The sequence below is a fragment of the Pedococcus bigeumensis genome, assembly GCF_006438965.1.
GTDB lineage: Bacteria > Actinomycetota > Actinomycetes > Actinomycetales > Dermatophilaceae > Pedococcus > Pedococcus bigeumensis_A.
The window spans coordinates 1-89,532 of sequence record NZ_RCZM01000009.1; the positions used below are offsets into that span (position 1 = coordinate 1).

The 89,532-nt window shown below is 69.8% G+C and carries 88 protein-coding genes and 2 riboswitches; of the genes, 67 read left to right on the plus strand and 21 right to left on the minus strand.

Going from position 1 to position 89,532, the window contains the following annotated elements; genetic code table 11:
* Positions 1-959: HNH endonuclease signature motif containing protein (locus EAH86_RS19520; protein ID WP_140743909.1), on the plus strand; the 959-nt coding region annotated here is incomplete at its 5' end.
* Between the two features lie 251 nt (positions 960-1,210).
* Here the strand turns inward: EAH86_RS19520 and EAH86_RS19525 are convergent.
* Positions 1,211-2,572, minus strand: coding sequence for an MFS transporter (locus EAH86_RS19525; protein WP_140743911.1), 1,362 nt, complete (start codon positions 2,570-2,572; stop codon positions 1,211-1,213).
* A gap of 167 nt (positions 2,573-2,739) precedes the next feature.
* On the opposite strand from EAH86_RS19525, the gene EAH86_RS19530 reads away from it, so the two are divergent.
* Complete coding sequence (locus tag EAH86_RS19530) at positions 2,740-3,615, plus strand: LysR substrate-binding domain-containing protein (RefSeq protein WP_140743913.1); 876 nt, start codon at positions 2,740-2,742, stop codon at positions 3,613-3,615.
* A 47-nt stretch (positions 3,616-3,662) separates the two neighbouring features.
* Here the strand turns inward: EAH86_RS19530 and EAH86_RS19535 are convergent, their stop codons facing one another.
* Both EAH86_RS19535 and EAH86_RS19540 read right to left on the minus strand, forming a co-directional pair.
* Positions 3,663-3,902, minus strand: a complete 240-nt coding sequence (locus EAH86_RS19535; RefSeq protein WP_140743915.1) for a hypothetical protein — start codon at positions 3,900-3,902, stop codon at positions 3,663-3,665.
* A 146-nt stretch (positions 3,903-4,048) separates the two neighbouring features.
* A complete protein-coding gene (locus EAH86_RS19540; protein ID WP_140743917.1) occupies positions 4,049-4,348 on the minus strand; it encodes an MmcQ/YjbR family DNA-binding protein in 300 nt (99 codons plus the stop codon).
* Positions 4,349-4,469: 121 nt separating this feature from the next.
* On the opposite strand from EAH86_RS19540, the gene EAH86_RS19545 reads away from it, so the two are divergent.
* The 3 genes from EAH86_RS19545 to EAH86_RS19555 all read left to right on the plus strand — a co-directional run bounded on the left by EAH86_RS19545 (position 4,470) and on the right by EAH86_RS19555 (position 5,561).
* A complete protein-coding gene (locus EAH86_RS19545; protein WP_140743919.1) occupies positions 4,470-4,811 on the plus strand; it encodes a hypothetical protein in 342 nt (113 codons plus the stop codon).
* 70 nt (positions 4,812-4,881) lie between these two features.
* Positions 4,882-5,310, plus strand: a complete 429-nt coding sequence (locus tag EAH86_RS19550) for a hypothetical protein (RefSeq protein WP_140743921.1) — start codon at positions 4,882-4,884, stop codon at positions 5,308-5,310.
* 47 nt (positions 5,311-5,357) lie between these two features.
* Complete coding sequence (locus EAH86_RS19555) at positions 5,358-5,561, plus strand: DUF4177 domain-containing protein (RefSeq protein ID WP_140743923.1); 204 nt, start codon at positions 5,358-5,360, stop codon at positions 5,559-5,561.
* 19 nt (positions 5,562-5,580) lie between these two features.
* Here the strand turns inward: EAH86_RS19555 and EAH86_RS19560 are convergent, their stop codons facing one another.
* Positions 5,581-6,417 carry a TetR/AcrR family transcriptional regulator gene (locus tag EAH86_RS19560; protein WP_140743925.1) on the minus strand — a complete coding sequence of 279 codons (837 nt, stop codon included), beginning with the start codon at positions 6,415-6,417 and terminating at the stop codon, positions 5,581-5,583.
* Between the two features lie 163 nt (positions 6,418-6,580).
* Between EAH86_RS19560 and EAH86_RS19565 the strand changes: the two genes are divergently transcribed.
* From EAH86_RS19565 to EAH86_RS19580, 5 genes are all read left to right on the plus strand, one after another.
* The gene (locus EAH86_RS19565) at positions 6,581-8,815 is read left to right on the plus strand and encodes an MMPL family transporter (protein ID WP_140743927.1); all 2,235 of its coding nucleotides are present in this window, start codon (positions 6,581-6,583) and stop codon (positions 8,813-8,815) included.
* A gap of 117 nt (positions 8,816-8,932) precedes the next feature.
* Positions 8,933-10,546: an RNA polymerase sigma factor gene (locus EAH86_RS20360; RefSeq protein WP_161988722.1), complete on the plus strand. Its 1,614-nt coding sequence runs from the start codon at positions 8,933-8,935 to the stop codon at positions 10,544-10,546.
* Positions 10,547-10,730: 184 nt separating this feature from the next.
* A complete protein-coding gene (locus EAH86_RS20365; RefSeq protein WP_161988723.1) occupies positions 10,731-11,129 on the plus strand; it encodes a hypothetical protein in 399 nt (132 codons plus the stop codon).
* A gap of 35 nt (positions 11,130-11,164) precedes the next feature.
* A complete protein-coding gene (locus tag EAH86_RS19575; RefSeq protein ID WP_170212832.1) occupies positions 11,165-11,530 on the plus strand; it encodes a hypothetical protein in 366 nt (121 codons plus the stop codon).
* A 28-nt stretch (positions 11,531-11,558) separates the two neighbouring features.
* Positions 11,559-11,975: a hypothetical protein gene (locus EAH86_RS19580; RefSeq protein ID WP_140744063.1), complete on the plus strand. Its 417-nt coding sequence runs from the start codon at positions 11,559-11,561 to the stop codon at positions 11,973-11,975.
* 6 nt (positions 11,976-11,981) lie between these two features.
* Here the strand turns inward: EAH86_RS19580 and EAH86_RS19585 are convergent, their stop codons facing one another.
* Positions 11,982-12,428: a nitroreductase family deazaflavin-dependent oxidoreductase gene (locus EAH86_RS19585; protein ID WP_140743931.1), complete on the minus strand. Its 447-nt coding sequence runs from the start codon at positions 12,426-12,428 to the stop codon at positions 11,982-11,984.
* A gap of 116 nt (positions 12,429-12,544) precedes the next feature.
* Between EAH86_RS19585 and EAH86_RS19590 the strand changes: the two genes are divergently transcribed.
* From EAH86_RS19590 to hrpA, 6 genes are all read left to right on the plus strand, one after another.
* Positions 12,545-12,835, plus strand: a complete 291-nt coding sequence (locus EAH86_RS19590; RefSeq protein WP_140743933.1) for a hypothetical protein — start codon at positions 12,545-12,547, stop codon at positions 12,833-12,835.
* Entirely contained in the window at positions 12,835-13,662 is an 828-nt protein-coding gene (locus EAH86_RS19595; RefSeq protein WP_140743935.1) for a hypothetical protein, read from the plus strand. Before EAH86_RS19590 ends, EAH86_RS19595 begins: the two co-directional genes overlap by 1 nt.
* A gap of 42 nt (positions 13,663-13,704) precedes the next feature.
* Positions 13,705-14,079, plus strand: a complete 375-nt coding sequence (locus EAH86_RS19600) for a hypothetical protein (protein WP_140743937.1) — start codon at positions 13,705-13,707, stop codon at positions 14,077-14,079.
* Between the two features lie 89 nt (positions 14,080-14,168).
* Positions 14,169-14,283: riboswitch (SAM riboswitch) on the plus strand.
* A 118-nt stretch (positions 14,284-14,401) separates the two neighbouring features.
* Positions 14,402-15,721: a bifunctional o-acetylhomoserine/o-acetylserine sulfhydrylase gene (locus tag EAH86_RS19605; RefSeq protein WP_140743939.1), complete on the plus strand. Its 1,320-nt coding sequence runs from the start codon at positions 14,402-14,404 to the stop codon at positions 15,719-15,721.
* Between the two features lie 92 nt (positions 15,722-15,813).
* Complete coding sequence (locus EAH86_RS19610; protein WP_140743941.1) at positions 15,814-16,017, plus strand: hypothetical protein; 204 nt, start codon at positions 15,814-15,816, stop codon at positions 16,015-16,017.
* Positions 16,018-16,174: 157 nt separating this feature from the next.
* The gene (gene hrpA, locus EAH86_RS19615; RefSeq protein WP_241668469.1) at positions 16,175-20,041 is read left to right on the plus strand and encodes an ATP-dependent RNA helicase HrpA; all 3,867 of its coding nucleotides are present in this window, start codon (positions 16,175-16,177) and stop codon (positions 20,039-20,041) included.
* A 76-nt stretch (positions 20,042-20,117) separates the two neighbouring features.
* Here hrpA and EAH86_RS19620 read toward each other — a convergent pair whose 3' ends face one another.
* Positions 20,118-21,671 (minus strand): MFS transporter, encoded by a 1,554-nt coding sequence (locus EAH86_RS19620; RefSeq protein WP_140743945.1) that lies wholly within the window; start codon positions 21,669-21,671, stop codon positions 20,118-20,120.
* 141 nt (positions 21,672-21,812) lie between these two features.
* The gene (locus tag EAH86_RS19625; RefSeq protein ID WP_241668470.1) at positions 21,813-22,460 is read right to left on the minus strand and encodes a TetR-like C-terminal domain-containing protein; all 648 of its coding nucleotides are present in this window, start codon (positions 22,458-22,460) and stop codon (positions 21,813-21,815) included.
* 304 nt (positions 22,461-22,764) lie between these two features.
* Here EAH86_RS19625 and EAH86_RS19630 point away from each other — a divergent pair, with 304 nt between their 5' ends.
* Positions 22,765-23,700: a PAC2 family protein gene (locus EAH86_RS19630; protein WP_140743949.1), complete on the plus strand. Its 936-nt coding sequence runs from the start codon at positions 22,765-22,767 to the stop codon at positions 23,698-23,700.
* 16 nt (positions 23,701-23,716) lie between these two features.
* Here EAH86_RS19630 and EAH86_RS19635 read toward each other — a convergent pair whose 3' ends face one another.
* Together EAH86_RS19635 and EAH86_RS19640 are read right to left on the minus strand one after the other, a co-directional pair.
* Positions 23,717-24,523, minus strand: a complete 807-nt coding sequence (locus EAH86_RS19635; RefSeq protein ID WP_140743951.1) for a DUF1206 domain-containing protein — start codon at positions 24,521-24,523, stop codon at positions 23,717-23,719.
* 84 nt (positions 24,524-24,607) lie between these two features.
* Positions 24,608-26,332, minus strand: a complete 1,725-nt coding sequence (locus EAH86_RS19640; RefSeq protein ID WP_140743953.1) for a DNA polymerase — start codon at positions 26,330-26,332, stop codon at positions 24,608-24,610.
* A gap of 233 nt (positions 26,333-26,565) precedes the next feature.
* On the opposite strand from EAH86_RS19640, the gene EAH86_RS19645 reads away from it, so the two are divergent.
* A complete protein-coding gene (locus EAH86_RS19645; protein WP_140743955.1) occupies positions 26,566-28,125 on the plus strand; it encodes a S8 family peptidase in 1,560 nt (519 codons plus the stop codon).
* A 64-nt stretch (positions 28,126-28,189) separates the two neighbouring features.
* Here EAH86_RS19645 and EAH86_RS19650 read toward each other — a convergent pair whose 3' ends face one another.
* Both EAH86_RS19650 and EAH86_RS19655 read right to left on the minus strand, forming a co-directional pair.
* Entirely contained in the window at positions 28,190-28,624 is a 435-nt protein-coding gene (locus tag EAH86_RS19650; RefSeq protein WP_140744065.1) for a SufE family protein, read from the minus strand.
* A gap of 41 nt (positions 28,625-28,665) precedes the next feature.
* A complete protein-coding gene (locus tag EAH86_RS19655; RefSeq protein ID WP_140743957.1) occupies positions 28,666-29,637 on the minus strand; it encodes a sulfurtransferase in 972 nt (323 codons plus the stop codon).
* 95 nt (positions 29,638-29,732) lie between these two features.
* On the opposite strand from EAH86_RS19655, the gene EAH86_RS19660 reads away from it, so the two are divergent.
* From EAH86_RS19660 to EAH86_RS19755, 20 genes are all read left to right on the plus strand, one after another.
* Positions 29,733-30,449: an EcsC family protein gene (locus tag EAH86_RS19660; protein ID WP_241668471.1), complete on the plus strand. Its 717-nt coding sequence runs from the start codon at positions 29,733-29,735 to the stop codon at positions 30,447-30,449.
* Between the two features lie 139 nt (positions 30,450-30,588).
* Positions 30,589-30,972 carry a YkvA family protein gene (locus EAH86_RS19665; RefSeq protein WP_140743959.1) on the plus strand — a complete coding sequence of 128 codons (384 nt, stop codon included), beginning with the start codon at positions 30,589-30,591 and terminating at the stop codon, positions 30,970-30,972.
* A 161-nt stretch (positions 30,973-31,133) separates the two neighbouring features.
* Positions 31,134-32,243 (plus strand): DUF4192 domain-containing protein, encoded by a 1,110-nt coding sequence (locus EAH86_RS19670; RefSeq protein ID WP_161988724.1) that lies wholly within the window; start codon positions 31,134-31,136, stop codon positions 32,241-32,243.
* 138 nt (positions 32,244-32,381) lie between these two features.
* A riboswitch (SAM riboswitch) is annotated at positions 32,382-32,492 on the plus strand.
* A gap of 17 nt (positions 32,493-32,509) precedes the next feature.
* A complete protein-coding gene (gene metX, locus EAH86_RS19675) occupies positions 32,510-33,646 on the plus strand; it encodes a homoserine O-acetyltransferase MetX (protein ID WP_140743963.1) in 1,137 nt (378 codons plus the stop codon).
* A gap of 80 nt (positions 33,647-33,726) precedes the next feature.
* Complete coding sequence (locus EAH86_RS19680) at positions 33,727-34,128, plus strand: universal stress protein (RefSeq protein WP_140743965.1); 402 nt, start codon at positions 33,727-33,729, stop codon at positions 34,126-34,128.
* 250 nt (positions 34,129-34,378) lie between these two features.
* On the plus strand, positions 34,379-36,043 hold the full coding sequence (locus EAH86_RS19685) for an RNA polymerase sigma factor (protein WP_425325239.1): 1,665 nt from the start codon (positions 34,379-34,381) through the stop codon (positions 36,041-36,043).
* A 116-nt stretch (positions 36,044-36,159) separates the two neighbouring features.
* Positions 36,160-37,083, plus strand: coding sequence for a tyrosine-type recombinase/integrase (locus EAH86_RS19690; protein WP_206665905.1), 924 nt, complete (start codon positions 36,160-36,162; stop codon positions 37,081-37,083).
* A 320-nt stretch (positions 37,084-37,403) separates the two neighbouring features.
* The gene (locus EAH86_RS19695; protein ID WP_140743967.1) at positions 37,404-37,697 is read left to right on the plus strand and encodes a hypothetical protein; all 294 of its coding nucleotides are present in this window, start codon (positions 37,404-37,406) and stop codon (positions 37,695-37,697) included.
* The gene (locus tag EAH86_RS19700) at positions 37,684-37,992 is read left to right on the plus strand and encodes a hypothetical protein (protein WP_140743969.1); all 309 of its coding nucleotides are present in this window, start codon (positions 37,684-37,686) and stop codon (positions 37,990-37,992) included. Before EAH86_RS19695 ends, EAH86_RS19700 begins: the two co-directional genes overlap by 14 nt.
* Positions 37,989-39,446 (plus strand): DNA primase family protein, encoded by a 1,458-nt coding sequence (locus EAH86_RS19705; RefSeq protein ID WP_206665906.1) that lies wholly within the window; start codon positions 37,989-37,991, stop codon positions 39,444-39,446. The genes EAH86_RS19700 and EAH86_RS19705 overlap by 4 nt, the downstream gene beginning before the upstream one ends.
* 287 nt (positions 39,447-39,733) lie before the next feature.
* The gene (locus tag EAH86_RS19710; protein WP_140743971.1) at positions 39,734-39,991 is read left to right on the plus strand and encodes a hypothetical protein; all 258 of its coding nucleotides are present in this window, start codon (positions 39,734-39,736) and stop codon (positions 39,989-39,991) included.
* Positions 39,992-39,993: 2 nt separating this feature from the next.
* Entirely contained in the window at positions 39,994-40,185 is a 192-nt protein-coding gene (locus tag EAH86_RS19715) for a hypothetical protein (protein WP_140743973.1), read from the plus strand.
* Positions 40,185-40,874 (plus strand): hypothetical protein, encoded by a 690-nt coding sequence (locus EAH86_RS19720; RefSeq protein ID WP_140743975.1) that lies wholly within the window; start codon positions 40,185-40,187, stop codon positions 40,872-40,874. Before EAH86_RS19715 ends, EAH86_RS19720 begins: the two co-directional genes overlap by 1 nt.
* Before the next feature lie 11 nt (positions 40,875-40,885).
* On the plus strand, positions 40,886-41,212 hold the full coding sequence (locus tag EAH86_RS19725; protein ID WP_140743977.1) for a hypothetical protein: 327 nt from the start codon (positions 40,886-40,888) through the stop codon (positions 41,210-41,212).
* Positions 41,209-41,982 carry a hypothetical protein gene (locus tag EAH86_RS19730; RefSeq protein ID WP_140743979.1) on the plus strand — a complete coding sequence of 258 codons (774 nt, stop codon included), beginning with the start codon at positions 41,209-41,211 and terminating at the stop codon, positions 41,980-41,982. The genes EAH86_RS19725 and EAH86_RS19730 overlap by 4 nt, the downstream gene beginning before the upstream one ends.
* A gap of 286 nt (positions 41,983-42,268) precedes the next feature.
* A complete protein-coding gene (locus tag EAH86_RS19735; RefSeq protein WP_140743981.1) occupies positions 42,269-42,487 on the plus strand; it encodes a hypothetical protein in 219 nt (72 codons plus the stop codon).
* Complete coding sequence (locus tag EAH86_RS19740; protein ID WP_140743983.1) at positions 42,484-43,281, plus strand: hypothetical protein; 798 nt, start codon at positions 42,484-42,486, stop codon at positions 43,279-43,281. The genes EAH86_RS19735 and EAH86_RS19740 overlap by 4 nt, the downstream gene beginning before the upstream one ends.
* Complete coding sequence (locus tag EAH86_RS19745) at positions 43,278-43,505, plus strand: hypothetical protein (protein WP_140743985.1); 228 nt, start codon at positions 43,278-43,280, stop codon at positions 43,503-43,505. The genes EAH86_RS19740 and EAH86_RS19745 overlap by 4 nt, the downstream gene beginning before the upstream one ends.
* Positions 43,506-43,883: 378 nt before the next feature.
* A complete protein-coding gene (locus EAH86_RS19750) occupies positions 43,884-44,186 on the plus strand; it encodes a hypothetical protein (RefSeq protein WP_140743987.1) in 303 nt (100 codons plus the stop codon).
* 305 nt (positions 44,187-44,491) lie between these two features.
* The gene (locus EAH86_RS19755; protein WP_140743989.1) at positions 44,492-45,226 is read left to right on the plus strand and encodes a hypothetical protein; all 735 of its coding nucleotides are present in this window, start codon (positions 44,492-44,494) and stop codon (positions 45,224-45,226) included.
* Positions 45,227-45,360: 134 nt separating this feature from the next.
* Here EAH86_RS19755 and EAH86_RS19760 read toward each other — a convergent pair whose 3' ends face one another.
* The 6 genes from EAH86_RS19760 to EAH86_RS19785 form a co-directional block, all read right to left on the minus strand.
* Complete coding sequence (locus EAH86_RS19760) at positions 45,361-45,624, minus strand: hypothetical protein (RefSeq protein ID WP_140743991.1); 264 nt, start codon at positions 45,622-45,624, stop codon at positions 45,361-45,363.
* Positions 45,621-45,941, minus strand: coding sequence for a hypothetical protein (locus EAH86_RS19765; RefSeq protein ID WP_140743993.1), 321 nt, complete (start codon positions 45,939-45,941; stop codon positions 45,621-45,623). The genes EAH86_RS19760 and EAH86_RS19765 overlap by 4 nt, the downstream gene beginning before the upstream one ends.
* A gap of 173 nt (positions 45,942-46,114) precedes the next feature.
* The gene (locus EAH86_RS19770) at positions 46,115-46,360 is read right to left on the minus strand and encodes a hypothetical protein (RefSeq protein ID WP_140743995.1); all 246 of its coding nucleotides are present in this window, start codon (positions 46,358-46,360) and stop codon (positions 46,115-46,117) included.
* A gap of 203 nt (positions 46,361-46,563) precedes the next feature.
* Positions 46,564-48,951, minus strand: coding sequence for a transglutaminaseTgpA domain-containing protein (locus EAH86_RS19775; RefSeq protein ID WP_140743997.1), 2,388 nt, complete (start codon positions 48,949-48,951; stop codon positions 46,564-46,566).
* On the minus strand, positions 48,948-50,210 hold the full coding sequence (locus tag EAH86_RS19780; RefSeq protein WP_140743999.1) for a DUF58 domain-containing protein: 1,263 nt from the start codon (positions 50,208-50,210) through the stop codon (positions 48,948-48,950). The genes EAH86_RS19775 and EAH86_RS19780 overlap by 4 nt, the downstream gene beginning before the upstream one ends.
* A gap of 9 nt (positions 50,211-50,219) precedes the next feature.
* Positions 50,220-51,290: an AAA family ATPase gene (locus EAH86_RS19785; protein ID WP_140744075.1), complete on the minus strand. Its 1,071-nt coding sequence runs from the start codon at positions 51,288-51,290 to the stop codon at positions 50,220-50,222.
* Between the two features lie 391 nt (positions 51,291-51,681).
* Between EAH86_RS19785 and mraZ the strand changes: the two genes are divergently transcribed.
* The 18 genes from mraZ (at position 51,682) to EAH86_RS19875 (ending at position 71,877) form a co-directional block, all read left to right on the plus strand.
* Positions 51,682-52,113, plus strand: a complete 432-nt coding sequence (gene mraZ / locus EAH86_RS19790) for a division/cell wall cluster transcriptional repressor MraZ (protein WP_140744001.1) — start codon at positions 51,682-51,684, stop codon at positions 52,111-52,113.
* A gap of 208 nt (positions 52,114-52,321) precedes the next feature.
* Positions 52,322-53,314, plus strand: coding sequence for a 16S rRNA (cytosine(1402)-N(4))-methyltransferase RsmH (gene rsmH / locus EAH86_RS19795; RefSeq protein WP_140744003.1), 993 nt, complete (start codon positions 52,322-52,324; stop codon positions 53,312-53,314).
* Positions 53,311-53,982, plus strand: a complete 672-nt coding sequence (locus EAH86_RS19800; RefSeq protein ID WP_140744005.1) for a hypothetical protein — start codon at positions 53,311-53,313, stop codon at positions 53,980-53,982. Before rsmH ends, EAH86_RS19800 begins: the two co-directional genes overlap by 4 nt.
* 553 nt (positions 53,983-54,535) lie before the next feature.
* Positions 54,536-56,320, plus strand: a complete 1,785-nt coding sequence (locus EAH86_RS19805) for a peptidoglycan D,D-transpeptidase FtsI family protein (RefSeq protein WP_241668473.1) — start codon at positions 54,536-54,538, stop codon at positions 56,318-56,320.
* 17 nt (positions 56,321-56,337) lie between these two features.
* A complete protein-coding gene (locus EAH86_RS19810) occupies positions 56,338-57,933 on the plus strand; it encodes a UDP-N-acetylmuramoyl-L-alanyl-D-glutamate--2,6-diaminopimelate ligase (RefSeq protein WP_140744009.1) in 1,596 nt (531 codons plus the stop codon).
* Complete coding sequence (locus EAH86_RS19815; protein ID WP_140744011.1) at positions 57,930-59,378, plus strand: UDP-N-acetylmuramoyl-tripeptide--D-alanyl-D-alanine ligase; 1,449 nt, start codon at positions 57,930-57,932, stop codon at positions 59,376-59,378. The genes EAH86_RS19810 and EAH86_RS19815 overlap by 4 nt, the downstream gene beginning before the upstream one ends.
* Positions 59,375-60,457 carry a phospho-N-acetylmuramoyl-pentapeptide-transferase gene (gene mraY, locus EAH86_RS19820; protein WP_140744013.1) on the plus strand — a complete coding sequence of 361 codons (1,083 nt, stop codon included), beginning with the start codon at positions 59,375-59,377 and terminating at the stop codon, positions 60,455-60,457. Before EAH86_RS19815 ends, mraY begins: the two co-directional genes overlap by 4 nt.
* Positions 60,454-61,938, plus strand: coding sequence for a UDP-N-acetylmuramoyl-L-alanine--D-glutamate ligase (murD, locus tag EAH86_RS19825; protein WP_241668474.1), 1,485 nt, complete (start codon positions 60,454-60,456; stop codon positions 61,936-61,938). Before mraY ends, murD begins: the two co-directional genes overlap by 4 nt.
* Before the next feature lie 2 nt (positions 61,939-61,940).
* Positions 61,941-63,233, plus strand: coding sequence for a putative lipid II flippase FtsW (gene ftsW / locus EAH86_RS19830; protein WP_140744017.1), 1,293 nt, complete (start codon positions 61,941-61,943; stop codon positions 63,231-63,233).
* Positions 63,233-64,351, plus strand: a complete 1,119-nt coding sequence (gene murG / locus EAH86_RS19835; protein ID WP_140744019.1) for an undecaprenyldiphospho-muramoylpentapeptide beta-N-acetylglucosaminyltransferase — start codon at positions 63,233-63,235, stop codon at positions 64,349-64,351. The genes ftsW and murG overlap by 1 nt, the downstream gene beginning before the upstream one ends.
* On the plus strand, positions 64,348-65,784 hold the full coding sequence (murC, locus tag EAH86_RS19840) for a UDP-N-acetylmuramate--L-alanine ligase (RefSeq protein WP_140744021.1): 1,437 nt from the start codon (positions 64,348-64,350) through the stop codon (positions 65,782-65,784). Before murG ends, murC begins: the two co-directional genes overlap by 4 nt.
* A complete protein-coding gene (locus EAH86_RS19845) occupies positions 65,781-66,542 on the plus strand; it encodes a cell division protein FtsQ/DivIB (RefSeq protein ID WP_140744023.1) in 762 nt (253 codons plus the stop codon). Before murC ends, EAH86_RS19845 begins: the two co-directional genes overlap by 4 nt.
* A gap of 315 nt (positions 66,543-66,857) precedes the next feature.
* A complete protein-coding gene (ftsZ, locus tag EAH86_RS19850) occupies positions 66,858-68,066 on the plus strand; it encodes a cell division protein FtsZ (protein WP_140744025.1) in 1,209 nt (402 codons plus the stop codon).
* Positions 68,067-68,198: 132 nt separating this feature from the next.
* Entirely contained in the window at positions 68,199-68,924 is a 726-nt protein-coding gene (gene pgeF, locus EAH86_RS19855) for a peptidoglycan editing factor PgeF (protein WP_140744027.1), read from the plus strand.
* A 2-nt stretch (positions 68,925-68,926) separates the two neighbouring features.
* Positions 68,927-69,628, plus strand: coding sequence for a YggS family pyridoxal phosphate-dependent enzyme (locus tag EAH86_RS19860; protein WP_140744077.1), 702 nt, complete (start codon positions 68,927-68,929; stop codon positions 69,626-69,628).
* Positions 69,629-69,713: 85 nt separating this feature from the next.
* Positions 69,714-70,193, plus strand: coding sequence for a cell division protein SepF (locus EAH86_RS19865; RefSeq protein ID WP_140744029.1), 480 nt, complete (start codon positions 69,714-69,716; stop codon positions 70,191-70,193).
* 42 nt (positions 70,194-70,235) lie between these two features.
* Positions 70,236-70,517: a YggT family protein gene (locus EAH86_RS19870; protein ID WP_140744031.1), complete on the plus strand. Its 282-nt coding sequence runs from the start codon at positions 70,236-70,238 to the stop codon at positions 70,515-70,517.
* A gap of 88 nt (positions 70,518-70,605) precedes the next feature.
* Positions 70,606-71,877, plus strand: a complete 1,272-nt coding sequence (locus EAH86_RS19875; RefSeq protein WP_140744033.1) for a DivIVA domain-containing protein — start codon at positions 70,606-70,608, stop codon at positions 71,875-71,877.
* Between the two features lie 89 nt (positions 71,878-71,966).
* Here EAH86_RS19875 and EAH86_RS19880 read toward each other — a convergent pair whose 3' ends face one another.
* A complete protein-coding gene (locus tag EAH86_RS19880) occupies positions 71,967-72,779 on the minus strand; it encodes an LLM class flavin-dependent oxidoreductase (protein WP_140744035.1) in 813 nt (270 codons plus the stop codon).
* Complete coding sequence (locus EAH86_RS19885; RefSeq protein ID WP_140744037.1) at positions 72,776-73,639, minus strand: alpha/beta fold hydrolase; 864 nt, start codon at positions 73,637-73,639, stop codon at positions 72,776-72,778. The genes EAH86_RS19880 and EAH86_RS19885 overlap by 4 nt, the downstream gene beginning before the upstream one ends.
* 83 nt (positions 73,640-73,722) lie before the next feature.
* Between EAH86_RS19885 and EAH86_RS19890 the strand changes: the two genes are divergently transcribed.
* From EAH86_RS19890 to EAH86_RS19935, 11 genes are all read left to right on the plus strand, one after another.
* Positions 73,723-74,613: a LysR family transcriptional regulator gene (locus EAH86_RS19890; RefSeq protein ID WP_206665907.1), complete on the plus strand. Its 891-nt coding sequence runs from the start codon at positions 73,723-73,725 to the stop codon at positions 74,611-74,613.
* Between the two features lie 197 nt (positions 74,614-74,810).
* Positions 74,811-75,674, plus strand: a complete 864-nt coding sequence (locus tag EAH86_RS19895) for a TraR/DksA family transcriptional regulator (protein ID WP_140744041.1) — start codon at positions 74,811-74,813, stop codon at positions 75,672-75,674.
* Positions 75,647-76,228: a signal peptidase II gene (gene lspA, locus EAH86_RS19900; RefSeq protein WP_140744043.1), complete on the plus strand. Its 582-nt coding sequence runs from the start codon at positions 75,647-75,649 to the stop codon at positions 76,226-76,228. The genes EAH86_RS19895 and lspA overlap by 28 nt, the downstream gene beginning before the upstream one ends.
* Positions 76,221-77,144, plus strand: coding sequence for an RluA family pseudouridine synthase (locus EAH86_RS19905; protein ID WP_140744045.1), 924 nt, complete (start codon positions 76,221-76,223; stop codon positions 77,142-77,144). Before lspA ends, EAH86_RS19905 begins: the two co-directional genes overlap by 8 nt.
* Positions 77,145-77,289: 145 nt before the next feature.
* Complete coding sequence (dnaE, locus tag EAH86_RS19910; protein WP_140744047.1) at positions 77,290-80,910, plus strand: DNA polymerase III subunit alpha; 3,621 nt, start codon at positions 77,290-77,292, stop codon at positions 80,908-80,910.
* 18 nt (positions 80,911-80,928) lie between these two features.
* Entirely contained in the window at positions 80,929-83,061 is a 2,133-nt protein-coding gene (locus tag EAH86_RS19915; protein ID WP_206665908.1) for a S9 family peptidase, read from the plus strand.
* A gap of 56 nt (positions 83,062-83,117) precedes the next feature.
* The gene (locus EAH86_RS19920) at positions 83,118-85,331 is read left to right on the plus strand and encodes an ATP-binding SpoIIE family protein phosphatase (RefSeq protein ID WP_140744051.1); all 2,214 of its coding nucleotides are present in this window, start codon (positions 83,118-83,120) and stop codon (positions 85,329-85,331) included.
* Between the two features lie 211 nt (positions 85,332-85,542).
* Positions 85,543-85,740, plus strand: a complete 198-nt coding sequence (locus tag EAH86_RS19925; RefSeq protein ID WP_140744053.1) for a hypothetical protein — start codon at positions 85,543-85,545, stop codon at positions 85,738-85,740.
* 120 nt (positions 85,741-85,860) lie between these two features.
* Entirely contained in the window at positions 85,861-86,094 is a 234-nt protein-coding gene (locus EAH86_RS20890) for a hypothetical protein (protein ID WP_241668475.1), read from the plus strand.
* A 20-nt stretch (positions 86,095-86,114) separates the two neighbouring features.
* Positions 86,115-86,684, plus strand: a complete 570-nt coding sequence (locus EAH86_RS19930) for a hypothetical protein (protein WP_241668476.1) — start codon at positions 86,115-86,117, stop codon at positions 86,682-86,684.
* Between the two features lie 86 nt (positions 86,685-86,770).
* On the plus strand, positions 86,771-87,103 hold the full coding sequence (locus tag EAH86_RS19935) for a hypothetical protein (protein WP_140744055.1): 333 nt from the start codon (positions 86,771-86,773) through the stop codon (positions 87,101-87,103).
* Positions 87,104-87,140: 37 nt separating this feature from the next.
* Here EAH86_RS19935 and EAH86_RS19940 read toward each other — a convergent pair whose 3' ends face one another.
* A complete protein-coding gene (locus EAH86_RS19940) occupies positions 87,141-87,524 on the minus strand; it encodes a YunG family protein (RefSeq protein WP_140744057.1) in 384 nt (127 codons plus the stop codon).
* Between the two features lie 69 nt (positions 87,525-87,593).
* Positions 87,594-89,366: a TolB family protein gene (locus tag EAH86_RS19945; protein ID WP_140744059.1), complete on the minus strand. Its 1,773-nt coding sequence runs from the start codon at positions 89,364-89,366 to the stop codon at positions 87,594-87,596.
* Between the last annotated feature and the right edge of the window lie 166 nt (positions 89,367-89,532).

Consider the following 89,532-nt stretch of genomic DNA (forward strand, 5'->3'; position numbering starts at 1 on the left):
GGCACGCCGGACAGGTGATGCGCCCGGACCGGTTGGTCGAGCACGACGCCGACCTCCGACGGGCGCACCGGTCACTGGTCAAAGGCCCGGGCCCGCTCGGGCTGAGCCGCTACACCCTGATCCTGGACGAAGAGGGCGCCGCGATCCTCGACACCGCCGTCGACGCACTGGCCAAACCGCGACCCGACGCCAACACCGGCGCCGACACCGGCGCGCACGACCCGCGCACCGCCCAAGCACGTCGGGCGGACGCCCTGCTGGACCTGGTCAGCCGGGCGGTGGGCGCCCCAGAAGGTGTGCCGCGACAGGCCAAGACCAGCCTGGTCGTGACCATCGGGCTGGAGGTGTTGCAGGGACGCTGCCGCGGGGCTGGCCTCACCATGGCCGGAGACATCCTGACCACCGACACCGTCCGCCGGCTGGCGTGCGACGCCCAGCTCATCCCGGTCGTACTGGGCAGCAACGCGGAACTCCTCGACCAAGGCATGGGCCGGCGGCTCTTCGACCGAGCCCAGATCCGCCACCTGTGGCTACGCGACGGGCACTGCACCTTCCCCGGCTGCTCCAAACCAGCCGCCTGGACCGACGCCCACCACCTGGTCCACTGGCTCGACGGCGGACCCACCGACATCAACAACGCCGCCCTGCTCTGCCGCGCCCACCACACCGTCGTGCACCGCGAGCGCTACACCGGAGCCGTCATCGAAGGCCCCCACGGCCCACAGGTGCACTGGGACCTCACCTACGGCTCCTACGACACCCACCTCGCCCAGCTCCGCCCCACCAGCCCGCCCATCCGAACCGGCCCAGCAACCACCTCTCGAACAGCGGCACCGGCCCGCACTGGGATCGGCGCATCGAGCGAGCCGAGCCTGGGCAAAGGCCGTCCAGAACGGCGCGCTGCCAACCACAGCTCGACCGATCGTGGGGACGCCAACTCAAGACCACCCCGACCATGACCGCGCCCCACACCCCGCCACCACCGACGGGGCCGAAGCCCTGCCGTTCCGTCGCATCGTGGCGCAGTGACATCCCTCGAGTGCTGGTGTCACGGCTCTCTGGGTCGAACGGACGGGGCGGCGACGAATGGACAGCCGCTCATTCCTTGGCCCGTTTGCCGGGCGAAGGCATGTTCCGGTCGACGCCTGCGGTGCTGGCCGAGAGGTCGGCACTGGGACGGCCGTGCGAGGGAGCGCAGCGTCGAAGGAAGTCAGCTGCGGGGGAGGAGCGACGGGCGGACGACGCGCACCGAGAAGGCGGTCAGGCCGATCCGGAGGGACGCCGCGTGGGCGAGGTGGCGGCAGACGAGGATCGTCACCACTGCCGGCACGACGCCCGACACGAGCAGACCGATGCGGGGGCCGAAGTGTTCGGCGAGCAGGCCCACCACCGGGCCGCCCAGGGCACCACTGCCGATGAACACCAACATGTAGAGGCCTACGATCCTGCCGCGGAGGTGGTCGGCGGTCGCGAGCTGGACGAGCGACTGGGCCGAGGTGAGGAAGCCGAGGTTCGCGGCACCGACCAGGACGAGCAGGAGAGTGAACGAGATCTGGTTGGGCGCTGCGGCCGCGAGGAGCATCGCGGAGGCCAGCGCCCAGGCGGCCAGACCCACGGTCCGCAGCCGCAGCGGCTTGCTCCGCCGAGCGGTGGTCAGGGCGCCGGCGAGGGCGCCGACGGCCACGACACCGTTGAGCAGACCGAGGCCGCTCGCGCCGGAGTGGAACTCGTCCTTGGCGAACGCCGCCAGGGTGACGGGCAGGCTGATCGTGAAGAAGCCGAACGCGCCGACCATGACCACCGGCCACAGGACCGTTGGCGTGCGGAGCGCGTAGTGCAGGCCCTCGCGGATACCCGGCGTGGCGGGCTCCGCGCCCAGGGTCTCGGCGGCATCGGCCGCGGGCTTGCTCCGCACTGGGGCCGAGCGAGCGCGCTGCGTGCCTCGCATGAGCAGGAGCGCAGTGACCGGTGCAACAAAAGTGAGGGCGTTGACCGCGAACGCGTAGCCCGCCCCGACGGTGCTCATCAGCACACCGCCGATGACCGGACCCGCCATCGCGCCGATCTGGAACGTGCAGGACACGAGGCTGATCGCGTTGGGCAGCTGCGGCCCTTCGACGACCTCGGAGACGAACGACTGGCGCACGGGGTTGTCGACCGCGGTCACGACGCCGAGGACGCCGGCGAGCAGGAAGACGTGCCACACCTCGATCCGCCCACTCAGGGTGAGCAGTGCCAGCACCCCTGCGGTCAAGGACATCGCCACCTGGGTGGTGAGGAGGATGGCCCGTTTCGGGAACCGGTCGGCGAGCAGGCCGCTGTGAAGGCCAAATGCCAGCGTCGGCAGGAACTGGCAGGCCGTCGTGATGCCGACTGCGGTGGGGCTGTCGGTCAGCGTCAGGACCAGCCAGTCCTGGGCGATGCGCTGGATCCAGCCACCGGTCCCCGAGATCAGCAGGCCGGACAGCAGCAACCGGAAGTTGCGGTTGGCGAGGGAGGGAAAGGTGCGTGAAACATGTTGGGGGAGTGCGGGATCAGAGAGGTGGACAGTGTTGGCAGCGGTGGAGCTCATGAATCGTCCTGGACAGTTTCGCGTATGGGTTGGTTGCGTTCACGTCCAGTGTGGGCGCAACACCCGGTCGATCGCGATATTCTGGGACAGAATGAGTAATATAAGTGTCATTGCGATGCGCAATGACTGCTCGCGAGTGACACCAGTCGCCACCCAGAGGACCTGTCGTGTACGAACCGGAGCTGCTGCGCACCTTCCTCGCCGTGACCCAGTCGCTGAGCTTCACCCGGGCCGCCGAGGCCCTCGGGATCCGCCAGCCCACCGTCAGCCAGCACGTGCGCCGGCTAGAGGAGGCGGTCGGGCGACCCTTGTTCGTCCGTGACACCCGCAGCGTCGCGCTGACCTCCGACGGCGAGGCGATGGCCGGGTTCGCCCGCGAGATCCTGGCGGCGCAGGAGCGCGCGGTCGGCTACTTCACCGGCTCGCACCTCGCCGGGCGGCTCCGCTTCGGGGTGACCGACGACCTGGCGCTGACACCGCTGCCGCGGATCCTGCGCGACTTCCGCCAGCTCTACCCGCGGATCGACCTCGAGCTCGCCGTCCTGCAGAACGACGGGCTGCTGCGGCGCATCGAGTCGGGCCACCTCGACGTCGCCTTCGTCAAGCGCAACGCCGGCACCTCGACCCTGGCCCGGGGGCAGCTCGTCCGCCGCGACCAGCTGGTGTGGGCGGGAGTGGACGGTGCCCGGGTGGACCCCGACCAGCCGGTCCCGCTCGTCGTCTACCAGGCTCCGAGCCTCAGCCGGGCCGTCAGCGTGCAGGCCCTCGAACGGGTCGGCCGCCGCAGCCGGATCACCTGCACGGTCCGTGGCGTCAACGGCGTCCTGGCCGCGGTGCGCGCGGGCCTGGGCATCGCCGCCATGGCGCGCACGCTCATGCCGCCGGACCTGGTCGAGGTGCCTGCCTCCAGCGGCCTGCCGAAGCTGCCGCACCTCGACCTCATGCTGTTGACGAACCGCCAGGCTCCGGCCGAACCGGCCAAGGCGCTCACCTCAGCGATCCTGGCGAGCGGCGCACCGCGCGGCCCCGTCACCAGTGGCTGACGCCTGTTCCGTCACGTAGTGAGGTGGGTGGCGGGGTGGCCCGTCGTTCAGCGCAGCGGGGTGGCAGACAGGGGTCGGAGCGCGCCGTTCATCGTCCCCATCAGCTGGATGGCGCGCATCCGGCTGAGCAGCAGGTCGGCACGGGCCTCGACGCGAGCACTGTGGAGGACTGCGGAGTCACCGGCGCACATCCGGTGCTCGCCATCGGCGAGCGGGGTCCCGCACTGGCACCACGCGGCATACGGGTCAGTGGTGCCCTGACCGGAGGTAACGGGCGAGTTCTTCACGAGGACGAACGTAGGAGGACGCTGTCGTGACCACGGACGCCTTGGCGCCGACCTGGTCCGTTCGTCTGAGGCGAAGCTGACCGAACGTGGTGCCCGTGACGTGGGAAAACGCGTGAGCGCGGCCGCTGCGGCGGACGACCTGCGCCTCAGCGGCGCTGGGCAGCCCAGGCCAGCCGGATCGCCTCACGGATGGCGTCGTCGTCGCCGTCGAGGTCGGCCTGCACCTTCCTGTGCGCCTCCCAGCGAGGAGGCACACCAAAGGTGTCGGGATGCGCGTCGAGGAGGCGTTCGCGGTCCTCGAAACCGACCCGGACCAGCACCGTGCCCGGCTCGTCCTGACGCACCACGAGCCGGTCGTCGACGTACCACGCGACCCGTCCCGGGTGGCCCTTGCGCTTGCAGCCGGGCAGTGACGTGGCGAACTGGTCGATGTCGTCGAGCGTCACGCCAACCACGCTAGCCCGCGTCGCGTCCGGCCGCGGTGCGGCACTGGCCCGGGTATGCCGTGGGGTTGCCGGATCTGCCCGGTTGGCCCGCAGAAGGGGCGTACTGTGAGGGCTGACGACGGTGGCCGAACCCAGCCGGGTGGCGCATGGTCCGTCGCGATGGGGCGATGACACGGTGCTGACGCAAGCAGGTGCGACGAGTGCTCCGCTGGTCCCGGAGCGGCGGTTGTCCCTCTCTGGCCGGGCACTGCTGGCCGAGCTCCATGAGGCGATGGCCACGGCCCAGGCCGAGGTCGCTGCCCAGCGGCGTCCCCCGTCGGACGCCAACCTGCTCGCGATCGCGCGCAGCCACCACGTGCTGGCGATGATCGCCTACGAAGAGGCGCTGAAGTCCCTCCACCTGCCGGTACCTCCGCGGCTCCGGGACGACCTGCGACTGTTGCGCCGCGTCGTCCGCAACTGACCCGGCTCGCACCGTGCCGGGCTGGGGATAACTCCGGGGCGCGGGCGCGCGTTCGGGCAGCATTCAGGGCATGAGCTACGAAGACCTTCCCCCGGACCTGCGCACGATTCCGTTGACGGACAACACCGTCCAAGCCGATGTGGTCGATCTGATCCTCGGCATCGACGAGCGTCGCAGCGGTGCACTTGCCCTCATGTTGTGCGACGAAGGCGATCGGGGAGTGCAGCCGATCGTGCTGTCCGACCTGCCGCCCGAAGCGCCGGCCGTCGAGGTCCGGAGCCTGCTGGACCTCCTGCTGCCGATGGTCGGTGAGGCCAATGGCGCGATCCTGCTCGGCCGGGGACGACGTCGCGGGCTGATGCCGACCGACAACGACCGCGCCTGGCACCAGGCAACCATCGAGGCCTGCTCGCGACACAAGGTCCGCCTGCTTGGCTTCTATCTCGCGTCGCCCGATGGTGTCGAGGCCCTGCCCGACCCGCTCAGCCAGGCGTCCTGACCGCCGAACGCAGGATGACGCCGGGCGGGACGTCCTAGGCTGCCGCCATGTACGAGTACAAGGTGGTCCAGGTCCGCGAAGGCTTGATCGGCGGCAAGATGTCCGCCGACAAGCTGGAGAAGGTGCTCAACGAGTGGGCCGAGAAGGGCTGGCAGGCCAAGTCCGTGACGGCGGTCGAGGTCAAGGGGCGGATCGGGCCGGGTGGCACCGAAGGGGTCCTCGTCACCTTCGAACGCCAGCGCCCCTCCTGAGGCTGCTCAGGACGGCTGCTCAGGACGGCTGCTCAGGACGTGGTGGCGTGCGCTCCGCCTCGGCCCTGGCAACGACCTGCAGCCGCGGCCACTCGTCGGTGATGTTGAGGTCGGCGCCGATGTCGAGCATGGTCGCGGTGAACAACGCGCCGGTGCTGATCATCCCGGGGTGAACGTGCCCGAACACCTCGAGCGTCACCGTGCCGTAGAGCCGGGCCCAGGCGCGTTCGAACATCCACACCATCCCGGGGGTGGGGGAGCCGAGGCCGTCGGTCACCTCGGTCGGCTTGATCTCGCTGCGCAGGATCTCGAGCAGCTCAGGGTCCAGCTCGTCGTCGGTGGGGATGTCGAACTGGTAGCGCAACCACAGCCGTCCGAAGATCTCGCTGAAGAAGGCGGCGAACAGGTGGACGCCTGAGTCGGGCGGAAGGCAGTCTGCGAGCGAGGTGATCTGCACCGGCGTCTGCGCCGCCTTGGCGCGCGCCGCCTCGTCCATCTCCATCGAAGCCCCCGACGCGAACACCATCTGGAACTCGATGCGGTTGCGCAGGGCCCACGCGCGAAAGGCTGCCGAGGCCGCCACGACCTGGGCGGCGGGGTCGTCGGGGGCCTGCTCGTCCCTGGCGACGGTCATCGCTGCGACGACGTCTTCGAAGATCGAGCGGGCGACGAGCATCATCAGCTCGGCGTGGCTGTCGACGTAGCGGTAGAGCGCCGGGGGAGTCAGGCCCATCTCCTGGGCGACTGCCCGCACGGAGACGTCCTCGCCGTTGCGCAACAGCAGGCGGGAGACGTCGACGATCTCGTCGAAGGTCGCCTGCCGCTGCCGTTCCCGCCGGGTCGGAACCGCCGTCATCTGATGCCCTTCTCCCTCGTGTCCTGCGCTGGGTGTCCTGCGCTGTGTCCGGTCTGTCCTACCGTCATGCAGAGTTAACCATGAACCCTTGACAACTTAGTTTACACCCATCACTGTTACTGCTGTAAACATTGGTGATGGGGTAGCAAGGGAAGTGGTTCGGATGCAGCGTTGGGGTCAGTTCGTCGCTCAGCGGTCCTGGATGGTCCTGCTCGGCGGCATCGCCGTGGTGCTGGCCGCCGCGGCATACGGCATCGGGGTGTTTGGCAACCTCTCCAACGGCGGGTTCGACGACCCGGCCACCGACTCGGCCAAGGAGCTCGTCCTCGAGCAGGCGACCTTCCCCGGTCGGGAGACCGACCTGGTGGTGGTCTACTCCAGCCCCACGCTGCGGGTCGAGGACCCCGCCTTTCGGAGCGCGGTGACCGACACGCTTGCCGCGCTGCCGAAGTCGGATGTCGCGGGCGCGCAGACCTACTACGACACCAAGTCGCCAGGGCTGGTCAGCAGCGACGGCCACGCCACCCGGGTCATCGTCACGCTGGCCGGCGCCAGCCAGGACGCCAAGAGCGAAAACTGGGACGCCGTCAAGGACCACCTCGGCGCCACTGGGCTTAGCACCAGCATCGGTGGGCGCTGGGCCGTCTTCGGCGACGTCAACACGCAGGTCTCCAAGGACATCGCGCGGGCCGAGTCGATCTCGCTGCCCATCGTGTTCCTCCTCAGCCTGTTCATCTTCGGCAGCCTCGTCTCGGCACTGACGCCCACCCTCGTCGGCGGGATCGCCGTGATGGGAGCCTTCGCCGTCGTCCGCCTCATCACCGGGGTCACGGACGTGTCGATCTTCTCGATCAACGTGATCACCCTGCTCGGCATGGGGCTGGCGATCGACTACGCGTTGTTCGTCGTCAGCCGCTTCCGGGAGGAGCTGGCGAACCAACCAGACACCTCCAAGGCCAGCGTCCGTGCTGCCGTCGTACGCACCATGACCACCGCCGGGCGCACCGTGCTCTTCTCCGGGCTGATCGTGGCCGCCTCCCTCGCCTCGCTGCTGCTGTTCCCGCAGAACTTCCTGCGCTCCATGGGCTACGGCGGGATGGCCGCCGTGCTGGTGGCCATGCTGGCGGCGCTCACCGTGCTGCCCGCCCTGCTGGGTGTGCTCGGCCCACGCATCGAGTTCGGCCGTATGCCGTGGCGCCGCGGCGCCCGCGCGCACGTCGCCGACGCGCGCACCCCCGACGAGGTGCACGGTTCCGAGCACGAGGTGGTGCACGGCGCCTGGGCTCGGGTCGCGCACAGCGTGATGCGGCGTCCGGTCACCTACCTCGTGGTCATCGTCGTGGGCATGCTCGCCCTCGGCAGCCCGTTCCTCGGGGCGAAGTGGGGCAGTGTCGACGAGCGCGTCCTGCCGATCAGCTCGCCCAGCAGGCAGGCGGCGGACCTGCAGGCGGACCTCTTCGGCGGCGAGACCTCGACCGCCTCGATCATGCTGCGCGGCGCGGACGAGACCGCTGCGGCGACCTACCTGACCAGCCTCAAGTCGGTTGCCGGCGTCACCCAGGCGCAGGCCGTGGCGACGAAATCCATTGACGGGCAACAGCTCACGCTGGTCCAGGCCACCTGGTTCGGCAACTCGCAGACCAGCGCGAGCCAGGACGTCGTCAAGGAGATCCGCGCCGTCGAGCCGCCCTCCGGAGCCACCGCCCTGGTCGGGGGACCGACTGCCGACGCCGTCGACCTGATCGACTCGATCGGCAACACCCTTCCGTGGATGGCCCTTACCGTCGCCGCCGTCATGCTCGTCCTGCTGTTCGTCGCGTTCGGCTCGGTCGTGCTGCCGCTCAAGGCGATCGTGATGAACGCGGTGTCCATCGCGGCGTCGTTCGGCGTGGTCACCTGGATCTTCCAGGAGGGCCACCTGGCCGGACTGTTCGGCTTCACCTCGCCCGGGTACCTCGACGTGACCCAGCCGATCCTCATGCTCGCCATCCTGTTCGGGCTCTCGATGGACTACGAGGTGTTCCTCCTCAGTCGGGTGCGCGAGGAGTGGGACCGCACCGGCGACAACACCAGGGCCGTCGCCGCCGGGGTGCAGCGGTCCGGGCGGATCATCACCAGCGCGGCGCTGCTGCTGGCCGTAGTCATCGGTGGCTTCGCCACCAGCGGGATCGTCTTTCTCAAGATGATCGGCGTGGGCATGCTCGTCGCGGTCCTGCTCGACGCCACCGTGGTGCGGGCCCTCCTGGTGCCGGCCACGATGCGCTTGCTGGGCAGGGCGAACTGGTACGCCCCCGGCCCGCTCGCCCGGTGGTGGGAGCGGCACGGCCACCGTGAGGAGCCGGCTCGTCCGGCGGTGTCTGTTGCGGTGCCCACGCACGAGCTGGCGTCGGCGCCCTGACCAGCGTGGGGGCGGCATACCGGGCTCCTGGTCGTGCCGCCCCCCACGTTTGCCCGAACGGGGACTTGGGCCAAACGGATGAGGGGATGGCGCGACCCGGGCCGCGATACTGGTTTCGTGCTGGGAACTGACTTCGCGCGCACCCTGCGCGCCGCCCAAGCCGGCGAAGAGGATGCCTTCGTCCGGCTCTGGCGTGATGCCAACCCGGCGATGATCCGATACCTGCGGGTGGTCGGGCACGACGATCCCTATGACGAGGCGTGCGAGGGCTGGATCACGGTGGTTCGCGGTCTGCCCGGGTTCTCCGGCGACGAGCTGGCCTGGCGGGTGTGGTTGCTTGCGTGCGCGCGCCAGCGGGCCGAGGAGAGCACGTTGCGGCGGGCGTGGGGTTCGGTCACGGTGCTGCCGGGACTCCAGGTCCAGGGTGACGGCGAGATCGACATCGACGAGCTGCTCGAAGGTGACGAGGCCGTCGACCCGACGCATCGCGGGATCAACGACACCCTGACGGCGCTGCGAGCGCTGCCTCTCGGGCAGGGCGAGGTGGTCGTGCTCCACCTCGGCGCGGGCCTGCCGACCAGTGCGGTGGCCGATGTCGTCGGGGTGGACGAGCTGAACATCGCACGCGCGGAGACGCGGGCCCTGGAGCGGCTCGGCACCGACGTCGAGCTGCTCGCCTGGTCGCTGGCCGCGCCGCCCACCCTTGCGGAGCTCGCCGACGAACCGGTGGCGCTGAGTGCCTTCCGCAAGGTGCTGGCTCGCCGGCCTCGGTCGGACCGGACCAAGGTCATCGCCATCGGCCTGGGCGCTGGCGTGACCTCGGGCACCGGCTCCTGGGGAGCCTCCAGGGCTGACTCCGGCCAGGGCTCCGCGATGGGTTCCAGCCTGGGCTCAGGCAGGTTCGCGGTGGGCCACTCGTCCAGCCCCCTCCCCGGGGAGCGCTCGCGACGGAGCGACCACATCCGCGGGGGTCAGGTCGGGCGGCGCACCGACGTGCCGGTGCTCCGCAGCGCGACCGTGGGCACCGCGGCCAGGCGGTCGCGTACCGCGATCCTCACCGTCACGGCGCTGTCGGTGTCGGCGATCTCGCTGGGCGGACTCGGCGCAGCGGCCTACGTCGGGGTCCTGCCGGACCAGGTGCAGCAGGCCCTGCACGAGGCGGTCGGCGCGCCCGCGCCCAAGGTGCGGGACAACGGCACGGCCGAGAACCCGGGCAGCCACCCGGTGACCCCGCCGACGGCAGCAGTGGGCCCCAACACGGCGGCGAGTCCCGCTGCGGGCCTGTGCCGCGCGTGGGCTGTCGACAAGGCCAAGGGCACCTCGCGCGACCACTCGCTCGCCTTCCGCAACCTGTCCGGTACAGCGGGTGGGGCGGACAAGGTCGAGGCGTACTGCGCCGGGGTCCTGGTGTCCAAGCCCACCAAGGGCTCCGAGTCGCCGACCACCGATGGCTCCACGACACCCAAGACGCCCAACCCCCACTCGACCACCACCAGGACCCCCAACCCGCACTCGCCCACGACGACGGCACCCAACCCCAACTCCCCGACGAAGACGGCGAAGACCTCGAACCCCAACTCGCCCACGCAGACCACCCCTCCGGGCAAGGGCAAGTCCGCCAAGACCAGCACGTCGACGACCCCCCCGGGATCTGCAGGCACGAGCACCGACAGCCACTCGCCGAACCCGCGGTCGACGAGCAAGGCCCCCAAGGCCACCAGCACGTCCTGAGCGCAGCTGGACCGAGCTCGGCTGGAACTGGCCGCAACCGGGCCAGCCGGACCACGTACTGGCGCGTCGGGCACCGGTTTACGCAGAACCACTGATGCCGCGGCGGTCGTGGTGCGTCCACACTGGGACGTGGGCGGCTGCACGGGTCGTCCAGGGGTGCAGGGGGGACACGTGGGGTAGAGCCATGAGCAGCGTCGACTTCGTGCCGATGTTGAGAGCGCCCGAGGGCTGGCCGGGGGCGCTGGTCGCGACCATCGCGATGGTCGCCCTCGCCGGGCTCGACCTGTTGGGGGCGTTTGCCGCGAAGGAGTGGGCCGAGCACCGCTCACCCGTGCCGATGCTGGTCGGGCTGGCCGCGTTCGGCGTGCTCTTCTGGGTCTACGCCTCGTCGCTGCAGTACGCCGAGCTCGCGCTGGTGACGACGGGGTGGATCGTCATGCTTCAGGTCGGGCTGGTCGTCCTGGACCGCGTCCGCTACGGGGTCGAGCTGCCGCCCGGCAAGTGGGTGGCGATCGTCGTCCTGCTCGCAGCCCAGTCCTACCTGTTGCTGGCGCCATCCACGGCCCCCTCTGCGGTGGCCTGACCGGGAGCGCTGGGGCCTCGCGTAGGCTTCCCGCCGTGCTCTTCCCGCTGACCGTCGTAGTGCTCGTCGCGGCGGTGTGCCTGATGGCCGTCGCCGGCTGGTATGCCGCGCGCAGCCTCGTCGTCGACGACCGCCTGCTGCTCGTGGCTGGGGTGACCGAGCTGGGGCTGCTGGTCCAGCTCGTGGTCTGCCTCGTCCACCTCGGGCGGGTGCCCGGCGGCGGCGCCGAGCAGGCGACGTTCGCGGCATACGCCATCACGCTGCCGTTCGTGCCTCCCGCCGCGTTGTTCCTGGCGCTCAAGGAGAAGACCCGCTGGTCCATGGGGGTCGTCGCCGTCGGGGCGTTCGCCGTCGCCGTGATGACCGCTCGCCTCCAACAGATCTGGAACCTTCGTGGCTGAGAACCCCTCCGGACCGCCGGCTCCCGGCATGCCGCCCCCTGCGACGACCGACGGCCCGAGGTCGACCCGGTCCGGCCCGGGCGTCGTGCTCGTCGCCGTGTACGGGCTGCTCGCCCTGGCGGCCACTGGCCGCTCGGTCCTGCAGATCACCGAGTACTTCTCCCGGGCGCCGCTCGCGTACGTCCTGTCGGCGCTCGCAGCGCTGATCTACCTCGTCGCAACCGTGGCGCTGGCCCGCGGCGACCGCACCTCGCGCGCCGTGGCGCTGGTCGCGATCAGCGTCGAGCTCGTGGGAGTGCTGGTCGTGGGACTTGCGTCCTACCTCGCCAAGGACGCCTTCCCCGACAAGACGGTGTGGTCGCACTTCGGGTCCGGTTACGGCTTCGTCCCGCTCGTGTTGCCGGTGCTCGGCCTGCTCTGGCTGCGGCGCACCCGCTCCAGCTGACGTCCGCTACTCGGCGGGCTGGTCGACCGGTTCGAGGACGAACACGGGGATCAGCCGGTCCGTCTTGACCTGGTACTCGGCGTAGGGCGGGAAGGCCTCGACGCAGCGCGGCCACCACTCGTCCCGCTCGGCGCCCTCGAGCTCGCGGGCCCGGACGGTCCAGGTGCGGTCGTCGTCCTGGAGGTCGAGGACGGGGTTCTTCCGGACGTTGGCGTACCACTTGGGATGCTCGGTGGCCCCGCCCTGGCTGGCGACCGCGGCATACACACCGTCGTGCTCGACGCGCATCAGCGGCACCTTGCGCACCTTGCCGGACACCCCGAGCATCGTGAGCAACACGACGCGACGCCCCTGGATGGCCACCGAACGCGTCGTGCCGGTCGACTCGATGGTGTCGACCTGCTTGCGGACCCATCCCGTGGGACTGGCGACGTACTCACCCGTAATGGTCATGGACCCATCACAACACGAACCACCGTGAACGCGGCCACCAACCCCTCGGAAAGCAGCGGTCCGGGTGGCTGTGGATAACCGCGCGGGGCGACTGCTGGGCCCTCCTACCTCGACCCATGACTCGCATCGAGGTGAGCGCTGAGACCGTCGAGGCGCTGGGGGCTGCGCTCGCGCAGGTCGCCGACGACCTTGCGTGGCAGGCGGTGCGCACCTCCGAACAGGCCTGGGCCCTGGGCCCCGGTGACAGTGCCGGGGCGCTGGCTTCGGTGCTCGGCGACTTCGAGCACCAGCGACAGGTGCTGGGTCGTGAGCTCGGCGACCTGGCCACCCTGACGACACGAGCCGGTCGGCTCTACGCGCGGGTGGAGTCCGGCGTGGCTGTCTCCCTCGACGGCGACGCGGGATAATGGTCCTGCGTCCGCTGCCGGGCGACGCGGTGACGATGCACGCGCTCGCCGACCGGTTGGCCGGGCAGGGAGAGCTCCTCCTGGCCTTGGCCAGCACCCTGCGCGGGCTCGCCGACCCGAGCACCGCCACCTGGGTCAGTCCCGCCGGGGCAGCGTTCGCATCCCGGTCCCGCACTGCGGCATCGCTGCTGGCGTCGGTGGGGCGACGCTACGCGGTGTGCGCCGTTGCCCTGCGACCGCTCGCCGCCGCCCTGACCGAGGCCCAGCACGAGGTCGCGTCAGCGGTGGCCGAGCGTGACGACGCGTGGGTGCGGGCCGTCGACCTCGGCAACCGTCGCGTGGTGGCCGAACAGGGCGCCGACCCGGTGCAGCGAGCCGCGGCTGAGCCGTTGCACCGGCTGGAGGTCGAGCAGCTCGAGCGGGTCGAAGGGGCCGAGCGCCGACACGCGTCCGGCTGGGCCCGCTACACCGAGGCGGACCGCCGCTGCGCCGCCGTGCTGCACCGGCTGGTGCAGGACGGGCTCGACGACTCGCGGGCGTACGACGCGCTGACCGGACTCAGCCGTGCGGCCGGCGACGTGGGGGGAGTGGCGGGGACGCTCGCGCTCGTGCCGGTGCTCAAGCCGCTGGGCGTCGTCGCGGGAGCCTGCGACGGCCTCCAGGTCGCCGCGGACACAGTGATCAGGGTCGGCTACGGCGACGGTGACTGGAGCCGCATCGCCCTGTCGGCCGGAACGTCGGCCGCCGGCCCCCTCGCCGCGGTGCTCAAGCGAGGTGCGCTCGCGACCAACACGGCGGCGCTCGCCACCGGGACCCGGACGGGGTGACGGCTGCTCCGCCTCGACACCGGGCAGCGGCTCCGGCTCGGGGTGGGCGGTGGGGTTCGCGGGGCCGGGCGCGCCCACCCCCAGGCCAGACCTCGGACCTTCCGGGCCACCCGGTCACCGGGCTCGCCCGCAGCGACGGCGCACTGGGCAGCGGAGCAGGTCGTCGGCCGTGGCGAGGTGCTGCTCCGCAACAAGTGGCTCGACGACCTGGCCCTCGTCACCGCGGACCCCGCCAGGTCGCGGACGATGTTCCTGGCCGGGATCGGGGTGGAGTCGACCGCCGCCGGAGTCGGGGTGGTCGGCGCCGGGCGCGACGCACACGTCGGGCACGAGGCGGGGGCGGCGACCCGGGCCCGCGACGAGGCGGCTGCGCGCGGTCCCGCCGCGGACCCCGGCGCGCGTCCGGGTGGCCGCTGACCTGGTGGCAGGACGGAGCCGCGCGCCCCCCGTCCGCCATGAGAGATGGGTATGCCGTTCGCTCACCCTCGCGGCGTAGCCTGCGAGCAGGTCATGAGTGCCAGCGACAAGCCCCGGCTCGCTGGCCGGCAACCCTCCTCCGCGGTGGGGTGCCCCGGGTGAAGACCTGGCGAACGGCACCGTTGCCGTCCGCAAGCGCGGGAGACCCACCACGTGTCCCGCACCGTTCCGTCGGTGGCGTCAGTGATCCCAGGCTTGGCCTCCCCCGGTGACGGGCCCCGACGAGCCGCCCACGCGGCATACGAGAGTGAAGGACACCGAGATGAGCTCCACCAACTGGTCGTTCGAGACCCGCCAGGTGCACGTCGGCCAGGAGCCGGACGCCGCCACTGGCGCCCGCGCCCTGCCGATCTACCAGACGACGTCATACGTCTTCAAGGACACCGAGCACGCGGCAAACCTGTTTGCCCTCAAGGAGTTCGGCAACATCTACACCCGCATCATGAACCCGACGCAGGACGCGGTGGAGCAGCGCGTCGCGTCGCTGGAGGGTGGCGTCGGTGCGCTGCTCGTGGCCTCCGGCCAGGCGGCCGAGACGTTGAGCATCCTCAACATCGCCGAGGCCGGTGACCACGTCGTCGCGAGCCCCAGCCTCTACGGCGGCACCTTCAACCTGCTGAAGCACACCCTCCCGAAGTTCGGGATCGAGGTGTCCTTCGTCGAGGACCCGAACGACCTGGAGTCGTGGAAGGCGGCGGTCCGGCCCAACACCAAGCTGTTCTTCGGCGAGACCATCTCGAACCCGAAGTCGGAGGTGCTCGACATCGAGGGCGTCGCTGCCGTCGCCCACGAAGCCGGGGTGCCGCTCGTCGTGGACAACACGATCGCCACCCCCTACCTCATCCGTCCGCTGGAGTGGGGCGCCGACATCGTGGTCCACTCGGCGACGAAATACCTTGGTGGCCACGGCACCTCGATCGCGGGCGTGATCGTCGACGGGGGGAAGTTCGACTTCGGCGCCGACCCGGAGAAGTTCCCCAACTACAACACGCCGGAGGAGAGCTATCACGGCCTGGTGTTCGCGCGGGACCTCGGTGTGGGCAGTCCGCTCGGCGCGAACCTGGCGTTCATCCTCAAGGCACGCGTGCAGCTGCTGCGCGACCTGGGACCGGCCATCTCACCGTTCAACGCCTTCCTCATCGCGCAGGGCATCGAGACGCTGAGCCTGCGCATCGAGCGGCACCTCGAGAACACCCACAAGGTGGCGGCGTTCCTGCAGGCCCACGAGCAGGTCGAGTCGGTCGTCTGGGCCTCGCTGCCCGACCACGAGTCCTACGAGAAGGCCACCAAGTACACGCCGCGGGGGGCCGGCGCGGTGCTGGCGTTCGAGATCGCCGGCGGGGTCGAAGCCGGTCGCCGGTTCGTCGAGTCGCTCGTCCTGCACAGCCACGTCGCGAACATCGGGGACGTGCGGTCGCTGGCGATCCACCCCGCCTCGACGACCCACTCGCAGGGACCGGACGGCGACCGTCTCAAGGCCGGCGTGACTCCGGGGCTGGTGCGTCTGGCCGTCGGCATCGAGCACATCGACGACATCCTCGCGGACCTCGAGCAGGGGTTCATCGCCGCCAAGGGGGCCTGAGCCACACACTCGCGGTCCAGAGGCACGCGCGTCGGTCGCCACCGCGCTTGACGCACGTGCGTCTGGACCCCGGCTGGGGGCACAATGGAGGCATGGCTACGCACCCGTCGCCGACGACTCTTCACCTCCATCTCCACCCGGTCCACGCGCCCCACAGCGGTCCGTGGACCGCAGTCGTCATGACCATCGTGGCCCTCGCCTTCGTCATCGCCGTGGTGGCGTTGTCGGGGGGCGGGGAGGGGCTCTCGCCGGACCAGCTCCCGCAGCCGCGGAACCTGACGACCTTCGCGCCCTGAGCCGCCCGAACCACGAGCTCGGCGGCACTCAAGGGGGCAAGGAGCGCGCCCGTATGCTGCCGCCATGCCGTCCGAAGAGTCCCCGCAGCCTGTCGCTGCCCGGAAGACGCGGGGGCACCGGAGGTCGGACCGATCCGCACGCAGACCTCGCCGCGACGTGTCAGCCGTCCCGGTCCCCGAGCTCAAGTACCCACCGGAGCTGCCGGTCGTCGCGCGCAAGGACGACATCGCGGCGGCCATCCGGGACCACCAGGTCGTCATCGTGGCGGGGGAGACCGGCTCGGGCAAGACGACCCAGCTGCCCAAGATCTGCCTCGAGGTCGGGCGTGGCCAGGCCGGCCTGATCGGGCACACCCAGCCGCGGCGCATCGCCGCCCGGTCGGTGGCCGAGCGGATCGCCGAGGAGCTCGAGGTCGAGCTCGGTGGCGTGATCGGCTACCAGGTGCGCTTCACCGACCAGAGCAGCGACAACACCCTGGTCAAGGTGATGACCGACGGCATCCTGCTCAACGAGATGCAGCGCGACCGGCTGCTCCGCAAGTACGACACGATCATCATCGACGAGGCGCACGAGCGGTCGCTCAACATCGACTTCATCCTGGGCTACCTCAAGCAGCTCCTCCCGAGACGGCCCGACCTCAAGGTCATTATCACGTCGGCGACCATCGACCCGCAGCGCTTCGCCGAGCACTTCGCCGACGTGCGCACAGGAGAGCCGGCGCCGATCATCGAGGTCTCCGGGCGCACCTACCCGGTCGAGGTCCGCTACCGCCCGCTCGTCGACCCGGAGCGACCAGACGGTGACGAGCGTGACCAGGTCACCGGCGTGTGCGAGGCGGTCGAGGAGCTCTGGACCGAGCGCGCGGCGGACGGCACCGGCCACGACATCCTCGTGTTCCTCTCGGGGGAGCGCGAGATCCGGGACACCGCCGACGCGCTCGGAGGGATGAAGCTGCCGCAGACCGAGGTGCTGCCGCTCTATGCGCGGCTGTCCGGAGCGGAGCAGCACAAGGTCTTCGGCCGGGCCACCGGACGACGAATCGTGCTGGCCACCAACGTCGCCGAGACCTCGCTCACCGTGCCGGGCATCCGCTACGTGGTCGACGCCGGCACCGCCCGCATCTCGCGTTACTCCCAGCGGACCAAGGTGCAGCGGCTGCCGATCGAGGGCATCTCGCAGGCCAGCGCCAACCAGCGCGCCGGCCGGTGCGGGCGGCTCGCCGACGGCATCTGCATCCGGCTCTACTCCGAGGACGACTACGACGCACGCCCCGAGTTCACCGAGCCCGAGATCCAGCGCACCAGCCTGGCCTCGGTCATCCTCCAGATGACCTCGCTGGGCCTCGGGGACATCGCGGCCTTCCCGTTCGTGGATGCCCCTGACCCGCGGCAGGTGGCCGACGGCGTCCGGCTGCTGGAGGAGCTGCAAGCCTTCGACACGGTCATCGACGACGATGCCGACACCGACGCCGCCCCGACCGGACGGCACCGTGGTCGGGGGCGCAAGCTCACGGCATACGGGACGTCGTTGGCCCGGCTGCCCGTGGACCCGCGGCTCGGACGGATGCTCATCGAAGCCGGCACGCTGGGCTGCGCCCGCGAGGTGCTCATCATCGTCTCCGCGCTGTCGATGCAGGATCCCCGCGAGCGTCCGGCCGACAAGCAGACCCAGGCCGACCAGTCGCATGCCCGGTTCCGGGACGAGCACTCGGACTTCATCTCGCTGCTGAACCTGTGGGCCTACCTCAAGGAGCAGCAGAAGGCTTTGTCCCACAGCGCTTTCCGGCGGATGTGCCGGTCGGAGTACCTGCACTACCTGCGGGTGCGGGAGTGGCAGGACCTGCACAGCCAGCTGCGCAAGGCCTGCCAGGACGTCGGTATCGACACCAAGGCGGCCACCGCAGCCCCCGGCGAGGCGCCCAACGCCGACCTCATCCACCAAGCCTTGCTGGCCGGGCTGCTGTCCCACATCGGGCTGCGCGACGAGGCCAAGCGCGACTACCTGGGGGCTCGCGGCGCCCGGTTCGGGATCTCGCCGGGCTCGACGCTGTTCCGCAGGCAGCCGTCCTGGGTGATGTCCGCCGAGCTGGTCGAGACGACCCGGCTCTGGGCACGCAGCAACGCGCGGTTCGACCCGATCTGGGCCGAGCGGCTCGCTCCCCACCTCGTGAAGCGCACCTACTCCGAGCCGCGCTGGTCCCGCAAGCAGGGGGCGGTCGTCGCGACCGAGCGGGTCACGCTCTACGGCGTTCCCCTGGTGGCCGCCCGCACCATCCAGTACTCCCGCATCAACCCGGAGGAGTCGCGCGACCTGTTCATCCGGCACGCGCTGGTCGAGGGCGACTGGGACACCCACCACGAGTTCTTCAAGGCGAACCAGGCTCTGCTGCAACGGCTTTCCGAGCTCGAGGAGCGTGCTCGGAGGCGCGACATCGTCGTCGACGAGGAGGACCTGATCGCCTTCTACGAGGCGCGGGTGCCCGCGGAGGTGGTGTCGCAGCGCCACTTCGACCGCTGGTGGAAGGACGCCCGGAGGCAGACCCCGCAGCTGCTGACCTTCACCGAGGAGCTGCTCACCCGCGACAGCGCAGAGGGTGTCTCGGCGCAGGACTACCCGCGGACCTGGACGCAGCGCGGCATCGAGCTGCCCGTGAGCTACCAGTTCGAGCCGGGTGCCGCGGCCGACGGCGTGACGGTCCACATCCCCGTCCAGGTGCTCAACCAGGTCACCGACGACGGTTTCGACTGGCAGGTGCCGGGGCTGCGCGAGGAGCTGGCGACGGCGCTGCTGCGGTCGCTGCCGAAGGCCACCCGCGTGCACTTCGTCCCCGCGCCGGACCACGCGGTGGCGGCCCTCGCGCAGGCCCAGTCCGGGGGGGACCGGCGGTTGGCAGACGAGCTGTCGCGGGTGCTGCGCGCCCGCACCGGCATCCAGGTGCCGCCCGAACAGTTCGCACCCGACCGTGTCCCGGACCACCTGCGGATCACGTTCAGTGTCGAGGACGGCGGTGGCAAGGTGCTCGGCACCGGCAAGGACCTGACCGTCCTGCAGGAACAGCTGGCCGGCCAGGTGCAGCGGCGGATGTCGCGCGCCGGAGCCGCTGTCGAACGAAAAGGTTTGCGGCAGTGGGACTTCGGTGTCCTGCCGGAGACCTTCGAGTCGACGGCTGGTGGCCAGACGGTGCAGGGCTTCCCGGCGCTGGTCGATCGCGGCGACTCGGTCGACCTCGTCGTCATGCCGGGCGCACGGGAGGCCGATGCGGCCACTGCCTTGGGGGTGCGGAGGCTTCTCCTGCTCAACACGACGGCCCCCTGGAAGCGCGTCCTGGCCACCCTCAGCAACGCCCAGAAGCTCGCGTTGGGCGACAACCCGCACGGTTCGGTGCCCGCCCTGCTCGACGACGCCTTGGCCTGCGCCGTCGACGCGATCGTCCTCGAACGCGGTGGCCCGAGCACGGGCGCCCCGCCGGGAGGCGACTTACTGAGCGGTGGCGGCGTTCGTGACGCTGCCTCGTTCGAGGTGGTGCTCGCGGCTGTTCGCACCCACATCGCGACGCGGGTGCTGACCGTCGTGGCCGAGGTGGAACCAGTGCTGTCCGCCGCCAGGGAGGTGCGGGTTCGCCTCGCCGAGCTGTCTTCGCCGGTCACCTCGGCACTGGTGGCCGACGTCCGAGCCCAGCTCGACAGCCTCGTGTACGGCGGGTTCATCGCCGACACCGGGTTGGGGCACCTGCCGCACCTGCGCCGTTACCTGCGGGCGATGCTGCAGCGGCTCGAGAAGGCGCCGTCCTCACCGGCATTGCTCGCCCGCGATGCGGCGAACCAGGAGGTGGTGGACCGCGTCGAGATCGCGTATGCCGACCTGCTCGACTCCCTGCCGCCGGTCGAGCGCCGCTCTGCCCCCGTCCGCGAGGTGGGGTGGATGGTCGAGGAGCTGAGGGTGAGCCTGTTCGCGAACGGGCTGGGCACGGCATACCCGGTGTCGGAGAAGCGGATCCGCGCTGCGATCGCCGCCCTCGACTGAGCGGAGCGACGCACTCCCAGGCAGTGTTGAAGGCCCCGACCACTGGGTGGTCGGGGCCTTCGTCGGTGGGGGAAGATCAGGCGAGGTGGACGTTCTCGTGTCCCTCGGACGACAGCGACTCGTGCTTGACGTTGAGGAAGCCGAACGTGATGAGCGAGCCGACGATGATCATGACCCCTGCCACCAGGTAGGCGTGGCTGGATCCGAAGGTCTGGGCCTGCAGCGCGATCTGGTGCTGCGCGGCCCGGATCTGCTCGGGGGAGAGCGCACCGGACGCGGCCTTGGCCTGCAGCGCTGCGCCGAGCTCGGCGCCACGGTCCTTGGCACCGTTCGCGAACACCGTGCTGAGGGTCGCCAGACCGAGGGCGCCACCGACCTGCTGCATGGTGTTGAGCACCGCAGAGGCGACACCGGAGTCCTCGGAGGCCACTCCCGCAGTTGCGGTGAGGGTCATCGGCACGAAGACCAGACCCAGGCCGAACGCGAGGACGGTGATCCAGGGCAGCAGGCCCGTGGCGTAGGAGCTGTCGACGTCGAGCTGGGCGAAGCCGAACATGCCCGTCGCGGCGAGCAGGGTGCCCACGCCGGAGATCCACCGCGGGTCGACCCTGGTCATCAGGGCCGAGGCGATCTGCGCGGCGACGACGATGCCGAACGAGAACGGCAGGAACGCGAAGCCGGACTTCAGCGGCGAGTAGCCCAGCACCTGCTGGATGTAGAGGCCGAGGAAGTAGAACATCGCGAACATCGCCGCACCGACGATGAGCATCACCGCGAACGACGTCCCGCGGGTGCGGTCGGCCAGGACGCGGATCGGCATGAGGGCGTGGGTGGAACGCATCTCGACGACGACGAACGCGACGAGCATCGCGACACCGGCGATGAGGGTGGTGAGGGTGGTCGCCGAGGTCCAGGAGTCGCTGGCGGCGTTGGTGAGGCCGTAGACGAGGGAGACCAGGCCGCCGGTGCCGAGGATGGCTCCGGGGACGTCGATCCGGCCCGTGCCGCGCGCGGACTCGGGGAGGAAGCGCGGGGCGAGGAAGGCGACGACGAGGCCGATGGGCACGTTGATGAACATCGTCCAGCGCCAGTCGATCTCGGTCAGGGCGCCACCGAGGATGAGACCGACAGCCGCGCCGGCACCGGACATCGCGGCATACACGCCCATCGCGCGGTTGCGCGCGGGGCCGGCCGGGAAGGTGGTGGTGATCAGGGCCAGGGCAGTGGGTGAGGCGAGAGCGGCACCAATGCCCTGCAGCGCGCGGGCGCCGAGCAGCATGCCCTCGGTCTGGGCCAGGCCGCCGAGGAGGGACGCACCGGCGAAGACGAGCACGCCGGTCATGAAGACCTTGCGGCGACCGAACAGGTCACCGAGGCGGCCACCGAGGAGCAGCAGGCCACCGAAGGCGAGGGTGTAGGCGGTGACGACCCAGGACAGGTTCTCCTGGGTGAAGCCGAGGTCGGTCATGATGTGCGGCATCGCGATGTTCACGATGGTGCCGTCGAGCACGACCATGAGCTGGGCCGCAGTAATGACGGTGAGGGCGATGCCCAGGTGCCGGCCCTTGCCGCTTGGCGCGGTATCTGGATCCGGGGTCGAGACGGACTCGACGACAGCAGTCGAAGACATGGTGGGTTCCTAGTGGTGGGAGGTGCAGTGGTGAGTGAGGACGTGGTGCCGACGAGCGAGGTGGTTTCGGGTGCCGTGTTTTCGGGCGCAGTCGGATGAACCGATGTCTGCGGAGGGGTGAAGTGGAGCTGGCGCGTGCGGTCAGTCGCGCTGCAGCGTTGCGGCGCAGGCGGGGAGGACGACGCTGTCCACCATGGAGATGAGGCGCTCCTGTGACGGGTTGGTGCCCGTCAACATCGCCTCGTGGATGCAGATGGCCGGCAACAGCGTTGCCAGCATCTCCAGATCGGCGTCCTTGCCGATCTCCCCGCGCTGCTGTGCAGCGCGGAAGGTCTTGAGCGTGACCGCCATCTTCGGCGCCATCAGGCGCGTCATGATGGCCTCACGCAGCTCGGCGTCGCGGTGCAGCGACCCCAGCAGGGCGGCGAACACCTGGACCGGGAGGTCCTCGCCGAGCCCGCCCTTGGCGCAGGCCTGGGCGATGAGGTCGCCACGCAGGCTCCCGGTGTCGGGGTAGCGGTCGGCCTCGACCCCGATCATCAGCTGGAGCGCGTCGACCACCAGGTCGACCTTGCCCGGCCAGCGGCGGTAGAGGGTGGCCTTCGACGCCTTGGCCGCACTGGCGACCGCGTCGAAGTTGAGCCGGTCATAGCCCACGTCCGCCAGCGTCTCGAGGGCTGCCTCGAGGATCTCCCGTTCGCGCTCGCCCTCGACGCGGGGCCGGGTGCGCACGGGTTCGGACGCCTCCTGGGTTCCCTGGGTCGTGGTGGCGGTGCTGGTGGGAGTCACGATCTGCCTTCGCTGGGTGAGGGTGGTTGGTGGTGGGGGTGACGCTGGTCCGGCGGATGGTACGAAACTGTTTCGTTTCATCAAACTGTAGATCTGCCGCGTCCATTCCGCAACTGTGGGAATGTGACCGGCATCACATTCGGGCGCGCCGAGATCTCAGGGGCGTGGTGGAGGTGGGACGTGGAATCCCCTGCCATGCTGAAGCGTTGGCACTGTCGACCGGGCTGCACAGAGCAACCCGGCAAGGACGCAGAGATCCCAAGAGAACCCAGGAAAGCACTGGGGACCAACCGCTGGAGTAGCCGTGCTGAACCCATCCGAGCTCTACCACTTCGAGACCGACACCGACCCGCAGGAGCTGCGTGCCTCGGTCATGGTCGTCGCGCTCGGCGGCTTCATGGATGCCGGCCACACGCAGCGGATCCTCACCGACCACCTGCTCGGGGCCGGAGAGTCCACGGTCGTGGTGTCCTTCGACATCGACCAGATGGTCGACTACCGCAGCCGCCGGCCGGCAATGGTCTTCGACTCCAACCGCTGGCTCAGCTATGACGACCCGTGCCTGGCCCTGCACCGCCTCACCGACCGCGACGGCACGCCCTACCTGCTCCTGACCGGCCCCGAGCCGGACTTCCAGTGGGAGCGGATGACCGAGGCGGTCCGTCAGCTCGTCGTGCTCCTCGGTGTCGACCTCGTCGTCAGTGCCCACGGCATCCCGATGGCGGTCCCTCACACGCGCCCGATCGGGCTGACCTCGCACGCCACCGACCCGCGGCTGATTCCCTTGCAGGACAACCCGTTCGGTCGAGTCGAGGTGCCGGCCAGCCTGTCCTCTCTGCTCGAGCTGCGGCTGGGGGAGTCCGGCCACGACGCCCTCGGTTTCGCGGTGCACGTCCCGCACTACCTCGCCCAGGCGGAGTTCGCCGACGGCGCGGTGACCGCGCTCAACGCGATCACCGCCGCGACCGGTCTCAACCTGCCCATCGACGATCTCATCGCGCAGGCGGGCCTCAACCGGGCGGAGATCGCCCGCGAGATCGAGGGGTCGGACGAGGTCTCCCAGGTGATCGCCGCGCTCGAGCGTCAGTACGACACGTTCAGCGAGGGGCGCCAGAAGCCCAGCCTGCTCGCCACCGACGTCAGCGAGCTGCCGTCGGCGGACGAGATCGGCGCGGAGTTCGAGCAGTTCCTGCGCGACGTCGCCGACGACGAGTCGGCCGGCGAGGGCAACCCGACCTGATCCTCCTGCCCGGCGGTCAGACCTTCGCGTGCTTGGCGCGCGAGAAGCTGTAGAGCCCGAACGCGGCGAAGCCGATCGCCATCACGACGAGCAGGGCCGGGCCAAAGGGCTGGTCGCGCAGCGACTTGAGCGCACCGTCCAGACCGCTCGCCTCCTTGGCCTGCTTGTGCACCCCTGCGGCGCAGAACAGGAAGCCGACGATGACGAGGGCGACGCCCTTGGCGATGTAGCCGACTTGGCCGGCGCGGGTCGCCCAGGTCCCGGGGTGGTCCTGGAGGTCCTGGAGGAACTTCTTCTTGGCGCCCTTGTAGACGTGGTAGACGCCGATGCCGACGATCGCGAGCCCGATCACCACGACGAGCGCGCGCCCACCCGGCTTGTCCAGCAGCTTGGCGGTGAAGTCGACGCTCTGGCTGCGGCTGTTGCTGGACTTGCCACGCGCGAACTGGAAGGCCGACCAGGCGAGGGCGAGGTAGACGACCGCCTTGCCGCCGGCCTTGGCGCGTCCGCCCCAGGCGTCCTTGTCGTCCCCGGGGTGTCCCACGACCGCATCGGCTACCTGCCAGATGGCCAGCCCGAGGAAGCCGACGACACCCACCCAGAGGGCGGCCTTGCCCGCCCCGTTGCCCGCCAGCGATGCGAGGGCACCGCTCTGGTCGGCGTTCTTGCCGCCGCCGCCGCCGCCGAACGCGACCTGGAGGGTGATCCAGCCGATCAGCAGGTGCAACAGGCCACTGGTGGCGTAGCCCACGCGGGCGGCCGCCTCGAGAGCGGGGTGGTCGGAGGCGTTGGAGGCTGCTTGCTTGACGTCCTGGTGGTCCATGACCCCACCTAACCACGCATCGCCGCAGGTCAGGGATTATTGCCGCTCAGTCCTTGCGCGCGTCCTCGGCTCTAGTCCTTGGCTCTAGTCCTTGGCCTCGGACCAGCGGTGAATGACCGAGGCGTCGGCGACGAACCGGACCTGTGTCGACCCGGTCCACCGGCGGGCGCTGTCGGTCAGCGCCTGCTCGAGCCGGGCCATCGTCTCGACGGCGTTCTCCTCCGGGACGTGGACGAGCAGCTCGTCGTGCAGGCAGAGCACGATCTGGGCACCGAGGTCGCGCGTGGTGGCCCGGACCGTGGCCGCCCAGGCCTTGAACAGCTCGGCCGCGCTGCCCTGGATCACGGCGTTGCGGGCGAACCGGCCTCGTGCGGCGTCGTAGGCGGCGGTGCCGTCTGCCGGCACGTCGGCGAGGACAGCGTCCAGCCTGATCAGCCGACCGCCGAAGGTGCGCAGGGGCTGGCGTCTCAGCCCCGCGGCATACGCGGCGTCGAGGTAGCCCATGGCGACGGGGTAGGTGCGCTCGAGGTCCTTGAGGGCCTCGCCGGCGGCTCCGCTGCGCTGGCCGTACATAGCCGCGAGGACGGCGATCTTGGCCACCGGCCGGTCGACGCCGAGCGCAGTCGCGACGGGGGCGTAGAGGTCGTCGGCGCGCGTCGCCGCGGCGAAGGCCTCGTCGCCCGAGACAGCGGCCAGCACCCGCGGCTCGATCTGGCCGAGGTCTGCCCGGACGAAGACGTGACCAGGGTGGGCAGCCACCGCCGGGCGCAGGGCCGTGGGCAGGTTGTGCAGGCCGTTCTGTGCGGTCATCCGGCCGGCAGCGCCGTCGCAGGCAGTCCACCCGCCGCGCAGCCGGTCGTCGGCACCCACGTGGGCGTCGAGCCAGGGGTAGCCGTAGGTCGTCGCGATGCGTTCGGCCTTGCGCCACTCGAGGAGCGCGCCGACGACAGCATGGGTGTCACGGAACGGCTCGAGGACCCACTTGCGGGTGTTGGGCACGACCACGCCGACTGACGCGAGCAGCTCCTTGACCTGCAACGGGTTTCGCAGGTCCGTGGACTCCCGGCCGGGCGTGTGGGCGAGCACCTGGAGGTCGCGTTCGGTGCGGATCCGACGGGCGTCGGCGTCGTTCTCGGGGCGGGGCCCGGCGGCCTCCGCGATCATCCGCTCGGCGGTCGCCCGGTCGACGGGCAGCCCGTCGCGGGTGAGCTCGACACACAGGAAGGCGGCGGCCGACTCGGAGTGGGCCGCCGCCACCGACCTCGACCCGACCTCGGCCAGCGCTGCCTCCTGCGCGATGGCGCAGGCCAGTGCGGCCCGGCCCCACGCGGCGAGGGTCTCGTCATCAGGTCGCCAGTCGACGGTGCCGGCATCGGGGTCGAGGTAGCCGTCGGCGCGGACCACGGACGCGGCGGTGCCGACAGCGGTGTGCGCCGTGCCGCCCGGCGCGGCCGAGGACGCGACCGCGTCGAAGTCGAAGAGGTCACCGCGCGTCGCCGCCGGCAGCCCGGAGCGATCCAGCCGGTATGCCGCGGCCCACGCCACCTGGGGCGTCGCCTCCCAGCCGCCCGCGAGCAGTCGGTGGGCTTCGGCGACGTCCCAGCAGCGCCCCACCGGGAGGCCGGCCCGCACCAGCGCGGCGGCGTCGTGGCCGGCCGACCACCAGACCCAGCGCACGTCGCCGGACGCTTCGAGCTCGGCCGCCCGGGGCGCCATCCGGTCCAGCGGGCCGACGAGCTGGAGGTCGTCGCCGACGATCGCAGCGCGACCGTCCGCAGCGGCGACGAACGCGACGAGGGCAGTTGGCATGGCGGGCACATCCTCGCACCCGAGACCGACGTCCCGGGCCGGCACCCGCGGTGGACGGGCAGGCCGCGCGGCCGCGGACCCGACGACTGTGACGGGTGCGGACGCCAGCGCGGGGCCTCGCGATGCGGGGTACCGCAAACCCCCACGAGGTCACAAAATGGGGCACAGTGCAGGGAACTGGAGGCTCCTACCGGACCCCGGTTGAACCACACCCCCCACCCAGGAGGAAACCCATGCCCCACCGTTCCCCGCACGGACGCGGTCTCGCCCTCGTGGCGGCAGGCGGCCTGTTCGCCGCCTCGTTGCTCGCCGGCGGCAGCGCCACGGCGTCGCCCACCGACGGCACTGACGCGGCCACCGCGTCCACGACGACCACCGGCACGGCGCAGGACGCCTCGACGCCGGTACCCGTCCTCACCCCCGACGGCAAGCTCATGAGCTACGTCGTCAACGCCAAGGTGGCCAACCCCGGGCAGACGCGCCTGGTCGAGCGCGCCGTGGTCGCAGCCGGCGGTGTCGTCGTGCAGTCCTGGCCCCAGATCGGCGTCGTCATCGCGCACTCCGACCGCGCCGCGTTCCGCGCCGACGTCGTCCGCCACGGCGGCAACGCCGTGAGCTCGGTGGGTGCGTCCCGCACCGCGGCGGTGAGCGAAGGCACCCCGGCAGACCTGTCCCCGTCGTGGGGCAAGGGAGCCTCGGGCTACCAGAAGGGCCACTCGAAGCCCGCCAACGGCGACCTGTCCGACGCCATGACCAGTGACGCAGCCCCGGCCACGGACCCCCGTGAGGCCGAACAGTGGGACATGGTCCAGATCAAGGCCGACCAAGCCCACAAGATCACCGACGGCGACCGCTCGGTGGTCGTCGGCGTGCTGGACAGCGGTATCGACCCCGACCACCCTGACCTCGCCGCCAACATCGACGTCGCCGACTCGGTGAGCTGCATCGGTGCCGGTCGTCCGGACCAGAGCGCCGGCGCGTGGTACCCGACGACGTCCGACCACGGCACCCACGTGGCAGGCACGATCGGTGCCGCCCGCAACGGAACCGGCATCGTCGGTGTGGCGCCGAACGTGCGGATGGCCGCCGTCAAGGTGGTCAACGACGACGGGTTCATCTACCCCGAGTACGCCATCTGCGGCTTCGTCTGGGCCGGCCTGCACAAGATGGACGTCACGAACAACAGCTACTACATCGACCCGATGGAGTACTGGTGTGACGACCAGCCCGACCAGGCTGCCGTTCGCACGGCCGTCGAGCGGGCCCTGTCCTGGTCCACCGAGCAGGATGTCGTGCACGCCGCCGCCGCTGGCAACTCCGCCAAGGACCTCGCGAACAAGACGACCGACAGTGCGAGCCCGAACGACACCACCCCGATCACCCGGCAGATCAACAACGAGTGCAAGGACATCCCGACCGAGCTCCCCGGGGTCGTGACGGTCTCGTCGACGACCCGCACCGAGGGGCTGTCGAGCTTCAGCAACCGTGGTCAGTCGGTCATCGACGTCGCCGCACCGGGCAGCAGCATCCTGTCGACGATCGTCAACAACAACGGCTACGGCCTCAAGAGCGGCACCTCGATGGCGTCACCGCACGTCGCCGGAGTGCTGGCCCTGATGAAGTCCGCCCACCCCGACTGGACCCCGACGCAGATGGTCGCCAAGCTGCGCGCCCAGGCCGACGACCGGGCCTGCCCGGCGACCAGCCCCGGTGGGCCGGCATGCACCGGGCCGGCTGCCGACAACAGCTACTACGGAGAGGGCATCGTCGACGCCCTTGACGCTGTCAGCTGATCCCACCCATAAGGCGAGGCCGCGACCCGATCCAGGGTCGCGGCCTCGTCCGCGTGATCTGTTGCTAGGAGCGGGTTTTCAGCGCGACCTGCCGCTTGATCCGACTCAGCATGCCGACCATGCCGCGCAGCCTCAGCGGCGATACCGCCTCGCCCAGCGAGAACCGGTAGGGCGCGTCCTCCGGCACCGCAAGCACCTCGGCGACGGTCAGCCCGTCGAGTCCCTCGCTGAGGATCCCCGCGAAACCGCGGGTGGTCGGCGCCTCCGGGGGCGCCGAGAAGAACAGGTGCACCGCGCGGTCGTCCGGCTGGTCGGCGGGCTCGTCAGCCACCTCGACCACGAGGAAGATCGGTGACTGGCACTCGTGGACCTGTTCCATGGTGTCCAGCGACCCGGCATACCTCGCGGGCAGCTCGGGCAGACCCTCGCTGAACTCCAGCAGCAGCTCCAAGCGTTGCGGCGCAGCAAGATCCGCGAAGTCGTCGGCGATCTCCTGCATCGCCGCCGGCAGCGGCACGGGTTGGGCCACAGCGGTGTCGGTCACTTCGGCGCGCCCTGTTCGACCGGGACGCGCACGGCGTTGCCCCACTCGGTCCACGAGCCGTCGTAGTTGCGGACGGCGTCGAACCCGAGCAGGTGGGTGAGCACGAACCAGGTGTGCGACGAGCGCTCACCGATGCGGCAGTAGGCGATCGTGGCGTCGGCGGGGGACAGACCCTGCTCCTGCAGGTAGATCGCCTCAAGGTCCTCGCGGGACTTGAAGGTGCCGTCCTCGTTGGCCGCGCGGGCCCACGGGACCGACTTCGCGCCGGGGATGTGGCCCCCACGCATCGCGCCTTCCTGCGGGTAGTCCGGCATGTGCAGCAGCTCGCCGCTGTACTCGCCGGGGGAGCGCACGTCGACCAGCGGCCCGCCGAGATGGGCGAGCACGTCGTCCTTGAACGCGCGGATCGGCGCGTCGTCCCGCTCCACCACCGGGTATGCCGAGTCGCCGGCCAGCGGAGCGACCTGCGGCACGTCCCTGGTCAGCTCGCGGCCCTCGGCCGACCACTTGGCCCGGCCGCCGTCGAGCAGCCGCACGTCCTCGTGGCCGAACAGGCTCATCACCCACAGCGCGTAGGCGGCCCACCAGTTGTTCTTGTCGCCGTAGATGACGACGGTGCTGTCGCGGCCGACGCCGCGGGCCGACATGACGGCCGCGAACTGCTCGGCGTCGACGTAGTCGCGCAGCACCGGGTCGTTGAGGTCCTGGTGCCAGTCCAGCTTGAGCGAACCCGGGATGTGGCCGGTGTCGTACAGCAGCACGTCCTCGTCGGACTCCAGGACGACGATGCCGTCGGGCCCGCCGACCCCACCGGCTTCGATCTGGTCGGCGAGCCACTGGGTGCTGACCAGCCGTTCGGGGTGGGCGTAGGCAGCGAACGCGGAATCGGTGGACGCGGGTTCGGTGGGCGCGGAACCGGTCGACGCGGAACCGGTGGACGGAGCGGAAAGGTCAGGAGACTCGGGCATGCTCCAAGGCTAATCCCGCTGGTCACGGGCCCGCGTGGCAGGATGGCGGCGACCGATCGACACCAGGACCGATTCGAACCTTTAGGGGTGCTGACGTGGGCTTTCTCGGAATGGGCAAGGACGAGGCGCAGGCCAAGCCGACCTCGGCGCTCGAACGGGCCAAGGCCCCCCGGGAGGAGTCGGGCATGTTGTCCGGAGCGGTGACCGGCCTCATCGAGAGCCTGCTCGACGTCGGCATCGACGGCAAGGGGCCGTTCGACTCCGCGCAGAAGGTGGCCGACATCAAGCGGGCCGAGAAGCCCGGCGCCGACGACGCCGTCGACGCCGTGGTCCGTGGCCACCTCAAGCTCGCTGCCGCCGGTGGCTTCGTGACCGGGCTCGGTGGCTTCGTCACGCTGCCCGTTGCGCTGCCGGTCAACGTCGTCGAGTTCTACATCGTGGCGACCCGGATGGTGGCCTCGATCGCGTCGCTGCGCGGCTACGACATCAAGCAGCCGGAGATCCGCTCGGCCGTGCTGCTCACCCTCGTGGGGGCCGACGCCGACGACCTGCTCAAGAAGGCCGGCGTGACCTCGACCGGACGGCTCGCCAACCTCGCCGCCCAACGGCTGCCCGGGCCGGCGATGATGGTGGTCAACAAGGCAGTCGGCTTCCGGCTGCTGTCGACCGCGGGCAAGAAGACCCTCACCCGGTTCGGCAAGGGCGTGCCCGTCATCGGTGGGGTCGTGGGTGCCGGACTCGACAGCTACCTGCTGAAGAAGATCGCCGATCACGCACGGCACGAGTTCCCGCCCAAGGGGAAGGGTTTCTGAGTGATCGGGCCTCGGCGGAACCGCGCCTGCGCGTCACCCGTCGGACCAGTCCGTGGGACCACCCCGGGAATCACCGGGATACCCAGGTCGTTTGAACCGTGTCCGGGCCAGCTGGTGCCCGGGAGCTAGGAGTCTGACCATGGCCATGAACCGATTCGGTGCCCTGCGCACCATTGCCACCGCGGTGCGCACCGCGACCCGTCCGGGGTCGCCCGGCATGGGCGAACGGCTGATGAGCGTGCCCCGCCTGTTCCGGGCCACCTTCCAGGGTGAGTATGCCGGGACCTCCCGTGGGCGGCTGCTGATGGTTCTCGGGGCGGTGGCCTACGTCGTGTCACCCATCGACCTCATCCCCGAGCTGGCGCTGTCCGTGTTCGGCCTCGCCGACGACGCCGTGGTGGTGTCGTGGATCGCGGCGACCGTCGTGAACGAGACCGAGTCGTTCCTGGCCTGGGAGCGCACCAAGCCGTCGGCCGGCGCGACCGCCGCATCCGAGACCGTGAGCGGGCACGTCGTCCCTTAGCTCCGGTCCCACCAGTCCAGGGATGTTGATGGGGCGGTACGACGCGGATATCGCGCCGTACCGCCCCATCGTCGTCACAGGTCGAAGACCCGATGCGCGCCCGTCCACAGGGACGAATGCCCGGCGCGGACGGGACCACCGGGGAGCGCCACGGTTGCTCCATGACCCAGATCAGACTGCGCGGGCCGGCAGACGTCGTCGCCGTCCTGCCCTACCAGCTCGGCTACCACCCGCGGGACTCGATCGTCGTGGTCGCCCTGCACGACCGCGCCGTCGGGCTCATCGAGCGGCTCGACCTACCGGCTCCGGAACACGCCGAGGAGGCGGGCCGCGTGCTGGTGGGGCCGCTGCTGCGTGAGCGCCCAGAGGCAGTGCTGCTCGTCGGGTACGAGACGGCAGAGGGCTCGAGCAGCCCGGCGCTGGATGCCGTGCGTGGACAGCTCATGGAGGCCGACCTCGACGTGCTGGACAGGCTCGTCGTCCGCGACGGACGCTGGTACTCCATCGACTGTGCGGACACCTGCTGCCCACCCGAGGGCATCCCGGTCCAGGCCGCCGACACCCCGGCCGTCGCCGAGTTCGTCGGGCTCGAGGTCTCGCCCCTCACCGGTCGGTCGGCGATCACCGACCTCGTGGCTGCGGACCCGACCCTTGCCGCGGCGGTGGGGGCCGCGCTGGGCGAGCGGGGGGCGGCCGACCCGGGTCTCACCGCCACGGGGCCGACCGACGCGAGTCTCTCCGATGCAGCCCGCCGACTCCGGGCACTGTCGGGCTGGGCCGTCGTCTGCGACGTTACGGCTGGCGCGGCCGAGGTCGAGGACCTCGCTCCGGCGCAGCTCGCCCTGCTCGTGCACAGCCTGGAGGACCTGGCGCTGCGCGACGGCCTGGTGGCCTGGCTCTGTCCCGGCTCGCTGCCCCTCGCCTGCCTGCCGCCCGACCTGTTCGACGCCTTGCGCTGCACGTTGCCCACCCCGACCTGGCACCGGACCTCACCGGACGGGTCCGGTGCCATCGCGGGTCGGCGACTGGTCGCGCGGCTGCAGTCCCTGGTCAGGTCGGTGCCGGACGAGCATGCGACCCCGGCGCTCACGGTGCTCGCCAACCTCGCCTGGTGGCAGGGCGACGGCGCCTTGGCCAGGACCTGCCTGGATCGCGCGCTCGAGGCGTTGCCCGGCTACCGCCTGGCACTGCTGCTCGAACGCATGCTGGATCTCGGGGTGCGCCCCGGGGGCCACGGCGAAGAGCTGGGCGAGGGGGTGCGCGCAGGCTGAGCCGCGCGGTGGCGATCCCGGTGGCGTTCCGGGCGCGTCCCGGGCCCGTCCCGGGCCTGTCCCGGGCTCTGGCCGAGGTGGCGTCCATCGTGCGGACGCGCCGGACACGCAGCCGCGGTGCTCGTATGATGGTCGGCAGGTCATGAGTCCCAGCACCAAGCCCCGGCTTGCTGGGCGGCAACCCTCCTCGCGGTGGGGTGCCCCGGGTGAGGACCCGGCCGACCCTGACCTGGGCGGCAAGCGCGAGCGCCACAGGAGCAGTTTCGATGACCACGACCTCCCCTCCACGAGCAACGTCCGGGGCCTGGCGGGACGGCGGTCCGGTCGGCCGGCGCAGGTTCGTGGACCTCGGCGCGGTGGAGCTCGAGCGCGGCGGTGTCCTGCCTGCGGTGCGGGTGGCCTACGAGACGTGGGGTGAGCTCAACGCCGCCGGCGACAACGCCGTCCTGGTCGAGCATGCCCTGACTGGCGACAGCCACGTCGAGGGCCCGTCCGGGCCAGGCCACCCGACACCGGGCTGGTGGGACGGGCTGATCGGCCCGGGTCGCCCCCTCGACACCGACCGCTTCTTCGTGGTCGCTGCCAACGTCCTCGGTGGGTGTCAGGGCAGCACCGGTCCCTCGACGCCGGCCGGCGACGGCGCCCCGTGGGGGAGTCGCTTCCCGTTCGTCACCGTCCGCGACCAGGTGCAGACCGAGGCCCTCCTGGCGGATCTGCTCGGCATCGACCGCTGGCGTGCCATCCTCGGCGGCTCCATGGGAGGAATGCGCGTGCTCGAGTGGGCCGTCACCCATCCGGACCGGGTGGCGACGGCCATCGTGCTGGCCAGCACGGCATACGCCACTGCTGAGCAGATCGGCTGGTGCCAGGCGCAGCTGCTGGCGATCCGTGCCGACCCGCACTTCCACGGCGGCGACTACTACGAGCACGGTGCCGGGCCGGAGACGGGGCTGGGGATCGCGCGACGGATCGCACACGTCACCTACCGCAGCGAGCTCGAGCTGCACGAACGGTTCGGTCGTGACCCGCAGCAGGCCGAGGACCCGCTGGGCGGACACGGGCGGTACGCCGTCGAGTCCTACCTCGACCACCACGCCGGCAAGCTGGCCGGACGTTTCGACGCCAACTCCTACGTCGTGCTCACCGAGGCGATGAACTCCCATGACGTGGGCCGAGGCCGTGGGGGAGTCGCCGAGGCGCTCTCCCGGATCACCGCCGAGCTGGCTGTCGTCGCGGTGGACTCGGACCGGCTCTACCCGCCGCGGCTGTCCCACGAGATCGCCGATGCGGTCCCGGCTGCCGCGGTGCACACGGTGCATTCCGACTACGGGCACGACGGGTTCCTCATCGAGATCGAGCAGGTCGGGCGGATCGTGGCGAACGTGCTGTCCGGCCCTGCCTGACCGGGGGATTTCCGGTACGGTCGGCCCAACGGCAGCTGCCGTCCGGTCATCGCCGTCCGGTCAACCCTTTAGGAGCTCCTGTGTCCATCGTTGTGGGATATGTACCGACGAAGGAAGGGCGCGCCGCACTGCGCCGAGCCGCGGACGAGGCGCTGCTGCGCAAGTCCAAGCTGATCGTCATCAACTCCCAGCGCGGTGGCCGCGACTTCGACGGCGACGAGGCGAACCGGTTCGAGAGCGAGCTCTCCCGCATCCAGGGTGAGCTCGACGAAGAGGGTCTGGAGCACGAGGTGCGCCAGCTGGTCCGCGGCAACGAACCGGCCGAGGACCTCATCGCCGTGGCCGAAGAGGAGAACGCCGAGTTCATCGTCATCGGGCTTCGGCGCCGCACCCCGGTCGGCAAGCTGATCCTGGGCTCGAACGCCCAGCGCATCCTGCTCGACGCGTCGTGCCCCGTCCTGGCGGTGAAGGCAGACGCCTGAGGCGGCTGGTCCGGCGGCCCACGGGTTGCCCGTCCCGGCAACGTTCCGGTCCCGTTCAGACGTCTCGACCGCGCCGATGCGGGATCTGCGGGCAAGTCGTTTTACAATGTATGCAACGAGGTCTCGTCAGGGTCCAGCCCAGCCGGTCTCGGCAATACTTCCACTCCCGCTGTTGTTGTCACAGGCATCCCCTCAAAGCATGGCTGTGATGACGTGCGCCGTGCCGCGAGTCCGCGACGAAAGGTAGTCCGTGTCGCCTGTGTCCAAGAAGGCTGCGAGCCCCGCACCGTCTCTTCCCCCAGAGTTCTCCCACCCCGCACTGCAGAAGCTGCTCAAGCAGGGCCGCACCAACGGCTCGGTTGACAGCGGTCAGCTGCGTGACGCCCTGGAGGGGGCCGAGATCGCACCCAAGCGGATGAAGGCCGTGCTGCGGTCCCTGGACGAGCAGGGCATCCACGTGACCCTCGACCCGGCGACCGCCACGCGTGCGGTGGCTGCGACCAGCACCCGGAAGAAGACTGCGACGGCACCGGCCAAGAAGGCTGCCGCCAAGACGGCTTCGCCTGCGGCCAAGCCCGCCGCAAAGGCTGCGGCACCCAAGGCCGAAGCCCCGAAGGCCGACGACAAGCCGGCGGCGAAGACGGCCACCAAGGCAGCCGCGACCAAGCCTGTGGCCACCAAGGCCGCGCCCGCCAAGGCGACCACGACCAAGAAGGCCGCAGCGGCAGCCGCGGGCGAGGCAGCGCCGGCCACCAAGAAGGCCGCGACCACGAAGAAGGCCGCTGCCAAGACGGCCGCCAACGGTGCCGCAGCCGATGGTGACGCCGCCGACAGCGACGCCCCCGCGGCAGAGCCCACCGACGTCGTGGTGGGGGAGCTCGAGGACGTCGTCATCGACGACGAGGACACGGACGACAAGAAGGACGAGGAGTCCGAGGGCGCGGGCTTCGTCCTGCGCGACGATGACGAGGACGACGCCCCGGTCCAGCAGGTCGTCACCGCCGGTGCCACGGCTGACCCGGTCAAGGACTACCTCAAGCAGATCGGCAAGGTCGCCCTGCTCAACGCCGAGCAGGAGGTCGAGCTCGCGAAGCGCATCGAGGCCGGCCTGTTCGCCGAGGAGCGGCTGAACTCCGGCGACAAGATCGAGATGAAGCTCAAGCGCGAGCTGTGGTGGATCGCCCAGGACGGCAAGAAGGCCAAGAACCACTTGCTCGAGGCCAACCTGCGCCTCGTGGTCTCGCTGGCCAAGCGCTACACCGGTCGCGGCATGTTGTTCCTGGACCTGATCCAGGAGGGCAACCTCGGTCTGATCCGTGCGGTCGAGAAGTTCGACTACACCAAGGGCTACAAGTTCTCGACGTACGCGACGTGGTGGATCCGCCAGGCGATCACCCGCGCCATGGCCGACCAGGCCCGCACCATCCGGATCCCGGTGCACATGGTCGAGGTCATCAACAAGCTGGCCCGCGTGCAGCGCCAGATGCTCCAGGACCTCGGGCGCGAGCCCACCCCGGAGGAGCTCGCCAAGGAGCTCGACATGACCCCTGAGAAGGTCGTCGAGGTCCAGAAGTACGGTCGCGAGCCCATCTCCCTGCACACGCCCCTCGGCGAGGACGGCGACAGCGAGTTCGGTGACCTCATCGAGGACTCCGAGGCAGTCGTGCCGGCCGACGCGGTCAGCTTCACGCTCCTGCAGGAGCAGCTGCACTCGGTCCTCGACACGCTCTCCGAGCGCGAGGCCGGTGTGGTCTCGATGCGGTTCGGCCTCACCGACGGCCAGCCGAAGACGCTCGACGAGATCGGCAAGGTCTACGGCGTGACCCGCGAGCGGATCCGCCAGATCGAGTCCAAGACGATGAGCAAGCTGCGCCACCCGAGTCGGTCCCAGGTGCTGCGCGACTATCTCGACTGAGACTCAGACGGTCAGGTCGGCGTTTCCGCAGGTCATTGCCCTGTAGAGGCTCTGACAGGCGACACGCTACACCCGCACAGCGCTCTTAGTCCAGATATCAGGCTATGCTGCGTGTCGTGGCGAAGAAACCTGCTCAGCCGGACCTGCGGATGCTGCTGCCCTCGTGGCTCTTGTCGTTGCGCGCCGACCGCAAGAGTGAGCAGACCATCAAGACGTACTCCGAGGGCGTGCGGTTCTACCTCACATGGTGCCAGGACAACGACGCGCCACCGCTCGAGCGCGCTAGCATCCGCGGATGGATCGCGGCGCTGCTCGACGGCGGCAACCAACCCGCGACGGCACGCGCCCGCCAGTTGGCGGTGCGACGGTTCACGTCATGGCTGGCCGAGGAGGGCGAGATCCCGGCTGACCCATTCGTGGGCATCAAGGCGCCCAAGCTCGACACGAAGGTGATCGAGCCCCTGACGGAGGACGAGCTGAAGGCCTTGCTCAAGGCGTGTGTGCCACCCAAGGGCGCGACGCCGGCCGAGGCCATGCGCCACCGCAGGGACGAGGCCATGCTGCGGCTGATGCTCGAAACCGGCGCGAGAGCCGGTGAGGTGGTCGCCATCGAGCGCGACGACATCGACGCCACTGCCGGTACGGCCATCATCCGCAAAGGCAAGGGCGGCAAAGGCCGCGTGGTCCCGTTCGGACCACACACCGCCCTGGCGCTGGACCGCTACATGCGGCTGCGCACCCACCATCGCCTCGCAGACAGCCCCGCACTGTGGCTAGGGGATCGTGGCAAGGGATTCAGCTACGACGCACTGCACAAGGCGCTGGGGGAGCGCGCCGCCGCCGCCGGGATCGTTGGCTTCCACCCGCACAAGATGCGCCACACCGCGGCTCACCGTTGGCTCGCCGCTGGCGGTTCCGAAGGTGGGCTGATGGCCGTAGCGGGCTGGACCCGACCCGACATGCTGATGCGCTACACCAAGGCCCAGGCGTCCGCCCGTGCTGCGGAGGAAGCCCGAGGGCTCAACCTAGGCGAGATCTAATAGTTATCTCAATATGTGAGATTGCTATTGACTTCGGCGTAAACGGGTTGCGCTGTGCTTCGGACCATGGCAGAGTCGCAACCAACACCCGCAGAGTTCCATGGGTGAGATTTAACTCGCTAGGCGCGAGGTGTGACTCAGGCCCAGGTGGCCGTTGGAAGCGCTCGATGCCGAACGACTGTGGGAGTTCGCCCAGGCGGTGAGTCCCTAGCCCGGCCCAGGAGGCCGTGAGGGCAAGTCGAGCGTGATCCGTAGGCCACTCGCCTCCGGTCACAGGCTCCTTGCCCGGATGACCAGAGGTCAATGAACCCGAGGTCACCATGACTGAATCTGAGCGCAAGCTCCGTTCGCAGATCGCCGCCCACGAGTCTTGGGCACAGACCCCCAACCGCACCGCGCGCACCGCCAACGCGCGTGCCGGCCTTGACGCCAAGTTCCTCGCTCAGGCAGACGGCGACCCCATCGCCGCTGAACACCTGCGCAAGGCGCACTACCAGAGGCTCGCCCTGAAGAGCGCCATCTCGCGCCGCAAGTCCCGCGAGCTGACCGAGACCGCCGAGGCTGCCGAGGCAGAGCTGGACGAGCTCGGGGAGGCTGCGAATGATGCTGCCTGACAGGTCCACCTGCTCGTTGGGCAACGAAATCCGCCCCAACCCGAAGGCTGAGGCGGACCCAAAGACGTTTGGCGGCGTCGATCCCATTCTAGCCGAGGATCACCGTCTCTGGATTGGCGGCTATGACGCGGGTTATGCCGCGGGCCGTCAGGACGCCTCCGTGGATCTCGCGTGCGGGTGGTTGCACGCCGAGGCCCGACGCTGGACCGATCAGGCTGTGACGCTGGCCGAGGCGAACCACGGTAAGGGCTGGTCGGACGAGATCCGCGCCCAGGCAGAGGGGGTGGCCGCGTGAGCGACGACCTGCACCCGGAGTTCAAACGGATGCTCGGCATAGACGAGCCCACACCCGAGTACGCGCCCGCCGACGACCTCGAGCCGATGGCCGACTACGGCGACTCCCACGCACACGAAGGCGAGCAGCACCGCGGGCAACTGCGCATGGCCTACCGACTGGCGGCCTGCTACACCGACCGACTCTTGCACGTTGCCAATGTCGGGTGGCACGTCTGGGATGGACATCGCTGGACCGTGGACGAACGCGGCGAGGCAGCCAAGGCCGTGTTCGACACCCTGCGTCAAGCGCTCGCTGAGGCCGTCGACCTTCCCGGCAAGGAACGCGACCACCTCTATAGCGACGTGCGCAGGTGCGAGACAGCCGCAGGCGTTGACGGGGTGCTCAGGCTCGCCTCAGCCCTTGACGCATTCGCCGCCATCGTTGGCGACCTGGACGCAGATCCGTACCTGTTGAACACCCTCAGCGGCACGCTCGACCTGCGCACGCTCGACCTGCGCCCACATCGGCCGGCCGACCGGCTCACGAAGGTGTGCGGCACCGGATACGACGCAGGTGCAGAGGCGCCCACATGGGAGACGTTCCTCGCAGACGCGCTGCCAGACGCGGAGGTGCGCGACTTCCTCCGTCGCATGGTGGGGCTCTCGCTGGTTGGCAAGGTGGTCGAGCATGTTCTGCCGATCCTCACCGGCACCGGCCGCAACGGCAAGGGGACGATGGTTCGCACCCTCGCGGCTGCCATCGGGGACTACGCCATCGAGGCCGAGCCGGAGCTCTTCCTGGCCCGTGACCGAGCCCACCCGACTGGACAGCTCGACCTTCGAGGCGTCCGACTGGCGACCTGTCAGGAGACCGACGAGGGCAAGCGGCTGGCCGTGGCGACCGTGAAGCGGCTCACCGGAGGCGACACGATCCGAGCGCGAGCGATGCGTCAGGACTTCGTGGAATTCGAGCCCTCCCATCTTCCCGTGATGATCACGAACCACCTTCCACGGGTGCCCGCGGACGATCCCGCCCTGTGGGCGCGTCTACTGGTCGTGCCCTTCGACGTGTCATTCATCGGACGCGAGGACACCGGACTAGGCGACAGGCTCGCTCTTGAGCTGCCCGGAATCCTTGCGTGGGCCGTGCGCGGCTATGGCGAGTACGTCGAGCGCCGGCTCGACCCGCCGCAGGCCGTGAAGGTGGCAACCGAGCAGTACCAGGTGAGCGCCGACGCGCTGGCCCAGTTCATCGAGGAAGTCTGCTACGTCAACCCCTACGTGTTCGCCCGAGCCTCCGAGTTGTTCGCCGAATGGCAGGCGTGGTGCCGCGTCAACAGCGAGGAACCGGGCAACACGCGCCGATTCAAGGAGTCGATGGAAACGCGCGGCCATCAGTCACGGAAGACCAACAGCGGCAACGTCTTCCAAGGGCTCGAGGTCGTCAAGGAGGCCGTCGATGAGCGCTACTGAGCACAGAAGTGGAGGAAGTGGAGGGTTACTGCATTCATCCCGAACACATACACATAGGGAGTTTGCCGAGAACCCTCCACCGCCTCCACTCACACGCCGTGAGGTGTCCCGATGAGCCCCCGACTGGACCGCTACGGCGATCCCATCGAGGACGACGACGAGCAGCCGGTGGCCGCTGACCTGTGCCGCGAGGCTCTCGCCAGGGCTAATGAGGCACGGAGATGCCCAGTCTGCTCAGGGCACCTCAAGCCCGGTTGGCTCGTCCACCCGAGCTGCAGGAGTGCCGCGTGAACGCCGCCGCCGCCGCCGAACGTCTGACAGCAGCCCTGGCAGACCTCGAAGACAAGGGCATCCGCTGGCCATGCAAAGGCCGACCGGAGTGGACGAGTGAGTCCGCCGAGGACCGCGAGTACGCCGCGGCCGGTTGCCGATTCTGTCCCGTGTTCGACCTGTGCGCCGCGATGGCAGACGAGACCAAGCCCACCGCCTGCGTTTACGCCGGCGTCGACCGAACCCCCAAAACCCGTACCAAGAAAGCGAGCTGAACATGATCACCAAGAGCGAACGCCGCAGAGTGAGCAAGGCTGCAGATTGCCTCCTCGCACTCGCCATCCGCGACGCCGAGAATCTGAACCGGCGCAAGATGGCCGGCGAGGACGTAGCTGCCGAAGCCGTCGACCTGCTGCCCATTCTGGCGATTGTCGGGCGGATGCAGGACATTGCCGAGGGAGGCGCCTGATGGCCGCGCTGCCAGAGCCGTACAGAACCCTCTCGGCGACGATCGAGGAGATAAGGCGCGTTCAGAAAGGGCTCATCAACCGCTCGCCGTTCGCCTTCACCGGCATGCACACGACCGGCCACAACGGAATGGAATCTGACGACTTCGACGGCGACCTTGATGCCGGCGACGCCGGCACCAAGGGCTGGTCGTTGAACAGCGCCCGCGCTGCCATCGGTGAGCTGTTCCTGCGCCCAGGGAGCATCACAAACGATTCGCTGTTGCAGCCGGTCGTGCCCGGTGTCGTCAATGCCGTCGACACTGCGTTTGCCCTCGTGGCTGCATCGTGGACGACCTTGGCAACGCAGAACGTCACCGTTCCGGCCGGCTGCACTCAACTGCTGGCGCACGTCACCGGAATGGTCTTCGTGGTCGACCCGAACACCACGGGTGGATCCAACGGGGCCGGGGCCGACGTCGTACAAGCCCGCGTCTGCGTGGGCGCCACCAACGGCCTCACGGCGGGCGTGTCTATCAGCGGCTCCAACGGTCAGACGTCCGTGTCCTGCTCGGTCGCCGCACTGCTCACGGGCCTAACTCCTGGCGGCACGGTGACCGTGAAGACGCAGGGCGCCACTGGATACCAGAACTTCGCCAGCAACGGTGCCAACCAAGCAAACGCCAGCGCCACGTTGGTGTGGCTGCGATGAACGGAGAACCCATGAACACCGACCCGATTCAACTGCTAGGCGCCGACGATCTCGGACCTACTGGCTACTTCGGCCCAGACAGCGGCATCAAGCCCACGGAGCCCCGCAACGGCGCACAGGACCGCGTCAAGGCCGTCAAGGTTACCGACATACCCCAGCGCGATGCCGAGCCCGCTACGGTCGTTTCTGGGCTCACGCTCATGGCGTCCCCACCGATAAGCCTCGGGTGCGCGCGCCAGCCCTGCGGAGGCAGCCTCGAGAACGTCGACCCGCGCCACGTAGACAACCTCAAAGGCGTTTGGGTGTGCGACGAGCACCGCGGAGGCGATGCCGCATGAGCAGCAACTCATTCCTAGACACGGTGTTTGCCAGCAGCCGACGCCGAGTCCCCCGCGTTGGCCAAGTGATCTCCGTCAGTGACGGAATCGCCCTCGTGAACGCCAACGGCGGCGAGGTGCCCGCGTTCGTCACCGACCACACCGGCCTCGTGGCAGTCGGCAACATCGTCACCATCAGCCCGCTGGGCGAGACGTACGAGCTGACGTCGATCCGCTCCGGAGGCACGCCGGCCGGCCTCGTGCTGGGATCCAACCTGCTGCCCAACCCAGGGTTCGAGTACGGCCCCGCGGGCGCGCCGCCTGACAACTGGACCGAATACACCACGACCGCGAACGCAGTCCTCGTGTGGGACAACACCGCAGGCGAGTCCCTGGCCGGCTCAGCGCGCGCCCTCGTGACCATGACACCCGACGTCGTTCCGGTTGACCACACCACCGCCTCACGACCCGTCATGGTCGACGACGGCATCGACTACCAAGGCTCTGTGTGGCTCAAAGCAGTCGGCACCGCCACCGCGTGGGCGTGCGTGCTCAAGGTGCTCACAGCCCCGGACGCAGCCAAATGTGAACCCGGTGACCCCGCAGCGACAGAGACCACGCTCGCCACCGTCACTAGTCCCGGTGGCGCGTACCAGCTAGCCCTAGGCCCCATCACGGTCCCCGCCACCCACGGTTACGCCCGCCTGCTCCTGCAGACCACCGCAGACGCTGGCGCCGTCATGGTCGTGTCGTGGGACGAGGCCGCGCTACAGCAGAAGGTGACCCCGTGAGCAGCAGAGCCACCCACGCGCAAGTCACCTGCCGCGACTGCGACAAAACCGGTTGGGCGCACGTCGGGTTCACGGGTTGGCGTTGCTCTCTTCATAGGGACCGGACACCCGACGAACAGCCCCGGAAGCGCCCACAGGCCAACGATGACGGACCCCACGCAGGTAGCCCGTATAGGTGCCGAGCCCACCACGAAGTGCGTGTGGACCAGCGCGGCAGAGGGTGCGGGCTGTGCGCTCTCGAGCGCAACGCCCGCAAGGAACCCGAGCCTGATCGGTTGGAGATCCGATGACCGTCCTCATCATCGGGTGGTCCGGACGCCCCACCCCCGGTGGAGGCCGCAGCGCGGTCGCCGCCGTCGACGGGGTCAGAGTCCGCGTCCGCCGCAGCCTCTACAAGGTCCGTTGGCTGTGCGATGACCACGGAGCCGAGAACTACCCGCATTGCCCCCACCTGCGCGCGCTCGCAGACGAGCCCGCCGACCCCACGAAAAGGAACCACTCATGACCACCACCCAGGACGCCATCGCCCACGCCAAGGCCCAGACCAACGCCGCCGTCGCCATCGGCGAATCCCGCGGCTGGGAACGCCCCGCCGACTTCGCCCGCCTGACCACCCTCGGCGCCGCAGCCAAGGCCGCCATCCGCGACGCAGACCCGGTGCCCGTGCCCTTGCCGACCACCGCTGCCCAGGTCGACGACTGGCTCGACCAGACCGCCGCCGCCCGCGTGCACGCCGCAGCCCGACGTAGCGCCGCCGAAGAACTCGCCCTCGACGCAGACCGCCAAGTCGCGCGACTTGGCCAGCACATCGCCGCCGAGTACGTGCCCAAGCTCGTCGAGGAGTTCGCCACGGAGCTCAAGGCCTACGCCGCCCTCGCCAACGCGCCGCGCACCATCACCGGCCACGAGACCGCCAAGGACTTGACGGCCCACGCGACGCTGCTGCGGTGCGCCGCCGACCTGGCTAGCACGCTCAACGCCCGCGCCACCCTCGCCCTCATCACAGGAGAGGCCGACGACTTCGGCCAGGACGCAGTCTGGCTCGCCCTGGCCGTCAAGCCCAGCGCCGGCCTCGACGCCGTAACCCAGGCCGTCGCCACCTTCCACCAAGGCACGCCGTCGACCGTGGCCGACTGGGACAGCCTCGCCCCGCTCGGCCTCACACTGGCCCAGCACGGCGGGGCGCGTACCCGCATCGAACGCCACGCCGCAGCCAACTTCACTCGCGGCACGACCACGCCAGATGGTGGCCTTGTGGAGCGGAGCTACGGCGAGGTTGAGGCAGGCGCGCTCCGGTGAGCAGCGCCGCCGACGAGTTCGCAGCCATCCTCGGTGTCACCGCACCGACCTCCGAGCCCGAGCCGGTCGAACCCGTCCGGCGCCGACCACGCCCCGACCCTAGCCAAGCGTCAGGTGCCAACGGCCCGACCGCCGTCAACCCCTCTGCCCGGTTCGCCGAGTGGATGGAAGACAACAACCGACGCGGTGACGGCAAGGGCAACTGGCGGCAGGTAGGCCCGTGACAGGTAGACCAGACCACACCATGGGCTGAGTGGACACGCACCGACATCAGCGTGCACGACATCAGCAACCTAGCCCCCATGCATGGCCACCCCTGCCCCACCTGTGGACGTACGTGCCACGAGGACAAGAGCAAGGCTGAGGCTGCACGAGGCAGAGCACGAGCACACACAAAGCGCAAAGCACAAGGCGTGAGGCCCGTCGAGAAGCACCCAGGTTCAATCACCTGAGCTCACGCACGTGAGGGGTGGGGCATAGACCCCCTCGGCAGGGGTTCCTGCGCGATGCGGGGTGGCACCTCACCAACTGCGTGGGCCCAACGTCCATTTTTCTGAAAAGCGTGGAGAAACCCTATGACATGTCCTGAGTGCTCTGGGCCGATGCCGAAGACCAAGGCGACTGGCCGGCCCGCCGTCTACTGCACCCCTGCGTGCCGACGATCTGCTGAGTACGCCATCCGTCGCGCCCAGATCCTGCTCACAAGGGCTCAGCGTGCGCAGCAAGACGCAGCCTTGCGCGTGGCGATGTCCACGTCGGCATGGGACATCAAGGATGCCGAGCCGCGGGCGGCGTTCTGGGAGGGCGAGGTGGAGCGCCTGCGCACGTCCCTACGCGAGCTGCTCGAGCAGGTCGGCACCCAGGACGACGAGTCCACACCGGGCACCACAGACCCTCGTCCGTGACTTTCTCCACGGTTTCGCTCAGATCCCCCAGACCCGTACTAACAGGCAGAGGCTAACCGAGTCGCGCTAGCACCTTGGCCGGGAGGGGGGTGGGTGGGCAGGGGCCTGAGATGGGGGAACGAACACGACGGAAGCACCGAGTTGAGAGGAATGTCGGACCCAAATGAGACCGTATGAAACACTGAACTCAGAGGAGGACGAGATGGCATCTGCAGGACTGGCGGGGACGACGGCCACCAAGGCGGAGTTAGAGGAGTCCGTTCGGCGCGCCGTGCGTCGCGCCAACGTAACGCGTGCGCAGTTGCATGAGCAGGCAGAGGTCGGACGATTCAGCTCCGGCCGCGCTCGTATCGCTTGGGCTCTCGTCTCCGAACTTGAGAAGTCTTGATGTAGCTCGGGAGGGCCGAGAGTTCGCGGATCGGCTGTCGAGTCTGCTCAACCGTACGGTTACGGATGGGATCCGCCTGAGCTGGGCAACCCAGGGCGACTTCATTCACGTCGGTTACGGAGTGACGCCCTCAGACCTTGGAGCTTCGAGTCCGTTTGCCGTCAATCCAGGCAAGGCGGGTCAAGGTCTCGCGCTATCGGTGTGGTTCCTTCTGGGGCCGGACGCCGAGGATGAATATGTTCAGGTGCAAACATCGGTGTTCGAGGTTTACGCCGACATCGCCGACGAAGGCTCGAGCCTCTTGCACGTCGACTATCAGCGAGACAAGGACGACTACCCCGAATCGCATCTGCAGGTCTACGCATCGAGTGAGCATTGGGAGCGCGCATCTACCCGCTCCTTGGATCGTCTTCATCTGCCCGTAGGCGGCCGACGCTTCAGGCCGTCGCTCGAGGATGTTCTGGAATTTCTGCTTGGGGAGGGGCTTTCGACCGGGCGCGCCGGCTGGGAGACGGCGATTGGCGAGCATCGTGACGCGTTCCGGCGCACACAACTGAAAGCGGCAGTGCGTCGCGATCCCGAAACAGCCCGCTCTGCCTTGGCCGACTATGACCAGCGCGCGAAAGCGACGGCCGCGCGGCGTAAGCGCTAGTTCTCACGGCGGCTCGTATCTAACAGAATCGGGCTCGTCTAACGGGGCGAGGTCAGGCGATCGTGAGCCGATGATCTCGTTAGCAGCGGCACCCTGTCGGAATGACAGGGTGCCGCTGTGTTGGGCGGGGTTGGTCAGGCGTTGGCCCCTGCGATGTCGGCAGCCTCGAGGATGTCAGCTGCCATCGTGCGCGCCTCCTGTGGCGTGAGGGCATTGCCGTCGCCCCACACTGCGACGTACGGCGGTGCCCCGTCCTCGCCCTCCTCGACGTTGACGAAGTGACCAGCTGCGAGCGCCCGCTCCCACGAGCACGCCCCTCGGTCACCTGTGCTGTCGGGGGTGTGGTCGTTGCACCAGGGCTGATGCTGCGCGACGGCCCGCGTCTCGGCGGTCATCATGCCGTCACCGCCTGTGCTGCGAACTTCGGCCCGAACATCTGGACCATCTTGTCGTCGGTGGGCGCCGTTCCTGTGGCGTCCTCGATGAGGCGTGCGAACTCCTGTCGCTGGTGGGCAGTCGTTTCCGCCTCGAGGTCGGTCGCGTCGATCACGAGCGTGTGCCATGCGTCCAACTCTCCCGATTCGATGCGGCGACGGAGCTCGAGGATGGAGATGCCTGATTGCCGGGATGCCTCCTGGAGGGTGATGGCTTCCCCGCGACGTGGCGTGGTGCGGTACTTCTTGAGGTTGCTGCTCAGGCGGTCCGCGATAGTCATTCTGGGCCGCGTAGTTTCGCTGATGCCCACTACCTCGGTTGCGCTGGATGATGTGTTCACGGTGGTTCTCCAATCGGGTTTGGTTGAACTGTCTAGGCCTCGCTGGGTGCTTGCTTCATCCGGCGGGGCCGTTCTGCATCCTGCCGCCGTGTGGTGACAGGGGCTCTGTGTTGTCAGGGCCGCGGGTACGACAGGCAGACCTTCGACCGCACGAGGTAGGCGTCATAGAGAGTTGCCCGCTCGGTCTGGTCGGTCGTGGCGTTGTAGTCGTGGCTGATCTGCACCGCCTGCTGGCACTCTGGCGCGACGTAGGGCGCTGCCGGTCCTGCGGTGGCTGAGCTGATGCCCAGGACCATCCCCGCGCCGATGATGGTCCCGGCGACCAGCGCGCCTACGGTGATGTTGAATGACTTGCTCATGGGGTGATCCTCAGTCCAGGATATTTCGCCCCACAGCGCTCTTGACCTGCACGTTTGCAACGCTCACTTGCACAGCGTTCAAGCGTCTCTAGTGCGCGACTACCTGGACTGATGCGCGGTGCCGGGCGACCGGCATACCAAGGCGATGACGAAGGCCCCCCGAGACTCGGGGGGCCTTCGTCGTCTCGTATGCCGCCCGACGGCTACGCGCGGAAGTCGCGACGCGCCTCGCGCCAGTCCTGGAAGCGGACCACCGGCCTGCGCAGGATCCGCCCGACCGAGGCACGGCGTTCGCGCCATTCGATGAGGCCTTCGGTGGGCCACCAGGCGGCGCGCATCCGGTCCTTGCGCCGGCGCGCCCCGGAGACCGCCTTGACCACCGTCTGGGTGTCGGTGCGAATGTCGGCAATCGTGGCTCCGGGAGGGGCGTAGCGAGAGCGTTCCACGCCGGCGACGACGCGGTGCAGCGCCTCGGTCTGGTCCCCCTCGAGATAGGCCTCCCGCTGGTAGAAGCGGCCCGCCTGCCGGGGCGTGCTGCCACGTGGGGGGATCACGCCGAGGTCACCGATCCGTTCGATCATGGCCTGCCACTCGATCTCGACCCGGGTGGACTCGTCCGGTGCGTGTCGCAGCCGACGGCGCAGCCGCCTGCGCGCGGCCAGCGGGACGGCGAGCGAGCCCAGGATCCCGATGAGGAGTCCGAGCACGATCCACAGGACCGTCGTCCTGGTGCGCGGCCCGAACCAGTTCCCGAAGGTCGAGCCGCTGCCCGTGGTGCTGACCGGGTCGGTGGCGCCGGGGTCGTTGCGACCGTCGGTCCGCGGGGCGGACGTCGTGGCGCCGCCGGTCGCGGTGTTGGTCGCGGAGCTGCCACCGCCGGGGGTCGTCGGGGCGAGCGAGTAGGGCGGTGCGACCGTGTTCTGGGTGCCGGACGGGGTGGGCTCGAACCGCAGCCAGCCGATGCCCTGGAAGTAGAGCTCCGGCCAGGCGTGCGCGTCCGAGGACCGCACGGTGTAGGTGCCCTTGTCGGCGGTGCCCGGGAGGAAGCCGATCGCCATCCGCGCGGGGATCCCGGCCTGGCGGGCCATCATCACCATGGCGGTGGCGAACTGCACGCAGTAGCCGGTCTTGGACCGCAGGAAGAGCGAGATCGCGTCGGGCCGCTCGTCCTGGCCGAACTGGTTCTTGACCGTCTCGGGCAGCTTCAGCGAGTAGGTGAAACCGCCGTCGGTGCGCAGGTACTTCTGGATCGCGCGGGCGGCCTCGATCCGTGAGGCGTTCTGCGGCACCACGTCGTCGACCAGCCTGCTGAGGATGTCCTGTGAGGCAGGGTCGACCTGGAGGTCTTCCTGAAGGATGCCGCCGGTGGCGCCCTGGCGGTCCTGCGCGAGGGAGTCCTGGGTGGGGTTGAGCGCGAGGTAGGAGAAGCTGTACGACCGCGCGGCCCGCCGCACCGTGGCGACCGACGTGTTGCGGTCCAGGCCCCAGGTCACGCGGCCGAGGTCGGCGGACACCAGGGGGGTGGGCGCGGCGATCTGGGGCGCCTCGATGCGGGAGTCCTCCACGGAGATCCGGTAGGTCTCGCGTGGCACGTCCGCGGCGAGGTCGGGTGGCGGGTTGACGGTGGTGCGACGGCCGTAGTCCACGTCGTCGGGGTCCTCGCGCCAGGTGTCCGCGAGGTAGGTGTTGAGCACGCCCACACGCAACGGCGTCAGGATCGCGGCGTTGGTCGTGTAGCTCAGGACTGGGGCCTTGGACGGGTTGTTGAGGCTCTTGGTGAGGTCGAGGGTCGACTTGAGCCCGATCTGTCCGTCGCTGAAACCGGTCGAGTTGCCGGACCGGCCGAGACCGTCGATGAGGTAGCGCGTCGGGAAGTGGGGGATGACCACCGGCACCACGACCGCTGCGACCAACCCGGCGACGGCGAGGGTGCGGCCGACCGCGGCATACCCGTAGGCGCCGTCGTGGTCGTCGGTGTTGCGCCGGCCGGTGGTGCTCATCGGCACGGTGGTGCTCCACCGCCGCAGCGAGGCGATGCCCTGCCGTCCGAGCATCAGCAGCCAGAGGCCACCTGCTGCGATGAAGAACATCGGGTGCAGGGACTCCCCGGAGTTCGAGGCCGAGATGAGGAAGGCAGTGAGCAGCGGCAGACCGGCGAGGGCGGGCGAGCGGCGCATCACGGCCAGGTGGTCGACGATCGTGGCGACAACGCCGATCGCCAGGCCGATGGCCAGGGTGATGCCGCGGTTGGTGGGTGCCGGCGCGGCGTAGTTCTGGATCGTCTCGCGTGCGTCGACGAGAAGGTTGTTGAACGCCAGCACCATGTCCGGGGTGGGCAGCGCGTGCCACAGGTGGCCGCGACCGAAGAGCCAGGAGCCAGCCAGGACGACCCCGACCAGCTGCGCTGCCGCGATGGCGATCCAGGAGGTCGTGAGCATCCGGGCGAGGATGCCGACGAGCACCACCGCGAACACCATGCCGAGCATGGGGCGGATCCAGGTGTTCGGTGTGAACAGCGTGGTGAGTGGCCACGCGACGACAGCAGACGCCGCTCCGGCGATGAGCGAGTCGGCAATACGTCCGCGGCTCATGCCACACCGATCCGGCTCGTGGTGCGGGACAGGACGCCCCAGACCGAGGGGAGGTCGTCACCGACGCCCACGACGGCGACGGTCCACCCGGCCCCGCGGAGCACCGGGACGCAGGCGAGCTCGTCGCTGGCGCCGGGCCGGTGCCGCCTGGTCGCCGTGAAGCCGTCGGGGTCCAGCACGATAGCCAGCGCCGTCCCACCGGGCTGGCGCAACGAGGCGACCCGACGGGCCAGCTCCTCGTCGAGGTCGGTCACGACAGCGAGGATCAGGCCACCGGACGCCGTCACGGGGTGGGCGGACTGCAGCACGTCGCCGAACTGGTCGTCCGACCCCGTCTCGGCCATGGCCAGCACGTCCAGCAGGGGATCGACCTCCATGGCGCTCGCGGCCCGGCTGTCCTCGGCCGTCTCATCGCTGATGAGGTGCACGGCATACCCCTGGTCGAGGAGGTGCGCGGAGACGGAGGCGCACGCGGTCACCGCCCACTCGAAGGAGCCGGAGGTGCCCGAGCCGTGGTGACCACGGGCCCGGGAGTCGAGGACGATCGCGGCGCGACGGCGCGCGGGGCGGTCCTCCTGGCGGACCATCAGCTCGCCAGTCTTGGCGGTTGCCGGCCAGTGGATGCGACGCAGGTCGTCACCGTCACGGTAGGAGCGAATCGAGACGTCGTCCTCGCCGTGGAGGGCGACCATGTGCGGGATCGCGCCCTCGGCGCCGACGCCGCTCCCAGGTGGCTGGCCGCCGCCGAGCGGGATGATCTTGGGCAGCACGAGGATGTCGCTGGACCCGGAGATCGCGGCCACCCGGGTGCTCAGCCCGAACGGGTCCCTCAGCCGGACGCCGAGCGGGCCCAGCCGATGCCGCCCGCGGACGTGCGAGCGCACCGAGTAGTGCACCTCCTGGCGGTCACCACGGCGAAGCCTCGGCACGACGAACCGCGGCCGGTCACCGAGGGCGTAGTCGAGCTGCTCCTCGGCCATCAGCAACGGGCTGGCCGCGCCACCGGCGTTCTCGATGCCGAGTGTGACTAGCGACTGCTCGTCGACCTGGATCCGTCCCGGCAGGGCGGTGCGCTCGAGGGCGAACCGCAGGTCGTGGCGCCGCATGAGCAGCCCGCTCAGCAGCGGCAGCGCGACGAGCAGCACGCCGATGCGGGTGAGGTCGGTGAAGCCGAGCCCAATTCCACACAGCACCAACGTGATTCCCGCAGCGACGAACGCCCGCCCGCGGGTGGTGAGCAGGTCGCGAAGTCGACGCACGCTGACGCCTCAGCGGCCGGAAGCCGGGACCGGCACCCGCCGCATGAGGTCCTGCAGCACCTCGCCGGTGCTGCGGCGGGCCAGCTGCGTCTCGCCGGTCGGGATGATGCGGTGCGCCAGGACCGGCAGCACGATGGCCTGGACGTCGTCAGGCAGCACGTGGTCACGACCGTCGAGCGCCGCGTGGGCGCGGGAGGCACGAAGCATGTGCAGGCTGGCGCGCGGGGAGGCACCGAGCCGCAGCGCGGAGCTGGACCGGGTGGCTGCCGAGAGGTCGACGACGTACTGCTTGATGGCGTCGCTGGTGAAGACCGACCGGACCGCCCGCACCATGGCCGAGACCGTGGCGGCGTCGGTGACCGGGCTGAGCGTCTCCAGCGGCGAGACCTGTCCGTGGCTGTCCAGCATCGCCACCTCGGCGCGGGCCGACGGGTAGCCGAGGGAGATGCGCGCCATGAAGCGGTCGCGCTGGGCTTCGGGGAGGGGGTAGGTGCCCTCCATCTCGATGGGGTTCTGGGTGGCCATCACGATGAACGGCTTCGGGAGGTCGTAGGTCTGGCCGTCGACGGTGACCTGTCCCTCCTCCATCGACTCGAGCAGGGCCGACTGCGTCTTGGGTGAGGCGCGGTTGATCTCGTCGCCCACGACGACGTTGGCGAAGATCGCGCCGGGGCGGAACTCGAAGTCACGCACGTCCTGGTTGAACACGCTGACGCCGGTGATGTCGCTCGGCAGCAGGTCGGGGGTGAACTGCACGCGGCGGACCGAGCAGTCGATCGACCGGGCGAGCGTCTTGGCCAGCATCGTCTTGCCGACGCCGGGGACGTCCTCGAGGAGCAGGTGTCCTTCGGCGAGCAGCACGGTGATGGCGGTGTGCACGACGTCCGGCTTGCCCTCGATCACCGAGTTGATGGCGCGGGCGAGCCGTCCGGCGACCTCGGTCACCTGGCCCAGGGAGGCGGGGGAGCCCGCGGGGAGGGAGAGCAGGGTCTCCGGGTTGGTCGTCCCCACAGGGGTGGGCCTTGCCTGCTTGATGGCGTCGTCCTCGTGCCTGCCTTGCACCGGCTGTCCTTCCGTCATCCCCATGGCCGCCACGCTGCGCCCCCCGGGTGGTCGATCGATCTTCCCCCACAACGCACCACCAAGACAGGGGGTATGCCGTCTCGTGACCTGACGACGGCCGTCACGGGGTCATTTCGCTCAGCGTCATTCGTTGCCGCGGCGGTTCCGGACCGGCTCTGGACGGGGTTTGGTGTCCAGCTCGGTCCCGACGGGCTGGTTCGCGACCCGCCGTGGCCCGGTGGTGGTCGACCGTCCACCACTTTTCACCACCGGTTTGACCTGCACAAATAGCTTCTTTGAGGCGAGATTTATGGTGAAAGTGCAGTGATGACGGGTCGTGGTGGAGTAAAGTGGGGGAAACCAGAGGGCCGTGGGGTCCTTGGACGGGTCGGCAGGGGAGGTGGGCACGATGTTTCTCGGTACACACAGCCCCCGACTCGACGACAAGGGCCGCCTCTTCCTCCCCGCGAAGTTCCGCGAGCGGATGTCGGACGGCCTCGTCGTGACCCGTGGCCAGGAGCGCTGCCTCTACGTCTTCCCGATGGACGAGTTCCTCAAGGTGACCCAGCAGATGCAGGCCGCGCCGACGACGAGCAAGGCGGTCCGCGACTTCACCCGTGTCTTCCTGTCCGGCGCCTCGGACGAGGTGCCTGACAAGCAGGGCCGCGTCACGATCCCTGCCAACCTGCGCGCCTACGCGGGTCTGACCCGCGAGTGCACCGTCATCGGTGCCGGCGCCCGCGTCGAGGTCTGGGACACCGACGCGTGGACCGCCTACCTCGAGTCCACCGAGCAGGGCTTCTCCGACCAGTCCGAGGAGGTCATCCCCGGACTCCTCTGAGCCAGTGCCCCTGGAGCCAGGTCTCCAGCCGCTTCGCATCCCGGGACGACTTCCCCCGCCCCGGGCCGCATCCCTTGAAGCGGATGGAGACCTGACCGCAGGGCCACCAGGACCTCAGCGCCACTCGACCGCACCGCACGAACCGCTCGACCAGCACCACCAGCTCGACCGCCACCGCAGCACCAGCACCGTCCCGCAGGAGATGTCGATGAACGCACGAGGAATGGCCGCCGACCGGCACATTCCGGTGCTCCGCGACCGCATCGTCGACCTGCTGGCCCCGGCCCTGAGCGCGCCCGGCGCGGTCTACCTCGACGGCACCCTCGGGATGGGTGGGCATGCCGAGGCGGTCCTCGAGCGCTGTCCCGCCGCGCACGTCGTGGGCATCGACCGCGACCAGGAGGCGCTCGCGCTCGCTGCCGAGCGCCTCGCTCCGTATGCCGCGCAGGTCACCTTCGTGCACGCCGTCTACGACGAGGTGCCGCAGGCCCTTGCCGAGGCGGGCGTCGACCATGTCGACGCGGCGCTCTACGACCTGGGCGTGTCCTCGCTCCAGCTCGACGAGGCCGACCGCGGGTTCTCCTACAGCCAGGACGCCCCGCTCGACATGCGGATGGACCAGTCCGCGGGCCTGACCGCCGCCGAGGTGCTGAACACCTACGAGGCGGCCGACCTCGAGGCGATCCTGCGCGAGTTCGGCGAGGAGCGCTTCGCCAAGAAGATCGCCGGCGCCATCGTCCGCGAACGCGACGACGAGCCGTTCACCACCTCGGGCCGCCTCGTCGAGCTGCTCAAGAAGGTCGTCCCGGCCACCTCGCAGAAGAGCGGCGGGCACCCGGGCAAGCGCACCTTCCAGGCCCTGCGCATCGAGGTCAACGCCGAGCTGTCGGTGTGGGCTGCGGCGCTGCCGCGCGTGGTCGACGCCCTCCCCGTGGGCGGACGGGTCGCCGTCCTGTCCTACCACTCGCTCGAGGACCGCATCACCAAGCAGGTGCTCTCGACGGGCGCCAAGGGCAGCAGCCCGCAAGGCCTGCCGGTCGAGCTGCCCGAGCACGCGGCATACCTGCGGCTGCTCACCCGGGGCGCCGAGGAGGCAAGCCCCGAGGAGCAGGCCACCAACCCCAGATCTGCCTCGGTGCGCCTGCGCGCTGCCGAGCGCACCCGACTCACTGTCAGCACCACGAAGGGAACGCACCGATGAGCCAGCAGACTGCGACGGCGAGGGTCGCATCTCGGGCACCTGCCCGGAAGGTCTCGTCCCCGCAACCCCTGAGGGTGGTTCCTGCGGCCGTCGGACACCCGGGCAACGGTGTCTTCGCTGCCCTGTGCATGACCCTGCTGTGCGCCGGGCTGTTCGGGCTGCTCATGCTCAACACGGCCATGGCCGAGGGGTCCTTCACCCTGCACAACCTGCAGTCCACGTCGGGCGAGCTCACCGACACCCAGGACGCCCTGACCCAGGCCATCGACGCCCAGCGCAGCCCGGCCAACCTCGCCGCGCGGGCGACCAAGCTCGGCATGGTGCCCGCCGACTCCGCAGCGTTCCTGCGGCTGTCGGACGGCAAGGTGCTCGGCGTGGCGAAGCCGGCGAAGAAGGAGAGCGGCTTTACCGTGGTGACGGCTCCACAGGTGCCTTCGGCGAAGACCGGTCCGGACAAGAAGGCCGACCCAGCGACGACCGTCACGAAGAAGGGGGATGTGACGACGACGACCGAGGTCGTCACCCAGCCCGACGGCTCGGTGGTGACCACCGTGACCAGCGTCAACGCCAAGACCAAGACCACGACCAGCACCACGACGACCAAGCCGCCGGCGAAGAAGCCGGCCACCAAGCCGACCACCCCGCAGATCGCCACGCCGACGCAGTAGCCGGCGGGCGCACCGGGGACCGACAGCCGGCCGACCAGCCGCAGCACGTCCCAGCAGACCATCCCAGCAGACCATCCCAGCAGACCATCCCAGCAGACCATCCCAGCAGACCATCCCAGCAGACCATCCCAGCAGACCAGGACCGAGGTACCCAGTGACGCAGAGCCGAGGCAGCCGCCCCGGAACCCCGCGCCCGCCTGCGTCCTCGGATCCGCGTGCCGCCGCTGGTCGAGGGTCGGGCGCCGGCCCGAAGCGGCCCGGTGGGGCTCGCAACGGCACCGGTGCGCCGCACCCCAAGGCCGGGCAGCCGCACACCACCGGCTCGAGGGGCACGGCCAAGCCCGCGCCGAAGGCCACCTCGAAGACAACGTCCAGGACGGCCAGGCAGCCCACCTCGGCTCCGCGACAGGCGCCCGCCCCACGCGCCGCCAAGGCAGCCAAGTCCGCGGCTCGCCCGACGAGGCGGCCTCCCGCACCCCCCGGGCCGCCGCCTCCGCCCGGCCGCCGCAAGGTCACCCTGGGCAGCTCGAGCCCGCGGCGACGGATGCGCACGATGACCATCGCGGTGCTCTTCATCTTCAGCGTGTTCGGTGCGCAGCTGTTGCGGTTGCAGGGTTTTGACGCCTCTGCCGTGTCCAAGGACGCCCAGAGCTCCAGGACCGCCACCATCGCGCTGCCCGCCATGCGCGGCTCCATCACCGACCGCAACGGCACGATCCTCGCGTCGAGCATCGAGCGCCGCACGGTGACCGTCGACCAGACTGCGGTGCCGCAGTACGTCAAGACGGTCGACGGGGTGCGCAGCCGGGTCGGGGTGGCCGGAGCGGCCCAGGACCTCTCGCCGCTGCTCGGCATCCCGGTCGACACCCTCACGGCAGAGCTCACCGGCAAGGCCAAGTACCGCGTGCTGCAGAAGAACATCACCCCCCTCAACTGGCGCAAGATCTCCGCCCTCGGCATCAACGGCATCTACTCCGAGGCGACCTCCGACCGCGTCTATCCCACGACGACGGCCGCGTCGGCGCTGGTCGGGTTCGTCCAGTCGGACGGGACAGCCGGTGCCGGTCTCGAGGTCCTCATGGACAAGGTCCTCAAGGGCAAGTCCGGCAAGACGATCTTCGAGCAGTCGCAGGACGGCCGCCCGATCCCGAACGCGCGCCAGGAGACGATCACCCCCGTCCCGGGCCGCGAGGTCCAGCTCACGATCGACTCCGACCTGCAGTGGTTTGCCCAGAACGCGGTGGCCCAGAAGGTCATCGAGACCCAGGCGCTCTCGGGCACGGTCGTCGTGGAGAACGTCAAGACGGGGGAGCTGCTGGCTGTCGCGTCCTACCCGACCTTCAACCCCACCCAGCCCGGCCAGTCCAGCGAGAACTGGACCAACAAGGCCTTCAGCGACGTCTACGAGCCCGGCTCCACGGGCAAGGTGATGACGGCCGCGGCCGCCCTCGAGGAGGGCGTCGTGACCCCCTCCGACGTGGTCGAGGTCCCCAACCGGATCCACCGCGCCGGCACGGAGTTCAAGGACAGCCACGACCACCCGACCGAGTACCTCACCTTTGCCGGCGTCCTGGCCCAGTCCAGCAACATCGGCACCATCCTCGCCGGCGAGAAGGTCAAGCCGTCGACGATGTACAGCTACTTCACCAAGTTCGGCCTGGGCCAGACGTCGGGGATGGGCTTCCCCGGTGAGGGCCCGGGCCTGCTGACCAACGTCAAGGACTGGAACGGTTCGCAGCGCTACACGGTGCTGTTCGGCCAGGGGCTGTCGGTCAATGCCCTCCAAGCCGCTGGCGTCTTCCAGACCATCGCCAACAACGGCGTGCGGATCCCGCCACGGATCGTCGCCGCGACCGGCGACGGCAAGGGCGGCTTCACGCCGGCTGACAAGCCCGACCCGGTCAAGGTCGTCTCGCCCGACACCGCCAAGCAGGTCCGCGACATGCTCGAAGGTGTCGTCAGCAAGGAGGGCACCGCGCCGGAGGCCAAGATCCCCGGCTACCGCGTGGCCGGCAAGACGGGCACCGCAGACCGCTACGACGCACGCGTCGGCGGCTACTCCGGCAAGACGGCGAGCTTCATCGGCTTCGCCCCGGCAGACGACCCGGAGATCGTCGTCGCGGTCACGCTGCAGCGGCCGATCAAGGGCTACTTCGGCGGGGTGGTCGCCGGCCCGGTCTTCCACGACGTCATGACCTACGCGCTGCAGGAGCTGCAGATCCCGCCGACCGGCACCAAGTCCCCGGTGACCACGATCCGCCCGGAGAAGAACCCGCCGGCCAGCGACACGAGCGTCATCCGGGACCGCAGGTCGGGCGCATCCGGCGCCTCCCGCTGACGGTAGGCTCGCTGTCCGTGCCTTCCCCCCGTCCGTCGTCCCCGCAGGCGACCTCGCTCACCGCCGTGGCCGACCTCGTCGGTGGCCTGCTGGTCGGTGCGGACCGCGAGGTCACAGGGGTCAGCCTGTCCTCCCAGGACGTCGTTCCGGGAGACCTCTACGCGGCGCTTCCCGGCGCCAACGCCCACGGCGCACGGTATGCCGCCGGGGCCCGCGAGGCGGGCGCGGTTGCCGTCCTCACGGACGCGGCCGGGGGCGAGGTCCTCGACGCCGACGGGGTGGACCTGCCACGCGTCGTCGTGGAGCACCCGCGCAGCCTGGTGGGTCTGGCTGCTGCACGGGTCTACGGGACCGTCGACCTCCCCATGCGCATGTACGGGGTGACGGGGACGAACGGGAAGACCACGACGGCATACCTCATCAACTCGGCGCTCACGGCGCTCGGCCACACGACCGGGCTGATCGGCACGGTCGAGACCCGCATCGGTGCCGAGCGGGTGAAGAGCGTCCGCACGACGCCGGAGGCGACGGTGGTCCACGCCCTGCTGGCGGTGATGACCGAGCGGGCCATCGACTCCTGCGTCATGGAGGTCTCCAGCCACGCCCTGGCCCAGCACCGCGTGGACGGGGTGGTCTACGACGTGGCGCTGTTCACCAACCTGTCGCAGGACCACCTCGACTTCCACCCCACGATGCGTGACTACTTCCTGGCCAAGGCGGCGCTGTTCACCCGCGAGCGCGCGCGTCGCGGGATCGTCTGTGTCGACGACGAGTGGGGTCGCGAACTGTCAACCCTGGCAACGATTCCCGTCACCACGCTGACCTCGCTGGACGATGTCGACGCCGACTGGAGAGTGGTTGCGGGGGAGGACGACCCCGCGGAGTTCACCCTTTCCGACGGGGTGACGACGCTGCACCTGCGTTCGGCCCTGCCTGGCGACTTCAACCGGGTCAACACGGCGATGGCGGCACTTGCCCTGATGGCCGGCGGGGTGGACCCGCAGGACGCCGAGCGGGCGCTGCTGGTCGACCCGCACGTCCCCGGCCGGATGGAGCGGGTCGTGGTGGGTGACTACGAGAGCTTCCGTGAGCGCGACGCCGACACCCTGGCGGACCTCGGGCTGCCGATGGTCGTCGTCGACTACGCCCACACGCCCGACGCCGTCGCCGCGGCGCTCAAGGCGCTGCGTCCCGCGACGACCGGCACCCTGGTGGTCGTGCTCGGCGCCGGTGGGGACCGGGACCGCGGCAAGCGGGCTGCCATGGGAGGAGCCGCCGCGGAAGGAGCCGATGTCGTCGTCGTCACGGACGACAACCCCCGGTCGGAGCCGCCGGAGGCCATCCGCGCCGCCATCCTCGAAGGTGCGCGGGCTGCCGGCACCTCCGCTCGGCTGCACGACGTGGCCGGGCGGGCCGCGGCCATCGCCGAGGCCATCCGAGCGGCCCACGCTGCGGGGCCGGGAAGCGTTGTCGCCGTCGTCGGCAAGGGGCACGAGACCGGGCAGGAGATCGCGGGCACGGTGCACCCGTTCGACGACCGAGCCGAGGCACGTCAGGCACTGGAGGTACTGGTCGCCGAGGCCGCGCGTGCGCAGGGGGGATTGCGACGATGATCCCGTTGTCGCTCAAGGACATTGCCGAGGTCACCGGCGGACGGCTGCACGGTGTTGACGAAGCTGCTGCCGCCGCGCTGGTCATCGACGGCCCCGTCGTCACGGACTCGCGCGAGGCAGGTCCGGGTGGGCTCTACATCGCCCGGGTCGGTGAACAGATGGACGGTCACCAGTTCGTCGCGTCCGCCGCCGCGCTCGGCGCCGTGGCCGCCATGACCACCCGCGAGGTTGACGACCTCCCGTGCGTGGTCGTCGAGGACATCCAGGGCGGCCTGGCCTCGTTGGCGCGAGCCGTCGTGGACCGGCACCCCGAGCTGACCGTCATCGGCATCACCGGGTCGTCCGGCAAGACGTCCACCAAGGACCTGCTCGCCAGCGTCCTGTCGAGCGCGGCGCCGACCGTCGCACCCGTGGGATCGCTGAACTCCGAGGTCGGGGTGCCCCTGACCGTCTTCCGTGTCATGCCCCAGACGCGCTTCCTCATCGTCGAGATGGGGGCCCGCGGCGTCGGCCACATCGACTACCTCACCCGGATCGCCCCGCCCAGCATCGGCATCGAGCTCAATGTCGGCACTGCCCACGTGGGGGAGTTCGGTTCTCGCGAGGCGATCGCCGTCGCCAAGGCCGAGCTCGTCCAGGCGCTGCCGCCCACGGGCCTGGCCATCATCAACGCCGACGACGCGGTGGTGCGTGGCATGGCCGCGCTGACCACCGCGCGTGTCCAGCTCGTGGGGACCGGGAGCGAGGCATCGGTCCGCGCCACCGACATCACCCTGGACGAGCGGGGCCGGCCGTCCTTCCACGTGACCACGCCTGCGGGCGACGCGGAGGTCACCCTCCCGCTGCACGGCGAGCACCACGTCGGCAACGCCCTGGCCGTGGTGGCGGCGGCGCTGGAGTGCGGGGTGGCCCTGCCTGACGTCGTGGCTGCGCTGGCCACCGCCGTCCCGGCCTCACGCTGGCGGATGGAGGTCACCGAGCGTCCCGACGGGGTGACCGTCGTCAACGACGCCTACAACGCCAACCCCGACTCGATGCGCGCGGCCCTCAAGGCACTCGTGGCGATGGGTGGTGGCGGCGGCCGCGAGGATGTCGGATCGCAGCGACGCACCTGGGCGGTGCTGGGCTCGATGCTGGAGCTCGGCGAGGACTCGACCACCGAGCACGATGCCATCGGCCGACTCGCGGTGCGGCTCAACATCTCCCGGCTCGTCGTGGTGGGGGACACCGCCCGCCCGATGGCCAGCGGGGCACAGCACGAGGGGTCGTGGGGTGACGAGGCCGTGTGGGTGCCCGACGCCGACGCCGCCTACGATCTGCTCGCCGAAGAACTTCGGCCCGGAGACGTCGTGTTGTTCAAGTCCAGCCGTGATGCCGGACTACGGTGGCTCGGAGACAGACTGGCCGGCAGGGGCGCAGCCAACAGCGAGGAGGGCACGACGTGAAGGCGGTGCTGCTCGCGGCCGTCATCTCCCTCGTGGGCGCGCTCTTCGGTACCCCGATGTACATCAAGTTCCTCGTCCGACGCGGCTACGGCCAGTTCATCCGCGACGACGGCCCGACCTCGCACCACACCAAGCGCGGGACGCCCACGATGGGTGGCGCGGTCATCATCGGCTCCAGCCTCGCGGCATACGGCCTGGCCCATGCGCTCACCGGCACCCCGCTCACGTGGAGCGGCGTCCTGGTCCTGTTCCTCATGTCCGGGCTGGGACTGGTCGGGTTCCTCGACGACTACATCAAGATCTCCAAGCAGCGCAGCCTCGGCCTGCGGTCCCGCGAAAAGCTAGCCGGCCAGACCCTGGTCGCGGTCGTCTTCGCGGTGCTGGTGCTGCAGTTCCCCAACAGCAAGAACCGCACCCCCGGCTCGACCCACATCTCGTTCGTCCGGGACACCGGGATCGACCTGGCGTTCGCCGGCACGCTGCTGGGCCTGATCCTGTTCATCATCTGGGCCAATATCATGATCGCCGGCACGTCCAACGGGGTGAACCTCACCGACGGCCTCGACGGCCTGGCGACCGGTGCCTCCGTGATGGTCTTCGCCGCCTACGTCCTGATCGGCATCTGGCAGGGCAACCAGAACTGCCAGAACACCCCCGGCCTGAAGTGCTACGAGGTGCGTGACTCGCGAGACCTCGCCGTGGTGGCCGCCGCGGCCATGGGCGCGTGCTTCGGGTTCCTCTGGTGGAACGCCTCACCCGCCAAGATCTTCATGGGGGACACCGGATCCCTCGCCCTGGGTGGGGCGCTGGCCGGACTGGCGATCACCACCCGCACCGAGCTGCTCATCGTCATCCTGGGCGGCCTGTTCGTGGCCATCACGCTCTCGGTCATCATCCAGGTCGGCGGGTTCAAGCTGACCGGCAAACGCGTCTTCCGGATGGCGCCGCTGCAGCACCACTTCGAGCTGCTGGGCTGGAACGAGGTCACCATCGTCATCCGGTTCTGGATCATCGCGGGGCTGTTCGTCGCCCTCGGGCTGGGACTGTTCTACGCAGAGTGGGTCGTGGGCGCGGCGTGAGCGGGCGGCTCGACGGTCTGACCAGCGGCACGGCCGACTGGAGCGGCATCCGCGTGGTGGTGGCAGGGCTGGGTGTCAGCGGCTTCGCCGCGGCCGACGCGCTGCACGAGCGCGGTGCGCGGGTGGTGGCCGTGGACGGCGCCGACCCCGACACCAACACGGCGCTGGGGGAGCGGGCCCGCATCCTCGACATCCTCGGCGTGGACGTGCGCCTGGGTCCCGAGCACGTCGCCGGTATGCCGGCCGGTGCGCTCCCCGACCTCGTCGTCACGTCTCCCGGGTGGCGCCCGGACCAGCCGCTGCTGCTCGCCGCCGCGCAGGCCGGGATACCCGTGTGGGGAGAGGTGGAGCTCGCCTGGCGGATGCGCGCGGAGGTCGGCCCCGCGCCGTGGCTGACCATCACCGGCACGAACGGCAAGACCACCACCGTCGAGATGCTGGCCTCGATGCTGCGCGCAGCCGGGCTGCGCGCCACGGCCGCCGGCAACGTCGGCACCCCGATCCTCGAGGCGGTGCTGCACCCTGAGCCGTACGACGTGATTGCCGTCGAGCTGTCCAGCTTCCAGCTGCACTGGTCGGACTCGATCGAGCCCTACGCCTCGGCCTGCCTCAACGTCGCGCCGGACCACGTCGACTGGCACGGCTCGATGGAGGAGTACCAGCGCGCCAAGGGCAAGGTCTACGCGCGCACCAAGGTCGCCTGCGTCTACAACGTGCAGGACCCGGTCACCGAACGACTGGTGATGGATGCCGACGTGCAGGACGGTTGCCGCGCGATCGGGTTCACCCTCGGCATGCCCGCCCTGTCGATGGTCGGGGTGGTCGACGACATCCTCGCCGACCGGGCGTTCGTCGAGCAGCGCAAGACCTCCGCCGCCGAGCTGGCCACCCTCGACGACGTCCGTGGCAGTGCCGCGACCCTTGCACCGCACAACCTGGCCAACGCCCTCGCAGCAGCGACCCTGGCGCGGGCCTACGGCGTCGCACCGCTGGCCGTCCGCGACGGGCTGCGAGCCTTCACCCCGGACCCGCACCGGATCGCCGACTGCGGTGCGGTCGACGGGGTGCGCTACGTGGATGACTCGAAGGCGACCAACCCGCACGCGGCGGCCGCCTCGCTGCACGCGTTCGAGCACGTGGTCTGGGTCGCGGGCGGGCTGCTCAAGGGCGCCGACGTGGACGACCTCGTGCGCGACGCCGCCGACCGGCTGCGCGGGGTCGTCCTCATCGGGGCGGACCGCGCACGGCTGGCCGAGGCGTTGGCCCGACACGCGCCGGATGTCCCGGTCGTCGAGGTGTCGAGCACGGACACTGGGGTCATGGAGACCGTCGTCGCGCGCGCGGCCGAGCTTGCCCAACCGGGCGACGTCGTGCTGCTCGCGCCCGCAGCGGCCTCCATGGACATGTTCCCCAACTACGGTGCCCGAGGCGACGCCTTCGCGGCGGCGGTCGCCCGCCGCGCCGGGTCCGCAGGAGACTAGCCGTGAGCAGTGCCACCACCGCGCCCCCACGGGCGCGGACCGCGTCGCACGCCGCGCCGAACCGCGACTCCTCGACCAAGGAGCCCACCCGGTTCGGTGGGTGGCTGCAGCGGCTCGACTCGCCCGTCACCAGCTACTACGTCCTGCTCAGCGTGACCGTGGTGCTGGTCGTCATCGGCCTGATCATGGTGCTGTCGGCGTCGTCGGTGAAGTCGCTCGTCCAGACCGACAACGCCACGCCCTACGTCTTCTTCCGCAAGCAGCTCCAGTTCGCCGCCATGGGCGCCATCGCCATGGTGATCGGGGTGCGGGTGCCTCCGCGGGTGTGGAAGGCCCTGGCGGTGCCGATCCTGGTCGGTTCGCTGCTGCTCCAGCTCCTCGTCTTCACCCCGCTCGGCGTGTCCGTCAACGGCAACCGGAACTGGCTGGCGCTGGGCCCGGTGACCCTGCAGCCCGCGGAGTTCGCCAAGATCGGGCTCATCCTGGTGGGTGCCACGGTGCTCACCGCCAAGCGCAAGCTGCTCGGCCAGCTGCGGCACGTGATCATCCCGTTCCTCTTCCCGGTCGCGGCCGTGACGATCGGCCTCGTCCTGCTCGGGCACGACCTCGGCACCGTCATGGTGATGGGCGGGATCGTCGCGGCCGTGCTGTTCGCCGCCGGGGTGCCTCGCCGCATGTTCATCTACGGGGGTGCGCTGTTCGGCGCCCTCGCCGTGACCATGGTCGTGACGAGTCCCAACCGGCTGCAGCGGTTCGACGTGTGGCTCGGCAAGGACACCAACCAGTACGGCGCCTACCGCCAGCCGCTGCACGGTCGGTACGCCCTTGCCGACGGTGGCTGGTGGGGCCTCGGTCTCGGCGCCAGCCGCGAGAAGTGGCAGTGGCTTCCCGAGGCCCACAACGACTTCATCTTCGCGATCCTCGGCGAGGAGCTCGGCCTGCCCGGCACCCTGGTGCTGCTCGGCCTGTTCTGCGCGCTGGCGCTGGTCTGCTACCGGATCGTGCTGCGCAGCAACGACACCTTCGTACGGGTCGCGACGGCCGGCGTGATGGCGTGGATCGTCGTCCAGGCCATCATCAACATCGGTGCCGTGATCGGCCTGCTCCCGGTGATCGGGGTGCCGCTGCCGCTCGTGTCGTACGGCGGGTCGTCGCTCATGACGACGATGTTCGCGCTGGGGATGCTGTTGTCCTTTGCCCGCAAGGAACCCGGCTGCTCCGAGGCGCTGTCGGCCAAACCGTCGGTGGTCCGTCGCTCGCTGGCGGTCCTGCCGGGACGTCGGGGACGTCGCTGATGGCTGCTGACACCACTCCCTCGTCGGTCCTGCTGGCCGGTGGTGGGACGGCTGGTCACGTCTCGCCGCTGCTGTCGCTGGCCGACTGCCTGCGCCGGCGCGACCCCGAGGTAGTCATCACCGCCCTCGGCACCGAGACCGGGCTCGAGGCCAGGCTGGTCCCCGAACGCGGGTACCCGCTGATGACCGTCCCCAAGGTGCCGCTGCCGCGCAGGCCGTCCGGTGACCTGTTGCGGCTCCCCGGGAGCCTGCGCGCGGCGGTGGCCGCCGCCGAACGGGCCATCGAGGAGTCCGGGGCCCAGGTGGTCGTCGGTTTCGGCGGCTACGTCTCGACCCCTGCCTACCTCGCTGCGCGTCGCCGCCACGTCCCGATCGTCGTGCACGAGCAGAACGCCCGGGCAGGCGTGGCCAACCGCGTCGGGGCGAGGATGACCCGGTTCGTGGCGACCACCTTCGCGAGCACCAAGCTGGCCCACGCCACCACCATCGGCATGCCGCTGCGGCGCGAGATCGCCCAGCTCGACCGGGTCGCCGTCCGCCCGGAGGCGGTGGCCCACTTCGGCCTCGAACCGCACTGGCCGACCGTCCTCGTCACCGGGGGGTCGCTCGGTGCGCAGCGGCTCAACTCGACCTTCGAGGCCAGGGTCGCGGCGCTGCGCGCGTCGGGTGTGCAGGTCCTGCACCTCACCGGAGCCGGCAAGGAGTTCGTCGCGGACAACAGTGGTCCCGGTGCGCCCTACGTCGTCGCCCCCTACGCCGACCGGATGGACCTCGCGTATGCCGCGGCCGACCTCGTCGTCGCCCGCGCCGGTGCCAACACCGTCTGTGAGCTGACCGCGGTGGGGCTGCCGGCCATCTACGTCCCCCTGCCCATCGGCAACGGCGAGCAGCGTTTCAACGCCGCCGACGTCGTGGCCGCCGGTGGTGGCCTCCTCGTCGAGGACGCCGCCCTCACCCCCGGGTGGGTCGACGACACCCTCGTTCCCCTCGTCTCGGACCGCGACCGGATGGATGCGATGGCAGCCGCCTCGGCGGCGACGGGGGAGCGGGGCGCCGACGAGCTGCTGGCCGACATGGTGACCGCTGCCTTCACGGAATCCCTTGCGGGTCAACGATGAACGGCTCCAACGAACGCTTCGACTTCACGGCACCCGTTCCTCCGCTGGGAGATCTGGGCGCAGTCCACTTCATCGCGATCGGCGGCGCCGGCATGTCCGGCGTGGCGCGCGTCATGCTGGCTCGAGGATGCTCCGTCAGTGGGTCGGACGCGAAGCAGTCCCCGGTGCTCGCGGCCCTCGCCGCCGAAGGTGCCGACGTCCACGTCGGCCACGACGCGGCATACGTCGAGGGCAAGGACACGGTCGTGATCTCCTCGGCGATCCGCGAGTCCAACATCGAGCTGGCGGCCGCCCGCGCGGCGGGGCTGCGGGTGCTGCACCGGTCCCAGGCCCTCGCGAGCACCATGGCGGACTCGCGACGCGTGGCCGTCGCGGGCGCCAACGGCAAGACCACAACCACGTCGATGCTGACGGTCGCGCTCCAGCACTGCGGCATCGACCCGTCCTTCGCCGCAGGCGGCGAGCTCGCCAAGCACGGCACCAACGCGCACTGGGGCACCGGCGAGGTGTTCGTCGCGGAGGCCGACGAGAGCGACGGCTCGTTCCTCGTCTACCGCCCGGAGGCGGCGGTCGTGACCAACGTGCAGCCCGACCACCTCGACTTCTACGGCACCTTCGAGCAGGTCAAGCAGGCCTACTCAGGGTTCGCGGCGACCATCGTGGACGGCGGACTCCTCGTCGCGTGCCAAGACGACCAAGGGTCCCGCGAGCTGGCCGAGGCGGCCAGGACTGCCGGCACCCGGGTGCTGACCTACGGCTGGTCGACCGATGCCGACGTGGTGCTGCGCGACGAGGTGTTCCGCGGGCTGATGGGCCGGGTCACCGTCACCGGACCCGACGGGGTCGCGCGCAACCTGCGGATCAACATCCCGGGCCGCCACAACCTGCTCAACGCCGCGGCCGCCTACACCGTGGCCGTCGACGGGCTGGGCCAGGACCCGACCCGCGTGCTCGACGGGCTGTTCGGCTTCACCGGCACCCGGCGCCGGTTCGAACCCAAGGGTTCGGCCGCTGGTGTCTCGGTCGTCGACGACTATGCGCACAACCCCGGCAAGGTCGCCGCCGTGGTCGGCACCGGCGCGGACCTGGCCGGCGAAGGCCGCCTCGTCGTGGTGTTCCAGCCGCACCTCTACTCGCGCACCCGGGACTTCGCCCGCGAGTTCGCGACGGCCCTGCTGCCCGCGGACGTCGTGGTCCTCATGGAGATCTATGCCGCGAGGGAGGACCCCATGCCCGGCGTCTCCTCCCAGCTCGTCGCGGACGCGCTGTGTGAGCTGCGTCCCGAGGCGGACGTCACGGTGATCCCGTCGTGGTCTGCCGTGGCCGATCACGTGGCCGGCATCGCTCGTGAGGGGGACCTCGTCATCACCGTGGGTGCCGGGGACGTGACGATGATCGGGCCCGAGATCCTGCGCGCCCTCGGTCAGGCATGAGCCACCACACCGGTTCCTCGAGCCGAGGTGGCCGCACCGGGTTGGCGTCCTCCAGGGCCCGGTTCCAGCGTCGCGCCCACGAGGTGCGCCAGCGTCCGCTGCGACTGATCGGGTATGCCGCGGCGGCCGTCGCGGTCGTGGTGCTCCTGGGGTGGGTGGTCGGGTTCAGCCCGGTGCTCGCGGTCCGCAGCGTCGAGGTGGTCGGTGTCCCGGACGGCGAGGTCGCAGCGATCAAGGCGATGGCGCGGGTGCCGCTGGGGGAGCCGTTGGCGAGGGTGGACAGTGCTGCCGTGGCTGCCCGGGTGGCCGAACGTGCCACCGTGGCGGACGTGTCGATCGAGCGGTCCTGGCCCAGCACCCTGGTCATCCACGCGAGCCCCCGCAAACCGTTCCTCGTGGTCAGGAACCCTCAAGGTCAACTACAGGTTGTGGATGAGACGGGCGTCGCCTACGCCCAGGTGAGCACGCCTCCGGGCGGTGTGCCGACGGTCAACGCGGCCAGCCAGGCGGCGCTGTCCCGCGACGCCCTGTCGGCGGCCGTCAGCGTCCTGAAGGTGCTGCCGGCGACACTGCAGAAGCGGGTCACCAACATCACCGTCAGCAGCGCCAACCTGGTCACCCTGAAGATCGGCAAGACGTCCGTGGTCTGGGGCGGCAGCGACGAGCCGGAGCGCAAGGTGGCCATCATGACCGCCCTGCTCAAGGGCAGCCCGAAGCTGATCGATGTCAGCGCTCCCAGCACGCCGGTCACCCGCTGACCGCGAGGGCCCGGAGGTCGTGCCACACTGTGGCTGGTGGTGCGGAAGTGACGGGTGTGACAGGCCCTCCGGCGGGCCCGAAGACAAACCGCGAAATCGGGCGAATCCGTGCTGCGACACGCGGTCGATCAGGTTGCCTGTGCCCCATGTGACGCATAGCGTCGGCGTCACCGAAAACCTTGCACCAGAACGTCAAAAGCATAACCGTCAACGTGACGTCGAGGTTGGTTGAGGGTCGACAACGCACCACCACGGACTCGTCTGCACCGAGCGACGACCACCACCGAGCACCGCATTCAGGAGAGGCCCACCGCCGTGGCAGCACCACAGAACTACCTGGCCGTCATCAAGGTCGTCGGCATCGGCGGCGGTGGCGTCAACGCCATCAACCGCATGATCGAGGTCGGCCTCAAGGGTGTCGAGTTCATCGCCATCAACACTGATGCGCAGGCGCTGCTGATGAGCGACGCGGACGTCAAGCTCGACGTCGGTCGCGAGCTCACCCGGGGGCTAGGCGCGGGCGCCGACCCCGAGGTCGGCAAGAAGGCTGCCGAGGACCACGCGGAGGAGATCGAGGAGGTGCTCAAGGGTGCCGACATGGTCTTCGTCACCGCGGGCGAAGGGGGCGGCACGGGCACCGGTGGGGCCCCCGTGGTCGCCAAGATCGCCAGGGGGCTCGGTGCCCTGACGATCGGTGTGGTCACCCGCCCGTTCACCTTCGAGGGACGTCGGCGCGCCAACCAGGCCGAGACCGGCATCGCCCAGCTCCGCGAAGAGGTCGACACCCTCATCGTCATCCCGAACGACCGGCTGCTGTCGATCAGCGACCGCACCGTCAGCATGCTCGACGCCTTCCGCTCGGCGGACCAGGTGCTGCTCTCCGGTGTCCAGGGGATCACCGACCTGATCACGACGCCGGGCCTGATCAACCTCGACTTCGCCGACGTGAAGTCGGTCATGCAGGGAGCCGGCTCGGCCCTCATGGGCATCGGCTCCTCCCGCGGCGACGACCGCGCGGTCCAGGCCGCCGAGCTCGCGATCTCCAGCCCGCTGCTCGAGGCCAGCATCGACGGTGCGCACGGTGTGCTGCTGTCGATCCAGGGCGGCAGCGACCTCGGGCTCTTCGAGATCAACGAGGCCGCTCGCCTCGTCCAGGAGGCCGCCCACCCCGAGGCCAACATCATCTTCGGCGCGGTCATCGACGACGCCCTCGGTGACGAGGTGCGGGTGACGGTCATCGCGGCCGGGTTCGACGGCGGCGCCCCGCTCAAGCGAGAGAACGACCGCGCCATCGGCCAGATCCAGGGCTCGTCCCGCCCGTCCCAGCCCGCTGCCCCTGCAGTCGAGGCGCCGCGGCCCGAGCCGGTGGTGCCGCCCGCGCCGGCCCGCGACGAGGTGCCTGTCCGCACGCCGGACGCGGCACCGGTCGAGCCGGCCGCCCAGCGCGAGCCTGCTGGTCGTCCGCCGCGCACCGTCACCTTCGACGAGGGTGACGACCTGGACGTGCCCGACTTCTTGAAGTAGGCAGAGCCTCACGTAAGCCACAGCCGCGCAGGAGCCCCGGACCGATCTCGGTCCGGGGCTCCTGGCGTCTGCGGCCCATCGCTCTGCGGGTGGCGTGCGACTGCTCGGTATGCCGTGTCGTAGGTTGGGGCGGTGTTCTACTGGCGCGCGCACACAGGTCCCGTGCAATGGGGCTTCACCGACCGCGAGGGCGGCGTCAGCGCAGGAGCCTTCGACTCCCTCAACCTTGGCGGGCACGTGGGCGACGACTCCGCAGCCGTCGAGGAGAACCGGGCCAGAGTCGCGGAATCCGTTGGGGTGCAACGTGATCAGCTGCTGTTCATGCAACAGTGCCATGGCAACAAGGTCGTGCTCGTCGATGGTCCCTGGGATCCAGCCGGCCCACCGCCGGCCGACGGCATGGTGACGGCCACCCCGGGACTGGCCCTGGCCGTGCTGGTGGCCGACTGCACGCCCGTGCTCCTGGCCGACCCCGCTGCTGGCGTTGTCGGGGCCCTGCACGCCGGACGGCCGGGGATGATGTCCCGCATCGTCGAGACCGCCGTGCGGCAGATGCATGACCTCGGTGCCCGTGACATCAGCGCCGTGGTCGGGCCCTCGGTCTGCGGTCGGTGCTACGAGGTTCCGCCGGAGATGCGGGCCGCTGCTGCAGAGGTGAACCCCGAGTCCTCCGCGAGGTCGTGGATCGGCACTCCAGCCATCGATGTGGCGTCGGGTGTCGTCGCGCAGCTGGTGGCCAACGACGTTGCGGTGCAGTGGGTTCCGGGCTGTGCCCGAGAGGACGAGCGGCTGTTCTCGTACCGCCGTGACGGGCGCACCGGGCGCTTTGCCGGCGTCGTCGTGGCCGGCGTCGCGTGAGAATCGACGAGTCCCGCCGTGCCGAGCTCGCGGGCAACCTGACCCGTGTCCGGGAGCGGATCGAGGCGGCCTGCGTCGAGGCGGGACGTGACCCGGCAGAGGTGTCGCTCATCGCCGTCACCAAGTTCTTCCCCGCCAGCGACATCGAGCTGCTCGTCGAGCTCGGCGTCCGGGCGATCGGGGAGAACCGCGACCAGGAGGCTGCGGCCAAGGTGGCCGAGCTGGCCCGGCGCCAGGACGTCGAGGTCCACTTCATCGGACAGCTCCAGACCAACAAGGCCGGCTCCGTGGTGTCGTACGCCGACGTGGTTCAGTCGGTCGACCGTCCCAAGCTCGTTGCGGCGCTGGACCGCGCCGCCGGCGCCAGGGGTGTGCGCCCCGGCGTCCTCGTGCAGGTGTCCCTCGACGAGCCTCCCGACAGGGGAGGGGTCGAACCGCAGGGCGCGGCTGCCCTCGCCGACCAGGTCGCAGGGTGCGAGCACCTCGAGCTCCGTGGGGTGATGGCGGTGGCGCCTCTGGGAGCCGACCCCGCGCCGGCCTTCGCCCGCCTGCGCGAGGTGGCACACGGCATACAACACGTGCACCCGGACGCGTCGTGGATCTCGGCCGGCATGAGCGGTGACCTCGAGGCCGCGGTGGCGCAGGGTGCGACACACCTGCGTGTCGGGAGCGCAATCCTCGGTTCTCGCCAGTCACACCGGTAACTTCAGTTGCGAAGACGGCGGTAGGGCTGAGCAGGCAATACCGGTTGAACAGACAGCAGGAACTGAAACCTTAGGGAGCTCGCACATGGCTGGGGCGCTGCGCAAGACGATGGTGTACCTCGGGCTCGCCGAGGATGACGAGCGGTATGACGGGTACGACGAGTACGACTACGACGAGCCCGCCCGCCAGGATGCCCCGGCAGAGCGTTCCGCAGCCGTCACCCCGTTGCCGCAGCGCACGCCAGTGGCACGGGTCGTCCGCGACGTCGAGGTGGGCGCGTTGAACCGGATCACGACGATCCACCCGCGCACCTACAACGAGGCCAAGAACATCGGCGAGAGCTTCCGTGACGGGACGCCGGTCATCATGAACCTCTCGGACATGGACGACTCCGACGCCAAGCGCCTCGTCGACTTCGCCGCGGGTCTCGTCTTCGGCCTGCACGGGCAGATCGAGCGGGTCACCTCCAAGGTCTTCCTGCTGTCTCCGGCACACGTCGAAGTCTCCGCCGAAGAGGGTCCTGCGGTTCCGACCACGACCCGCGGCCTGTTCAACCAGAGCTGACCCGCACAGCCCGGGCCCAGCCGCACATGGCAGGGTGAGCGCATGATTCCGGGCCCCGTCGGCGCCGTCCTGCGCTTTGCCGTCTTCCTCTTCTTCATCATCCTGCTCGGGCGGCTGGTCCTCGACTGGGTGCAGGCCTTTGCCCGCGACTGGCGCCCGCGGGGCGCCATCCTGGTCGTCGCGGAGTTCGTCTACACGATCACCGACCCGCCTCTGAAGGCGTTGCGCAGGGTGATTCCGCCGTTGTCGCTGGGGAACATCCGGCTCGATCTGGCCTTCCTCGTCCTGATGTTGCTGACCACTCTTCTGATGAGCTTCATCTAGCCGGCCCGGCATCCTCTAGGCTGGCGCGTGACCCATTCTCTGGGATGCTTTATCTGCACTGCTCATGCCAGCCAACCGAGGTGACTACATGACGCTCACGCCTGAGGACGTCCTCAACAAGAACTTCACGCCGACCCAGTTCCGGCGTGGTTACGACGAGCGCGAGGTGGACGACTTCCTCGACGAGGTCGTCGCCGAGATGCGGCGCATCGTCAAGGAGGGCGATGACCTCCGCGACCAGCTGAACGAATGCCGCCAGACCAAGGGCATGCCGGTCGTCGCCAAGGCCGACCCCAACGCTGCCGCCGCGAAGGCCGCAGACGCCAAGGCGGCCCAGGAGGCGGAGGCCAAGGCCACCCGCGAGGCCGAGGAGCGGCTCGCCGCGATCACGGCCAAGGCGGACGAGGCCGAGAAGGCCGCCCAGGAGCGGGTTGCCGCGGCGGTGGCCAAGGCCGAGGAGGCCGAGAAGACCGCGCAGGCGCGGGCCGACGAGGCTGAGCAGGCAGCCCAGGGTCGCATCTCGGACACCGAGAAGGGTGCCCAGGAGCGCGCCAAGGCTGTCGAGGCACGCGCCAAGGAGGCCGAGGAGCGCGCGGCAGAGGCGCAGCAGCGTCTCGAGGCCGCCCAGCAGCAGGCCGAGGAGCTCCAGCGGGCCAACGCGGAGCAGGCCAAGGCACTCGAGGAAGCCCGGGCCCAGGCGGCTCAGGCACAGGAGGCGGCTCAGGCGCAGCAGGCCCAGCCCGTTGTCGCGGCAGCCGAACAGGGCACCCCCGTTGCCTCGCTCGGCGCGGCCGCTGTCGGTGGTGGCGCGAGCGCTGCCGCCCTCCTGGAGATGGCTCAGCGACTGCACGACGAGCACGTCGGTCAGGGTGAGTCCACCCGCGACCGCCTCATCTCCGAGGCGCAGTCACGGCACGACGAGCTGGTCGGTGACGGCCAGAGCAAGCACGACGAGCTGGTCACGGTGGGCCAGAACAAGCACGACGAGCTGCTCTCCGTGGGTCAGTCCCGTCACGACGAGCTGCTCGCGACCGCACAGTCGCGGCACGACGAGCTCGTGGGCGAGGCGACCACCAAGCACGAGCAGATGATCACCGAAGCCCGCGAACGCTCCACCGGGATGGTCCACGAGGCGCAGCAGAAGAAGGCGCAGATCCTCGAGGAGCTCAGCCGCGAGCGGAACCTGCTCGAGAAGAAGATCGACGAGCTGCGCACCTTCGAGCGCGACTACCGCGCGCGGCTCAAGAACTACATCGAGGAGCAGCTCGCAGACCTCGAAGAGATCGGTGTGGAGCCCGCGGAGGCCGACGACGAAGGCAATGGCGAGGGCCACGGCGAGGGCCACCCCGACAACCAGTAGCCGTCCCGCGTCACGCCACTGGCAGCAGTGCAGACGGAGAGCGCTCACCCCATCGGGGTGGGCGCTCTCCGGCTTTCCGGGCAGCCCCGTCAGGCTCGGACCGGGCCCTCGCGCAGGACACCCCGGACCATGTCGACGGTCAGGTTGGCGGGGTCGAAGTCGGAGAGCAGCCAGGTGGCACCCGCGGCGATGTATGGCGCGCGGTCGAGACCGCGGTCGAGTGACACGACGACGTCGTAGGGCCGGTCGGCGGCCTGGCGCAGTGCGCTGACGCCGGCCACCGCCTCGGCCAGCTGGTCGGCGGAGGTGAGGTTCACCGGGAAGAAGCCGTCGTGCGCAGCAGCCCTGGCCATCGGCCGCTTGGTGCCCGGGAAACCCGCGACCCACACCGGGACCGACCCGTGGGCGGGGGTCGGGTGGAAGGCGATGCCGTCGACGTGGAGGTGCCGCCCGTCGTGGTGCACCGGCTCGCCGGTCCACGCGGCGCGCAGGACGGCGAGCGACTCGTCGAGCACCTCCGCGCGGGTGCGGTCGTCGACGGGCTCGCCGGTGCGCGAGTACTCGCCGCCGAAGCGGTCGCTCCCGAGCCCGACGCCGAGGACGAGCCGCCCCCCGCAGAGTCGGTCGAGGGTGGCGGTCTCGCGGGCGACCTTCACGGCGCGGCGGCGGGCGAGCGGGGTGACCATCGGCCCGAGGACCAGTCGGGACGTGACAGCTGCAGCCGCCGAGAGGACGACCCACGGGTCGGCCACGGCCCGGATCGGGGCACGCCAGGCGACGTGGTCCCACACGAAGAACCCGTCCCAGCCGGCTTCCTCAGCCTCCACGGCGAGTCGCACGAGGGTCGTCGGGTCGGCGAGCTCGTCGAACAGGGGGAGCCAGAGCCCAGCACGGACGCTCATGCTCCGAGCCCCTTGGGCGTCGGCGGCTGGGTGTGGCGGAGCAGGGCGGCGACGAACTCGTCCCACCGGGCGACTGGCAGCTCGTGGCCGGTGTCGTCGAGGACGACCAACGTCGAGCCGGGGAGCGACGCGTGGAGGGCGTGCCCGTGCTCGACCGGAAACACAGGGTCGAGCGCCCCGTGCACGACCAGTGCCGGGCACGAGATCTCGCTGAAGCCACCGTTGCGAGGACCGTCGAACTCCATGGCGAAGTGGTTCGTCATCGACGCGGCGAGGTCCCTCGTCCGTGCCACGTCGACGTGGGCCACGCCCCGGACGTGCTCCTCGTCCGCGAGGGGTGAAGCGCCGTGGTAGGCCAGGACGGCTGCCGTGACGTGTTCGACGACGGCGTCGACGTCGTCGAGGTCCGGTGCCTCATGAGAGGTGGCATCGACGAAAGCCCGGGTGGGGGAGGGAAGTCCGTCCTCGTCCGTCGTCGTGCTCATGAAGGTGACCGAGGCGACCCGGTCGGCGTGGTCGACGGCGAGGAAGAGCGCGGTGCCCCCCGACATGGACCGCCCGACCACGTGCGCGCGTTCGACCCCAAGCGCGTCGAGGATGCCGACGGCATCGGCTGCGAGGTCGCTCATCGCGTACCCGGGGCGGCCGACGGGGAAGGACGTGGACCGCCCGGTGTCGCGCTGGTCGTAGCGGATCACGAACCGGCCACCGGCCGCGATCCGCTCGCAGAGCTCGTCCTCCCACCAGACCATCGAGGCGCAGGCGCCGTGGATGAGGAGGACAGCGGGGTCGCCGGGGTCGCCCACCGTCTGGACGCACAGCTCGACGGCGCCGACGGGGATCATCTGCTCGGGGTTCATGTCCTCGACGGTAGGCGGCCTCGATACATCTGGAAAAGCGATTGTTCTTGCTCATGGTGATCGCAACTGGCGATGATGGGTTCATGTGGGAACCGAGGCACCTCGCGGCGCTCGACGCCGTGGCCCGCACGGGCACGTTCGGCCGCGCCGCCGTCGAGCTCGGCTACACCCAGTCCAGCCTGAGCCAGCAGATCGCCGCACTCGAGCGTGCGGTCGGGGGACGCCTCTTCGACCGGCTGCCGGGTGCCCGCCCGCCACAGCTGACGCCGCTGGGTCGCCTCGTCCTCGAGGAGGGCCGCTCCCTCCTCGCTCGACAGGGCAGCGCCACCGACGCCGTCGACCGCTACCTGGCCGGTGGCGGCCGAGTCGACGTCGGCACCTTCCAGACGGTGACGAACGCGCTCCTCCCGGACGTCGTGCGTCGGGTGCGCGAGGAGCATCCCGACGCGCGGATCCTGTTGTCGGAGGACGAAACTGACTCTCCGACGCTCGACGGGCTCGACCTGTTGTTCTTCGACGGCGACGGGCCGGCGGGAGCGCAGCGGGCGGAAGTCTTTCGCGACGAGCACGTCCTGCTCACTCCCGTGGGGTTGTTGGCCGACGGGCCGGTGCACCTGGCCGAGCTCCACGGCCGCCCGATGGTGGCGCTGCCGTCGTTGTGCGACCAGGCGATGGTCGAACACGCCCTTGCCGCGGCGGCGGTGGTGCCCGACATCGTCTTCCGCACCGCCGACAACCAGGGCGTCACCGCGATGGTGCGCGCCGGCCTCGGTGTCGCCGTGATGCCGCTGCTGGCGGTAGCCGGCCAGCGCGACGACCCGGGGCTCTCGTTCCACGCGCTCCTCCCTGCGCTGCCCGAACGGCGGGTCGACGTGTGGTGGCGGGGGTCGTTGTCGCCGCTGGCAGCCCGGTTCCGCGACATCTCGCTGGAGGGGGGAGTCGAGCTGACCCGTCGCGGCCGGTCCGGCGGCTGACGTGGGGTGATGCTCACGGAGGTGGCGTGGCCGCTGCATCGCGGTGGGTGCTAGCGGGCGTTCGGGGAGCCCCGCGTTCCAACGGGTTTGGCCCGGACCGCGTTTTGCCGTTGAGTACGCAGCGCGCAGCGCTTATCCTCACCGCACCTGTGAGCGCTCGTCTAGGAGCGCCATGCGACCGAGGGGCCTGGCACACCATGGTTCAAAAGGCGAAAGCTGCAACGAAGTCCGCATCTGCGAGCAGGGCTTCCGGCGCCACCAAGACTGCCCCCGCGAAGAAGGCCACACCGGCCAAGAAGGCTGCGCCCGCGAAGAAGGCTGCACCCGTCAAGAAGGCTGCGCCGGCCAAGAAGGCTGCGCCCGTCAAGAAGGCTGCGCCGGCCAAGAAGGTCGCGCCCGCGAAGAAGGCTGCGCCGGCCAAGAAGGTCGCGCCGGCGAAGAAGGCTGCGCCGGCCAAGAAGGTCGCGCCGGCGAAGAAGGTCGCGCCGGTCAAGAAGGCTGTGCCCGCGAAGAAGGCTGCGCCGGTCAAGAAGGCTGCGCCGGCGAAGAAGGCTGCGCCGGCGAAGAAGGCCGCCCCCGTCAAGAAGGCCGCGCCCGCGAAGAAGGCTGCGCCGGCGACGAAGGCGGCCCCCGCCAAGAAGACCAGCGCCGCGACCAAGGCCGCACCCCGGTCGTTGCGGGTCCGCGACGACGAGTCGCCCTGGACCGCCAAGGAGCTGCGCGAGATCCGCACCGAGATCGAGGCCGACGTCGCCCACCTGCGCCAGGAGATCACCGTTGCCGAGGCGGACCTGGTCGGCCTGATGCGCGATGCCGGCGACGGCGCCGGCGACGACCAGGCCGATGCGGGAGCCAAGACGTTCGAGCGCGAGCAGGAGATCTCGCTGGCCAACAACGCCCGCGAGATGCTCGAGCAGAACCTGCACGCCATCGAGCGCCTCGACAACGGGACCTACGGGATCTGTGAGTCGTGCGGCAACCCGATCGGCAAACTTAGGCTTCAGGCCGCTCCTCGTGCGACCCTATGCGTGACATGCAAGACGAAGCAGGAGCGCCGCTGATCGCGGCCGACGAGTCCCCCTCCACCACCAGACCCACACCGAACCGCCGCGGCCTCTTCGGCCTCATGGCCGTCACGGCTGTCGTGGCCTACCTTCTCGACCAGGTAACCAAGGCCCTGGCCCTGGCACACCTCGAACCGGGCTCGCCCGTCGACATCGTCGGGGAGTTCATCCGGCTGAACCTGATCCGCAACGCCGGTGCTGCGTTCTCCATCGGCAACGGCGCCACCTGGGTGCTCACCCTGATCGCGTTCGGCGTGCTCGTGGTCATCATCCGCACGGCCCGCCGGATCGGCAGCCGCGGCTGGGCGGTCACCCTCGGGCTGCTGCTCGGCGGTTCGCTGGGCAACCTCACGGACCGGATGACGCGCGAGCCGGGTCCCGGTCGGGGCCACGTCGTGGACTTCATCGACTACTTCGGCCTGTTCATCGGGAATGTCGCCGACATTGCCATCGTCGGCTCGGCGGTGGCGATCGGGCTGCTGGCCCTGCGCGGCATCGGCGTCGACGGCAGACGCCCCCACCACGGACGACATGAGGCCGCAGATGACTGACGCCAGGACCCTTTTCGTGCCCGATGGCCTTGAGGGGGAACGCGTCGACGCTGCTCTGGCCCGGCTATTCGGGGTGTCGCGCACCAAGGCGGCCGACCTCGCTTCGGCGGGAGACGTTCACGTGAACCACAAGCAGGCCGGGAAGTCCGACCGCGTCAGCGCCGGCGACCTGCTCGAGGTGACGCTGCCCTCCAGCGAGGTGAGCCCGACGCTGAAGGTGATCGCCGAGCCGGTTCCCGGGATGGGCATCATCCACGACGACGACGACCTCGTCGTGGTCGACAAGCCGGTGGGCGTGGCCGCCCACCCGAGCGTGGGCTGGACCGGACCCACCGTCGTGGGTGGGCTGGCCGCCGCGGGCTACCGCATCGCGACCAGCGGGGCGAGCGAGCGACAGGGGATCGTCTCCCGGCTCGACGTCGGCACCAGCGGCCTCATGGTGGTCGCCAAGTCGGAGTACGCCTACAGCGTCCTCAAGCAGGCGTTCCGCAGCCGCAGCGTCGACAAGAAGTACCACGCCCTGGTCCAGGGCCTGCCCGACCCTGTCGTCGGCACCATCGACGCGCCGATCGGCCGGCATCCCAACCACGACTACAAGTTCGCGGTGATGGAGAAGGGCAAGCCCAGCGTCACGCACTACGAGGTCATCGAGGCGTTCCGGGCGGTGTCCCTGCTCGACATCCACCTCGAGACCGGGCGCACCCACCAGATCCGGGTGCACTTCTCGGCGCTGCACCACCCGTGCGCAGGTGACCTCACCTACGGCGCGGACCCCAAGCTCGCTGCCCGCCTCGGCCTGGAGCGTCAGTGGCTGCACGCGGTGGGGCTCGGTTTCGACCACCCCGGCACCGGCAAGTACGTCACCTACGAGAGCCCCTACCCGCCGGACCTGGCCCAGGCACTCGAGCGCCTCTAGCCGCCCGCCGACGGCGGTGAGGTATGCCGCGCGGCCGGCTTCGCGGCATACCTGAGCGTGGTGGGGGACGGCGTCGGGAACCCGACGCGACACGGGGTCCCGACACGCCGAAGGGCAGTCGGTGGGGAGGCTTAGGATCGACTCGATGTCCTCCCAGCCCGGCTCCAGCGCCTCCTCCCTGCGTCCTTCGAACAGCGGCGGCTCAGACTCGTTCGTCCACCTCCACGTGCACACCGAGTACTCCATGCTCGATGGTGCGGCGCGGATCGGTGACCTGTTCACCAAGGCAGCCGAGATGGGGATGCCGGCGCTGGCCACGACCGACCACGGCTACGTCTTCGGCGCCTACGAGTTCTGGAAGAAGGCGCAGGGGACCGGCGTCAAGCCGATCATCGGCGTGGAGGCCTACGTCACGCCGGGCACGCACCGCACCGACAAGACCCGGGTCAAGTGGGGCGAGGACCACCAGTCGGGCGACGACGTGTCCGGTTCGGGTGCCTACACCCACATGACGCTGCTGGCCCGCAACAACAACGGGCTGCACAACCTGTTCCGGCTCGACTCCCAGGCCAGCCTCGACCAGGTCTATGCCAAGTGGCCGCGCATCGACCGTGAGCTGCTCGGCCAGTACGGCCAGGGCCTGATCGGCACGACCGGGTGCCCGTCCGGTGAGGTGCAGACCCGGCTGCGGCTGGGGCAGTACCGCGAGGCGCTGCAGGCAGCCTCCGACTTCCGGGACATCTTCGGCGCGGAGTACTACTTCGCCGAGCTGATGGACCACGGGCTCGACATCGAGCGCCGCGTGCAGAAGGACCTGATCCGGCTGGCGCGCGAGCTCGGCCTGCCGCTCCTCGCCACCAACGACCTGCACTACACGACGCAGGAGGACGCCAAGGCGCACTCGGCGCTGCTGTGCGTGCAGTCCGGGTCGACCCTGATGGACCCCAACCGGTTCAAGTTCGACGCCGACGACTTCTACCTCAAGAGCCCGGCCGAGATGCGGCACACCTGGCGTGAGCTGCCCGAGGCGTGCGACAACACCCTGCTCATCGCCGAGATGTGCGACATCTCGTTCACCGAGGACGAGGGCCGCTACATGCCCCGGTTCCCTTGCCCCCCAGGGGAGAACGAGGAGTCGTGGTTCATCAAGGAGGTCCAGCGAGGGCTAGTCGAGCGGTTCCCCGGCGGGATCCCGGACTACGCCACCAAGCAGGCGGCTTTCGAGACCGACGTCATCGTCTCCAAGGGCTATGCCGGCTACTTCCTCGTCGTCTCCGACTTCATCAACTGGGCCAAGGAGAACCGCATCCGGGTCGGTCCGGGTCGTGGCTCAGGTGCCGGCTCGATGTGCGCCTACGCCATGAAGATCACCGACCTCGACCCGATCCCGCACGGCCTGATCTTCGAGCGGTTCCTCAACCCCGAGCGACCCTCGCTGCCCGACTTCGACGTCGACTTCGACGAGCGCCGGCGCGGTGAGGTCATCAAGTACGTCACCGACAAGTACGGCGCCGACCGGGTCGCCCAGATCGTCACCTACGGCACCATCAAGGCCAAGCAGGCCGTCAAGGATGCCGCCCGGGTGATGGGGCACCCGTTCGTCGTGGGGGAGCAGCTCACCAAGGCGATGCCGCCCGATGTCATGGGCAAGGGCGTGCCACTGGCCGAGATCTACAACAAGGAGCACAAGCGCTACAACGAGGGCGGCGACTTCCGGACCCTCGTCGAGACCGAGCCGCACTTCAAGGAGATCGTCGACACCGCGCTGGGCCTCGAGGGCCTCAAGCGCCAGTGGGGCGTCCACGCGGCCGGCGTCATCATGTCGAGCGAGCCGCTCATCGACGTCATCCCGATCATGCGGCGGCTGCAGGACGGCCAGGTCATCACCCAGTTCGACTACCCGAGCTGTGAGGCGCTCGGGCTGGTCAAGATGGACTTCCTGGGCCTGCGCAACCTCACGATCCTCGACGACGCCATCGACAACATCAAGGCCAACCGCGACGAGGACATCGACCTCGACGCGCTGTCCAAGGACATGACCGACCAGCCGACGTTCGACCTGCTGTCGCGCGGCGACACCCTCGGGGTCTTCCAGCTCGACGGTGGCGGCATGCGCACCCTGCTCAAGCTGATGCAGCCCGACAGCTTCGAGGACATCTCCGCGGCCCTCGCGCTCTACCGACCCGGACCGATGGGGGTCAACGCCCACACCAACTTCGCGCTGCGCAAGAACGGCAAGCAGGAGCTCACGCCCCTCGACCCGCAGCTCGCGGGCAAGCTCCAGCAGGAGATGATCGACGCCCTCCTCCCGCTGCTCGGCACCACCTACGGCCTGGTGATCTACCAGGAGCAGGTCATGGAGATCGCCCAGAAGCTCGCGGGCTACACCCTCGGCAACGCCGACCTGCTGCGCCGCGCGATGGGCAAGAAGAAGAAGGAGGTCCTCGACGCCGAGTACGTCCCCTTCTCCCAGGGCATGAAGGCCAAGGGCTTCAACGAGGCCTCGATCGCTGCCCTGTGGGGCGTCCTGGTCCCGTTCTCGGACTACGCCTTCAACAAGGCGCACACCGCCGCCTACGGGCTGGTGTCCTACTGGACCGCCTACCTCAAGGCCAACTACCCGGCCGAGTACATGGCCGCGCTGCTCACCAGCGTCGGTGACGACAAGGACAAGTCCGCCCTCTACCTCGGCGAGTGCCGCCGGATGGGCATCAAGGTGCTGCCCCCCGACGTCAACGACTCGGTGGCCCGGTTCGCCGCGGTCGGCACCGACATCCGGTTCGGCATGCAGGCGATCCGCAACGTCGGCCACAACGTCGTTGAGGGGATCGTCGCCGCGCGTGAGGAGAAGGGCGCCTTCACCTCGTTCAAGGACTTCCTGTCCAAGAGCCCAGCGGTCGTGTGCAACAAGCGCACCATCGAGTCGCTGATCAAGGCCGGTGCGTTCGACGGGCTGCAGGAGTCGCGCCAAGGGCTCTACCGCGTGCACGAGGACTTCGTCGACAACTTCGTCGACATCAAGCGCCAGGAGGCGATCGGCCAGGACTCGCTGTTCGGTTCCTTCGGCGATGACGCGGCGGGGGAGTCGGTCGACTTCTCGGTGCTGCCGACCATCCCCAGCGTGGAGTGGGACAAGAAGACGCTGCTGCAGTTCGAGCGCGAGATGCTCGGCCTCTACGTCTCCGACCACCCGTTGTTCGGCATCGAGCACGTGCTCAGCTCGCACGCCGACACCTCGATCGCCAGCCTGATGGGCGAGGACGGCAAGCCCGAGGGCGCCAACGTCACCATCGCCGGGCTGATCACCGGCCTGCAGGTCAAGCGCACCAAGAAGGGCGACCTCTGGGCGATCGTCACGGTCGAGGACCTCGAGGGCGCCATCGAGTGCCTGTTCTTCCCGAGTGCCTACCTCACCGTGCAGCACGCCCTCACCCACGACGCGGTCGTGGTGGTGAAGGGCCGGGTCAACCGGCGCGACGACACTCCCACCATCTTCGCCTCCGACCTGACGCTGCCCGACATCTCCGAGGGACCGCGCGGGCCGGTCGTCGTCACCATCGACACCAACCGGGCCACCCAGACCAAGGTCGAGGAGCTCAAGTCGGTGCTGTCGTCGCACCCCGGCTCCACCGAGGTGCACGTGCGGCTGAGCCAGCCCGGGCGCTCGGTGCTGATGAAGCTCGAGGACTCCTACCGGGTCAACGCCTCCGAGGCCCTCTTCGGCGACCTCAAGGTCATCCTCGGCCCACGCTGCCTCGCCGGCTGAGCCACCACGTAGGGTGCGATCGTGACCACCCCTGTGCCCCCTCGCGCCGAGCAGCGCGAGACCACCCGCGAACACCACGGCGACGTCGTCGTCGACCCCTACGAGTGGCTCCGCGACAAGGAGGACCCGGCGGTGCTCGCGCACCTCGGTGCCGAGAACGACTACGCCGAGGCGGTCACGGCCGACCTCCAGCCGCTGCGTGAGGCGATCTTCGAGGAGATCCGCTCGCGGACCCAGGAGACGGACCTGTCGGTGCCGGTGGCGAGCGGCCCGTGGTGGTACTACTCCCGCAGCTTCGAGGGGTCGCAGTACTCCGTCGAGTGCCGTGCGCCGCGTGTCGAGGGCGCACCCCGGCCGATGCCCGAGCCCGGCTCCGAGGTCGAGGGTGAGCAGGTCCTGCTGGACTCGAACGCGGAGGCCGAGGGACACGACTTCTTCGCCCTCGGCGCGCTGACCGTCAGCCCCGACCACCATCGCCTCGCGTATGCCGTGGACACCGAGGGCGACGAGCGGTTCGCCTTGCGGGTCAAGGACCTTCGCACCGACAAGATCATCGACACGGCCGTCGACGAGGTGGGCTACGGCTGCGTCTTCTCCCTCGACGGCCAGTACCTGTTCTACACGCGGGTCGACGAGACCTGGCGTCCCCACCAGGTCTGGCGACACGAGGTCGGCACGTCCGCGACCGACGACGTCATCGTCCACGAGGAGGACGACGAGCGGTTCTGGATGGGCGTCGGCTCTTCCCGTGACGACCGCTGGCTGATGATCGGCCTGGGGTCCAAGACGACTTCCGAGGTGCGGATCCTCGACGCCGCCGACCCCACCGGCGAGTTCCGGGTCGTCGCACCTCGACGCGAGGGCGTCGAGTACGACGTGGAGCCCGCCGGCGACCGCCTGCTGATCGTGCACAACGCGGATTCCATCGACTCCGACCTCGCCTGGGCGCCGATCGACGCAACCTCGGCCGACCAGTGGCAGCCGCTGCTCCGGGCCGAGGCGGGGGAGCGGTTCCAGGGCATCGACGCGTTCGACGAGGTCGCCGTCCTGTCGCTGCGCAAGGACGGGCTCACCGCGCTGCGGGTGCTCGCCCGCGACCCTGGCCAGCCGTCCGGGTTCGCCGGTCGCCACGACCTGGAGTTCGACGAGCCCGTGTATGCCGTCGGGCTCGGTGACAACCCCGAGAGCGCCACCACGACGCTGCAGGTGGTTTTCGAGTCGATGGTGACACCCAAGACCGTCTACGACTACGACGTCGTGAGTCGCGAGTTCCGGCTGCTCAAGCGCCAGCCCGTGCTGGGCGGCTACGACCCGACGCAGTACGAACAGCGTCGCGAGTGGGCCACCGCCGCCGACGGCACTCGAGTGCCGATGTCCCTGGTCTACCCCGCGGGCGCCGAGCCCGACGGCACCCACCCGGGCCTGCTCACGGCCTACGGGTCCTACGAGATCTCCTCCGACCCCTACTTCTCGGTGGCTCGGCTGTCGCTGCTCGAACGTGGGTTCGTCTACGCCATCGCGCACGTGCGCGGGGGCGGCGAGCTCGGTCGTGCGTGGTACGACCAGGGCAAGCTGGCCAGCAAGAAGAACACCTTCACCGACTTCGTCAGCTCTGCCGACCACCTCGTCGAAAGTGGTTGGGTGGCGACGGATCGCCTTGTGGCAGAGGGGGGTTCGGCTGGGGGGCTGCTCATCGGGGCAGCCATCAACCTCGCGCCCACGCGTTTCCGGGCGGTCCACGCCGCCGTGCCCTTCGTCGACGCTCTGACCACCATCCTCGACCCGTCACTGCCGCTGACCGTCGTGGAATGGGAGGAGTGGGGCAACCCGCTCGCCGACCCAGGGGTCTACGCCTACATGAAGTCCTACTCGCCGTACGAGAACGTGCACCAGGCGGCATACCCGGCGGTGCTTGCCACGACGTCCCTCAACGACACGCGGGTGTTCTTCACCGAGCCCGCGAAGTGGGTTGCCCGAGTACGCGAGAACACGACCAGCGGCCCTGCCGAGCGGCCCGTGCTGCTGCGCACCGAGATGGTGGCGGGGCACGGCGGCAAGAGTGGGCGCTACGACTCGTGGCGGCAGGTGGCCTGGGAGTGGGCTTTCCTCGTGGACCAGGTGGGCGCCGCGTCGAAGGACTCGCGCAATTGAGTGTGAAATGACCGTGTCGTACCGAGGGTCGTGGCCATACCCTTTGGGGTAGAGCGATGTCTTTTCGGACAGAGGCGGACTGCGTGGGTGAGGGCCGAACGCGTGAGGCGCGACGTCTGGCTGCCCACAGCGACTGGGCGGCGACGCCGCTCGGCCCGCGGTCGCAGTGGGCCCCGCAGCTGGAGGCCGCCTGGGAGATCGCGCTGGAGTGCCCGCTGCCGGTTGCGCTGCTCTGCGGTGCCGACTTCACCATGCTCTACAACGACGCGTTCCGGGACCTGTTGGGCAGCAAGCATCCGTCCGCCTTCGGCCAGTCCGCGCGCAAGGTGGTCGCAGAGATCTGGGACGACCCGAAGGTGGGGCCGCTGCTGGAACGTGCCTACTCCGAGGCCGAGGCGTTCCTGGACGAGGGCACCGAGCTGCGCCTCGCCCGTGGGCGTGCGACGGACGAGGATGCCGGCACCGGCTTGCGGGAGAAACCCGAGGACGGCACCGATGTCGGCTACTACCTGAGGAGCGGGTCACCGGTCCTGGCGGAGGATGGCAGCGTCCTGGCGGTGCTGCACGTCATTGTCGAGACGACGAGCGCAATCGGCCGGGCCCGTGCCGTCGCCAAGCTGGCCGCTCTGCTCGCCGTGGCGGTCACCGTCGACGACGTCTGCAAGGTGGTGCTGCGCCAGGCGATGGTGGCCTTCGACGGTCTGTCGGTCTCGATCTGCCTGCCGTCGCCCGGTCCGGCCTCGTGGCGGATGGCCCGACGACACCGCATCGAACAGCTCTCGCCGGACGAGGAGCGGCTGCCCCTCATCTGGTCCGAGCTCGGCGAGGAGATGACCTCGCTCATCGCCCTGGCGATCTCCCGTGGTGAGCCCTACCTGTCCGAGAACGGCGAGATCGTGGCTGTCCCGTTCCGTGCGGGTGGTGGGGGGCAGTCGGCTCTGGTCATCCAGCGCGAGGCAGCGCCGATTCCGCATGACGTGGTGGCGGTGCTAGCGCCTTTCCGAGACCTCGTGGGCGACGCCCTCGGCCGCGCCGTCGTGTACGACGCAGAACGCATCACCGCCGAGCTGCTGCAGCGCACCCTGCTCCCGCCCAACTTGCCCCAGTCCGACGCGATCAGCATCGCTGCTCGCTACGAGCCGGTGTCGGAGGGGACCGTGGCCGGTGGGGACTTCTACGACTCGTTCTTCCTCCCCGATGGTCGTCTGGCGATGGTCATCGGTGACGTCGTCGGCCGCGGGGTGATGGCAGCCACCGTGATGGGCCAGGTCCGTGCCGCCGTGCGGGGCGCGGCCCTGACCAACAGCGAACCGGCGTCGGTCATGAACGCCCTGGATCGGGTCGTCTGGGATCTCGACGCCCTGTGGCCCGTGTCGATGCCACTCGGCACCCCTCGCGCGCGGCCGGGCATGGCCTTCGGGGGCGAGCTGTTCGTCACGATGCTCTACGGCACTGTCGACCCCGAGACCGGGGAGGTCGTCCTGGCCAGCGCGGGCCACCCTCTGCCTGCCCTGCTGTTCGGGCTCGCCTCGCGAGCCGAGGGCGCGCCCAGGGGCGAGCTGCTGACGATGCCGGTCGGCCCGCCGCTGGGGATCGAGGGTGTCCGGCCGGCGCACCACCTCACCCTCGGGGTCGGTGACATGCTGGTCGGCTTCACCGACGGGTTGCTCGAGCGCCGGGGTGAGGCCTTCGACGAGGGCGAGGCGCGGCTGCTCGACGTCGTGGCCGACATGCCGCCGGGCAGTCCGCGCAGCGTCGCGCAGTACATCATGGACTCGATGCTGCAGACCTCCGGCCAGGAGGACGACTGCGCCGTGCTGGCCGTCGGCCGCTCACCGGAGGGCCACCGCAGGGCGGCGATCGTGGTGCCCCCGATGCCCGAGTCGGTACGGGCGGCCAGGGACTGGGCCCGCGAGCAGCTGGTCGACTGGAGGGTGGGGGACGGCGACCAGCACACCATCGTCACCGGGATCTCCGAGCTGATCACCAACGCCGTGCTCCACGCCGGCACCGAGTCACACCTCACCATGGACCTCGACACAGGGATCCTGGCGGTGACCGTCGCCGACAGCGGCAACCGCGGCGAGCCCCTGCTCACCGGCGCCGACACCATGGCGGTCCGGGGCAGAGGCCTGTCGCTGGTGCGGGCCATCGCCGACTCGTTCGGGGCGCACCGGACGTCGGCCGGCACCACGGTGTGGTTCGAGGTGGCCGTCGAGCTCGTCGCCGTGCCGGTGTCAGGGCGGACCGGCTGGCCAGGCGTCGCCTAGGAGTACCTCCACCGGCGGAGCACCGCCGCTGAGTCGGACTCGTCCGGGTTTGGTGGGGAGTGCCCGATCGTCCGTTCGGCCAGTCGTCGCTGACCAACGAATGAGACGCCCTGGTGCGGCGCGCCGCCACCGCCCCGCATGCGGCATCGTTCATGCTGCGCGTCAGAAAGACCGCCCGGACGACCAACCGTCCGGCTACCGAAGGGGTCGGATGAGTATGTGGCAGCAGCTGCTCGAACGTTTCGTCCCCCTCATGGACGGCGACGTCTCCGCCCTCGATCGACGTGACGGGGTCGGCCGGTCGACCGGCCTGGTCCTCAGCGGATCCGCTCACCCGTCCGACGCGACGGCACCCGCGCAGCAGGGCCGCGCGGCATACGAGGGAAGCATCAGCCCGCTGACCTCTTGAGCGCTCGCCTCGGTGGTGCTCGCGTTGACGGCGCTTGCCTTGATTGCGCTCGCGTCCCCTCCCGTTGCAGGGTAGGGGGACTGTGGGCGACCAGGCGCCCACCTCCGGATGGAGTGCGCCATGGGTTTCCTCGATCGACTGCTCGGCCGTGAGCCGCTCCAGACCCAGGGTGGGTATGCCGGTTCCTCGCCGGCTGCACGACCGGCACCCGTGCCGGCTGCCCCGTCGCAGACCGGGGTACCGAGCGACGGAGGATCGGCTGACGAGCGGGCCATCGCGCGCTACCGCTACCTGTTGCGCACCGCTGCGCCGAGTCCCTCGAGCAGGTCCACGCCGAGGCGTTCGCACGGCTGACCCCCGAGCAGCGCGAGCAGGTGCTGGCCGAGCTGTCGTCCGGGCTTCCTGCGGGTGAGGCGGCGCCCACGTCCGACCCGCAGTCGATGGCGCGCGCCGCCAGCCGGGCCGAGCTGCGCCAGCCGGGCTACCTGGAGCAGACCTTCAGCCGCGGCCGGTTCGGCGGCAGTGGCACCGGCATGGGTGGCATGGGTATGGGCGGCATCGGGATGGGCGGCACCCTCATGGGTTCGATGATGGGCACCATCGCGGGCGTCGTCATCGGGTCGGCCATCGCCGACGCGATGTTCGACGGGTACGACTCCTCGCCGGAGGCGTCGGCGGCCGGCGACACGACCCCCGGGTCGGACGGCAGCAGCAACGGCTCGGATGGATCTGGTTCGGATGGCGCTGACGGTTCGGGTGGGTCCGATGGCTCTGGCGGATCCGATGGCTCGGACGCGGGGGGCGTCGACCCGTCTGCCGCTGCAGGCAGTGACAGCGGGTATGACGCCGGTGGGTTCGACAGCGGTAGTTTCGACTCCGGTGGGTTCGACTCCGGTGGTTTCGGCGGCGGGGACTTCGGCGGCGGCGACATGGGCGGCTTCTGAACGACCTTGCATGCTCTGACCGACAGGACCCGGGCCAGTCGACGCAGACCCGAACGTGTCGGCCCATCGTGTGTGACGATCCTTGGGTGGAGGACCTCGAGGAAGGATGGCAGCGCGCGGGTCGTGTCGTCTGGAAGGACTTCGAGGCGAACGGCCACCGCTACTCGATCGCTGGCGGTCCGCGCGGCGTCCTGCTCTGGACGCAGGGCAACGCCGGGGTCGATGTACCGAGCGTGGTGCTCTACGCGGTCTGGACAGCCCTTGCGGGACGGACGGCGCGAACCATCGTGGTCAAGGTCCGCCGACGGAGGTGGGGACCATTGAGATTCCACGTCCTTCGTCGCGAGTTCCCCGCCGGACATGGCTTGTTGGAGTCGGTGAAATCGGTGGAGGACGAGGTCCGCCGAGGCGCCATCTGACGACATCGGTCACCCGCTCGCAGTGAGCGGCGACCGGTCAGCGCGGATCCTCCAACCCGCTGAGGACGCGCTCGCGGAGCAGTTCGTACTGCTTTCGATGGCGCCGGGGTGCGTCGGGGGGCCGGGTCACGACGTTGCCGTTCACGACAACCTCCCCTGGCAGGAACTGGTCGCCTGTCAGGTCAACCTCGGAACCGTCGGTCAGTCGGTTCCAGTAGTGGTTGCCGACCTTGCATCCGTCGACGTGAACCTCCCCGAGAACCAGGTCACCACCGACCAGATCCTGAACCACCAGAGCCGTCATCCCGCACTGGTCGCGTGCCGGGTTGTCCGAACGCCAGAGGTCCCTCGAGTCCGGATAGCAGGTGTCCGGCCCCCACGCTGTCCGCAACACGGCCTGCAGTTCCTCGATGCTCACCATCCCCTGAGACTGCCACCGACGTCTGACACGCCCACGTGGGCGAGTTGTTCAGGCTACGGTCGGGACTGTTCAGGCCAAGCTGGCAAGGAAAGCGTCGCTGCGTTGGTTGGTGTCTTGCGTGACGAGGTTTTCCGCAACCGAGCCGAAGACCACGTGCATTCCATCGGCGCTCATGGCGGGTTGGCCAGAGTTCTGGTTCCCTGCCACTCCGTTGGCTCCCACACTCACCCTCACGGTCGCGCCACTCAGCATGTTCTTGACCAGTACGTCGCTATAGGCGGCGTAGTCAGGGTCGGGCACCAGATTCGTCGCGGCTGAGACGAAGGCGACCGATTGCCCGTCGGCGCTGACGGAAGCGTCTCCCGCCGCAACCTTGGCTGGCGCGCCCATGTCGTCAACACTGACAAGCTCGGTCGTGTGCGTCACCAGATCACGCCTGAAGACGTTCTGAATGCCCTTGGTGTCAGTAGCCACGAGGTTGGTGGCCAGTGAGCTGAACACGACGTACCGTCCGTCATCGCTGAGGGTGGGAAGCAACGACTCACTGTTTGCCGGGGCATTCGTAGAGGTGACGCTCGCGAGCACCGTCGTGCTGGCGACCGTGTCCCGGACGAAAACGTCCTGCCCACTTCCAGAGTCCGACGGGTCGAAATTCGAAGCCGTCGAACCGAACGTGACGAACCGACCGTCGTGACTCAACGCAATCCGCCCGAGACCGCTTGGCCCGTTTCCCTGAGCGCCGCTGGTGGACAAGCTCACGCGGGTGGTCACGCCCGTCGTGAGGGCATGGAGGAACACGTCCCTCTGCCCGTTGGTGTCTCCGGCCACGAGGTTTGACGCATCTGACACAAAGGCCAGGTAGCGCTCGTCGCTGCTGAACGCCAAGCCGCCGTTTCCGCTGGCCTCGTTGCCTTGGCTGCCCGTCGACGAAACGCTGACCCGACGAGTTGCACCCGTACCGAGATCCTTGACGAAGACGTCCGAGACCTTCGCGGTGTCTCCTGACACGAGGGAGCTGGAGTCGGAGCGGTAGGCGACATACCTCCCGGTGGGGCTGATGGCGGCGCCCTGTGCGCCCAGGGGGGCTTGGGATCCGTCGGGAGCGAGGTCAATGATGCTGGTCTCGCCCGTCTGCACGTCGCGCATGAAGACATCGCTCCAACCGTTCGTGTCCCCGGGGACCAGGTCAGAGGCGAGGGACGAGAAGACCGTGTAGCGCCCATCGGCGCTGACCGCGACGTCGAATCCGGACTGGGCGTTGGCAGATGAGCGCTCGGAATTGGCCGAGACGAGCTGAAGCGCTCCGGAACTCTGGGGTGTGTTGGGGTACCAGCCCATCACGTCCGCGACGAGGTGGGTCTGTCCGCTGGAGTTGTACAGCGCGACCTTGCCGCCGGCGCCGACCTTGACGATGACCAGGTTGGCCACCGCCTGGCCTGCCACGAAGTTCAGGTTCGACGCGGTCGGACGCACCTGACCGGAGGGGAAGACGGTGAGGTATCCGCTCCGCGTGGGCGCGACGGCAGTCACGTTCAACACCACAGCGCCGACCCCCGAGGCAGGCACCCCGCCTCGACCGACAACCTGCAGGTCGACCAGGCCTCCCGGGCCCACCGCAGCCTTCGGCGCACCCACACCAGCCCGGGTGTCCAACACCCGCGACGGCGCCAGTGCGGCGTACTCCGAACCGCTGGGGTACCAGCCCATCACGTCCGCGACGAGGTGGGTCTGTCCGCTGGAGTTGTACAGCGCGACCTTGCCGCCGGCGCCGACCTTGACGATGACCAGGTTGGCCACCGCCTGGCCTGCGACGAAGTTCAGGTTCGACGCGGTCGGACGCACCTGACCGGAGGGGAAGACGGTGAGGTATCCGCTCCGAGTGGGCGCGACGGCAGTCACGTTCAACACCACAGCGCCGACCCCCGAGGCAGGCACCCCGCCTCGACCGACAACCTGCAGGTCGACCAGGCCTCCCGAGCCCACCGCAGCCTTCGGCGCACCCACACCA

Bases quoted from the DNA above. Each gene is read 5' to 3' on its own strand.
- EAH86_RS19525 (WP_140743911.1), bottom strand. From the start codon at position 2,572: ATGAGCTCCACCGCTGCCAACACTGTCCACCTCTCTGATCCCGCACTC.
- EAH86_RS19550 (WP_140743921.1), top strand. From the start codon at position 4,882: ATGAGCTACGAAGACCTTCCCCCGGACCTGCGCACGATTCCGTTGACG.
- EAH86_RS19555 (WP_140743923.1), top strand. From the start codon at position 5,358: ATGTACGAGTACAAGGTGGTCCAGGTCCGCGAAGGCTTGATCGGCGGC.
- EAH86_RS19560 (WP_140743925.1), bottom strand. From the start codon at position 6,417: ATGACGGCGGTTCCGACCCGGCGGGAACGGCAGCGGCAGGCGACCTTC.
- EAH86_RS19565 (WP_140743927.1), top strand. From the start codon at position 6,581: ATGCAGCGTTGGGGTCAGTTCGTCGCTCAGCGGTCCTGGATGGTCCTG.
- EAH86_RS20365 (WP_161988723.1), top strand. From the start codon at position 10,731: ATGAGCAGCGTCGACTTCGTGCCGATGTTGAGAGCGCCCGAGGGCTGG.
- EAH86_RS19580 (WP_140744063.1), top strand. From the start codon at position 11,559: ATGCCGCCCCCTGCGACGACCGACGGCCCGAGGTCGACCCGGTCCGGC.
- EAH86_RS19585 (WP_140743931.1), bottom strand. From the start codon at position 12,428: ATGACCATTACGGGTGAGTACGTCGCCAGTCCCACGGGATGGGTCCGC.
- EAH86_RS19590 (WP_140743933.1), top strand. From the start codon at position 12,545: ATGACTCGCATCGAGGTGAGCGCTGAGACCGTCGAGGCGCTGGGGGCT.
- EAH86_RS19595 (WP_140743935.1), top strand. From the start codon at position 12,835: ATGGTCCTGCGTCCGCTGCCGGGCGACGCGGTGACGATGCACGCGCTC.
- EAH86_RS19605 (WP_140743939.1), top strand. From the start codon at position 14,402: ATGAGCTCCACCAACTGGTCGTTCGAGACCCGCCAGGTGCACGTCGGC.
- EAH86_RS19610 (WP_140743941.1), top strand. From the start codon at position 15,814: ATGGCTACGCACCCGTCGCCGACGACTCTTCACCTCCATCTCCACCCG.
- EAH86_RS19620 (WP_140743945.1), bottom strand. From the start codon at position 21,671: ATGTCTTCGACTGCTGTCGTCGAGTCCGTCTCGACCCCGGATCCAGAT.
- EAH86_RS19635 (WP_140743951.1), bottom strand. From the start codon at position 24,523: ATGGACCACCAGGACGTCAAGCAAGCAGCCTCCAACGCCTCCGACCAC.
- EAH86_RS19640 (WP_140743953.1), bottom strand. From the start codon at position 26,332: ATGCCAACTGCCCTCGTCGCGTTCGTCGCCGCTGCGGACGGTCGCGCT.
- EAH86_RS19645 (WP_140743955.1), top strand. From the start codon at position 26,566: ATGCCCCACCGTTCCCCGCACGGACGCGGTCTCGCCCTCGTGGCGGCA.
- EAH86_RS19650 (WP_140744065.1), bottom strand. From the start codon at position 28,624: ATGCAGGAGATCGCCGACGACTTCGCGGATCTTGCTGCGCCGCAACGC.
- EAH86_RS19655 (WP_140743957.1), bottom strand. From the start codon at position 29,637: ATGCCCGAGTCTCCTGACCTTTCCGCTCCGTCCACCGGTTCCGCGTCG.
- EAH86_RS19665 (WP_140743959.1), top strand. From the start codon at position 30,589: ATGGCCATGAACCGATTCGGTGCCCTGCGCACCATTGCCACCGCGGTG.
- EAH86_RS19670 (WP_161988724.1), top strand. From the start codon at position 31,134: ATGACCCAGATCAGACTGCGCGGGCCGGCAGACGTCGTCGCCGTCCTG.
- metX (WP_140743963.1), top strand. From the start codon at position 32,510: ATGACCACGACCTCCCCTCCACGAGCAACGTCCGGGGCCTGGCGGGAC.
- EAH86_RS19695 (WP_140743967.1), top strand. From the start codon at position 37,404: ATGACTGAATCTGAGCGCAAGCTCCGTTCGCAGATCGCCGCCCACGAG.
- EAH86_RS19700 (WP_140743969.1), top strand. From the start codon at position 37,684: ATGATGCTGCCTGACAGGTCCACCTGCTCGTTGGGCAACGAAATCCGC.
- EAH86_RS19715 (WP_140743973.1), top strand. From the start codon at position 39,994: ATGATCACCAAGAGCGAACGCCGCAGAGTGAGCAAGGCTGCAGATTGC.
- EAH86_RS19720 (WP_140743975.1), top strand. From the start codon at position 40,185: ATGGCCGCGCTGCCAGAGCCGTACAGAACCCTCTCGGCGACGATCGAG.
- EAH86_RS19725 (WP_140743977.1), top strand. From the start codon at position 40,886: ATGAACACCGACCCGATTCAACTGCTAGGCGCCGACGATCTCGGACCT.
- EAH86_RS19730 (WP_140743979.1), top strand. From the start codon at position 41,209: ATGAGCAGCAACTCATTCCTAGACACGGTGTTTGCCAGCAGCCGACGC.
- EAH86_RS19735 (WP_140743981.1), top strand. From the start codon at position 42,269: ATGACCGTCCTCATCATCGGGTGGTCCGGACGCCCCACCCCCGGTGGA.
- EAH86_RS19740 (WP_140743983.1), top strand. From the start codon at position 42,484: ATGACCACCACCCAGGACGCCATCGCCCACGCCAAGGCCCAGACCAAC.
- EAH86_RS19750 (WP_140743987.1), top strand. From the start codon at position 43,884: ATGCCGAAGACCAAGGCGACTGGCCGGCCCGCCGTCTACTGCACCCCT.
- EAH86_RS19755 (WP_140743989.1), top strand. From the start codon at position 44,492: ATGAGCAGGCAGAGGTCGGACGATTCAGCTCCGGCCGCGCTCGTATCG.
- EAH86_RS19760 (WP_140743991.1), bottom strand. From the start codon at position 45,624: ATGATGACCGCCGAGACGCGGGCCGTCGCGCAGCATCAGCCCTGGTGC.
- EAH86_RS19765 (WP_140743993.1), bottom strand. From the start codon at position 45,941: ATGACTATCGCGGACCGCCTGAGCAGCAACCTCAAGAAGTACCGCACC.
- EAH86_RS19770 (WP_140743995.1), bottom strand. From the start codon at position 46,360: ATGAGCAAGTCATTCAACATCACCGTAGGCGCGCTGGTCGCCGGGACC.
- EAH86_RS19775 (WP_140743997.1), bottom strand. From the start codon at position 48,951: ATGAGCCGCGGACGTATTGCCGACTCGCTCATCGCCGGAGCGGCGTCT.
- EAH86_RS19785 (WP_140744075.1), bottom strand. From the start codon at position 51,290: ATGACGGAAGGACAGCCGGTGCAAGGCAGGCACGAGGACGACGCCATC.
- mraZ (WP_140744001.1), top strand. From the start codon at position 51,682: ATGTTTCTCGGTACACACAGCCCCCGACTCGACGACAAGGGCCGCCTC.
- rsmH (WP_140744003.1), top strand. From the start codon at position 52,322: ATGAACGCACGAGGAATGGCCGCCGACCGGCACATTCCGGTGCTCCGC.
- EAH86_RS19800 (WP_140744005.1), top strand. From the start codon at position 53,311: ATGAGCCAGCAGACTGCGACGGCGAGGGTCGCATCTCGGGCACCTGCC.
- EAH86_RS19805 (WP_241668473.1), top strand. From the start codon at position 54,536: ATGACCATCGCGGTGCTCTTCATCTTCAGCGTGTTCGGTGCGCAGCTG.
- EAH86_RS19815 (WP_140744011.1), top strand. From the start codon at position 57,930: ATGATCCCGTTGTCGCTCAAGGACATTGCCGAGGTCACCGGCGGACGG.
- murG (WP_140744019.1), top strand. From the start codon at position 63,233: ATGGCTGCTGACACCACTCCCTCGTCGGTCCTGCTGGCCGGTGGTGGG.
- murC (WP_140744021.1), top strand. From the start codon at position 64,348: ATGAACGGCTCCAACGAACGCTTCGACTTCACGGCACCCGTTCCTCCG.
- EAH86_RS19845 (WP_140744023.1), top strand. From the start codon at position 65,781: ATGAGCCACCACACCGGTTCCTCGAGCCGAGGTGGCCGCACCGGGTTG.
- EAH86_RS19865 (WP_140744029.1), top strand. From the start codon at position 69,714: ATGGCTGGGGCGCTGCGCAAGACGATGGTGTACCTCGGGCTCGCCGAG.
- EAH86_RS19870 (WP_140744031.1), top strand. From the start codon at position 70,236: ATGATTCCGGGCCCCGTCGGCGCCGTCCTGCGCTTTGCCGTCTTCCTC.
- EAH86_RS19875 (WP_140744033.1), top strand. From the start codon at position 70,606: ATGACGCTCACGCCTGAGGACGTCCTCAACAAGAACTTCACGCCGACC.
- EAH86_RS19880 (WP_140744035.1), bottom strand. From the start codon at position 72,779: ATGAGCGTCCGTGCTGGGCTCTGGCTCCCCCTGTTCGACGAGCTCGCC.
- EAH86_RS19885 (WP_140744037.1), bottom strand. From the start codon at position 73,639: ATGAACCCCGAGCAGATGATCCCCGTCGGCGCCGTCGAGCTGTGCGTC.
- EAH86_RS19890 (WP_206665907.1), top strand. From the start codon at position 73,723: ATGTGGGAACCGAGGCACCTCGCGGCGCTCGACGCCGTGGCCCGCACG.
- EAH86_RS19895 (WP_140744041.1), top strand. From the start codon at position 74,811: ATGGTTCAAAAGGCGAAAGCTGCAACGAAGTCCGCATCTGCGAGCAGG.
- lspA (WP_140744043.1), top strand. From the start codon at position 75,647: ATGCAAGACGAAGCAGGAGCGCCGCTGATCGCGGCCGACGAGTCCCCC.
- EAH86_RS19905 (WP_140744045.1), top strand. From the start codon at position 76,221: ATGACTGACGCCAGGACCCTTTTCGTGCCCGATGGCCTTGAGGGGGAA.
- dnaE (WP_140744047.1), top strand. From the start codon at position 77,290: ATGTCCTCCCAGCCCGGCTCCAGCGCCTCCTCCCTGCGTCCTTCGAAC.
- EAH86_RS19920 (WP_140744051.1), top strand. From the start codon at position 83,118: ATGTCTTTTCGGACAGAGGCGGACTGCGTGGGTGAGGGCCGAACGCGT.
- EAH86_RS19925 (WP_140744053.1), top strand. From the start codon at position 85,543: ATGAGTATGTGGCAGCAGCTGCTCGAACGTTTCGTCCCCCTCATGGAC.
- EAH86_RS20890 (WP_241668475.1), top strand. From the start codon at position 85,861: ATGGGTTTCCTCGATCGACTGCTCGGCCGTGAGCCGCTCCAGACCCAG.
- EAH86_RS19940 (WP_140744057.1), bottom strand. From the start codon at position 87,524: ATGGTGAGCATCGAGGAACTGCAGGCCGTGTTGCGGACAGCGTGGGGG.